This is a genomic window from Paenibacillus sacheonensis, from assembly GCF_009909195.1.
GTDB classification, from domain to species: domain Bacteria; phylum Bacillota; class Bacilli; order Paenibacillales; family Paenibacillaceae; genus Paenibacillus_Z; species Paenibacillus_Z sacheonensis.
In genome coordinates this window covers 288,358-385,537 of record NZ_JAAAMU010000007.1, presented here as the reverse complement: position 1 = coordinate 385,537, position 97,180 = coordinate 288,358, and the positions used below count along the sequence as shown (strand labels likewise).

The following is a 97,180-nucleotide window of genomic DNA, read 5'->3' as shown; positions in this document are numbered from 1 at the left end:
CTGCGTATGGGCTAACCATCATTTCCTGCTGTTGTTGAATCATCTCGTCACCCGCACTCTCTCATGTTGCTTTAATTATAAAGAAAAAAAGGAGCAAGCTCCTCAAAAATGGAGAGCTTACTCCTTCTTTCACTTTTTCAGCGGCCTCGCGGCGGCAGCTCCTTTTCTATTGCCCACAACTTTCCTCCAACTTTCCTCCAACTTTCCTCCAACTTTCCTCCAACTTTCACCAACGTCTCCGCAAGCGTTTCCGCAAGCGTCTCCTTAAGTCTCTCCTCCGCATACATCTCCGCACGTCTCCGCGAATGTTCCGGCGAATATCCCAGGCGAACTGTCGAAATCCGGATTGAATTCGACCTCCGCATAGGCGCAGTCGCTGGTTCGGATGCCCATGTATAGTTCAGAAGAATTGAAATCATCCTAAATCGTAGCGATGCGGATTGCAGATGGAATCAAAGGAGCGGGAGAATGGGAAAACTGGAAGGAAAAGTGGCCCTCATTACGGGGGGCAGCAGCGGCATCGGGTTGACGACCGCTAAACTGTTCATCGCGGAAGGCGCGAAGGTCGTCATTACGGGCCGGAATGCAGCTTCGCTGCAATCGGCGGCAGCGGAATTGGGCACGAACAGCCGCGCGATTCAGGCGGATGCCGGCGATCCGTCCGGCATGGAGAACGCGGTGAACGAGGCAGTCTCGGCTTTCGGCGGCTTGGACATCGTTTACGCGAATGCCGGAATATCCTCTGCCACGCCGTTAGGAAGCACGGAGCTAGCCGTCTTCGAGGAAGTCCTCCGAATTAACGTTACCGGCTCCTTCTTCACGGTACAAGCCGCTCTGCCTCATCTGAAGGCAGGGGCTTCGATCATCTTGACCGGCTCGACGCGCGCAACGGACGGCGCATCGCACCGTGCGGCCTATGCGGCGAGTAAAGGCGCCGTGAGCAGCATGGCCAGAGTACTCGTCTCCGAGCTGTCGCCGCGGGGCATCCGGGTGAACACGGTGGTGCCGGGCGCGACCCGTACGCCGATCTGGAACAAGTCGACCTCCGAAGAAACCGCGAAGCTGGAAGCCGCGCAGGCGCGTACCATTCCGCTTGGCCGGATGGGCGATCCGGAGGAAATCGCCGCCGCGGTCTTGTTCCTGGCATCCGATGAATCTTCCTTCGTGCAGGGAGCGGAGATTACCGTCGATGGGGGAGCGCGCTCGGCGCCCTTGGGGGCGCCCGTATACCGCTAGCCGAAGCTTCATTCTGTTCGCGAATAGGCGGGGAGAAAGCACTTGTCGCGCAGGAGGGCAAGTGCTTTTTGCCTTGTTCGAGTTAGCCTATACATCAAATAAACTCGTTCGGCCTGAAGGAAATGAGCTTCCCTTTCTAGAAAGTAAACCGTACCCCCTATGAAAGGACTTTCCTCATGCTCTTTCATTCCGATTTATTCCTCAATGCGTTCATCATTTTCCTGCCTTTGATTTTCTACCGTCCTTTCTATAAATATAAGAATCCGATCGTTGTTTATTTCTTGTTTCTTATCCCCTTGATCATCACGATGACGTTCCCGGTTAAGATGTTCGACACGGTCCTGGATCTAAGAGGCGTTCCGCTCGTTATCGGCTCTCTGTATGGAGGCGTATATACGGCGGTTCCCTTATTCATAAGCCTGATCGTATACCGGTATTTATTGGGCGATATCGATATTCTGCTGTATATCCTCGCGCTTGCACCGTCGTTCGCGCTGCTCTGTTTCCTCTTCAGGACGTACGAGAGAGCCGCTTCCAGGAGGAAGATGCTGCTAGTATTCGGATTATGCTTCTTCTTGCGAACGACGGTCGTCAATCTCTATGCGTTCATGACGGGGAATGCGGATTATTTCGCCGCGTCTTATCTGCCCAATCTTCCCGTCATAATCGTGCAGTGCATTCTGGCGGTCATGCTAGTGTTCATGATCGAGACGATACGCAATCATATTCAGATCCAAGACGAGATCATTAAAGTGGAAAAAATGAAGGTCGTCAGCGAAATTGCCGCATCGGTCGCCCATGAGGTTCGAAATCCGTTAACCTCGGTCAGGGGCTTCATCCAGCTGCTGGCGGATCCCATGCTAAGCGACGGCAAGCGTCAGCAATTCTCCGCGATTACGCTCGAGGAATTGGATCGGGCCGAATCGATCATAGCCGATTATTTATCGCTGGCTAAACCGCAGAATGAAAAGCTTGAAGCCATCGTCGTGGAAGACGCCTTAGCCAAGGCGTTTCAAATCTTGAGCTCGTATGCGAATTTGCAAAACGTGGCGATCACCACCGAATTCGATTCGGCCGCGGAGGTCTATGGCAATCAGGCCAAATTCAGGCAAGCGCTGATCAATATCGGCAAGAATGCCATCGAGGCCATGCCGGATGGCGGGGAGCTCACGTTGAAATCCAGCGTGGACGATGAATCCCGTACCGTTACGATAACCGTTCGCGATACAGGCATCGGCATGAACAAGGAGCAGCTTAACCGGCTGGGCTCGCCTTATTATTCGACGAAAGACAAAGGCACGGGATTAGGAACCATGGTTATCTTCAGCATCATAGACGGAATGAACGGACATATCGACGTGCAGAGCAAGGTGGGGGCTGGTACAACCTATATTATCACCCTGCCGTTAGCGCCGGGCTGACGTTTGACGCGAACCATACAATCACCAGCTGCAGGGCCGCTTTCATCGCGGCCTTGTTTGCGTTATGCAGGGTAAACGCGGTTCTGCTCGAATAAATTCCTGACTTGGTCGGCCATGAACTGCGTGGTATGCGGCGTCTGATGACGGATCCACCATTCCACGATGCCGATGAAAGCCGAGGCCATGAATTGAGCTTTCAGCTCATGCTCGATCACGGGCATATTGGCGGGTCGTTCCATCTTCAACAACAGATTGGTCGACATGAAGTTCAGCAATCGATCCCGAAACAGAAAGGCCCTTTGATTGGAGAACATAGCGGCGAAGAACGGGAAATGCGCGTGGAAATAATCGAATATCGGCTTTGGGTCATGGACCATGCCCTGGCTGACCGAATCGTTCTCCCGATTCTTGCACAACGAGATCAGTTCGTTGATATGTTCTTCGATGCATGTGTCCAAGAGGTCGTATTTGTCGTTGTAATGCAGATACACGGTGCCGCGATTAACGTTGGCCCGTTCCGCGATTTCGTTAATGGTGATGTGTTCGAATTCCTTCTCCGCAAAGAGCTCCAGAAACGACTTCCGAATGGATTGCTTGGTTCTCAGAATGCGGCGGTCAGTTTTAATGGCGTTTTCCATAGCGTGCGTACCTCCGGCAGATAATCAACAGTTTGGATCTCGGTGTTGGATATGATACATTGACGCCTCAATCAACCATTGAGTCGTCGGCGTATCTGTTTATAATATTAATCAACGGCCGTTAAATATTCAACATTCGTTCAATATCATATAAACGTTCATCATCGTCCAGCACCCGTCAATTTCCAACAAATCGATTCATGAAGGAGCAGGTCATCATGGAAAACGTACAGCATAAAGTGGTCATCATCACGGGAGCTTCCAGCGGAATCGGAGAAGCCACGGCGAAGCTGTTGGCCCGGAATGGCGCAAAGGTCGTATTGGCAGCCCGAAGAGAGGAACGCCTGCATGCGATCGTGAACGACATTCTAGCAGCCGGCGGCGAGGCCGTTGCCGTAAGAGCAGACGTCGTATCTGCCGCGGATATGCAGCAGCTGGCCAAGTTCACCCTCGATACGTATGGCCGCATCGATGTCTTGGTGAATAATGCTGGCGTCATGCCGAACTCCAGGCTGAATGAATTGCGCGTCGAAGAGTGGGACCAAATGATCGATGTGAACGTCAAAGGCGTTCTCCACGGAATCGCCGCGGTATTGCCCGTCATGCGGGAGCAGCAGTCCGGTCATGTCATCAACCTTTCTTCTACGTCCGGTTATCAAGTGTCCCCGACGTCGGCCGTATACGCGGCCACCAAGTTCGCCGTCAGAGCGATCTCCGAAGGCCTGCGCTTGGAAGAGTCTGCGGCTTCGGGGATCCGATCGACCGTCATAGCTCCCGGTCTGACGAATACCGAGCTGTTCGATACCATCACGAGCCCGGAAGTCCAGGCGTTCGCCAGTCAGCTGAGCGGCAAGGGGATTGCTCCCGCCAGCATTGCGAGAGCCATCGCGTTCGCCATTAACGAACCGGACGATTCGCTGATCAGCGAAATTATGGTTCGGCCGACCGCATTGTAAACATCGATGTCCGTGGAGCATCATAGAATGCTGACCCGATTCGTGCCAGGTTAGCGACGGCGATCGCGGACAGCGTTATGAAAGGCCCTATAAAAGAAGCGAGATAAGCCTAGGTTCTTCAACTAAAAAGCCGCGCATTGCGCGGCTTTTATGCTGGCCGAAATAACTTCTTGCCGAAAGAAGCAGCGGCATGTTGCAGGATAGGCCAACCCGTTCCGCGAATTCTCTATTTGGAAAGATGCCATCCAGTCGATTAGGGAGGATCCAGTGAACATGAACATGACGAACATACCGTCGGATTGGAAAGTGGAGAAGATCGAATTCGCGAAGTTAACGGGAGAACGCGCCCGGAGCGCGGGAGCCAACGGCAGAATCGGCATTCATGGCAAGAAATGCGCCGTGGATATCGCCAGAATTACGATTGACGGGCAGATCGGTTACGGCAGCTCGATTCATATGACGCCGGAATGGGCCGCGAGCCTGGTCGGCCGCCGGGTGATCGACTTATTCGACGAGCGCGGCAGGGTGCGCGAAGCGTACCGGCTGCAGTTGGAATATCCGCTGCTCGATTGGTTAGGGCAGCGTCAAGGAAGACCGGTGTATGACTTGGTGTCGGGTTCCCATGCGGAAAAGGGTGTCCCCCTCGCGGTGCCTTGTTACGATACGTCTCTATACTTCGATGATTTGCATCTTCCCGATGAGCGGGATGCGGTCGCGCTGATGCAGGAACAGGCGAGGCAGGGCTACGCGATGGGCCATCGGCATTTTAAAATCAAAGTCGGCCGAGGCGGACGGCATATGCCGCTCTGGGAAGGGACGAAGCGGGATATCGCGATCGTTCAGGGAATCTCGGAAGTGGCCGGTCCCGCGGGCAAGATCATGATCGATGCCAATAACGCCTACAACTTGAATTTGACCAAAGAGGTATTGGCGGCTTTGGCGAACGTGAACCTGTACTGGCTGGAAGAAGCCTTCCATGAAGACGATGCCCTGTACGAGGACCTCAAAGGATGGCTTCGGCAGCGCGGGCAGCAAGTGCTCATCGCGGACGGAGAAGGGCTTGCCTCGCCGCATCTTGTGGAATGGGCCGCTCGCGGCCATGTCGACGTGCTGCAGTACGATATTATCTGGCCGGGCTTCACGCATTGGCTGGAATTAGGCGAGAAGCTGGATGCGCTCGGCTTGCGGTCCGCGCCGCATTGTTATGGCAATGCGTACGGCATTTATGCATCGGGTCATCTGTCGGCCGCAGTGCGCAACTTCGAATTCGTGGAACATGACGATATCAGCATCGAAGGCATGGACGTGTCGGGTTATCGCGTGGCGAACGGGGAATTTCATGTTCCGGCAGCGCCGGGCTTCGGAATCGTGTTCGACGACGAGCGCGTAACCGGCCTTGTCGAGCGCTCCGGCTGGTCCGTGAGTCATCAAGCCTAAGCTCCGGTAGCCATAAAGCTTTGCGAAGAGGTGTTCATGATTATAGAAGAGTTGGATTATAGGTCATTAGCCATTCCCTATGCTTCGAATGCGTCATATCCGGTCCGCTCCGGGAATGCGCTGCGGCCGCTGATCGACGGAGAGCCTGCCTTTCGCCGAATTTGCGAGGCGATCGAACAAGCCCGGCACCGCGTATGGGCGACCGTCACGTTCATGTGGGCTTCGTGCCGGATGCCGGACGGAAGAGGCACGCCGCTCGACGTCCTGAATCGGGCTGCCGCCAGAGGCGTGGACGTTCGCGTGATCTTCTGGCGTCCGGACCCGGAGACGGAGCATTTGAAGACCAACGCGTTCTGGGGATCATCCGAGCATGTGGAGCGGTTGAGAGCAAGCCATTCATCCCTTCTCATCCGCTGGGATCGCGCACAACCGGGCTATTGCCAGCATCAGAAGAGCTGGCTGATGGACGCCGGGACGGAAGCGGAAACGGCATTTATCGGAGGGATCAATCTCAATCCCCATTCCGTAGTCGCTCCCGGCCATAGCGGAGAAGGCGAGAACCATGATGCGTATATCGAGCTGGCGGGGCCCTCCGCGGTCGACGTCCACCATAACTTCGTCCAGCGCTGGAACGAAGCGAGCGAACGGGAGCTGGCCGATGGACGATGGGGCGCGGGCAGCGAGATGGATCTGTCGTTTCCGACGGAAGTACCACGCAGACGGGGCAGCGCCATCGTTCAAATTCAACGGACGATCCATCGCGGCCGATTAGCGGACGGACATGCGACGCCCCTTGGAGCCGAATTTCCGATCGAAGCCGGTGAGCGCTCGAATTTCGATCAGTATTGCGCGGCGATCGGCGCGGCCCGCAGTTCCATCTATATCGAGAACCAGTATGTCTCCGTTCCGGAGATGATCGAATGCCTAAGACAGGCATTGCTGCGCGGCGTGGAAATCGTGGTTCTCGTTCCTGCGGAAGGCGACATTCCGGAACCGCTGGCAGCGCTTGCCGAATTCGATCATTTCACGTTAGCGGGAATCGCCGGATTAGGCGACGACGGCAAGCGCAAACCGGTCTGGGTTCATGCCAAGCTCATGCTGATCGACGGGAAATGGGGGACGGTCGGCTCATGCAACCTGCATCGCTTCTCGCTCTTCGGCAATTGCGAGATGAATGCGGCTTTCTGGGACGAAGAATCGGCTCGTACGCTGCTCGCGGCACTGCTCGACGAACATCTGGGCACCGATATTACCGGGTTGGACGATCGCGCTGCGCTGCGGCTCTTCGGCACGATCGCGAGGAACAACCGACGTCTCTCGGATCATGGCGATTGCGGCTGGCAGGGCCTCGCGTTTAGTCTGCTTCCGTAGCCACGGCTCTTGAGCAGCCGACGGCGAACGTATATCGAACCGTTAAAAGTCGCTTCCGAAGCGGCTTTTTTCATGTATGGAATCATCGATACAAACTATGATCATGATAGAAAAAGCCGTATTGATCGATCGGGAGGCATCCGTTATAGTGGCTTAACATTGAAGTTACCGATAACTATCGCAATCGCAATGAAAAGGGGACGATCGGGATGGAGTTCAGACAATTGGATTATTTTATCGCGACATGCGAAGAACTGCATTTTACAAGAGCGTCCGTCAAGCTGGGAATTACGCAGCCTTCTCTGAGTCATCAAATCAAAGCGCTCGAGGACGAGCTTGGCGTCCCGTTATTCGACCGGATCGGGAAGAAAATCGCGATTACCGAAGCAGGAATGATTCTTTACAAGCAGAGTAAATTGGCATTAAGCAATTTGTCCAGCGCCAAGGAACAAATCGAGGAGCTCCAGCAAATCGAGCGGGGCACCTTGTCGATCGGCGCGCTTCCAGGCGAGCTTAACCAGCTGGTCTCCACGCTGCTCCTTGATTTCCATCGCGATTATCCGAAAGTCCGCATTAAAATCTTCGGCGTGGAGGATGTCATGAGCCGCGTCCTGCAGAACGAATTGGATTTGGCGATTACGATTTTGCCGCTCGAGGACGAACGCATCCAGACGATTCCCCTCTACAGGGAACAGTTTTATTTTGTTGCGACGGCGGAACATCCCTACGCAGGCCGCGCCGCCATCAATTTCGAGGAAATCCTGGACGTGCCGATCGTGATGTTTCCCGAAACCCATCGCTGCCGCCAATTAGTCGATCGGACGTGTACGACGGCCGGGCATAAACTCCTGCCCCTGATCGAGACGACAACGATCGATTCGCTCTTCGGGCTCGTTCGTTCGGGCGCGGGCGGCACCGTGCTGTCGAAAACCCTTCTGGAAATGTACGACTACGACGAGCTGATTCGGATTCCGATACAGAATCCCGCCTTGTGCAGGGAAGTTGGGATTATTTATCTCCGCGATAAATATATGGGGAAAGCTTCGCGGGGATTTATCGATCTATTGACGGCGCATGTCAAGCTGCTCAAGCATGACAAGCTGCTGGTGGATTGCGGCGGCGAAGAACCCGAAGGATCATAGTTAACGTCTATGGTTTTCATAGAAACAATGATATTGATCAATCATTTTGATTTTCATACAATGAGGCAACAGAACAAAGTCGCTTATTCGGAAGGAGAACGGCAATGGCATTTCCAATTGACGTTGTTAGAACGACATAGCTGATTACACTCTGGAGTCGAACGTAGGAAGTGGTGACCGTCCATGCAAACCATGGCAGCCGTGCAGAAAGAAAGAAGCCTCGGTTCTATTCAATTTTTACCCGTTAGTCTATTTGCGTCAGTCATGGGCATATCCGGACTGTCATTGGCCTGGAGAGAAGCGAGCAAGCTGTTCGGCACCTCCACCGTCATCGCGGATATCTGCGGCATACTCGCGATTGTCTTATTCGTCGCGTTAACCATCGCTTATTTATCCAAATGGGCGTTATATCCGGAGAAGGTCAAAGCCGAATTCAAGCATCCCGTCTCGGGCAATTTTTTCGGAACGATCACGATCGCGCTCCTCTTGCTTTCCTCCGTTATCGGCGTTTACAGCCGGCACTCGGGGCAAGCGGTATGGATCATCGGGACCGTGCTGACCTTGACGTTAAGCTTCGTCTTCGTGGGACGCCTGTTGAAGGGGAATCACGATCCGTCCCACGCGGTGCCGCCATCCCTTATTCCGATGGTCGGAACGATCGATATATCGGTTGCCGGCGGAAGCATGCCGTTCCCGTGGACGCAAGAAATCAATTTGTTGTCGCTTGCGATCGGAGGCATCGTGGCGCTCGTGTTCTTCACGTTGATCTTGTCCAGGCTGATTCATCACGATCCGCTGCCGGCAGGCTTGATGCCGTCGCTGTTTATCATGACCGCGCCGTTCGAGGTCGGTTTCCTTGGGTATACGAACTTCGAGCAGCGGATCGATCCGTTCGCCTCGATTTTGTTTTATTTCGGACTTTTCTTGTTCATCGTCATGTTTTTCAAAGTATTCCACAAGTCGATTCCGTTCGGCGCGTCCTGGTGGTCGGTGAGCTTTCCGATGGCCGCGCTCAGCATTGCGTCTTTGAAATACGCGAGGTTCGTGGACTCTTGGCTGTTAATCGGCATTTCCGCGATTCTTCTCGCTTTGCTCAGCATCGTGTTGGCCGTTCTCTTCGTTCGGTCGCTGAACATCCTGTTCAACGGAAAGCTGCTTAAAGGATAGACGACTGCTGCCCTGGGTTTCTTATCAAGAAGGGACGGGATTGGAATGATCGTGACGAAGCTTCAGTTCGATACCGATTTTGATAATGCGATTCTGTTCGGTCATTATGTGATGGTGCTAACGAATGAAAAAATGTCCGGCGGGGGATTGTTGGAGGCGTTTGACGATGACCATGCATGGATCAACGGCAAGCGGCATTCGCGTGCAGGCTCGTCCTTCATTCAGATGCCTCCGCCCGATATGTATATCGATTTCTCGAATGAATCCGAATGAGCATCTAAGGGCACGAAGACAGTATAGGGGAGAAAACGGGGGAAACGGCGATGAAAATGATCGATGAACAGCGTCATGAAATGATCGATGAACAGCGTCATGAAATGATCGATGAACAGCGTCATGAAATGATCGATGAACAGCGTCACGAAATGATCGATGAACAGCAAGCACAGCCTGAATGGCTCGGCAAACTAAGAAAGAACGATCGGGTAACGGGATCGGAGGCGCTCGTCCGAAGCTTGCTGCTCGAAGGCGTGGAAACCGTGTTCGGCATTCCGGGAGGAAGCACCTTGAACATCTACGATGCCATTCACGACTTTCCGGGGTTCAACCATATATTGGCTCGTCACGAGCAGGGCGCCATTCATGCTGCGGACGGCTATGCGCGCGCAACCGGCAAAGTCGGAGTCTGCTTCGCGACGTCGGGACCCGGGGCGACGAATCTGGTGACGGGCATCGCCACCGCGAATATGGATTCCGTTCCGCTGGTCGTGATTACGGGAAACGTGTCCACGGCGCTCATTGGAACGGATGCGTTCCAGGAAGCGGATATTACGGGCATCACGATGCCGATCTCGAAGCATAATTATCTCGTTCGGGACGTGAACGAGCTGCCCAAGATCATTCATGAAGCCTTTTATATCGCTTCTACGGGACGAAAGGGTCCGGTAGTCATCGATATCCCGAAGGACGTATCGAGTCAGACGATGACGTACGACTATCCGACGGATCGACCACAGCTTCGGGGATACCGCCCGAATAACCATCCGAACGGGACCCAAATCGAGAAGCTTCTCGCTGCGATCGAAGCGGCCGAACGCCCCGTCATTCTGGCCGGCGCGGGCATTATCTATTCGGATGCCTCCAAGGAATTGCTGGCATTCATAGAGAAAACCCGAATTCCCGTCACGACGACGCTGCTTGGCTTGGGAGGCTTTCCGAGCGCGCATGCGTTATGGATGGGGATGCCCGGCATGCACGGCACCTACGCGGCCAATAAAGCGCTGCAGAATTGCGACCTTCTCATCGGTATCGGAGCTCGGTTCGACGACAGGGTGACGATGAAAACGAGCGGGTTCGCTCCCAAGGCACGAACGATCGCGCATATCGACATCGATCCGGCGGAGATCGGGAAAATCGTCCAGACGGCGATTCCGATCGTCGGCGATGTAAAGGCGGTGCTTCAACAGCTCAACGTTCATGCGAAACCGGCAAAATCAGAGGCGTGGCTGGCCGAAATTCAAGCCAACCAACTCGCGCATCCGCTTCGTTACACGGATTCGGAGGCCGAGTTAAAGCCGCAATTCGTCGTAGAGATGATCAGCGAAACGACCCATGGCGATGCGATCGTCACGACGGACGTCGGGCAGCATCAGATGTGGGCCGCGCAGTTCTATCGCTTCAAGCATCCGCGCTCGCTGATTACGTCGGGCGGACTCGGTACGATGGGCTTTGGATTGCCGTCCGCGATCGGCGCGCAAGTCGGCAGTCCTGACCGGCTGGTGGTATCCGTTAATGGCGACGGCGGCATTCAAATGAACGCCCAGGAGCTTGCGATATGCGCGATCCATAACATTCCCGTGAAGATCGTCATCTTGAATAATCAGGTGCTCGGCATGATTCGGCAGTGGCAGGAACTCATTTACGATAATCGCTTCAGCCACATGGACCTCTCGGGCAGTCCGGATTTCGTGAAGCTGGCGGAAGCTTACGGCGTTCGCGGGCTTCGGGCAACCAATAAAGAAGAGGCTCGCAGCGTTTGGCAGGAAGCTTTGGATACGCCTGGCCCCGTACTCATTGATTTCGTTATCAGTCAAGACGAGAATGTATATCCGATGGTTACGCCTGGTTCCACGATCGACGACATGATTATGGGGGATGAACGATGAAACGTCAGACGATCGCAGTTCTCGTCAACAACCAGCCGGGCGTCTTGCAGCGGGTTGCCGGACTATTCGGCCGCCGCGGATTCAACATCGACAGCTTGACGGTCGGCGAGTCGGAAGATCCCGGATTGTCTCGCATGATCATCGTGACGTCAGGGGATGATAAAGTGCTCGAACAAGTGCAGAAACAGCTGAATAAACTGATCGACGTGGTACAGATTACCGACTTAACGGCGCATCCGCTCAAGGAGAGAATGTAGGTGTGGGATGGACGAGTCCATTGTTCGTAAGATTACGAAGAGCTCCAAACGAAAGTCGTTCTTTCACTTTACGCGGGTTCGGAACCTGCCTTCCATGGCGTATCTCGATGCCTTGTATTCCACCGGCAAAGCCGACGAAGCTCTCGCGCGTCAAATACGTACCGAGCGTCAAGAAATTCAGATTCACGGCCATGCATTCGTAGCCAACGCGCATCTGCGCATCGCGGATCAAGTAATGGATGCGGGCATGACGCACGAGCGATTCCATGCCTATCTGGATCGGCACGTATTCTTATGGCCGACGCAAAGCGATGGCTTGAAAATGCTGGAGATGTATACCCGAAGAGAGCGGCATGAAGATTTCGCGATCCTCCAACTGGACGCGCAGTCGCTGCTGAAGGACTTCTACGACCGGATTAAATTGTCGAAGTACGATTCCGGAAGCTCGCCTCGTTACCCGGCCCGCTGCTCTTACAAGAAAAGCTTGCGGATGTTCCTGCCGTTGGACCGGTTCGGGCAGGCGATGGAAAAGGACGTGCCTACGAAGCCCTCCGAGATCAAAGAGGTGCTCGTGGAAGAACAAATTACGGGCTTGTCCCGATATTTACAAGCGGTGTACAGCAAAGAGACGGGGGACATTCCAGGAAACTGGAGTCGGCTCGCACGATCCTTAGCGGATTTCAAGAATGGATCGACTTTGTAGACAACCGGCGCTCGATTTGGCAATGAATCCTACCTTTTAGTAAGTAGTCAAATGGCAGGCGATTCATTGGGGTAAGCTAAAACGAGCGAACGGCAGAGAAGGGGATCATGATCATGTTTTGGAATATGCTGCTATCCAAACGATTTATATCGGCTTACGCGTTAGTCATTCTCATGCTTGTCAGTGCGGTCGTATCCGACCAACGGGATATCCTCTTCCCGGAAATTGCCGGCATGGCCATGGGGGTTATGGTGTTTCCCGTACCGCATTGGATCAGGAAGCCGGTTCAATTATGGCTTTCGCCGACGTTAGCCGCGTTCCTGGGTACGTATTTGAACGACTTTTCCTTCACGCCTTTGACGAAGCTGTGGATTGGTCTCTTGATTATCGTCATTCTGATGCATGTTTTTCGGGTTAATTTCGGACCGACGATTCCTGCCGGATTGCTGCCGATCTTCTTAGGGCTGCACGACTATGTGTTTGCGATCTCGACGGCCATCTTTACGTTCGTGATCATGCTGGCCGCTTACAAAGTGAGAAATCCGGATAAGCTGCCCAAGGGTCCTCTGACTTTCCGAAGGATACCCGATACGGTCATCATCACCGTCGCGTTATGCCTATGGATTTGGCTCGCATCCGCCGCGAATCTGAATGTTTTGGTCGTGCCGCCGGTATTTGCCCTCATTTTCGAGCTCTTTCATACCGAGACGTTCGCTTGGAAAATGGTACCATCGCGGTTAGCGGTGTTGACGATAACGGCGATCCTGTCCGTCGGCGTGTTTCATCTGTTCGCGGGCTCGATTATCGGGGTCGGCGTCGTCAACGTATTGCTTACGCTTATCGTATGCCAGTTATTCAAAATGCCCGTCCCTGTCGCGTTCGGCGTCTCGCTGATGCCGCTTATCGTTCCGGCATGGGGGACATGGGCTTTTCCGATTGGCGTCTTTGTCACCACGGGCGTACTGATGAGCGGCTGCGCGGCATACCGTCAGTTCAGAGCCGGCAAACGGCAGCGATTAATGGCGCAGTAATTATGGTTCCGTCGGTATACAGCCTCGAATGGAACGATCGTTGGCATAGGAAGCATCGTCATTAGCGACGATGCTTTTTTCGTTGTACGGGTTCCGTCGTTTCATGTGACCATTCGTCCGTATGTCTATATTATACAATTTACAAACTTTGTTCATTCGTCTAATATAGACGTATAGACAATTTATGATCATTGTCTAATTATATTTTCCGGGGAGAGGAAAAACCTATGATAACCGAACAGAAACCGCTGCAATCGGGATTCGGACCCAACACGACCGCTCAAGAGGTGATTGCCGGATTTGACCTCGGCGGCAAGGTGGCCGTCGTAACGGGCGGACATGGCGGCATTGGACTTGAAACCACTCGCGCGCTTGCCGGGGCCGGCGCAACCGTCATCGTCGGCGCGCGAGACGTCGATCAGGCACGAGAGACGCTCGCTTCGTTCGGCAACGTCGAGGTGATCCAGCTTGATCTTGCGGTCCCTGAGTCTATCGACGCGTTCGCGGAGGTCTTCCTGAGCTCCGAGCGCGAGCTCGATATTTTGATTTTGAACGCGGGCGTCAGCTATCATCCGACGATTCGCGACGAGCGGGGCTACGATACGCATTTCGCGACGAATTACCTGGGCCATTTTCAGCTGACGACCCGTCTATGGGAGCCGTTGAAGCGCGCGGAAAACGCTCGGGTCGTCGCGCTATCGTCGACTGGCCATTTAGCAGGACCGATTGATTTTGACGATTTGCATTTCGCGCAAAGGCCTTATGACAAGGCGATATCTTACGGCGCATCTAAAACGGCGTGTTCCTTGTTTGCCATTGCACTCGATAAGCGGGGCCAAGAACACGGCGTGCGCGCTTTTGCCGTCCATCCCGGTGCGATCTTGTCCGGCTTGGCCCGGCATTTAAGCGATGAGGATCTCGCCGGCTGGGGCGTGAAACGAAACGAAGACGGCAGCTATACGTCGTCCGGAGGCTTTAAGACGACGGAGCAAGGCGCCGCAACAAGCGTATGGTGCGCGGTAAGCCCGATGCTGAACGGCAAAGGAGGCGTCTATTGCGAAGATGTCGATATCGCGGAGCTCCTGCCGGCAGACAGCACGGTGTATGGCGGAGTCCGGTCGTGGGCCATCGACCCGGCGCTTGCCGAGAAGCTATGGACGATCAGCGAAGACATGCTGCGCATCCCGCATGGAACGGTATCGCGGAATCATGATTGATCTCCGCGAGCAAAGAAGCCCAAGCCCGCGAATCCGCGGGCTTTTTCCATTCGATCCGGCTTTATTGCAATAACTTATAAATGCTATAAATTCAAATGTCTTGTTACTCTTGGGAGAGCATGGTACGGTTAATGCAGTTATGCAAGTAACCGATTTCACATGATCGGGCCAGCTCTTATGCTAAGCGAACAAGGGGTGTAGGATGAATGCTTCAAGTGACGAACAGTCCGTTTCGACAAGATCAAGTGGAATTGCTTAATCTTTTGTTACCCACGCTGACGGAAGGGCAGAAAATCTGGTTGGGCGGCTATCTGGCCGCGTTCCAGAGCGCAGGAGAGCAAGTGGCAGCCGCGCTGCAGGAAGCGGAAGCGCAGGCGGCGAGTGCGCCGGCGGCGCCTCAAGAGGTAACGGTGCTCTTCGGCTCGCAGACCGGGAACAGCCATAAGCTGGCGAAGAAGCTTTCCGGCAGGCTGCAGGATCAAGGCGCGCAGGTTACGCTGTCCGCGATGATCGACTTTAAACCGAACACGTTGAAGAAAGTACAGCATCTAGTGATTATCGTAAGCACGCACGGAGAAGGGGATCCGCCGGATAATGCGATCTCATTCTACGAATTCCTGCACAGCAAGCGAGCGCCTCAATTGGAAGGCATGCCGTTCACGGTGCTGGCATTGGGCGACACTTCTTACGAGCTCTTCTGCAAGACGGGCCGGGATTTCGATCAGCGCTTGGAAGAGCTGGGCGGAAAGCGGCTTGCGCCGCGCGTCGACTGCGACGTGGATTACGATGAATCGGCCGAGAATTGGATGGCGGGCGTGCTTGCTTATTTCGGCCAGGCTTCAGCGTCCGCGTCCGCCCAGACGTCGAAAGCGGCTGACCCGTCCGCGGTCGGGGCGGGGCAATTAACGGAATACTCCAGATCTCGGCCGTTTCAAGCGGATGTGCTCGAGAATCTAAACTTGAACGGACGCGGTTCGGAACAAGAGACGCGCCATCTCGAGCTTGCGCTGGCGGACAGCGGTCTTCGCTACGAGCCGGGCGACAGCCTGGGCATCTATCCGCGGAATCATCCGCGGCTCGTGGACGAGCTGATCGAGGCGATGGGCTGGCAGTCCGACGTGCGCGTCGTTCTTCCGAAGAGCACGGAAGAACGTTCCCTGAAGGAGGCGCTGACGAGCCACTGCGAGATTACGGTACTTACGAAACCGTTGATCGAGCAAGTGGCGGAGCTCGCCCCGGGCAACGGCTTGAAGGATTGGCTTTTGTCCAGCGAAGAGCAGGACATCAGAGCGTATTTGAAAGGACGGGATTTGCTCGATCTGGCGCAGGACTATGATTGGACGGGAGTTACAGCGAACTCCTTCGTATCCCTTCTTAGAAAAATGCCGCCTCGGCTCTATTCCATCGCGAGCAGCCTGAAGTCCTTCCCGGAAGAAGTGCATCTCACGATTCGCAACGTCCGTTACGAGGCTCATGGAAGAGTCCGGTACGGAGTTTGCTCGACGTTCGTGTCGGAGCAGTTGGAACCCGGAGAGACCGTACCGGTATTCGTGCAGGACAATCCAAACTTCAAGCTTCCATCCAATCCCGATACGCCGGTCATCATGATCGGTCCCGGCACCGGCGTCGCTCCGTTCCGCGCTTTCCTTGGCGAGCGCGAAGAGCTTGGGGCGGAAGGGAAGACCTGGCTGTTTTACGGAGATCGGCATTTCTCCTCCGATTTTCTCTATCAGGTCGAATGGCAGCGCTGGCTGAAGGAAGGCGTGTTGACGCGCATGGACGTCGCTTTCTCGCGCGATACGGAGCAGAAGGTCTATGTTCAGCACCGGATGATGGAGAAGAGCAAAGAGCTGTATCAATGGATCGAAGAAGGAGCTGCCGTATACGTCTGCGGAGACGAGAAGAAGATGGCGCACGACGTCCAGGCTGCGTTGATCGCGATTTTGAAGCAAGAAGGCGGCTTGGGCGATGAGGACGCGGCGGCTTACTTGACGAAGATGCAGCAGGAGAAGCGTTACCAACGGGACGTTTATTAAATCCTGGAGGCATAAGAGAACGAGGAGGCAGATGTCATGTCCGAGAACAACTTACTTTCGCAGAACAGCGCGCCGCACAGCGACGTAGAAGATATCAAACGCAGAAGCGATTACTTGCGGGGAACGCTGGAAGAAACGCTTCAGAACCGGATTACCGGCTCGATCTCCGAGGACGATAATCGGCTGATGAAATTCCACGGAAGCTACATGCAGGACGATCGCGACGTGCGCAACGAACGGAGCAAGCAGAAGCTCGAGCCCGCTTATCAGTTCATGGTGCGCGTGCGCGCCGCCGGAGGTCTCGTGTCGCCGGAGCAATGGCTTATGATGGACCGGATCGCGCAGAAGTACGCCAACGATACGATCCGGCTGACCACCAGGCAGTCCTTTCAATTGCACGGCGTCATCAAGTGGAACATGAAGCAGGTTATTCAGGAAGTGAACGACGAACTGCTGAGCACGCTTGCCGCCTGCGGCGACGTGAACCGGAACGTCATGTGCAATCCCAATCCGTACCAATCGGCCGTGCATGAGCAGGTCTACGAATGGGCGCAAAAGGTAAGCCATCATCTCGATCCGCATACCCGGGCTTATCATGAGCTCTGGCTGAACGAGGAGAAGGTGGCGGACAGCAGGGACGGCGTGGAGCAGGAGCCGATCTACGGCCCCGTCTATTTACCGCGCAAGTTCAAGATCGGCATCGCCGTCCCTCCGGCGAACGAAGTCGACGTCTTCTCCCAGGATCTCGGTTTCATTGCCATTCACGAGAACGGACGGCTGCTGGGCTTTAATGTCGCCGTGGGCGGCGGCATGGGCATGTCGCACGGCGATACGAAGACCTATCCGCAGGTCGCGCGTACGATCGGGTTCATCCTGCCGGAGCAGATGGTCGACTTAGCGGAGAAAACGGTCACCATCCAGCGGGATTACGGGGATCGCGCGGTGCGCAAGCATGCCCGGTTCAAATACACGATCGACGACCGCGGTCTTGAATGGTTCATCGACGAGCTGCAGCAGCGGCTAGGCTGGAAGCTGCAAGAAGCCCGCGCCTATCGATTCGACCATAACGGCGACCGTTACGGCTGGGTCAAGGGAAGCAACAACAATTGGCATTATACGTTGTTTATCCAGAACGGCCGCGTGAAGGACGAGAGCGATTATCTGCTGATGACCGGACTGCGCGAGATTGCCAAGATCCACACGGGCGATTTCCGGCTGACGCCGAACCAGAACCTGATTATCGGCAACGTGACCAGCCAGAAGAAGAAAAAGATCGAACAGCTGATCAAAACGTACGGGCTGTCGGACGGAGCGGCTGTCTCCGCGCTGCGCAGAAACGCCATGGCTTGCGTAGCGCTGCCGACTTGCGGGCTGGCCATGGCGGAGTCGGAGCGTTACATGCCTACGCTGCTCGACAAGCTTGAATTGATTCTGGACGAAGCGGGACTTCGGGATAACGAGATCGTCATTCGGATGACCGGCTGCCCGAACGGATGCGCCCGACCGGCGCTAGCCGAGATCTCCTTCATCGGCAAAGCCCCCGGCAAGTACAACCTGTACCTGGGCGGCGGCTTTGCCGGCCAGCGGCTGAACAAGCTGTACCGCGAGAACATCGGCGAGACCGAAATTCTGAACGAACTGCGGCCGATCCTGAACCGGTACGCGAAGGAACGGGTAGAGAACGAGCATTTCGGCGATTTCTGCATTCGCGCCGAGTATGTGAGAGAAGTGCATTCCGGGCTGGATTTTCACGCTTAACGCAGTCGTTTCACAGTCCGGCTTGTGAAGTGAGCCGTATAAGAATAGCAAGGGCTCAGGGGCACCGTCCATTGGAGGGTGCCCTTTTGTGCTTGAGTTTGAGTTTGTGTTTGTGCTGTGCGTTTTCTGTAAGTATGGCTTTTGGGGGACAGCGAGGCGGAGTTGGGCTGGAGTGGTGCAGAGTAGCAGCTTTTGAAGGAGTAGCGAGGCAAAAAAGGGCCGAAATTGTGCAGAAGAGCAGCTTTTGGAGCGAAGTGAGGCTAAAACGCGCCGAAATTGTGTAGGACAGCAGCTTTTTGGGTGTAAGGCGGCGAGAACAGGCTGATTGTGCAGGAGAGCACCTTTTGAAGTGAAGTAAGGCTAAAACGCGCCGAAATTGTGCAGGACAGCAGCTTTTTGGGCGTAAAGCGGCGAGAACAGGCTGAAATTGTGCAGGAGAGCAGCTTTTGGAGCGCAACGAAGTGAAAACGGGCCGAAATTGTGCAGGCGAGCAGCTTTTTAGGCGTAAGGCGGCGAGAACAGGCTGAAATTGTGCAGGGGAGCAGCTTTTGGAGGGCAATGAGGCGAAAACGAGCTGAAATTGTGCATGGGAGCAGCTTTTGGAGAGAAATGAGGCTAAAACGCGCCGAAATTGTGCAGGACAGCAGCTTTTTGGGCGTAAGGCGGGCGAGAACAGGCTGAAATTGTGCAGGAGAGCACCTTTTGAAGTGAAATGAGACAGAATCGGGCTGGAATTGTGCAGAAGAGCAGCTTTTGGAGCGCAGCGGTGGAAATCAAGCTCCATGCCTATCTAATCGAATAAGTCGCGGCATCATGCCGCGACTTGGTTTTGTAATGAACGACTGTATGGCCGCCCTGCATTCCATCCGCGCTTCCTTCGCCGACGGTGCAGCTCGAATAAAAACCTAAGGCGAGGTAAACCTAGTTCAAGAAGAATGATGCACGGATCATGCGCCGATCGTCACGAATAGCACAGAAGGACGGAATTCGCAATGAATAAGAAGAAGGACATGAGCATGGCCGATCATCCGGATTTCGACGAAGCATCCGTCATTCAGGGTTTCGATATCGAGCTCAGCGAAGGCAATGCGCAGCGCATCGACCGTTTGGTCGACGATTACGAGAAGGGCATCCTCAATCGGGTCGACGAAGAGTATTCGGTCAATTCCTCCTTTTCCGACCGACTGGCGGACGGGATTGCCAGGTTCGGCGGCAGCTGGGTTTTCATCGGCTATTTCGGCGCCGTTCTAGTCGTATGGATGATCTGGAACACGCTGCCCTTCCTAAGCTCCATGCATTTCGACGAACCGCCGTTTATCCTGCTCAACTTATGCTTGTCGTTTCTCGCGGCCTTTCAAGCGCCAATCATCATGATGAGCCAGAATCGCCAAAATGCCAGGGATAAGCATGAATCGGTGATCGATTTTGCCATCAATTACAAAGCCGAACAAGAAATCGACGATATGCAGAAGCATCTGCATCGCATCGAGGAGAACGGCGTGCGGAACAAAGAAGAGTTCAGCCATGAATTGCTGCAAATCAAACAGCTGCTGGCTTCGATCGAGCGGAAGCTAAGCGATCAAGAAACCTGAACGGGGCGAACGAGACGGCTTGTCTACATGCGTTGTGCCGCCAGCCCGCGATCGCGTTTCCCGCCGATCCAAGCGCCTCCTGCCAGGACGATGACGAGGAACACGAACCCGCTTGTCAGAAACAAAGGCGCCAACGTCCGATCCGAATAGAGGGCGGCGCCGATCACGGGGCCGAGCGCCATTCCGAGATACCGAACGAGATTGTAGACGCCCATTGCCGTCGCGCGTTCTTCGGGGAATTGTTCCGCCAAGATCGTAACGGGAAGCGATACGGTCAATCCCATTGCGGAGCCGAATAAACAAACGTCGCTAATCAACGCGGGCAGCGACAGTTGTGCAGTCAGCGCGAACAGGATGACCGTGACCGACTGCAGGAGAAAAGCGGATACGAAGCTTATCCGGCTGCCGAACCGATTCCGCATCCAGCTGCCGATTCGGATGCTTGCGATCGTGGAAGCGGACATCGCGAGCAGGATGATCCCGATCCTGCCTGCGGGCAGTCGATATAGACTTGCCAGCACCTGTGGCAGAAACACGATATAGATCAAGTACACGACGCTTTGCGCGAAGCCGTAGAGCAGTACGACGGCGCTGAGGCGATTGCGCAAGATCGCGCTGAACGATCTCAGGGCGAATGTTGAAGGTACCGCCTTCTGTGGACGCGTCTCCACGAGCAGCTTCATGTTGGCCGCCAACAGCAGCAGGACGATCGCGGTCAAGAAGAGAAACACGCCTTCATACCCGAAGCGTTCACCGATCATGCCGCCGAGCAGCGGACCGACGGCAGGAGCGAGCAGAAGCATGAGCTGATAGGTGGCCATCCCTTTCGCCAGTTCCTGTCCGCGGAATAAATCCCCGATTATCGCTGCGCCTACGACCGGAATGGCCGCCGAGCCTATGCCTTGGAAGATGCGGAAGAGCAGGAAAAGGCCGATGGAGTGGGAGAACGCGCATCCTAATGACGCAGCCGCATAAACGATCAGAGCCGGAATAAGAATTTTCTTCCTTCCTTTCGAATCCGCCAATGAACCGAAAATAACCTGCATGACGGCCAAAGCAACCAGAAACATGGATACCGTCAAGCTCATCATATAGCTGGACGTATGCAAGCTTTTCTGCATGTCCGCCAATAAGGGCGTATATAAATTTTGTCCCAGAGATCCGGCGAAGGCGCTGAATCCGATCACGTACAAGATAAGTTTGAGCTGCATGGCAGATTCCTCCCCGACTATAATGACTGACTGTCAGTCAGTTAAAGTTCTACAGCATCTATTCTATTGACTTATAGTCAGTCAGTCAATACAATACCAAGTATTACCGATAGGACAGGAAGGATGAGAGACATGGCTCGAGTGTCCAAGAAACCCGAAGTCCGACGAAAAGAAATCATCGACGCCGCGTTGTCGCTATTCAGCGAGAAGGGATACGAACAAACCGCCGTCAGCGACATCGTCAAGAAACTCGGCGTGGCGCAGGGCACGTTCTATTACCACTTTAAGACGAAAGGGGAGATCATTGCGGCCATCGTCGATAGCTTGGTCATCGAGAAAGTCGACAAAGCACGAGAATTAGCCAACGGCGGCGGAACGGCGAAAGAGAAGCTTGCCATATTCTTGCGGGGATCGGGGACGCGAGAAGCGGAACCCATGATGCTGGGATTTCTGCATCATGCCAATAACGCGTTTATCCATCAGAAGGTTCTCGTGCAGGTCGTCCAACAAAGCGTGCCATACGTTATGAAGATATTGGAACAGGGGGCGGAGGAAGGCACGTTCACGATCCGGCATCTCCAGGAGACCGCGGAATATATATTGACGGGGATTCATTTCATGTTCGATCCGGGCATTTTCGAATGGCCCGAAGACGCGTTGACGCATAAGCGATCGGCCTTTATGCAGATCATCGAGCGCATGCTCGGAGATTCCTTTGCCTTCGTCCCGTTCGTTTGACCTTCGGGAAATAGATCACACCTCTCTAGCCCGTCCATCGGAATCAGCCTTATAATAGAAACAAGCACAAGACGGACGAAGCGATAGCGGATTCATCCTCATGAAGCTCCATCAGCCAGAGATTCGCCGACGATCGCCTCGCAATCCTCGAAGGGCCCCAATCCAACGAAGGAAAGAGGATGAATCGATGACGCCGGAAGGTTTCGCTTCCACGGATTCCGCAGACCATCATACGAAGACGAATGCGCTGCGAATCGTAAGCCAATATCAAGGCGAATGGATTTCCCCGCCGCTGTTGACGGATACCGGCGAATTCAGCGACGCGCCCCTGTTAGGCAATGGGGACATCGGGGCGATGATCTTGGGTTCGATCGACGACATGGCATTCGTCGTGGGCAAGAACGAATTCATTTCCCAAACGGAAGGCATTACGAAAGCGCTATCGAGGGTGCTTCTGCGCATACCCGGCATGGTCGGGGCTTCGTACCGGATGGAACAGCAGCTTGCCAACGCCGAGGCCGTCGGCACGTTTACGTTGAACGGCCATACGATCACGACGCGAAGCAGGGCGCAGGCAACGGATTCGATCGGCAGCCTCATGATCACGCATCTCGATTACGAGGGAAACGGTCCGCTGGAGGCGTTCGTTGAATTCGAGCCGGGCAAACAAAACCCTATTCCCGTAACGATAGGTTACGAAGGCGATGTGCTGCTTCAGGACGTCCGGGCCGATTACGAGGATCGGATCAAGGGCTGCGATACCGTCAAAGTAAGGCTTGCGACAAGAATCGTCGGAGCGGCGGGGAAGATCGAAGGGAATCGTTTGCGTTTCGCTCTGCAGCCGGGGCAATCTTACGTGCTCCTGACCAGTGTCGTTAGCAACCATGATGATGCCGATTATGAAGCGCGCGCGATTCGCGCCATACAATCGATGAGTCTGACCGAAGCGGACGGCGATCGATCAAACCATCTTGCGTGGTGGGCAAGCTTCTGGAGCAAGTCTTTCGTGGAGATCGCGAACAAAGAGATCGAGAAACATTTCTACGGTTCGCTGTACCTGTTGGGTAGCTCGATTAGGAAAGGCAAACAAGCGCCGGGTTTGTACGGGAGCTGGGTAATGAAGAATGCGGCATGGGGCGGCATCGCTCCGATTAATTACAATTACGAAGCGCCTTATTACTGCACGATTCCGACGAACCATCTCGAGCTCGCGGAGAATTACGAGAAGCAAATTACCGATTGGGTTCCGTATGCGGAAGCGAATGCCGCGAAGCATGGCTTTACCGGCGTTTATTACGAAGCGTACCCGGCGTCGCTGCCGAACGGCGCTCAATTCAGCAGCGTGAATTGGACCGGCCTCGATCAGCTTGAACGAAACTGCTTCATGGCGCAGAAGTCCAATGCGGCCTTGGCCGCGTCCAATATGATCCTTCGCTATTATTATACGCGCGACGCGGGCTATGCCCGGACGGTATACGACGGCTTTCTCAAGAAGGTTGGCCGGTTTTGGACCGATTATTTGCGGTGGGACGGCAGCAGGTACGTGATCGACAACGATTACGTGCATGAAGGCGGGGATTGCATCTTTCCGCAAACCAATCCGCTTACGTCGCTGGGATTGGTCCGCTTGTTGTTCCAAGGGCTGATCGCGATAAGCGAGGACCTTGGAACGGATAGCGAGCTCAGGACGGATTGGCAGCATAAGCTGGATCATATGAGCGCGTTCCCTACGTTTATCCGCAATGGCCGAACCGTGTTCAGGAATCAGGAGTCGGGCACGAGCGCCGACTATTGCCGGAAATATTACGATACGGACGAAGACTACTCCGAATGGAGCTCGGTCTGCGCCGTTCCCGAAATGTCCCTCTTGTATCCGGGCGGGCAGCTCGGTCTGTTAAGCGATCCGGCGCTGCTGCAGATCGCCCGGGATACGATCGCCGAGCACGACAGGTGGCAGGACAACAACATGACATGCTTCTATTATGCATCGGCCGCAAGAGCGGGGTATGATCCGGACGAGATTCTGAATCGGCTGACGGAACTGATTCGTACGCGGACCTATCCGAATATGACGTTCGCCATGCTGCATGGAGGCGGGATCGAGAACTGCAACACGGTCCCGGCGGTCCTTGTCGAGATGCTCGCCCAGTCGTTCCAGAATAAGCTCATCGTCTTCGCGAATTGGCCGAGGCAGGCGAACGCCAAATTCGGCGATCTCATGGCATATGGCCATTTCCTGGTATCCAGCCGGATCGCGGAGGGCGGAATCCAATATGTACGGATTCGAAGCATGAACGGGAGCGTTCTGACCGTAATGAATCCTTGGGAGGAGCGAACGGTTCGGCTATACCGGGACGGCAACGATGCAGGCATGCTGACGGGAAAGGAATTCAGCCTCCCTACCGCGGTCAGCGAGGTCATCCACATGGCGCCGGACGGCGTGAGCTATGATGAGATCATGGAGAGAATGCGTTAAGCTGCGCGCATTTTTCGCAAGGAAAGGATACCTTGACCGGGTATCCTTTTTTTATGGACTTATGCGGTCATAGGCGCGTCTGCTCACCGGGCGATTGGATAAATCTAAGGAGATTGGAAAATACTATGTCAAATTGCCATTGCGAAGGGATAGACATATGAATACGTTGAAAATCACGTCCTTGCAGGCTTTCCTGCTCCTTACGATCACTTCGGCAGTCACGAATCAGACGACGCTCATCCCGCTCATCCTGAAAGTTGCGGGCAGAGATTCCTGGATTAGCGTCATCATGGCCATCGTTCCGGGTATCATTCTTCTCCTTATGCTGCAATTCATTATGAACGTCTCGATGAAGGAATCCATCATTTCGTGGGTAAAGCGTCATTTCGGTTCGTTTGCCGGATGGATGATCGCACTGCCGTTTATGATCTACCTATTGACCGATGGCTTGATTACGCTCAAGGATACGACGAATTGGGTGGATACGACTTTTCTGCAGGAGACGCCTCGATTCGTAATCGCGGCTTCGCTGACCCTGTTATGCTATATGACGGCGCAAGCGGGCTTCTGGTCGATAACCTTATGCGCGGGCGTGCTGCTGCCGTTCTTCGTCCTGCTGGAAATCTTCCTGCTGCTCGTCAACATCCAGTATAAAAATTATCAATATGTCATGCCCGTTCTGGAGAACGGCTATACCCCCGTCTTGCACGGGACCTTATTCTCGGCGCATACCGTGATCGAAGTCGTGATCCTGCTGCTCATCCAGCATCATATCAAGACAAAGGTGCGTTCTTCCTTCGTTTTGCTGTTGATCGTCGTTCAGATCGGACTCGTCCTCGGAACGCTGCTGGATATCTTAACGAACTTCTCTCCGGGCGAAGTGGCCTTGCAGCGATATCCGACCTTCGAGCAGTGGGGTCTCGTGACGTTAGGAAAGAACGTAGCGCATCTCGATTTTCTATCGATCTATGAATGGCTGAGCGGGGCCTTTATCCGTTTGTCGCTGTGCATGTACATCATCATTGAGCTCTTTCAATTCAAGAGCCGAAAAGCCAAGAAATCGGCGCTCCTTGTTCTGACAGGGCTTATGCTCATCACGCCGCTGTTTCCGATCAGCGATCCGCTGTTCGTCTGGTTCCTGCGGGAGAAGTTTTACCCGTTCACGTTAATGTATGTATTCGCCGTTCTGTGCCTGCTCGTGATGTTTGCCGTCATCGTTCGCCTAAGAAAGAGGGGAGGTCACAGCCATGCAGCCGAATCCGCCCATCCAACCTCTTGAATCCTCCCTGAAACAATTGTTTGCGAACTGCTCCGACGTAATCTTGCAGCACGTGAAGCTCATCAACGAAGACAGCCGATGGGGCGTGCTGTTCGTTTATTGCGAAGGCTTGATCGACGGACAACGCATCGACCAGTCCATTATCCCGCAATTGGAGAAGTTTACTGCCGACCAGGCGGAATCGGGCACGCTCGGCAACCTACCCTTTCAACCGCTCGATCATGATAAGCAAACCATAATCGACGCCGTATTTTCCGGGAAGCTGCTGCTCATCTTCGACCGCCTCGAGGAGATCTATTCGCTGGATATAGCGAACCCTCCGCAGCGGCAGCCGCAGGAATCCAATACGGAAGTGTCCGTGAAGGGGCCGCGCGACGGCTTTACGGAGCAAGTGTCGATGAATATCGCGCTGATCCGTAAACGTCTTCGCACGCAAACCTTATGCTGCGAAAGCTATGTGATCGGCCGCCGGAGCCGTACCAAGGTGGCGCTTCTCTATGAGAGCGATATTATCGATCCGAAAATGATTGAAACCGCCCGTCAACGAATCCGGAAAATCGATGTCGACGCGCTCGTAAGCAGCGAAGAATTAGCGGAATACATCTCGGAATCCCCGTTTCGCCTGTTTCCCCTGATCGATTATATCGGCAGGCCGGATTACGCCGTCGAAGCGTTGCTTAAAGGGAGATTCGTCATCATTGTCGACGGTACGCCGATGGTGCTCATTGCCCCGGCAACCTTGTCATCCTTGCTGAAGACGCCCGAAGACATCCATGCCTCCTATATTTTCGTGGCCTGCGAATCGCTCTTAAGGTATCTCGGACTCTTCATCGGAATCTTTATTCCGGGCTTCTATGTCGCGCTCACCTCGTACCATCTGGACCAAATCCCGATCACCACGCTGGCGACAGTCATCAACGTAAGCAAAGGATTGCCGATTCCCGCGCCGCTGGAAGCCTTTCTCATGCAGATCACGTTCGAGCTGTTCCGGGAGGCCGGGATCAGGCTGCCCAAAGGCGTCGGCCAGACCGTAACCGTGGTCGGCGGGCTCTTCATCGGACAAGCGGCGATCGAGGCAGGGTTAACTTCCCCGGCGATGCTTGTCGTGACCGCCTTATCCATGGTATCGACCTATACGCTCGTCAATCAATCGTTAAGCGGCCTAGTGACCTTGCTCCGTTTGTATATTTTGGCCTGCGCCTCGTTCCTCGGCATGTACGGCTTCTTCTGGGGCATGTTCTCGCTGCTTGTGTACTTGACCAGAATGCAATCATTCGGGGTGCCGTATCTGGCGCCGTTCTCGCCGCCGGTATTCAAGGATATGCTGATGGCGCTGCTCACGAAACCAAGAACGTTAGTCCGGACAAGACCGCTTATTTTTAATCCGACCGACGCAGATCGGAGGGAGGAAGGGAAATGAAACGAATAGCCGGGGCCGCGGTCCTGCTGCTCGGCGCAAGTCTTGCGCTAACGGGATGCTGGGATATCAAGACGGTATCCGACTACAACTTCGTTACGGCCATGGGGATCGAACATAAAGAAGGCAAGTACGTAATCTACGTGGAGTTGATGGACTTCGGCGATATGGGAAGCCAGGAGCAGGCGGCGCCCGGGGACAGATCGAAAGTATGGATCGGGAAAAGCGAAGGAGAAACCTTGTACGACGCGATTAATGCGCTTTACAAGACATCGCAGCAAAACTTGTATTGGGACCATCTTATGGCTATCGTTTTCAGCGAAAGCACATTGAAGAACGAAATCAACGCCTTCTTTGATTCGATCCCGCGTTTTCCTCAGATTCGGTATAACACATGGGTGTTCGGCACGCATGAACCGATCAACGAGCTGTTCAAATACTCGACGTTTTTTAATCTCTCGCCGATTTCCAACTTATTGCATAACCCCAAGGTGCTTCACAACCAATTGTCCTCCATTCCTCCGATTCGGCTGAACACCGTCTTAGCCAATGCCGAAGAAAAGGGAGAGACCGATTTCGTTCCGCGGTTGACCCTGAAGCCGAAGAGTTGGGAGGATACGAAGCAGTTTCAGACCGTCCTTGAGATGAGCGGCGCCTATGCGCTGCACGGAGGGAAAGCGGAACAAAAGCTAACGGAGAAACAGCTGGAGGGCGTGAGGTGGGTCAACCTCAAGACACGGCGGGCGGTTCTGCCGATCAGCAGCGAAGGCAAGCGGCTCGGGACGGTATTGATCATCAAGCCCAGGAAGAAAACTAAAATCGTTATGCAATCGGGGAAGCCCGCGATCTCCTTGGATTTAAAGTTTACCGGGGTTGTCGAAGAAGTAGTCGTGCCGTCGAAGGTCAAGCAATTCAAGGAAATCGCCGAGAAGAAGATCGCGGAAGAGGTCATGCAGACCTATCGGGCAGGCATAACGAAGCAAACCGACGTCTACGACTTTCAGCAGTACCTGTACAGGCGGAATCCGAAAGCCTATCATTCCTTAACTGCCGGCAGCTCGAATAACGGTTTCATGTTGACCGAGGATTCGCTTCGGAAGGTGAAGGTTACCGTCAGAATCGCCCATACCGGCATGTACGACATGGAGCCTTGAACCGGAGACGAGCCGGGGGAAACCTCTCGGCACCGTAAATCGCATCTCTTATATGCCAAGTTCCGGGAAGAGCTCCGGCGGCTCGTGGCTGCCGATGCCAATCCGGCAAGTCCGGAAGCCCAGAGCCTAGCCGGGTTCTTAACCGATCTGAATGCGCGCCGTTCGCAGGGAGATCCGGATATCGTGAAAGGCATGAAGCGGGCCTGGGCCAGCTTCAACGCTTTGCCCGATGACAAGAAGCCGGAGATGTATACGATGTCCATGGAAGAGCGGGAATTTATCAAGGAAGCGTGCATACTCCGGCACAAACGGTCCGCCCGCATGGATTCCTGATTCTGATTGTCTCGCCGTCCCCCATACGCCGCCGCGTTTACACAAAAAGACCGAATCAGGCCGCTGATTCGGTCTTTTTCCTATTTACTGGAACTTTTAGGCGCCGGATTTACAATTCCTTTGGCTCGGTTTAACGCAGCAGTAACACCGGTTCCTTATTCTAAGTGTGTGGGAACGGTCTCATGTGGGAACGGTCTCACAGCAGGAGAGGGAGTGCACCATGGACAATCCGACCATCAAAGAAATCGCCCTAAGAGCCGGAATCTCGAAATCCACCGTATCCAGGATCATTTCCGGCAAGGGCTACTCCAGTCCCGAGGCACGCGACAAGGTGCTCGGTCTGATCGAGGAATTGCAATACAAACCGAATGCGGTCGCGCGGGCGATGGTCTCGCAGCGAACGCACAACATCGGCGTGCTCCTGTATCGAAGGGATCATCCGATCGCCTCGCATCCGTTCTACGGGAAGATCGTCGATGCCATTCTGCTGGCGGCGGCCGGCCTGAATTATTCCGTCTTCGTCACGACCGATCACGACATGTCTTACCGATCGGCGGACTTCATGATGGAGAAGCGGGTGGACGGGCTCATCCTCATTAGCCGCCTGCAGCAGAACGTCATCGAACACATTACGAAATTCGGCGTTCCGTACGTCATGGTCAACGGCTCGACGGACGTAGACGGCGTCATTCATATCGTCAATCAAGACGAAGAGGGAGGAAGACTGGTCGCCGAGCATCTGACCCGTACCGGGCATGACCGCATCTTCGTCATCGCCGGTCCGCAGACGCACCGCAGCCATAATCTGCGGATCAAGGGCTTCCTGACCTGCATGGAGGAAGCCGGCATCGCGGACTCGGAAGCTTCGGTCCGCTATGCGGAGACGTCGACCTTCGCCGAAGGCTATGAGATCATGAGCCGCCAGTGGGCGCCTTTCCGGGCAGGCCGATACACGGCGCTGTTCGCCACCAACGACATGCTTGCGCTCGGCGCCATGAAGTTTCTGCTGGAGCAGTCGGTGCGCATTCCCGAGCAAGTCTCGGCGGTGGGCTTCGACGATATCGATTTTGCCGCGATGTTCTCACCTTCCCTGACGACGGTCAGGGTCGATGCCGGCGAGATGGGCCGGCAATCGGTCAGCCTGCTGGACCGGCTGATTCGTCAAGAGACGAACGTTGCGCATCCCAGCCAATTGCAGCCCCGGTTAATCATCAGGCAATCAACGTCATAATCCCATGATCCGAAAGGAGCGACTTCCATTCATGCGCTGGTATCTCAAAGCGTTAGGCACGCGAAAAATCATTGAATTCATCGTACTCGTGATCTTCGTCATCTTCTTCCTGGGTCCGCTGCTCAACCTCGCCATCCTGGCCTTCACCGGCAAATGGAACTACCCGGACGTGCTGCCGCATCAATGGTCCATGAAATGGTGGACGTTCGTCTTCAAGCAGGAGGATATCCCGCAATCCATCGGCTTGTCCTTCATGATCGCCGCGATCGTGACCGGGTTGTCCATCTTGATTTGCATCCCCGCGGCGTATGCGTTCGCCCGGATCCGTTTTCCGCTCAGCCGGTTCTTCCTGTTCTCGTTCCTGCTGACGCACGCGTTTCCGAAGATGGGCTTGTACGTGTCGATCGCGGTGCTCTTCTACAAGCTCGGGCTGATGAATACGCTGCTCGGCGTCGTCCTGATCCATATGATCAACGTGCTCATGTTCATGACCTGGATTCCGACGGCCGCCTTCCGGAACGTGCATAAGGCGCAGGAAGAATCGGCGAGGGACGTAGGGGCGGGGCCGTTCCGGGTGTTTCTCAAGATCACCCTGCCGATGGCGCTGCCGGGCATCATCGTCGCCTCGATCTTCACCTTCCTGAACTCGCTCGACGAGGCGCAGGGGACGTTCCTGGTCGGTATTCCGAATTACAAAACGATGCCGATCGTCATGTATTCCATCATCAGCGATTACCCCGCATACGCCGGAGCGGTGTTCTCGATTATCCTGACGGCCCCGACGATCATCCTGCTGCTCGCCGCCAAACGGTTCGTGAGCGCGGATGTCATGTCCAGCGGCTTTCAGCTCAAGTAATGTCGACCCAATCGCAGACTTAAGGAGGCCATTATGGATATTCAGCTGTCCGTTCAACAACTGTCCAAACGGTATCACACCGGCGAAGGCGTCACCGGCATCTCGCTCGACGTCCGCAAAGGCGAACTCGTCACGCTGCTCGGCCCTTCGGGCTGCGGCAAAACGACGGTGCTGCGCAGCATCGGCGGGTTCCTCGATCCGGATTCCGGCGAGATTCTCATCGAAGGCGCGAGCGTGCTCAAGTCCCCGCCCGAGAAGCGCCCGACCTCGATGGTGTTCCAGGGCTACAATCTATGGCCGCATATGACGGTGTTCGAGAACCTGGCATTCGGTCTTAAAATACGCAAAATGAAGAAAGCCGACATTCAAAAAGCCGTGAAAGACGTGCTGGACCTGGTTCGTCTGCCCGGATCGGAGAATAAGCATCCCGGGCAGCTCTCGGGCGGACAGCAGCAGCGCATCGCGCTGGCCCGGTCCCTGCTCTTGAAGCCGGCCGTGCTGCTGCTGGACGAGCCCTTCTCCGCGCTCGACGCCAAGCTTCGGCATGAGATGCGCGAGGAGCTGCGGGAGATTCAGGCCGAGACCGGCCTCACGATGGTATTCGTCACTCACGACCAGGAAGACAAGGCGTGGCCGAAGGCTTCCGGACGTTCAATATCGGCGACCTCGGCAACGATATCAATAAACGCTGGCAAAGCGACGTAGCCGCGCAATGATGAAGAAACAGGTGAAAATGGGGATACTGGGCGTGCTGCTGGTCATCCCCTCTTTCTTGCTGCTGTTCGTCACGGTCGTCGTCCCGATCGTGGTCTCGTTCAAGGAGAGCCTGTCCAACAAGGAGGGCGGGTACGATCTGTCGAATTATAAGTTCTTGTTCACCGATAAGCTCATGCGCGCCAATATTATATTTTCGCTGGAAGTGACGGTCGTCTCGGTCGTGATCGTGCTGATCGTCAGCTATGCGCTCGCGGCGTACATGCGTTTCAACGACGGCAAGATCGTGAAGTGGATCCGGAATATGTACATGATTCCGATCTTCATCCCGTCGGTCATCGCGACGTACGGCTTGATTCAGCTGCTGGGCAACCACGGCTGGGTATCGCGCTGGGTGCTTCTGCTCGGCGGAGGCGATATACCGCGCATGATTTTCGACATGAAGGGCATCATCATCGCCAATCTGTGGTTCAATATTCCATTCACGACGATGCTGCTCGGTTCGGCGCTGTCCGGCGTTCCGAACGCGGTCATCGAGAGCGCGAAGGACGTCGGCGCGGGCAAGCTTCGCATGTTCACCCAGTTTATCCTGCCGCTTACCTACAAGACGCTTCTCGTCGCGGTTACCTTCGTCTTCATGGGCGTCATTGGCTCGTTCACCGCGCCGTTCCTGCTCGGACCTAACGCGCCGCAGATGCTCGGGGTGTCGATGGAGCAGATCTTCGGGGTGTTTCAAGAGAAGCAGCAGGCATCCGCGCTGGCATTCTTCACGTTTCTGCTTTGCTCGTTCATGGGCTATTTCTACATCCGCAGCATGGTCAAGGAAGAGGGGGCGCGTTCCTAATGAAACGTCTCGTACTGGACGCGGAGGGACGGGTGCAGCCCGTCTGCTCCAAGACGCATATTGCGTACAGCTTCCATCTGGATCAGCCCGGCGGCAAGCTGTGGATCGATTTCGCGTACGAACCGAAAAATCTGGAAGACCGCGAGCAGTCGCGGGCGCGGATCGCCGCGGGCGTCGAGAACTATACGGAGCCGGCGCAGCGCGAGCTCGTCATGGACCGCTGGGAATCGTTCCTGCCGCTCAAGAATCTGATTACCGTCTCCGTCGACGATCCGGCACGGCATCGGGGGGCGGGCCATCGGCATGATCCCGAGCAGCTGCTCCTGATCGGCGCGGAAGAGGCATCTCCGGGTTTCGTGCGCGGCGAGCTGCCCGAAGGGCTGTGGCGCGTAACGCTGAGCCTGCATGCGATCGTTACCGAGAGCTGCAGTTACAGATTGCGAATTCATCACGAGGAGGCTTAAGCATCATGCGCTGGATGGCTTGCGAGCTGCATAGTCACACGTACCACAGCGACGGCAGGCAATCCTTGCTCGAGCTTGCCCAAGGAGCCCGGGCGCTCGGATTCGACTGCGTCGCGCTGACCGACCATAATACGATGACGGGCTTGGAGAACAAGGAGCTCGTCGAGCAGGCAACCGGCATGACGATCATTTCGGGCATGGAGTGGACGACCTTCTACGGGCATATGGTGACGATCGGGCTGATCGAATTCGTCGATTGGCGCCCTGCGGGACCCCGCGACATTCAAGCGGGAATCGCCAAGGTGCACGCGCACGGCGGCATTGCCGGCCTGGCGCATCCGTTTCGCATCGGCAGCCCGATGTGCACGGGCTGCTTCTGGGAGTTCGAGATCGCGGATTGGAACGCGGTCGATTATATCGAGGTATGGTCGGGCACGTTTCCGTCGATCAAGACGGACAATGCCCGCGCGTTCCGGCTGTGGACGGAGCAGCTGAATGCGGGTTACCGGATCGCGGCGACGTCCGGACGCGACTGGCATGCGCAGGACCGGACGGAAGACCCGGTCTCGGTCACGTATTTGCTGCTGGACGATTCGGAGGGCAGCGAGACGGAGCGGGCAGTGCGAGCGCTTGCCGCGGGCAGGGCATCGGTTACGATGGGACCGCTCGTGACGCTTGCGCTGCGGTCGGAGACGGCGGTTTACGGCATTGGCGATCGCGTGCCGAAGCAGGGACAGGGCAACGGCTTCTACGCCGTCGCGACGATCGATTTTCAGGTAAGAGCGGACAAGTGGGCCTTTCCCGGTGCGGGGTATTCGCTTGCCGTGACGAGTAATCTTGGCGTGATCGGGGAAATCAGCGCGCATGCGGCGCAATCGGATTACCGGTTCGATATTCCCGGCGAAGGACTGCTGTGGATGCGGGCAGAGCTCAAAGGGACGGTGCGCGGCGTTCGCACCACGATCGCCTTTACCAACGCGATCTATTTGGATCCCGGAGAAGGCGTCTAATCCGTTTTCCGGTGAACGGTTCGGATTCGCGAAGAAGGCAATCGCTCGGCGGCGGCGCCCATAATAACTTGAAGGAGCATGATGAGATGACGATACGTCGATTTCCGCTGGTAACGGCGCATGCCGGCAGCATGAACATCATGGCGCATACGCTTCGCTCGGTTCGGATCGGACTCGAGCTCGGCGCTGACGTGGTGGAAGAGGATATTCGGGTGACGCGGGACGGCGTCCCTGTATTGGCACATGACGACGAATGGATAACCGTGGACCGGTCGCCCGTGAATATAGCAGCGATGACGTACGCGGAATTAAGCGAGCTCGAGCTGGAAGCGGAGCAAGGGGAGCTGCGTGAAAGCTTGCGCCTCCTTCGGCTGGAGGACATTCTCCCGCTCATGGAAGCATCGGGCAAAGTCCTGAATCTGGATCTGAAGGTCGATGAAGCGATCGAACCTGCGGCGGCGCTGATCGAGCGTTATGGCATCTCGGACCGGGCGTTCTTCTCCGGCTGCCAGCGCGAGCGGGCGCTGCTGGCCGAGCGGCTGCAGCCGAAGATGCGCAGGATGCTGAACGCGGACGTCGAGCTGTTCAAGACGATGTCCTACCGGGATGCGATGCTCCAAACCTGCGAGGATGCTCGGGCAGCCGCCTGCCTGGGCATTAACATTTACCATGGCATCCTGCGGAAGGAATTCGTGGACTATGCCGCGGAGCTGGGCCTGCCGGTCTACGCGTGGACCGTCGAGGATGCCGCGCTCATGCGTCAATTCGCGGATTGGGGCGTCGGGTCAATCACGACGCGCAGCGTCGAGGCGCTGATGAAGGTTAAGAAGGATTGGCTGCAGCAAGCGGAAGAGCTGCGTTAGTACAGGGCTGGACTCGATCGGTCATTTCCTTCAATAACACTGTTTACGTTTCATCCACCTAGAACGGCGTTTTAATTAGAGTCGCGCGACCGCAAATCACTGCCTTGCAAGCCGCGTTTATCGCGGCTGTTTTGCGTTATTGGAGAGCTGTTCGAACAGACGATTTTAGCTATATTCGTAACATTCGAACGAAAATCCCGTGTCGATAAAGTGAACATGGCAACATCGAGCGTACTTCCTGCGTCGGTAATGTAACATTCTGCGATGGGCTGCAATCGCCATCGAATGACATCACACAGCAGGAGTTGGCTCTATGTCTTATCGATTCAGAATCATCCTTCTATCCTCATTGCTGCTTGGACTCATGGCGCTGTGCTGCGTGCTGACCATCCAGGCGTATCATAACCGAATGCCGTTCGTCGGACGCATGTTCTACGGTACTGGGAGCGCGGCCGGCACCGGCGGCAATCCGGAGGCTTCCGAGCCGTTATGGGGCGGGCTCAAGCCCGGTGCCGACGAACCTCATGGCATGTATTACAAGGGCCGCGTGCTCGTGCTGATGTATCACGAAGTCGAGCAAGCGCCGCACGACGCAGCCGCGCTGTCCGCCGCCAAGTTCGAGCGCCAGCTCGAATTGATGAAGCGCAACAATTTTCACTGGATTACGATGGATCAGTACCGAAGCTTCATCCTGCATGGCGATCCGGTTCCGGATAACGCGGTGCTGCTGACGTTCGACGACGGTTACGAATCGTTCTACCGGTATGCGTATCCGATCCTGCGCAAGTACGGGGCGCCGGCGACCAGCTTCTTGATTGCCGGGACGATCGGGAATCCGCATCACGCCGGGGTTCCCAAGCTGAATTGGAACCAGGTCAAGGAAATGCACCGGAATGGCATAGCGTTCTACAGCCATTCGTACGACTCTCATCGGTATGAGCCGACGGACGCGAAGGGCAGGCATATGATTGCCGCGCTGACCGGACCCGTGTTCCTGAAAGATAAAGGAAGACGGGAAACGGAGCAGGAATACGAACATCGGGTGAAAACCGACCTGGAGCAGGCGAATACCGTTCTGGACCGGGAGCTCGGCGCTCCCAATCATGTACTGGCCTTCCCTTATGGCGCGTTCTCCAAGCCGCTGCTCCATATTTGCTCGCAGCTGGGGATCGACGTGACGCTGACGGTCAAGGACGGCCTCGACGGTCCCGGTCAGAGCAACGGCTTCCGTCTCAATGCCGGAGGCGCGCAGAACGATCCCGACATGCAGCTGGCGCTTATGAAGCTGGCGAAGGAGAAGCTGGGACATGCCCACTTCGACCGCGCGCCGCAGCAAAAGCGGGAGGCGTTGTGGACGCTGACGGCTATGGCGGCCATCGCGGTAGTGTTGTTGATGTCGATACGCAACCGCAAGCGGGAGAAGCGGCGATCGGCCTACTTCATGTACTGAGCCATCCCGTTTTCGTCTTGCCAAAGCAAAAAGAAAGCAAACAGCCAGCCGCCTCGGCCGTTGGCTTTTTTTTGCATGTTACGGTCTCTCTATAACTAGATAGAAAATGTCGATTAGCCTAGGCAAGCTCGAGATAATCATCGGCAAAGGCAACGATCCGCGGCATTATCCGCTGTTCGGCATTCGCGAGGATCAGCAGTGGGATTCGCTCGCGGAGCGATATGGGCTCTTAAGGAAACTATGGAATGAGGAGAGCGTGACGTGGGAGGGTCGGTACCGGCCGCCGCTTCAAGAGGTGACCGTGCTGCCAAGACCTTATCAAGACAAAATCCCGATCTGGCACGGCAGCGCTTCGAGTCAACTCTCAACGGAGCTGGCGGCGCAGTACGGGGAACCTCTATTCTCGTCGAATACGTTCCATCCGCAGGAGAAATACAAGGCGCTCATCGATCATTACCGGGAACGTCTTGCCTTCTACGGACATGATCCCCGCAGGGCGATCGTCGGAGCGGGAGCGGGCAGCTTGTATTTGGCCGATACGCCGGAAGAGGCGATTAAGAGATTCCGGCCGTATTAAATCACGAAGCGTTTGGAAACGGAGTGCTCAGCATAAGCGTGGACGGCTTATCGGATTCGGAGCAGCGCGAACAACTGGAGCGATTCGCCGAAGAAGTCGCGCCGATCTTGCGCCGCGAGGTTCCGAGTTCAGTGTGGAGCGGCCCATCGATCCGGAGAGCCGAGAGGCAAGCGATCCGGCAGGAATGATTCGTTCAGAGTCGCTATCAGCGGCTCTTTTTCATGCTCTCTATTTGTAAACAATCTCTATCGTCAGCTAAATTCCTATTATTAGCCGTTCTTAAGCATGCGGACGTACGGGGCGCTTCATCCGCTTTCGCGCGCTTCCGATCATCCACAGCAGGAACGGGACGGCGAACAGGAATATCGGGAAAACGATGTTTTTCCAGAAGAGCGGGAAGACGACCTGGGTTTCGTCCGCGTTTCGAGGAAACAAGGCGACGGCCAATACGAGCATGCTGACAGCCCAAAGCACGCGGCGCCAATTTCGGATCCCGAACAACTGCGCCGTGCCGTAGCTCGTCATGAATAGATAGAGACCGATTTTGACGAATACGGTGAAGCTCATGCCGACGACGAGAAAAATATCGAGATTCTGTACGAATTCCATGACGGATATATACTGACTGATGGAGTAGACGGGGTATTGCAGCATGGCCGGAACGGTACTGCCCAGCATCATCATCGTATCGATAATGACATTCAGAAGTACGATCGCGGCGAATCCAACGCCCCACAAACCGGAGGATAACGTCTTTTTCTTATTTCCGATAAAGGCGATCAGCATCACGATCATAACCGATTCGCTCATGTAAGAAGCCGCAGGCGCGCTCCCGGACAGCACCGGCATCCAACCATCGGAGGGCAATAGCGGAAGCAGGCGATCCAGGTGCAGGTCTTTCAGCGAAAAGATCCGGAACAATATGATGTTGAAGACGACGATGGGGCCGATGATTTCGCTGCAGCGCGCGACGATATGGATGCCGCCGTGCACCGCATATAGGATCACGATCAACATAAACAGGATGATGGCCCATAGCGGCGTCTTATCGAATAAGGCCATATGCACGAAGTCCGCATATTCGCGGAGGACAATTCCGCCAACGGCGATCCACAGCAGCAGGTAAACGAAGACAAGCGTTTTGCCCAGCCATTGCCCGATTATTTTCGGCACATACTCGACGAACGTGTCCTCCGGATAGAGCAAGCTAAGCTTGGCAGCGATATAGGTCGCCAGCAAAGACACGGCACCGGCCAAGAGCATGGCCAGCGGAGCGCCTTGGCGGGCTGCTTGGAATGTCGGTCCGAGCGTCAGCATGATCGTCATGCCGGCCTCCATCGAAAACAGCAGCCAAAACAATTGATAGTTCGTCAGCTTCATGTCGGGCTCCTTACGGTTTATTGGGAGGCGGTCCTTGAAGTCCGATCCGCTTGATCTTCACGCGCGAATGAACGGTAACTTCGGCATCCGAGAACGACTGCTCCCAATGCGCTTTCAATCGCGCCCAGTCCTGGGGATGCTGCCGATCAAGGGCTTTTCCGAAATGGAAGACATCGACTTTAAACTGCCTTTGCACCTTCCGGATGACTTCCGTTTGGTCCTTCTCGATGCGGCGGTTCATGATGTCTTCGAATTCGCGCAGATGATCGGGTTTTCGAAGATCGATTGCCGGCTGGCTCTCCAAAATAACGCCGCTGCCCGTCAGGTAGACGTCGATTGCAACGCGGCCCGCGTTGACGGCGGTGCGGGTCTTGGCATGCAGCAGGGTGACTTCCGTATTGAATGACCCTCGTCCGTTCGGCAAATCCGCCGTGATCGGTATGCGGTCCGTTTCGCCGGTGATCCATAACCGGTAGACGGATTCCATCCGATTCAAATAACCGGCTAATTGCTGGTCGCGATTGAAAATCGCGCGCCCGTATACCTGCAGCGTCTTTTTTCGGAGCTTCGTATCATAGAGGATCTCCACGGCAGGAAGGGTCGGGCCGCTGCCTTCGACGTTTTCCTCGACCAAGATCTCCAGCAGCGAGTTGCCGGTCGTCTTGCCGATAATATGACGGATCTTGGAAAGGCCGATCGCGGGTATGCTCTCGAGCGGATAGGACAACTGCATGAACTCCAGAGCGGTTCCGCCTTTCACGACCCATATATCCGACTTGAGCCGGCTGTCGGGATCCCGGGTTACGGAGTCCATGAGATCGGCGATGCCGGCTTTCGCCATGTCCTCGCCGAAGTAGATATTATTGCGATGCCCGCGCGTAATTCTTCGCGACAGCTTGAGCTGCATGTCCAGCAGGCACTCGGAAACCATCTTTCCGACGCCGGTCTCGATCAAGTACGGTTTTTTTGCTCCGCCGCCCTCTTCGGATGTCGACGGAACCATGAATTGACCGATCAGGAGCAGCTTTCCGTCCTCGAGCCGATCGACGCCGGAGGCGAGTTCGAATAAGCGATCGTTCAGTTCGCGCCGATCCCAGCATCCGGTTAACAGAGACAGCAGAAGGATAGCCGTCAGCAAGCGGGGGAGATTGCTCCGCATTTTACCTCCTTCTAGGCCTTCCGGCTAACGTGGCCTTTAATGAGTTTATTTTCCGTCTGGGAGCCCGGATGAGCACGTCTTTGATCTGGTCCGGCTGAAAGGGAGCGATGGGGGATAAATAAGGGACGCCGAACGACTCCAGTCTGGCCATGTGGGTCAAGATCAACAGCGTCCCCATGGCGATTCCGAACAAGCCGAGCGCTCCCGAACTGAGCAGAAGCGGAAACCGAAGAATACGGAACGGGATGCTCATGTTGTAGCGCGGGATGGCGAAGGACGCAATCCCGGTTAACGAGACGATGATGACCATCGGCGCGGACACGATTCCCGCCTTGACGGCGGCTTCTCCGATGACCAGGGCGCCGACGATGCTGACGGCGGAACCGACGGCTTTGGGCAGCCGCACGCCTGCTTCGCGCAAGCCCTCGAACAGAAATTCCATCAGCAAGGCCTCGATGACGCCGGGGAACGGCACGCCTTCGCGGGCGGACGTGATGTTCTGCAGGAAGTTCGTCGGCAGCAGCTGCGGATGAAACGTCGTAATCGCCACGTACAGGGAGGGGAGGTACAACGAAATGGCGAACAATACGAACCGGGTCCACCTGATCAGAGTGGCGTAGATAAACCGTTCGTAATAGTCCTCGACGGCTTGGAAGGCCGTCCAGAACGTGATCGGCAGAATCAGGACTTGGGGCGTGCCGTCGGTCATGATCGCGATTCTGCCTTCCATGAGGCTGGCAGTCACGATATCCGGACGCTCGGTATTCATCATTTGCGGGAAGGGGCTGAAGGTTCGGTCTTCAATGAGTTCTTCGATATAGCCCGATTCCAGCACGACATCCAACTGGATGCCGGCCAACCGCTGTTTGACGAGCCCGATGAGGTCCGGGCGCGCTTCTCCCTCGACGTAGGCGATGACGATTCGCGTCTTGGAGAAGGTACCGAGAACGACGGGCTCCAGCTTTAGATGCGGCGTTTGAATTCGTCTGCGAACCAAGCTCGTATTGATTTGGAGCGTCTCGGTAAAGCTCTCCCTGGGCCCGCGAATAGCTACTTCGTTGGCCGGTTCCTCGACTCCCCGGTGCTCCATGCCTGACGTTTCCAGAAGAATCGCTTCCGGCTCGCCGTCGACGAACACGGCCAATTCGGCACGCAAGACCGATTCGACGATCTCTTGCACGCGGCTTTCGTTGCGGATCGGCCGCACGACCGCGAAATGTTCTTTCAAAACCGGGTAGTCGACCGCTCCTTTGCCGCCGGCGCCGGCCTTCTCGGCCACCCAGGATTGGAAGAGCGGCGACGCAAACACGTTCTTGTCGATCAAGCCGTCGACGTAGACCATGAGAATCAAGCATTCTTCGGACAGGTCGACCCGTTGGAAGACGACGTCGAAGCAATGCTCGAATAGCTGCCGAAGCATAGCTTCGTTCTCGGACAAGTGGGCGCCGATCGTTTCCCTAGGATAGGAAACGGGATTACGCGAGGGAATCAAGGCCGCACGCTCCCTTTATTTTTCCATATTATCCATCGGATGACGTTCTTTTATTCGCGCCGGGCTCCCATAACGGGTACGAGCGACCAACACGCGCGGGCGCTCGGCAGAATAAGATTGCTTAGGGAAACAATCAGGGTGCGATGCCAGCCTAACGAGAGGGATGTGATTCCGTGGAGCAGCGAGTGACCTTGCATGCCAAGAGCATGCGGCTGCGTTCTCGTCAATTTCGGCAATTTATCAAGAAGCTCGGCTGCAAAGGACGCCAGACGTTGCATTTCACGCTTGTCCATGACACGATGGCGCGCAAGCCGATTCACCCCACGTCGCAGAGCAAGGCCCGGGCGATGACGCTGCATAAGCCGATGGAGCAGCTGGAGCGCCGGCTGTCGCGCATTACGCTGCTGACCCGAACGAAACAGCCCGTTCCGGTGCTGCGCAAGAACGAAGAAGGCTATGCGGTGTTCATGACGGTCAACTACCGGGAACAGGCCAGAGGCGATTTCCAGGCGGTTCGCGCACATTTCATCGACGTCGACCTCAACAAGATCTCCGAATTGCTGCCTACGAGCGAAGAGGCGGAGCGCCGCGTGCAGGAGCTTCAAGCAGATTCCGTGGAACAAATCGAATCCGTCACGGTGACGCGCACGAAGCAGGGACGCTATCGGCTGCTCGCCGTGCGAGGCAAGCGCAGAGTGGGGCAGCTGAAGCGGAAGTTTCTCGCCAAGCACGCGAAGCTCATCCGCGGGTCGATGGTCGTGGAGACGAAGAACGGCTACCACATCTACTGGGCCATCCGCCAAGGATCGATCACTCGGTTCGTAGCCATTCAACAGGCGCTCGTCCGCAAATTCAATTCCGATCCCAAGATCACGGACCTTTCCCGCGTCATGCGCGTTCCCGGCTTTTATCACCGGAAGAACCCCGCAAGCCCATACCTCGTTCACGTGAAGCGATGGGGGAGGAAGCGGTCTTTCACGCAGGCCGAGCTCATCCAGCGACTAGGGTTAACGTTGTAAGGACGATGGATGCTCTGCCGCTTCAGCAGTTCCGCACTTCTGTTATTCTGCACTTCTGTTATTCTGCAGTTCTGCAGCGTTGACGTCAAAAAAGCCGCGATGCGCGGCTTTTTTGATTCTATTCCCTTGTTAAGCCTTGGATCTCCATTCCGTAAGAAAATACAACAGCGCAAGGACGGGGAAGAGAACGCCGATCCATGAAGAGAGCGCCCAGCCCCCATGGGCATACGTTAACCCGCCGAGGAAAGAACCCGCGGCACCGCCGAGAAAAAAGATCGCCATGAACAGGCCGTTCAGCCGCCCCCTGGTTTCGCTGCCCAAGGAGTAGATCGCCCGTTGTCCGACGACAAGATTCCCGGACACCGCCATATCCAGCGTAATCGCCGCAACGAACAGCAAGACGAGCGAGAAGGCCGAGTTATCGTGAATGAGCGCGATAAGCAGAAACGACAAGATCGCGATCAGAATGGCGCCGATCGTCAGCGGCTTGCTCCAGTTCCGATCCGCCAATCGGCCTGCAACAGGAGCCGCGACCGCTCCTGCCACGCCGACGAAGGCAAATAACGCGATGTGCTGCTGGGACATGCCGTATTCGTCGGCCAACCGCAGCGGAACCGTCGTCCAGAACAAGCTGAAGGAGCCGAATAAGCAGGCTTGATAGAACGCGCGGCGTCTCAAGATAGGCGTTTGTTTGAATAAGACGAGCAGGGATGCGACGAGACTGCGGTAAGACAAGCTTCGATTCGGGCGCCGTTCGGGAAGAACGCGCGCAAGAACGATGGCTAACAACGTCATCAGCACGGAAGAAACGACGAATATCGTTTGCCATGCCCAGATCCCGGCTAGCAGGCTCGCGACGGGCCGCGCCAGCATGATGCCAAGCAGAAGACCGCTCATGACGTTGCCCACGACGCGGCCGCGCTGTTCCTCGGTAGACAGGAATGCCGCTAGCGGAACCAAGACCTGAGCGACGACGGAGCCCGATCCGATCAATAGCGATGCGGTAAGAAACGTCGCCGAGCCCGTGGAGAAAGCAGCTCCGATCAGCGCAAGCACCACGACGGCGAGCGAAACCACGATAAGCCGGCGATTCTCGAGCATATCGCTGAGCGGTACGATAAACAGCAGTCCGATGACATAACCGATTTGAGTCAACGTAACGATAAGGCCGGCAGCTCCGGATGGCAGCCCGATGCTGTCGCTAATCGGTCCGATCAGCGTTTGAGAGTAATATAAATTGGCTACAATAAGGCCGCATGCGGCAGCCAGCAGGAGCATCATGCCGCTTGAGATGCTCTTGTGTTTCACTGCGATCGAGTTATCCATGATTAACGTCCTCCCTTATTAACTAAACGGTTCGTTCACTTAATGTGATGGACTTATCATATAATGAACGTATCGTTTTGTAAATAGGGTATAGAGCCCTTTTTATTATCCGAATTAGCCGATATACTTATTCATAATGTTTCCGCGAAAGGGGTGAAGGCTATTGTCTAAGAAAGGGCGTCCGCGCAGTCCGGTCACGCAAAAATCCATTCTCGACGCCTCGTACGGGCTGCTGCTTGAGAACGGCTTCGACGACATCACGATCGAGAAGATCGCCGAACGCGCCGGAGTCAGCAAGGCGACCATCTATAAATGGTGGCCGAACAAGGCAGCCGTCGTCATGGACGGTTTTTTCTCTGCCGCCGCCGACAGGCTCCCCATTCCCGACACCGGTTCGGTCTACGAGGACGTGCTTATTCATGCGACGAACTTAGCCCGGTTCATGGTCAGCCCGGATGGCAAAAGCATCAAGGAATTAATCGGCCAGGGGCAATTGGATTCCACGTTGAAAGAAGCGATCCAGACGCACTATATCCAGCCGCGGCGGTCGGAGGCCATGCAGCTGTTGGAACGAGGCGTACGGAGCGGCGAACTGAACGCCGGGCTAAACTTGGCGTTAGGCGTCGATCTGCTGTACGGCCCGATGTTCTACCGCATGCTCGTCACGAGCGGATCATTGGACGATGAAGGCGTGAAAGACATCGTCATGACGGCTTTCAATGGCTTGAAGGCCGGCGTGGACAAGCCTTCCGTATGATTCGTGAGCCGGCTGCGCAAATATGCCGTCAAGAAAAGAAAAGCCATGTCAAAGAACCATATCACGTGATGAACGACATGGCTTAGAAAGTCGGAAAGATTAAAATCGCCGAATGTTGTGGCTGCTGATTGCCGTAGCAAGTTGTCGATGTAGGCATTATCGTCCGCGAAAATGAACTTAACCAAAGACTAGGCATGGGAGCCTTTTAATTACTGTAGGTTCCTCATTTATATGGCTTTGAACAAGCGTCCCATCGAAGCAAATGCTGCTGAAGTGCAGCTTTTCCAGATGTTGCACACGCTTCAAGCTCAAAAAGCTGCTGCAGTGCAGCTTTCGGCCTTCATTTTCGCCGTAGAAGGCGAAAAAGCTGCAAAGCGCAGCTTTGCAAGACGTTGCACACACTTCAAGCTCAAAAAGCTGCTGCGGTGCAGCTTTCGGCCTTCATTTTCGCCGTAGAAAGTGAAAAAGCTGCAATAGCGCAGCTTTTTCAGATGTTGCAGTCACTTCAAGCTCAAAAAGCTGCTGTGATGCAGCTTTCGGCCTTCATTTTCGCCGGAGACAGGCGGCAGCTGTTCAATAACCTTCTGGGATTCACTCGGCGTCCTATCAGCAACCGTCGTCTATTTATGGAATGATGATGGTGACGGTCGTTCCCTCGCCCGGGCGGGAATGCAGCGTAATGCCGTACGGCTGACCATAATAGAGCTTCAATCGCTCGTCGACGTTGTTGATGCCGACGCCGCCTAATTTGGGCAGGGTACGCAGCGTTTCTTCTTCGCGCTCCGTATTCGCGCGCGTATCGGGATCGAAGCCGACGCCGTCATCCTTTACGATGAATCGCACACTCCCGTCGTCGGCGGGCAGGGCCGTTATTTCCAGCAGTCCTGGACCTTCTTTTTCCCGGATGCCGTGATAGATCGCATTCTCCGCCAGCGGCTGCAGGATGATTTTGGGAATGACCTTGGATGCCAGCGCCGGGTCGAAATACAGGCGAACCTGCAGCTTTTCCCCGTAACGCTCCTTCTGAATGATGAGGTATTGGGCGACATGGTTCATTTCGTTCTCCACCGTCGTCATTTCGCTGCCGCCGCTTAATGACAGCTGGAAAAACTTCGCTAACGCCTTCGTCGTCGAGATGACGCGCTCGCTCTCGTTGAATTCCGCCATCCACACGATCGTATCGAGCGTATTGTACAGAAAATGCGGATTGATCTGGCTGTGCAGCACGCTTAATTCATAACGGTGCAGCGTTTTTTCCTTCGTCTCGATGTCCTGCATCAGCCGGCGCATCTCCGTCACCATCGTATTGAAGTGCTGCGCCAGCCCTTGAACCTCCGTCGCGCCGGTTTCCGAAACGCTCACTTCCAGCGTCCCGGACTTCACCTTCTGCATCGCTTGCTCGAGCCGGCGGATCGGCCGGGTGATGCTTTTGGCCAGGAAAGGGGACACCAGCATGATCAGCAGCAGCAAGCCTATTCCGACCAGGACGAACGAGAGCAGCAGCTGCTTGCGCACTTGCCGGAGTCCGTCGAGCGAACTGACGCCGACGAGCGTCCAATCGGAATTCCGCAGCTTCGTTCGATAGGTCAACAGGTTCGCCGATGCATCGAATCCCTGCTTGGACATGCTGATCGTCCTTAATTGTTCCTGCTTGGCAGGATCCGTGAAATAAGAGGGATCTTGATGGTACACGATGCCGCCTTCGCTGTTGATGATGAATGCAAATCCGCCGCTGCCGAGCTCCAAATCGTTCAAATAATCCTCGATGCCTTCGTACTCGATATCGAGCAGCACGACGCCGAGATTATGACCGTTCGCGTCCTTGATTTCCTGGCTCATCGAGATGACCCAATTGTTCTTGTCCATCGAGAACTTCTGCATGCGCGCGGAAGTCAGCACCGGATTGGTGCTGTGGATGGCGGCGACGTACCACGGTTCGTTCATCATGTTGGACGAACGGCGCATGTTCAGTTTTTTCTCGTTGGACAGCACGTAGCCGTCCTTGCCGATCACGATCACGGATTTGATGTTCGGATCGGATTGAAGCGCGAGCTGAATGAATTGGAGCTCCTCCTGCTCGCCTTCCTGCGAAGGGGAAGAGAGCGTTTGAATCGTTTGGGGATTATGGGCAAGCATCGTACTCAGCACCTTCAACCGGTCGATATACATCTCGACCAAGGTGCCGCTTTTGGAAATCGCCATATTGGCGGACTGAACCGATTCGTTCATGACCGCCCGGGAGATGCCCACGTAGAGAGTCGCGCCGATAATGCCGATCGTGAACACGCTGATCAGCATGTAGATCCACGATATTCGGGACTGCAGGGAACGGGGAATCAGCTTCACGGGCGTTTTATCCTTTCCCTGTATTGGAGGGGAGAGAGCCCGAATTTCTTCTTGAAGGCGGCGCTGAAATAATTCGGGTTGTCGAAGCCGTTCGACGTGGAGATCTCGTATATTTTCATATCCGAAGAGAGCAGCTGGAGCTTGGAACGTTCCAGGCGCGTGCTCATCAAATAGTCCTGGAAGGACACGTTGAACAGCCGTTTGAACAGCACGCTCATATAACCCGAGCTGAACCCGACTTGATTCGCCAGCATGGCGAGCGAGAAATCCGGGTTGGCGACGTTAACCTCGATGATTTGGGCAATCGCGGCCTTATTGCTTGAATCCTCCGGCATTTGCAGCGTCGTCCGATACTCGCTGACGACCTGCTGCAGCTCCGACAGCTGCTGCTCGCCTTGGAGCTTCTCCACCAATTTGCGCAGCACGTCGTACACATCGCTTTTGGAGACGGGCTTCAGCACGTAATCGTCAATCCCGATCTTCAGGGCGGTCACCGCGTACTCGTAATAATCGTAACCGGTGATGACCGCGATCTTCGCGGCGGGCTTCGCTTCTTTCGCCTTGCGCGCGAATTCCAGCCCGTTCAGCTTCGGAATATTAATATCCAGCAGCACGATGTCGGGACGATGGGCAAGGAAGAGCTTCAGTCCTTCCTCGCCGTTGTCCGCTTCGATGATTTCCGTAATATTGAATTCCTCGAACGGCAGCAGACGCTTGATTCCTTTCCTGACCAGCTCTTCGTCTTCGACGATCAGCAGCGTATACATCGACCCCAACTCCTCGAATTCGTTAGTCGACGACAGAGCGGAGGTAGCCGTAGCCTTCCTTTTGCATATCGTCCAGCGGAACAAATCGGATGGAGGCGCTATTGATGCAATAACGTTTCCCCGTAGATTCCTTAGGGCCGTCGTCGAACACGTGGCCGATGTGGACGTTGCCTACGCGGCTCCTCACTTCCGTACGTACCATATTGTAACTCGTATCTTCGTCGTAAGTCACGACGTCGGGATCGATGGGCTTCGTGAAGCTGGGCCAACCGCAGCCCGCATCGTATTTGTCGCTGCTGGAGAACAGCGGCTCTCCCGTCGTCACGTCGACATAGATGCCTGGGTCGAAGGTGTTCCAGTATTCGTTGGAATAAGCCGCCTCCGTATCGTTAAGAACGGCTACCTTGTACTGAATATCCGTCAGCTTCTTCTTCAATTCTTCGTCGCTTGGCCGGGCATACTCGGCGGGATCGACTTTAACCGGTTCGTCTAATATCGAAAGATCCACGTGGCAGTAACCGTCCGGGTTTTTCTCCAAATAATCCTGATGGTAATCTTCCGCCAAGTAGTAGTTGGTTAACGGAAGCACTTCGGTCACGATCTTCTTCGTATATTTCGCCTGTTCCTTCGCTACGACGGCATTAATGACGGGCAGATCGCTGTCTTGTTTGTAATAAATCCCCGTTCGATAGTTGATGCCCGCATCGTTCCCTTGTCTATTCACGCTCGTCGGATTGATGACTTTGAAGAAGTCGGTCAGCAGATCCGCGAGCGGAAGACGATCGGGATCGTACTTCACCTCGGCCGTCTCGGCGAATCCGCGGTCTCCTTGAACGACATCGTCATAAGTGGGATCGGCCCCGGTGCCGTTGGCATAGCCGACGGTCACGTCCTGCACGCCGTAAATGCGCGAAACATACGCCTCGATTCCCCAGAAGCAGCCGCCGGCCAAATAAATCGTTTGCAAATGGCTCTGCGAATAATCCACCTTATCGTTCGGATTCGGCGAACGCGTCGTCGTAGGTCCGGCGGATGCGGCCGTGACGCCGGCCGCCGTCGCTCCCGCCGAGTCGGAGCCCCCGTTGCCCGGCATCCGGCTGCCGCAAGCCGCCGTAAATAGCAGCAGCATCAAAGATGCCGCGGTTACAAGTCTTTTCAATTCAATCCCTCCCGGTGATAAGCTTCGTTTCTACGAGATTTGTTTGAAGGCGTCCGTAATGGCCTCATTGGCGTTTTGGCCGGGTGCCGTCTTGACGAGTACGCCGTCCGAACCGATGTAGAGGGAAGTGGGGTAGCCGCGAATGCCGAATTTTTTGGCCCATTTTCCGCCTTCATCCAACAGCACGCGAATGTTCTTGCCCGTATTCTCGGCCTGAAGCCCTCTGAACCATTCCGTAAAGTCAGCCGCGGATTGTTCGCCGTTGTAATTCGGACTGACGATCGTGATCACTTTGAAATCGTTCGTTTGACCCGCGAGCGTATTCAATTCGTCCATTCCCGCCAAGCAAATCGGACACCACGAAGCCCAATATTTCACATAGACCTTCTGACCGGCGAGACTGGCCAGCGTGACCTCGTTCCCGTCCAAGTCCTTCAGATCGAAATTCGGGGCCGCCGAGCCTTTGTTGACTGCGGCAGCTTTTGTGGCATTCGCCGCGGCGGAATTGGAATTCATACTGCCGCATGCCGTTAGCAGCAGCAGGGAGAGCAGGGCGAAGACGGTCAGCGACCATTTTGTTCGATTCATCGTTAACCTCCTTAGGCGCGGTGCCTTAACTCAACCACGCCGTAATCATATTTAGCTTGTTCGTCATCAGCAGCACGCCCATCGCGATCTGCAGCAAGCCGGACACGGCCTTGAGCTTCGGCAGATGCTTGTTGAAGGCTCGAAGCCGTCCGACGAGCACATCCGAGAAGAGCGATAGGACGAGAAACGGAATCGCTAGACCGAGCGCATACACGAACATGTAGCCGCCGCCTTGCAAGGCGGAACCTTCGCTGGCCGATAGACTGAGCACGGCTGCGAGAATGGGGCCGATGCACGGCGTCCAACCGAAGCTGAACGTAAACCCGAGCAGGAATGCCGCGACGAAGCCCGTTTTCCCTTTCCAAGCGACGGCGAGCTTCTTCTCGCGCTGCAGGAAGAGCAGCGTGACGATTCCCGTCTGGAACAGCCCGAACGCTATGACGACGATTCCGCAGGCAGTGATGAACCAAGAAGCGTTAATCACGCTGCCGAGCCCGCCAGCTCCGAAGCCGAGCAGCACGAATACGAAGGATATTCCGAGCGTGAAGAACAACGTATTCCCGATCAATGAGGGATGAAGCCGGAGCTTTCCCCATTGGACCGTACTCGAATCCTTCCCCGGGGCAGCGCCGCCGAGATGAGCCAGATACACGGGCAGCATGGGCAGGATGCAGGGCGAGAAGAAGGAAAGGATCCCGGCGAAGAACACACTCCCGACGAACACTTGCGATGTCAGCACCGAACCACCTCCTTGTTGATACCAGTGTACGGGTTTTGCGATCGAAAAGGCATACACTCAGATGATCAGTTTCTATGAAATGATGATGCGCTGCGTCCGATGAGATCTACAAGCTTGCACCGATGAATTGAAATCAAGAGTAGGGAATGACGGCTGGCGAGGATTTCGGATATGAGAATAGCGAGTGTGCGGGCGGGATTCCGGATATGGGGAAGCAACCTTTGCGGGCGGAGATTTCGGATATGTGAAAACGACCAGTATCAGTGGGGATTCGAAACGAACTTTGCCGATGGTCATGCGGCCGCACGATCCGTAACGATTGTCAGTGATGCTATTTCGCGAATTATGCGGGTTGCGAAGCGCTAACGATTGTGACAGGCGCTATTAGGAGCAGAAGGGCTGATTGACAGGGTAAATTCTCTTAATAAGCCTTGTGGCGAGCGTTAGCTGAAATTAACCGGAATTTCGAGTCGAATAGGCTTCTATACAAGCGTTAGCAGTCGAGCGTTATGAAGTTAAGGTTCTTTCGCAGTGCGCGTTAGCAATCGAGCCCTATGTAGTCTGAGGTGGTTTCGCAGCGCGCGTTAGCAATCGAGCCCTATGTGACATTCGAGCATGGAGGGGAACCCAGGCGGCAGTGGGCAGAGAATGACGATGCATTAATGGATGGATCGTAAAAGGAAATCCAATGCGAAAATCAAAAAAAGAACCTGAGCGTTCCGGCTCGGGTTCTTTGTTATTGCATATAAACAGACGTGATGATACAATCAATCCACGACTGGGTTTATCTAATTAGGCATGAGAATTACATCTTATATATTTATCGTACCACGCCTGTATGTTTTAGTCAAATGTTTTTATTCGAAGGATCGGGGAGAGATGTTGAATGGAATCATTGGTTCTCGGCTTCCAGGAAATCGATCCAACGCAGCACGTGCTCGTTGGCGGCAAGGGGTTCAATTTAGGGGAGTTATCCAAAGTCGAAGGCATCCATGTGCCGGCCGGATTTTGCGTGACCACGGCCGGCTATCGGGCAGCCATCGAATCAAACGAAACGTATCGGGTATTGCTGGAGCGGCTGACCGCCCTGAAAGTCGAAGACCGCGTTCAGATTGGCGAGATCAGCGGCGAGATTCGGCGGATCATTATCGAAGCCGGCATGCCGTCCGGCGTGGGGCAGGCCATTGCGCGCTACCTCTCCTTGTTTGGCGAGGAACATGCTTATGCCGTGCGCTCCAGTGCGACTGCCGAAGATTTGCCGCATGCTTCGTTCGCCGGTCAACAAGACACCTACTTGAATATCATCGGCCAAGACGCCATCATGCGGCATATCGGCAAATGCTGGGCTTCCTTGTTCACGGATCGCGCGGTCATCTATCGGATGCAAAACGGCTTTGACCACCGGCAAGTTTATCTATCCGTGATCGTGCAACGGATGGTTTTCCCTCAGGCGTCGGGGATTTTGTTTACCGCGGATCCGGTAACCTCCAATCGTAAGGTCGTATCGATCGATGCCGGCTTTGGACTAGGAGAAGCGCTGGTGTCCGGGTTGGTAACGGCCGACGGCTATCGCGTACGGGAAGGGGAAATCGTCGACAAGCGGATCGAAGCCAAGAAATTAGCGATTTATGGACGACAGGAAGGCGGTACGGAAACGAAACCGGTCGATCCGGATCGGCAAATGACTCCCGCGCTGACGGATGAACAAATTTTACGGCTGGCGCGCATCGGAAGACGGATCGAAGCTTATTATGGCAGCCCCCAAGACATCGAATGGTGTTTGGACCAGGATACCTTCTATATCGTACAAAGCCGGCCGATCACGACGTTATACCCCGTCCCCGAAGCGAGCGACGAGGCCAATCGCGTCTATCTGTCCGTCGGGCATCAACAAATGATGACCGATCCCATGCGGCCGTTGGGCTTGTCGTTCTACCTCATGACGACGCGCGCGCCCATGCGAGCGGCGGGCGGGAGGTTGTTCGTCGACGCTACGCCCATGCTGGCTTCGCCAGCAGGCAGAGAAACGCTGATCCATACGTTCGGACCGTCCGATCCGCTTATCAAGGACGCGCTCACGACGATCGTCGAGCGGGATTTTATACCCTTGCAGCAGCGTGACGGAGGCGCGCCGGGTCCGCAGCGAAGCCTTGCCGATCTTCCGGCGCAGACCGACGGCGATCCGGCCATCGTCTCGGAATTGATGAAACGAAGCGAGACCTCGATCGAAGTGCTCCGACAAACCATCCGAACGAAATCGGGGGCGGAGTTAATCGATTTTATCGCGGAAGATATGCAGGAATTGAAGAAGCTCTTATTCGACCCGCAAAGCTCGAGCGTGTTCATGGCTGCCATGAATGCCTCGTCCTGGATCAACGATAAAATGAACGAGTGGCTGGGCGAGAAGAACGCGGCGGACACGATATCGCAATCGGTACCGAACAATATTACGTCGGAGATGGGCTTGGCGCTATTGGACGTCGCGGACGTCGTTCGTCCTTATCCGGAAGTCATCGCTTATCTGCAGCATGCGCAGGAGAATCTCAACTTGGATGAACTTCTCCAATTCGCCGGCGGCCAAGAAACGCTGGATGCGATGCATGCTTATCTCGCCAAATACGGCATGCGCTGCGCCGGCGAAATCGATATCACGAGAACGCGTTGGAGCGAGAAACCAAGTACGCTTGTACCGTTGATTCTGGGCAATGTCAAAAGCTTCGAGCCTGGCGAAGGCAAACGGAAATTCGAGCAAGGGCTGCGGGAAGCTGAAGCAAAAGAACATGAACTGTTAGACCGATTAAAGCAGTTGCCGGATGGCGAACATAAAGCCACCGAAACCAAACGGCGGATCGATCTCGTCCGGCATTACATCGGCTATCGGGAATATCCCAAATACGGCATGGTGAGCCGTTACTTCGTCTATAAGCAGTCTTTATCGAGAGAAGCCGAACGCCTCGCGGCGGCGGGCGTCATTCGCGAAACCGAAGATATTTACTATCTGGCTTTCGAAGAGCTTCGCGATCTCGTGCGCACGAATACGCTGGATGAAGGGATCATCGGCCAGCGGAAAGAAGAGTACAAGCTCTATGCGAAGCTCACGCCGCCGCGCGTGATGACGTCCGAAGGCGAAATCATCGCGGGTAAGTACAACCGGGAACATCTCCCGGCCGGCGCGATTGCAGGCCTAGCGGTTTCTTCCGGCGTCATAGAGGGACGCGCGCGCGTCATCTTGAACATGGCGGATGCCGAGCTGGAAGAAGGAGATATCTTGGTCACTTCCTTTACCGACCCCAGCTGGACGCCGTTGTTCGTCGCGATCAAAGGCCTTGTCGCCGAAGTCGGCGGACTGATGACCCACGGATCCGTGATCGCGCGCGAATATGGATTGCCGGCCGTCGTCGGCGTGGAGCATGCGACCAAGCTGATTCAAGACGGGCAGCGAATTCGCGTGAACGGCACGGAAGGGTACGTTGAACTTATGTGACCGGCGGCAGGAAACCATTGACAGCATTCTTGTCCACGGGCGACAATGAAAGGGATTCGAACCGCCAATCGAACGGAAATGAGTGGGTCGCGATGAGGCATGGGCGAAAGCTTGATACGGGACAATCGCATAGTACCCTTCGCAAAAAGGGACCGCGCGGAAGCTGACAGCTTCCGCACGGTCCCTTTCTTATGGTAAAGCAAGAAAGGAAACGAACCGCAAAGTTGCCGCTACAACAAGAGAGGGGTGCTGCTATGACGCCTGTCATCCTGGACGGACGGAATCTGACGCCTGAAGCGGTCATGGAAGTCGCCGTTGAACTTCGGGAAGTCGTGCTGAGCGGCGAAGCGGGCGAACGCGTCGGGCGCTGCCGCGAGATGGCGGAGGAGCTGGCGTCCGCCGGTAAAGTCGTGTATGGCGTAAACACCGGATTCGGGAAATTCAGCGACGTGCTGATCTCGCCGCAGGATACCGCGAGGCTGCAAATCAATTTAATTCGCAGCCATGCCTGCGCCGTCGGCCGCCCGCTGCCGGAGGAGACCGTACGGGCGCTCATGCTGCTGCGCGCGAATGCGCTCGCCAAAGGGTATTCCGGCATTCGCCTTGCAGTGCTGCAGCTGCTGATCGACTGCGTCAACCGCGGCGTGCACCCGGTCGTGCCGGAACAAGGTTCGCTCGGCGCGAGCGGCGACCTGGCGCCGTTGTCCCATCTCGCGCTCGTGCTGATGGGCGAAGGAGAGGCTTATTACTTGGGCGAACGGCTTCCGGGAGGGGAAGCGCTGGTCCGGGCCGGACTCCGGCCGATCGCGCTGCAGGCCAAAGAAGGGCTCGCGCTCATTAACGGCACGCAAGCGATGACCGCGATCGGGACGTTGACCTTCATGCGATCGCGCCGGTTGGCCCGGATCGCCGACGCGATCGCGGCGCTCACCTTGGAATGCCTGCGCGGCATCCCGGAGGCATTCGCGGAGGAGGTCCACCGCGCGCGCCCCTATCCCGAACAGATCGGCGTGGCGAAGAATCTCCGCGCGCTGCTGAAGGGGAGCCGATTGACCACGCGGCAGGGCGAGATCCGGGTCCAGGACGCCTACTCGCTCCGCTGCCTGCCCCAGGTACATGGCGCTACCCGGCAAACGCTGGAGTACGTGCGGGATAAGCTGACGATCGAGATCAATTCCGCCACGGACAATCCGCTCTTGTTCCTCGAGGAGGGCATGGTCGTCTCGAGCGGCAATTTCCACGGCCAGCCGATCGCGTTCGCGATGGACTTTCTCAAGATCGGCATGAGCGAGCTCGCGAACATATCCGAGCGGCGCACCGAGAGGCTCGTGAATCCGGCGCTGTCGGGCGGGCTGCCTTCCTTTCTCAGCCATGCGCCGGGCATCGCGTCGGGCTTGATGATCACGCAGTACGTCAGCGCCTCGCTCGTCTCCGAGAACAAAGTGCTCGCGCACCCCTCGAGCGTCGATTCGATCCCTTCCTCGGCCAATCAGGAAGACCATGTGTCCATGGGAACGACGGCGGCAAGGCATGCGGTGCAGGTCGTCGACAACGCTGCCAAAGTACTGGCGATCGAGCTCATTTGCGCGGCGGAGGCTTCTGAATTCGTCGGTGCCGACGGCCTGGCGCCAGCGACCCGAGCGCTCTACGATCAGCTGCGCGCGCGCGTTCGGCCGGTCGTCGACGATCGGTCCTTGTCCCAAGATATCGAGCGCACGGCTGCCGCCTTGTTGTCCGGCGAGTGGTTGGTCGCGGTAGAGGCCGCAGCCGGCCCGTTGTATTGACTAATCGCAAGCTAAGCCAAGGGAGGAACGCGCTATGACGACGAGCAAGCCATCCGATCCGAGACGCGAGATTCGCGCCCCGCGCGGCACGGAATTATCCTGCAAGGGCTGGGCACAGGAAGCGGCCCTTCGCATGCTGATGAATAATCTGGATCCCGACGTCGCGGAACGACCCGAGGAGCTGGTCGTCTACGGCGGCATCGGAAAGGCGGCGCGAAGCTGGTCTGCTTACGACGCCATCGTTCGCGAGCTGCGGCGGCTCGCGAACGACGAGACGCTGCTCGTTCAGTCCGGCAAGCCGGTCGGCGTCTTCCGGACGCACGAACGCGCGCCCCGCGTGCTGCTGTCCAACTCCGTCCTCGTGCCGAAATGGGCGACGTGGGAGCATTTTCGCGAGCTGGAGCGCAAAGGGCTGATGATGTACGGACAGATGACCGCGGGCAGCTGGATCTATATCGGGACGCAGGGAATCCTTCAGGGCACGTACGAAACGTTCGCCGAAGCGGCCCGTCAGCATACGGGCGGTTCGTTGAAGGGCACGCTGACGTTGACGGCCGGCTTGGGCGGCATGGGCGGCGCGCAGCCGCTCGCGGTCACGATGAACGAAGGCGTCGTCATCGCCGTCGAGGCCGATCGCGGCCGAATCGAACGGCGCATCCAGACGAGGTACTGCGACGTGTTGGCCGAAACGCTGGAGGAAGCGCTGGCTTTGGCCGGGCAGGCGGTTACCGAACGGCGAGCGCTCGCGATCGGTCTCGTGGGGAATGCGGCGGACGTGTATCCGGAGTTCGTTCGCCGGGGGATCAAGCCGGATTTCGTAACGGATCAGACTTCCGCGCATGATCCGCTCGTCGGTTATATTCCGGCAGGCTTCACGTTGGAAGAAGCGGCGGCCTTGAGGGCGGCCGATCCCGAACGCTGCGTTCGGCTGGCCAAGGCAAGCATGGCGACTCACGTCAGGGCGATGCTCGACCTGCGGCAGGCAGGCTCCGTCGTGTTCGACTACGGCAACAACATTCGTCAAGCCGCGTTCGACGAAGGCGTGACGGACGCATTCGATATCCCGGGCTTCGTGCCGGCCTATATCCGTCCCTTGTTTTGCGAAGGCAAAGGCCCGTTCCGCTGGGCCGCGCTCTCCGGAGACCCGGAAGACATTCGCAAGACGGATGAACTCGTCCTCCGCCTGTTCCCGGAGAATGACCGTCTGCGCCGCTGGATCGAGATGGCCCAAGAGCGCGTCGCGTTCCAGGGACTTCCGGCGCGCATCTGTTGGCTCGGTTACGGAGAACGGGCGAGGTTCGGTCTCGCGCTGAACGAGATGGTCCGTCAGGGCGAGCTGAAAGCCCCGGTCGTGATCGGCCGCGACCACTTGGACTGCGGCTCCGTGGCTTCGCCGAACAGGGAGACGGAGGCGATGAAGGACGGCTCCGACGCGGTCGGCGACTGGGCGATTCTGAACGCGCTCGTCAATACGTCCGCTGGCGCGTCCTGGGTATCCGTGCATCATGGAGGCGGCGTCGGCATGGGCTACTCCCTGCATGCCGGCATGGTCGTCGTGGCCGACGGCACAGACGAGGCGGACGAACGGCTGCGCTGCGTGCTGACGTCCGATCCGGGCATGGGCGTCATTCGCCATGCGGACGCCGGTTACGGCGAAGCGATCGCGACCGCGGAACAGCACGGCATCCGCATGCCGATGCGCGGCGAATCGGTCTAACCAGAAGAATCGCTATAAACGGGAGGCGATAACCATCGAACGAATCGACCTGTTATTGACAGGCATCGGCAGCTTGGTTACACCGGTCGGGAACGCGCCGCGCTCCGGGCATGCGATGAACGAGATCCGGCGAATTCCGGAGGCGGCGATCGCAATCCGGGATGGCCTGATCGTATTTGTCGGTCCCGAAGCGGAAGTGCTGAGCGGGCTGAAAGGCGCGCAAATCGCGGAAACGCTCGACGCGCGCGGCTGTTTGGCCACGCCTGGCCTCATCGATCCGCATACGCATCTGGTGCACGGCGGATCGCGCGAGCACGAGCTGCCGCTCAAACGCGCCGGCATGCCTTATTTGGAGATATTGGCGCAGGGCGGCGGCATTCTCAGCACCGTTCAAGCGACCCGCGCGGCGAGCGAAGAGGCGCTGTACGAGAAGGCGTACCGAAGCCTAGATATCATGCTGCTGCAGGGCGTCACGACGGTGGAAGCAAAGAGCGGGTACGGGCTTTCCCTGGAAGACGAGCTGAAGCAGCTGCGCGTTGCGAAACGGCTGGGCGAGACCCACCCGCTTGACGTGGTGTCGACATTCATGGGCGCGCATGCGGTCCCGGCCGAGTACAAGGGGCGTTCGGGCGAGTACGCGGATCTTGTTTGCGGGATGCTTCCGGTGGTCGCGGAAGCAGGACTGGCCGAGTTCTGCGATGTCTTTTGCGAGCAGGACGTCTTCACGGTCGCGCAATCCCGCCGCATCCTGCTCGAGGGGCTGCGCTGCGGCCTGCTGCCCAAGATCCACGCCGACGAAATCGAATCGCTCGGCGGCGCCGAATTGGCAGGAGAGCTGGGAGCCATATCCGCCGAGCATCTGCTGGCTGCATCCGACCAAGGACTGCGCATGCTGGCGTCAACGGGCGTCATTCCGGTTCTGCTGCCAGGCACGTCGTTTAACCTGGGACTGAACAGGCACGCTCGTGCCCGGGATATGATCGACGCGTTCCATCTGCCCGTTGCGCTGGCAACGGATTATAACCCCGGCTCTTGCCCGAGCGAGTCGATGCAGCTCGTGATCATGCTGGCATCGCTGAACTTGAAGATGACGCCGGAAGAGATCCTGACGGCCTGCACGATCAATGCGGCTAACGCGATCGGGCGAGGCGCCGGGATCGGTTCGATCGAGGTCGGGAAACGCGCGGACGTCGCGCTGTTCGATGCGCCGAATCTCGCGTATCTGCCGTACCATTTCGGCATCAACCATACGTTCGGCGTGATCAAGAACGGGCAGGCCGCCGTATGGAACCGGCAGATCGTCAAGCCGCGGACCAGCTTCGGGGAGGCGATGACATGAACCGGGAGATCCCGTATTTGAAATCGCCGGAACAAGCCGGGTTCCTGGACCGTTACGAGACGAAGGTCGCGCATTGGATTCGGCGGTGGGACGGCGCGGAGCCGCTGCTCGCGGGAATCGTCGGCGTTCCGTTGTCGAAGTCTTCGATCTCGGTCTCGAGCGCTTCGACCGCGCCCGCGGCGATACGCGCCGCGTTCAAAGCCTTTACGACGTATTCCTTGGAGTACGGAGTCGACTTGCAGGACATGGCCGTCCGCGATCTGGGCGATATCCATATGCACGTCACGGATATCGCGGAATGCCATCGGCGAATCGAGGAGAGCCTTCGCGCGCTGTACGAGGTTCAACCGGCGATCGTTCCGATCGTCGTCGGCGGCGACCATTCGATCAGCTGTCCGTCGGTCAAAGCGTTCGCCGGGCGTTACCCCGGCCGCCGAATCGGCATCGTCCATTTCGACGCGCATCATGACGTGCGCAATTTCGAAGACGGCGGGGTCACGAACGGCACGCCTTTTCGCGGAATTCTGGAGTCAGGTTTCGTAGAGGGGCGTCATATCGCGCAAATCGGCATCCGCGGTTTCATGAACTCGAAGCCGTATCACGATTATGCGGTAGGCAAAGGGGTTCGCGTCTTCACCTCCCGCGACGTCAGGCGCATGGGAATCGATCCGATTCTCGATCAGGCGCTGGCGGTTGCCGGCGACGGGACGGAAGCGATCTATGTCAGTTTCGATGTCGACGTGATCGACCAAGCCTTCGCTCCGGGCTGTCCGGCCATCGGGACGGGAGGGATGAATCCATGGGACGCGCTCGACGCGCTCTACCGATTAGGCGCCGTGCCGCAAGTGGCCGGGATCGATTTCGTGTGCATCGACCCGTCAGTGGATGCACGTAATGCAACCTCGCGTCTCGCGGTGCAATTCATGCTCAGCTTTCTGGCCGGAATGGCAAGCCGGCCGCGATGAATCCCGCGCGGGACCGTGTCACATTTTACCATGCATCGTTTCTCTCCCTTTAAGCAATAGTGTAAGTCAGAAGGGAGAATACAGTATGAATGGTAACGGTATACATCGATTATTCCTGATCGGCGCCGCTTTATTCGCGCTGTCCTGCGATACCACTCAAGCGCGGGCGCCCCGAAGCGAGCAGCCCGCCGTACAGCTGATCGTCAAATCTTCTCCAAACGCCGAGCTCGCATCCCGGATGCTGCTCGATTCTCGAAAATGGGGCGATGCGGTCGCGGCGGGCATCACGCAGCATACGGCCTACATTCCCATGTCCGATACCTATTTATCCATCGATGATAAAGTGTACAGCATCGATTCCTCCTATCGGCTGTACGACGCGGCGAACGCTGCGGCGATTCAGCTTAGCGGCGCGATGCGGCAGCAGCTTGCCGCGCATGTATCCGAAATCAAGTCGAAGCATTACGGCAAATTGTTGACGTGGCCCGAAGCGAAGTCGATCGTCACGATGAAATCGAACCTCTCCGTCGTCGATCTGGAAACGGGGCTGCGGTTCGAAGTCCAGCGGAGGGCGGGGAGCACGCATGCCGACGTTCAGCCGTTAACGAAGCGCGATACGGAGATCATGAAACGAATCTATCAAGGCAAATGGAGCTGGAGAAGAAGGGCGATCCTTGTCGTGAAGGACGGCCAAACGATCGCGGCTTCCATGAACGGCATGCCGCATGGCGGAGACGGTATCCCGGACAACGACTTCCAGGGACATTTTTGCATCCACTTTCTAGGCAGCAGCACGCACAAAACCGGAACCGTCGACATGGATCATCAAACGATGGTGCATAAAGCGGCCGGCAAGCTGCAGCAGTACGCGCAGCAGGCTTCGCCGAACGACGTGGCGGAGTTGTTTTTCATTGCGATCAACCAGCGGGATGCCGAGATCATGACCGCGATTTTCCCGTATCGCAACCATGAACAGTTATCGCGCTTGAAGCAGGAGGCGTCGGCTATCATAGCCATCCGCAGGGAGTCGAGGTATGAGGGGAATGGCTCTTCCGAACTGCTGGTCGTCGACATACCCGCCAGAGCGGTTATTTATCGCGACGGTTCCCGAAAGGCGGAGAAATCGCTCGTCTTCCAGCTGCGCCGAACCTCCGTCATGCAGCCATGGACCATCGAGCACGTGGAGAACGCGTTATGAATTGGCTTTGGATAGCAGCAATAGCGTTAGCGGGGCAGCTACAGCAGGGCGGAGGCAGCGAACAGCTGTCCGTGGCGATTCGGGGAGAGAACGCCGTCGTGATCGATCGCGCCGATTATGCATCGCCCGGGTTTACGATGGTGAATTTGGACAAATTCGACGGGCTTCTTCGGACGGTGGACAAGAAAAGCTTCGAAGCTCCCCGCAACGCGTTCATAAGCGATCAAGGGAGAATCATGCCCGAAGAGCCCGGACACCGGCTGAACCGGCAGGCGTTTACGGAGAAGTTCTTCGCTTACTTCTACGGTACCGGCTCATCCGTCATCGATGCGCCGCTCGTGTCGGTCTACCCGCGGGTCGACCGCGAGCTGTTGGCGAATATCAAGGAGAAACCGATCGGGCAATACGTCACCTATTACAACAGCCGCAACCGAAACCGTGCGCACAATATCAAGCTGGCAGCGCAGGCGATCAACAATACGGTCGTATTCCCGGGGGAGACGTTCTCGTTCAATATGATCGTCGGAGAGCGCACGAGAGAGAGCGGCTACCTGGAAGCGCCGATCATCGTCAGAGGCGAATTGTCCGAAGGCATCGGCGGCGGCATCTGCCAGGTTTCTTCGACGCTCTTCAATGCGAGCGACCGCGCGGGGCTGCATATCGTGAAGCGTTACTCGCACAGCCGGCACGTCCCGTACGTGAGGCCGGGGCGCGACGCGACCGTCAGTTGGAACGGTCCGGACTTCGTCTTCGAGAACGGCTACAATCAGCCGGTCCTCATCCGCGCGCAGGTAGCCCCGGGCAAGGTTTTCGTGGCGATCTATTCGTCCGACGTCATCGATTACAAGCCGAGGGTCGTGCCCGGCATGTCCTTCGGGCAATTGCCGGAGGAAATCGCTGCATCCGCAGCAGAACATACAAATCAACGCTAGTATCGGAAAATGGGAGATGGCCAGGAAGCTTTACAGCTGGCGCTACCAAGACAATCATGCTTATGAAGCCGCGCTTTGCGGCTTTTTCCATTGATATGCGATTACTTTGTCTGCTGGAAAACCGTTGCAGAGCGAACGTGAACGTTCATCCCAGCCGTATCCGCGATAGCGGGTAACGGTCTATCGGCGTTCATGAAGGGGGGTATACAGGCGCATCGAACATAGGTAATATATAACAGCGATGCTATTATTTTGGTGTATGGAGGTAAGGCATGATTTCAACGGCGACAGGCGGGAAGTCCTCAAGAACGAGAACGACTGATAACGGAAAAAAGGAAAGCATGTTGGACGTGTACTGGTGGTCGCTGACCTATCTAAAACCATATCTCGGTACGCTTGTCCTGCTGGTGGCCGCGATGACGGTCGTGTCCGCGGCCGAGTTGGCCGTTCCGAAGATCATGCAGGTATTCATCGACACGGTCATTCCCGGCAAGAAAATGAAAGCGTTCTATTGGATGCTTGCGGGGACGGTCGCGCTGCTGGCGGCGCTGATCGCGGCGCAGTGCTTCCAGAACATGTTTCAGCGCGGACTGCAGGAGAACGCGGCGCGCGATTTGCAGCGAGCCATGTTCAGGCATTTGCGAACGCTGGGTTTCGCCTATGCCGAACGGCATCCGACCGGAGAAACGCTGTCGCTCCTCAATACGGAGGTGGCGGCGGTGCAAAACATGTACCGCTACCATTTTCCCGGCATGCTGAACGGGTTCATGTTCTCGGCGCTCTCCGTGGCGCTGATGCTGTCCAGCAGCGCGAGGCTCACCTTGATCATGCTGCCCGGCTTCCTGCTCTATTATTTGTTCGGTCCGTACCTCGAACGCCAAGCTTCGCTGAACGGCAAACGAATGGCGAACGAACGCGTGGAAGAGAACCGGAAGGCGTACGAAAGCGTGTCCGCCCAGACCGAGCTGCGCGCCTATGGCGCCGAGCGATGGGATTCGGAGCGCTATGCGGCCAAAGTGGAAGCATTGAACCGCAGCACGATCCGCACGTACTGGTATGCTTACATGCGCGGAACGAACCGCAGGCTGACGTATTATTTGGGGGCCGTGTTCGTGTTCATCTACGGGTACCATCTGATCGGCAAGGATGCGATCACCGTGGGGGAATTCGTGGCTTTCCTGCTCTATTATTTCGCCGCCATGCACCGGCTCACGGGCGTGGTCACGAATATCACGGAGCAGCGCGTGCTCATGTTCCAAGCGAAGAGGCTGTATGATTTCGTACGCCTTCGGCCTGCCGTGACCGAGCCGGACCAGCCGGAGGAGCTGCAAGCCGTGCAAGGCGAGCTTCGTTTCGAAGAGGTATCCTACGCGTATAACCCTGACCAGCCCGTGCTGTGCGAATTCAGCTTGACCGTGCCTGCCGGATCCAGAGTCGCCCTGGTCGGCGCGACCGGCAGCGGCAAATCGACGGTATTGAAATTAGCCGGCCGGTTCTATGATCCGGGCGAAGGGCGCATTCTGCTGGACGGCGTTCCGATCGATCGCCTGTCGTTCGACGCGCTGCGCTCGGCAATGGGCTACGTGTTTCAGGAAACGTATCTGTTCGGCTCTTCCGTGCGGGAGAATATCCGCTTCGGAGATCCGGAAGCCTCGGACGAAGCCGTCGAAGCGGCTGCGCGGGCAGCCTGCGCCCATGAATTCATCATGGGTCTGCCGGACGGCTACGACACGCCCGTCGGCGAACGAGGCGTTCGATTGTCCGGCGGGCAGAAGCAGCGCGTCGCGATCGCGCGCATGTTCATCAAGCAGCCGCGCGTCATTCTGCTCGACGAGGCAACGTCGGCCCTCGACAACGAAAGCGAGGCCGGGGTTCAGGAAGCGCTGGTGCGGCTCATGCGGGGGCGTACGATTCTGGCCGTCGCGCACCGGCTGTCGACGATTCGCGATTTCGACCGGATCGTCGTCCTGCAGGACGGGCGCGTCGCGGAATGGGGCACGTACGACGAGCTGCTGGAGAAGCGCGGGCTCTTGTACCGGCTGGCCGAAGGAACGACCGAACCGGAGGAGGCGATCGTCCATGTCTAATTATCGCTGGGTGCTCGGGTGGCTCGGACAAGTGAAGGGATGGGTCGCGCTGGCGGTGCTGCTCATGACCGCGGAGATTCTGTCGAATACGGCCACCATCTGGCTGAATCAGCAAATGATCGACGACGTGCTCGTCGCCGGCCATCGGGACAGGTTCTGGCCGGTGCTGATCCAGCTTGCCGCGGCCTACGCGCTTTATTCGATTTTGTTTACGCTCGGTCCTCATATGATCCATATTTCGGTCGCCAAGCTGCGTACGCTGCAATCGCGGCAATTGATGCGGAGCATGTTCCGTATTCCGGTGGCGGAGCTGCAGAAGGAACGGACGGGGCATTACGTCTACCACTTCACGAACGATCTCGCCCAGTCGGCCGATCTGATCGGCAACGATATTCCGCGCATGACGCAGCAGTTCGCCGGCGCCGTATTCCTGATCGCGATCATGGGGACGGCAAGCCCGTCGCTGCTCGTCATGGTGGCCGCAATCAGCGTGCTTTATATCCTGATCGGACGAAAGTTCTCCGCGCCGCGCAAAGCGGCGGGCAGCGAAGTGAGCAAGAACCGGTCGCAGCTGATCGTCCATTTGGAAGAAGGCGTGTCTTCGACGAGGGAAGTGCTCGCCTTTCGCCGTCAAGCGTGGGAGGAGCGCCGCTATCGCGAGTTATTCCGCATCTATTACGACAGCGTCATGGACGAAGCGAAGCTGTTCAACCGACAGCTTGCGATAAGCGATCCGTTCAAGTGGCTGGCCGTCATTCTCGTCTTGTTCTACGGCGGCTGGCTCGTGCTGGAGAACCGGCTGTCGCTCGGATTGTTCGTCGTGTCGTTCCAGTTCACGTCCAGGCTGATGGATACGCTGAGCGCGCTGTTCAACGGATGGATGCAGCTCGCGGGCCGAATGGCGGCCGTCGATCGCATCCGGAGCGTTATGGACGGCTCGCAGACGGCCGACGGCAGCACGCGTCTGACCGGTCCGATCCGCGAACTTCAGCTGATAGACGTATCGTTCGGCTACGCCGAAGAAGGCTGCCGCGTCCTGTCGGACGTATCCATCGCGCTGCCCGTCGGACGCAAGATCGCGCTGGTCGGGGCCAGCGGCGGAGGGAAATCGACGATCGCCAGCCTGCTCGCGCGATTCTTCGATCCCGACGGCGGCATGATCGCGGTCAACGGAACGCCGTTAGCCGCGATCAATCGCGAAGACTGGGCCGGCAAAGCGACGGCCGTATTTCAAGAGCCTTATTTGTTCCCGGATACGATACGGATGAATTTGCTGTTCGGCCTGGAAGACGTAAGCGATGAGAAACTCAGGGATGCGTGCAGCGCCATGCGCATTCACGACTTTATTGCGGTACAGCCGGCCGGGTACGAGACGCTGGTCGGCGAGAGGGGCATCACGCTCTCCGGCGGCCAGCGTCAGCGGCTTGCGCTGGCGAGGGCGCTGCTGCGAGACCCGGAGCTGCTCATTCTCGACGAGGCGACCTCGTCGCTCGACATGGAGACCGAGCGCGAGATTCAGCGGGCGCTCGACGAGCGGCGCAGCGGGAAGACGACGGTCATCATCGCCCACAGGCTGTCTACGATCCGCAACGCGGATGTCATCTACGTGCTGGACGGCGGCATCGTCGCCGAGCAGGGCACGCATGAAGAGCTGATGCAGCTGAACGGGCGCTATTGCGGGCTCGTCGCGAAGATGAGCACGGAAGCGGCCGGAATCGGGGCATAGCCGCGAAATTACTGTTGGTTGAAAACGAATGCAAGGAAAGCAGCGGAAAACAATAGGCTTATCATGAAGATGGTATAACGGTTCGCGGCGCCGGAGGAATTAAATTTGCCGAACGCAGCGCCTGCGAAGGTATAGAGATGGTAAAATGGAGTAGAGAATGTCGGGAAGGGATCCGCTCAAGCTAGCATTTCCAAGATGGATGCAGTGCAGCAAGCAGCATAATCAAAGGAGGCTGTTACGATGGGCATCGGCGCAAATTGGATTTCGGCAGGCAAATTGGAAGCGCTTCAACAAGAGGGCGCGAAGGTGATTCGAGGCGGTATCGCCGTATTCTATCATGAAGAGCAAGTGTATGCGGTGGACAACCGCTGCCCGCATTTGGGCTTTCCGCTTCATATGGGCAGCTTGTGCGACGGAATATTGACCTGCCACTGGCACCATGCGCGGTTCGACGTCTGCAGCGGCGGCACGCTCGACCCGTGGGCGGACGACGTTCCGTCGCATGACGTGCGGGTCGACGACGGCGAAGTGTGGGTGAATCCAGTCTCCAGAAGCACGGGAGGCGCGAATAAATACAAGCTTAAATTAAAAGAAGGCCTCGAGCAGAATATCGGCATCGTCATCGCGAAAGCGGTCGTCGGATTGATCGAAGCCGGCGTGCCGGCGCAGCATATTGCCCGCATCGGCATCGAATTCGGCACGACCTACGGGACGGGCTGGAATGCCGGGCTAACCATCCTGACCGCGATGGCGGGAAGCGTCGGCAAGCTGGATAAGAACGGCACGATACTCGCCTTGTACCAAGGTCTCGTCCATGTCGCCCGCGGAAGCTCCGGCAGGGGAACCCGCCACTTGCTCTCGGCGCTGCCGTCCGCGGACGTGCCGTTCGAGCGGCTGACCGAATGGTACCGGGACTGCATCGAGGTTCGGGACACGCAGGGGGCCGAGAAAGTGCTCCTGACCGCGATCGCGAAAGGCGTCGGCACGAAGCAGCTGTCGGACATGATGCTGACCGCCGCGACGGATCACTTCTATTTGGACGGCGGGCATACGTTCGACTTCCACAGCAAAGCCATCGAGGCGTTGGAGTGGGCGGAAGAATCGCAAAAGGAGCGGGTTCTAACCTCGCTCGTGCCGATGATGGCGCGTCCGACCCGCAGCGAAGAACTCCACCAGTGGCAGGCGCCGCTGAACCTCGTAGAGCCGATCGCGCAAGCGGTTCATGCGCTGGCGCAGCATGCGGAACGGGCGAAGCTCGCCGGCGGGGCGGCGAGCGTGCCGCTGACTGCCGACCGGGAAGCGCAAGTGCTGGAGCAGCTGCTGAGCGATACCCCGTTGCAGACGATCGCGCTGCTGCGGGATCTGCTCGTCGCGGGAACGGCTCCGGCGCGCTTGGCGCAGCTCGTTGCGCTGGCCGCCGCGGAACGGATCGTTCGATTCCATACGCAGAACGATTTCGGCGATTGGGTCGCCGTGCTGCATACGTTCACGTATGCGCACGCCGTGCATGAACGGCTGCTACAGTCGGATGAACCGCTGCTGCAGCGGGCGATCTTTCATGGCGCGGTCGCCGTCTATCTCGACCGTTTCCTGAACGTGCCGTCGGCCGCGCGGCCGAAGCCGTCCGCCGTCTCGTCGCCGTTCGACCACCAGGAGCTGCTCGACATGCTCGATCTGCGCCAGCAGGTTGGACCGGCCGCGCAATGGGTGACGGATTATATGCACGGCGGGGGCGAGCCGGGAGCGCTGCTGAACACGCTGGGCCATGCGCTCTTGAGGGAGGATGCGGAATTCCATTCGTTCCAAATGTACGAAGCCGCGGTGGCCGAATACGACCGCTGGCAAGCGGCGGAGGGGGCTTTCGCGGAGAAAGCCCGGGAAACGATGCTGCTCGCCTGCGCCAGATATTTGGCGGCGCACGCGCCGACCGCGCGCGAGCTTCCGCATACGGCCAAGATTGCCTGGCGGCTGCATAAAGGCGAGCGGTTATTCGAAGAAGAATAGCAGAAGAGCTAGATGGCCGGCCGAAGCGGAAGAACGCTTCGGCCGGTTTTTTACGAATGCTTACTTGCCGCCGCTCCGCGCGTTCTTCAATCCCGCTGTTTGCCTCGCGAAGAGTTACATTCGATTTCGTCGATACTGGTCGGAAACATGAATCAAAGAAAATAGAAGTTTACCCCGATGACTGCGAAGTTCGCTCCGTAACGCTGTCCAGGAATGACCGTAATTCGCCTATGAACAGCTTGGCTGCCTGGCCTAGGAATTTGTCGGTTCGATATAAGATACAGATGTCTTGACTCGGTGTCGGATGGAGCAGCTTTATGCTGACGATCTGCTCGCGGTTCATGTGATCCAGCAGCAATCGCGGAAGAATAGCGGCTCCTACCCCTTGTTCGACTAACGACACAAGCGTTGATAGGGTCGAGGTTACGATCGGATTGTCGATCGTGATTCCCTTGTCCCGGCAGCACGAGTGAACGAGCTTCGTAATCTGGTGCTCCGGACCGAACATCACCATCTTCAACCGCTGCAATTGTTCGAAGGGGATCGCCTGCGATTTCGCCATGGGATGATCCGAACGGATCGCTAAAGCAAACTCCTCGCGAAACAAAGGAATAACGGCAAGACGCTCATCCGGCTTCGGAGGCACCGTGGTTACTCCGAGATCTCTTATGCCTTCGACAACCTGTTCATACACCTGCATCGTTTCCGTAACGCTTATCGACAGCTTGGGATAGGTACGGTGGAAGTCTATTAATAGCGCGTCAAACAGCAGGTCCCCGTCGCCCGGCAGAATCCCGATGTCCAGCTTGCCGCCTTCCATTCGATTCAGATCCGCGATCGCCCCTTTCATATGATCGATCCGTTCGAAGAGGAGCCGGCATTCGTCGAGAAGGATTTGTCCTGCGTCGGTTAACGTGATCCGCCTGCCCATGCGATTGAACAGCGGTACGCCGAGCTCGTTTTCCAAAAACTTGATTTGTTGGCTGAGATTCGACTGCGTGGTGCAGAGAAGATCGGCGGCCCTGGAGAAATGCATCTCCTTGCAGATGGCAGCGAAGTATTCCAGCTGTCTTAGTTCCATTCCTTCACGTCCTTCCCTTATACAATCATTATAACGGCCAATGCCGAATTCCAACAATTGCCGATGATCGAGTAGTGAAACCGATCAAAAGCATCGGAATCTCGCGATTGTTGGTATATGCGGTTCGAGATACACTTTGGTTGTGAAAGGAACCAACCATAATACGGGGAGGCGCTGCAAGCATGGAACATCCGATCATTAACACGGGCAAGGTCGTTCGTCAGATCGTTATCGGGCAGCTTCAAGGCATATCGGAGTCGCAAATGGACATTCAACCGAAAGGCTTCAATAATACGATCCGCTGGAATATCGGACATATGGTGTATTGGATGGATAAATACGCCTTGCTGAGCTTCGGCTCATTGTCTGCGATCCCGGCTCGCTACGAAGTATTGTTCAACTCCGGAACGAAGCCCTCGGATTGGACGGTCGTTCCTCCATCGAAAGAGGAGTTGAACGAACGGCTGGCGGAGCAATTTTCCCTTCTAGCCGAATTGACGCCCGCCATGCTTGAGCAGCGGCTGCAAACACTGTTTGAAATGGGGCCGTTTCGATTCGATACGGCCGGAGAATTGTTTAACTTCGCTCTCATGCACGAAGCCATTCACCTGGGGGTCGTCTTGAGCCAGTTCAAATTGATTCAGTAGAAGGTACAGTCGATCGCGCGCGAAGCAGATAAGCGCAATAAAAAGGCAGCCGAATCGGCTGCCTTCGTTGCGTTCATTGGCGTTTCGCTGCTAACGCTATTCTTCATCGACGATGACAAGGACGGAGGCAGCCGCTTCGAGGAGCGGTCCGTTCTGCGACAGGGTGGTTACCCGGCTGACGATCGTCGTATCTTCGATCGCGTCGGGCAGGATAAACGGAATGCGAAGCAAGTAATCGGCGCCGATGGCGAACGAATCGGAACGAAGCACCAGATTAAACAGCGGCGCCTTCAGAATTCCGTCGACAAGGACGACATTGCCGGTATTGCGTGCGCGGATCGTGAAGTAGACCGTTTCCCCGGACCGTCCAACGGGCCGATCGACCGTATGTTCGAGCGCGGCGTTCGGCAAACGGGTCGTCGTTACGGATGCCGGGGCTTGCTGAAACGGCGTTTGATCGGAGAAAGCGACGGCGTGACTCGTGAATATCGTGCCGCCGACCGCGTCCGACGGAATCGTAAAGGGGCGGTCGAACGAGCGGCTTTCTCCTGGAAGCAGCGATGGAAGCAGCGTGCTGAACGCCGTCAGCGGTTCGATCACGCGGACGTTCGTCAAGGTATGCTGGCTCTGGTTGCGGACGGTAACCGTGAAGACCGCGATTGTACCAGGGTCCGCGACAGCGGGTGCGACCACGTTCGTCAAGTCGAGCAGGAATCGCTGCAGTCCTATGATAATTCGCGCGAAGCTTTGCGGGGGAAGGGTTCCCGCTGGCCTCTCGGGCCAATCGGCGGTCGCGATATTATCAAAGGTGGTTCCTTGCACGGCACTGGCCGGCGCGACGAACGGGAATTGCACGTACGCGACCTGTCCCGGGCCGAGCGAGGGAATCGTCTCCTGCGTTCCGGTCAGCGAATCCGATACGACGATGGCGGTTGCCGAATTGTTTCCCGTGTTCGTCACTTCTACCGTGTATATGACCGTTCCTCCCGGCGCGACCGCATTGCGGTCAGGACGCTTGAGGAGCGCAAGCGTCGTTGGCGCTCCGGGAATCGCTTGGACCGCGACGGAAACCGACGTTCGTTGGAGCGCCGTTTGATCCGAGACCGCTTCGAATTCGTTCGTAATGAGGCTGCCGTTTGCGGCGTCAAGAGGAACGACGAACGAGGCTGCCCGAACGATCGTCCCGCCGGCGGCCAGGCTGGCGACGGTCTCGTTTATGCCGAGCAGCAAGTCGCTTAACACGACGTTCGTTTGCGGCGTGCTCAAGAGATTGGTAACGGTCAGCACATAGTTGATGACGGCGCCGGGGGAGGCGGAAGCCGTGTCTGCCGTCTTGGATAAGGACAATCCGTTGCCCGTAACCGTGACGACGGACAACACTTGAGCAGGATCGGTCTGGTCGGTCGCGACGGTAAGCAAGTTGGCGATCTCGGTTCCGATCGAAGCCGTCGCCGGCACCGTGAACGGAAGCAAGACTTCCCTGGTCTCGCCAACCGCAAGGTCAGGGACGGCAATATTTACGCCGAGCAGCGGGTCCAGAACGCGAACGCCCGTAAGCGGCACGTTGCCGGGATTGGCGAGCGTAATGCGGTAGGTAATGACCTGCCCGGGAGTGACGACGTTAGTTTCCGGCACCTTGCGCACGCCGATGAGCGGAGCGGGCAGAATTTCGACGGCGGCGGATGCGGTCACGCGAGACGTTTGGTCGGAGACGGCTTCTACGTTGTTCGTATAAACCCTCGGGGGCGATTCCAACGGCACGAGGAAGGTCGTTCGGATAATCTCCGACGCTCCGACAGCCAATAGCGGGATCGTCCTGCTCAATCCTGCCAATTCGTCGGTGACCACGATATTAGTCAGCGCGACGCTGCCCGTATTGCGTGCCTCGATCGTGAACTCGACCGTATCGCCCGGGAAGACGGAAATGGTATTCGCTTTGGCCGACGAGGAATCGACCGTCGAAGATACGGCAACGACGGATTTGGATAACGCCAGCCCGGGAACGCCTAGAACGAGCACGGAGGCGGTCGCCTGCCGGAGGGACAGATTGTCGCCTTGGATCGCGGCAGTGTTCACAAGCGTTGAACCGCTGATCGCATCGGTTGGAATCAGGAACGGGACGATGAAAGTCGCTTGGGTTCCTACCGCCAAGCGATCGATCGTTTCGTTTAGCCCGAGGAGCGGGTCCGTCAGCACTATCCCCGTAAAATCGACATTGCCGGTATTGACTGCCGTTATCGTATAGGTGACGGTTTCCCCCGGTGCGGCAGTCGAAGGATCGACGGTCTTGGCGAAGGTCAACGCCGGGGAGGAAGCCACGTTGATCGTGGCCGCTGCCGTTCGGCTTTGCGCGAGTTGATCGGCCGTGACGGTCACCGTATTCGTGAACGTTCCGGGGGGCGTCGCGGCGGGCACGACGAACGTTCGCGTAAGCGTCTGCGTCATTCCTGGCTCCAAGGCGGCAATGACCTCGGTTAGGTCGAGTAAAGGGTCTTCGACTCTAATTCCGGTAAGACGTACTTCACCCGAATTGGTCAGCGTAAAGGAATAGGTCACCGTATCGCCCGGCATCACATCGGTTCGGTCGGAGGTTTTGGCAACCGTCAAGTCGGGGACTAAACCGAACTTGGCGACGAACACATCAACCAACCCGCCCAGCGTCGTCTGGAAAGCGCCCGGGGTAACCGGGAAATCGGAAGAGAGGGTGTATCCCGTGACATACATGCTGCCTGCGGCATCCCCTGTGATCGCGGATCCGCTGTCCACGCCCGCTCCTCCCAACAAAGTGGAGTAGACAAGTGCGCTGCCGTCCGGATTGAACTTGGTCGCGAACGCATCCCGGGGGCCGCCGATCGTCGTCTGAATCGCATCCGGCGTCGTCGGGAAATCGTCCGATAACGTGTATCCCGCCAGAAAAGCATTCCCCAGCGGATCAAGGCCGCTGCCGTAGGCGATTTGGGTATTGGTTCGTCCCAAGTAGGTCGAATAGACGAGGGCGCTGCCGCCCGGATTCAGCTTGGTCATGAAGGCATCGTTTGTGCCGCCGAACGCCGGTTGATAGGCGCCCGGGGTCGTCGGATAATCCGCGGAACGCGTGTATCCGCCCACATAGGCATTGCCGGCGGCATCGACCGATATGCCGTATCCGTATTCGGTCAAGGATCCGCCCAAGTAAGTCGAATAAACCAGCGCGCTTCCGGTTGGATTTATTTTGGTCGCGAACACGTCGCCGGTGCCTCTTCTCGAGGTTTGAAAGGCGCCTGCGGTCGTCGGGAAATTAGCGGATGCCGTGTTTCCTGTCACGTATGCGTTCCCCGCGGAATCAACCGTTATTGCCGTGCCATTGTCGCCGCCGGATCCGCCGAGGAACGTGGAATAGACAAGCGAAGATCCGGCAGCGTTCAGCTTGGAGATGAACCCGTCGTTATTACCCCCGTACACCGTCTGGAAGGCGCCGGCCGTCGTCGGGAAATCGGCAGAAGCCGTAAACCCGGTCACATACGCTTCGCCCGCGCTGTCGATCGCGATTCCGAGTCCGTAATCATGCCCGGTTCCTCCTAAGTAAGTGGAGTAGACCAGCGCGCTTCCGGCAGCGTTCAGCTTGGTGACGAATACGTCGCTCGACCCGCCGAACGTCGTCTGAACGGCGCCTGGCGTAACCGGGAAGTTGTCGGAATACGTTCGGCCCGTAATATAAGCATTGCCGGCGGCATCCACCGCGATGTTCTGTCCCGAATCGCTTGCCGACCCGCCTAGATAGGTGGAGTAGACGAGAGCGGTTCCGTTCGGGTTCAGCTTGGAGATGAATACCTCCCGGTCGCCGGCGAACGTCGTCTGCACGGCCCCCGGCGTAATCGGGAAGTCCGTGGACGTCGTGATGCCCGTGACGTAGACGCTGCCCGAAGCATCGACCGCGATGCCGAACGGTTCATCGTTGCCTGATCCGCCCAAGTAGGTAGAATAGATCAACCCTGGATCGATAACAAGAGGGACGCTGCGGTCATAGGAGCCGCCGATGCGGAAACCGATCGCATGGCCAGCCGGTTCGGTCGATTCAAGGAGGAACGAGCCCGGGACTTCGATTCGGCGACCGTTCGCCTCCTGATAACAGACCGGGCGGGGATCGATAACCGCGCCGATTAACGTACCAATGATTAAGTTCCCTTCTTCGTCGAGCGAGACGTTCTCCGCTCCCGCATACGCAAACCGAATGTCATGCTCGTCGGCCCCCGGATGCACGATAAATTCATACTTGATGCTTGGTCCTTCGCTTCGAAACACCAGATCGATCCCCGGCCACAGCTCCGGATAGACGATCTGAAGGTACGTCGGAATATCCGTCCGCCACTTTGACGGATCCGCGTCTTTGAAGACATGGATCTTGCCGTCCATTTCCTTCATTCCTGCCGGCTGAACCGCGGGATTGGCGTTCAAGAAACGGAAATCCACACGCGTTCGCCGAACTTCCTGTTTCCGGCTTGGCAGGTCTGGCGTCGACTGCCCGCCGGCATTCGCGAGAGACCGGTCCGAAAATGTAAAAATAATCGCATCGCACGTAAACGCAGCGTCCATGTATCCGCCTTTCGACACGTACCGAATCCGCGAATCCTGCAGCTGCCCGAAATTCGGCACAAAGCAGCTGGGCAAATGAACGATAGGCTCCGCGGCATGAAGCCGGCTATTCGATAAATTAGACATCCTTGAATACCACTTCCCGATCGGATTTATTTTTGAAATGAAGGACCATCTGCATGAAAATATAGAAACTCCATAGTAGTCTAGGATATGTATCCCGTTCGCGGTTCGTGATAAGCCTGCGCGCCGGGAGCTCGGCCTTCGTTGAACGAAGAGGCCGCCAGTCGTATATGCGGATATAGGGATATGCGATCGTGCAGAGGGCTTGTCCGCCGCAAGCGATATCCGAATTGTTCAAGCATCTCGGATGACGCATTCGTTCTGGTCAACGCGTTTGTAACCGAGCAGGAGCATCAAGGGTTGCCGGCCGAGTTGTAGGACAAATGTAAAGAGATTGCAATCCAATCTTTAACTCAACTTTAGGCAGGGGAGTTATACTAGAACTCGACCCCCCTTTTGAATATACTTTAGGCCCGCGGCGAGATGCCGCGGGTCTCTTTTTTGCCGCAGGATCATCTTGCCGAGGCAGCTGCGTACCTCGTTTAAGGCGGATATTTCCAGAAGATGGTTGAAATGTTTCATGCTTTTATGCAATATTTATGAAACATTGGCAGATTCCGCTGCGTACAATTCATTACTATTATCGGTGGAGGTATTGAAAATGGGATTAATGGATTGGTTAAGGGAAGGCATAACGGGACAGAAGATATGTCCGATCGAGCATTTGGAAGCTTATAAACGATTGGGCGAGCAAGTGTATTCCCTCCACGTGGAATTCGCCGGCAACGATTCGCCGCGCGCGCTGGCATTCGTGCAGGCGGCTCGCAGCCTGCAGACGATGGCGGATGCGCTCATCGGCGATGCTTTCGACGGGGAAGGCGAGCCGAAGCCGGTGCCGATCGTGACGCATGACCAAGCGGACGTCTGGTATGGCGCGCTGCCGGATATCATGGTCGCGGCCAGGCAGGAGGCGGCGTTCGCCAATTCCGCCCGAATGGCGCTGCCGGTTACGCTCGGCAAGCAGATCGAAGGCCCGCAGCCTTGTCCGGAGGCGCACTTGGCCGGGCTTCGCAGGGCGGCCGGCGACATGGAAGAACTGCTGAAGCTTGACGTCGATCTTGCGCGCGGCGAGGGCGAACGCTTCAAGGAAGCGATTCTGTTGTACGAAGAAGCGAGGACGCGCAGGCAGGCGGGCGATGCCATCGTCGGCACGATCACGAACGGCCGCCGGGTATCGGCGGAGAGCCACGAAGAAGCGGAAGAACAATACTGGATCGCGTTGTCCAACTTCATCTTGATCGCGCAGGGGCTGAAGGCGCCGGAGCTGTTGAAAGCCGCCGCCGGAAGCGCGACTCGAACGGGAACCGCGTTGAAGCCGTGTAAGCTGGATTCCCGCGACATCTGGAAAGTCACGTCGGAGCTCGCGATTCGCGATATTAACCGTTCCGGCGAACGCGCGCAGGCAATCGAGGATCTGAACGAGCATTGGGAGCTCTTCCGGGAAACGCCGGTCGAGCGCGAATACGAGACGACGGTGGAAGAGCTGCTCGCGCATGGCATGATCAAGGAAGATTCGTATTGGTATTGCTGCCCGTTCCCTTCGGTATATCGGGTCCTGTCGCCGTACGTCAACGTGCTTGGAAATCATATTCCGCGCAGCCACGTCTTCGTCTTCGAGTATGGCGATGACGGTGAACCGGGGAGATTCATTACGCAAGCGTCGTTCCAACCGGCGGATTCACGGAAATATTGCGAAGATTAAGACAGCGGGAGCGATCGTATGGGTTTGATGGGCCGGATTAAAGGATTGTTCGGATCCGCCGAGCCGTCCGGCAGCCGCGGCGAACCGTCGTTCGAAGCTTACTTGGAGGCGGCGGGCGAGAAGCTTCGCGATTATGCCGTCATTATCAGCAAGCTGGAATCCGAGCTGCTGAACGCCAAGGACCGCATGCGCGGTTTGGAGCGCCAAGCAGCCGGCTTCCGCGCGTCAGCCGAAGAGGCGGCCGCGAGGAGCGATTCCGTCGGCGCGCGGACATGGCTCGAAAAGGAGTTCGAAACGAAGAAAAAACTCGAATCGTCGCAGGTCGCGGCCCGGTCCATGGAAGCGGGCCTGCTAGAGACCAAAGCCCGCTATGCCGCATTTAAGCAAGCGGTAGACGAGGCGGGCGGCAAACATGACACGCTGCGGCTTAGAAAGCTGACCGCGTCATCGGAATTGGAAGCGGGCCAAGCGGTTTCGGCAAGCCGTTACGAGGCCGAGCTTGCCCGCCTGACGCAGGGCAAGTCGGACGACCTTGACGAAGAGATCGCGAAGCTGATGCGCGAACGGAAGACGGAGCAATAGGCGGTAAGTAATTAATGACATCAATTAATGGCATTAATTGTTGGGTGTTCACGATGATAGGAGCCGAAGCAGTCCCGACGGGCAACCGATGGGACTGCTTTTGCGTTGCGGGCAGACGTTATGCAAACGGTCAGGCTAGCGCAACAAAACTTCCGTTAAACCCGTCTTCAAATTGATTGCGTTTACAGCTAAGATAAGAGGTGATTTCTCGTTATAAAGAGAACTTGTTCTTTCATGCTGCTTCTCGTCGCATTCGCCGTCATGACGGCAGGCTGCGGGGAACTGCCTTCCGGCAACGAGCGCAGTATGGCCGCCGCTGGTGGAATCACTCAGTCGTCAGCTCCTATAAACGAACAAGACATTTTGACTGTCCGATTGCAGTGTACGAATGAGTGTACGCGAATGGGGAAACCTCCGTTTACGGAAAAAAGATTTGAAAGTGCCGATGAAATCAACGTCTTTGTACAGGTAATAAACCATTCCCCGAAAATCGAGGGAGACATGGATTACAGTACGTTATTTCTAATGTACCTGACGTTTATAGACGGCACCGAGAAGGTATTTGCCTTGAATGTTAGCGATCTCGAAGGAGCAGTCGGATTGCTTGTGAAAATCCCGGGGAGCAGCGAAGGCTACGCCATCTCGGAAGAATTTCATCGCCAGCTAAGAACGCTTATTTATCATTCCTGATTGCTCGACCTGATTTCCTATCAATTAACCTGCAATACCTATCATGAAAAGGAGGGAGCCGTCAAGAAAATGCGAATCCGTTTCACGCTTGGACTCATCGTACTCGCCATTTCACTGACCAGCTGCGGATCAAGCAAGGACACGCCCGCCGATGCAGATGCAGATGGTCGTCCGACAACCGATTCGTCTGTCACGCAAGGCGATTTTACGTATCGGCTCGTAACCTCGAAACCCGAGTATCAACATGGCGAGCATGTTTCAATATACGCAGAACTGACTTACGTCGGGAACGAGCCAAGCGTTACGATCGATCATTCCGATTCGCCGTTTTATTTCCCGATTCAGGAACGAACGAGGAACTATGCCATCGATTACGCCATTTCTGATGTCGGGGCCAGCACGACGCTCGTTCATGGAGAACCGCTGCGCGGCAGTTTCGATGGAGGCGGCGCGTACGGCGGGGATGACCGTCAAGCCTATAAAGACTTTATCGAGGATTATTGGAAGAACGGATTTCCCAAAGGCTATTATGAGGTAAACGGCTTCGCCGATTTTTCCGTGTCGGGCCAACGGGTGAAGATCGGGACTCGAATCGATTTTATCGTTGGCGATTAATCATGAGAAGAAGGGAGCGTACGCCATGCGCGTGCTGTATGAAGCGGCAGCCGAAGAGGGCCGCGACGGATTCGTCGTGGGGGATGTGAACGAGCTTTACGGAGAAAAGGGGAATTTTCGGGTGCTGCAATTCTCGGATGCGGCCGTGCAGGGAGTAATGGATTTGGACGATCCGCAGCGGGTCGTGTTCGAATATCCGCTGGCGATCGTTCACCTCCTGACGCATAACCGTCCGCGGCTGGAGCGCGTGTTTCAGATCGGACACGGGATCGGAACGATCGCCGGGCACTGCCGGGGCGCGCGCTTCAAGACGGCGGAGATCGACGAACGAATCGTCCGCGCGAGCGAACGCTATTTCGGCTGTTCCGGGGCGTCCGTCGCGATCGGCGACGGACGCCGGATATTGGAGAGCGAGGAAGCGGAGACGTACGACGCGATCGTCATGGATGCCTTCACCGACAGCGGCCTGCCCCGGCATCTTGCGACGGACCGATTCTTCGCGATGGCGGCAAGCAAGCTCGAAGCCGATGGGATGATCGTGTTGAACGTGACGGGCAAAGGGCACGGCGATCGGCAAATCGGGGCTTTGTACGCGACGCTCCGCGAAGCGTTCTCCTGCGTCTCGGCCTTCATGCTGCCCGCGGAACGAGCATCCGAGGCGCGCAACGTGCTGCTTGCCGGACGGAACCGACGGATCGATTGGCGGACGCGCGAGATCGCCGGTTTCATTCCGTTCGAGCCCGTTCCGGGCCATATTATCACGGAGGACCGCGAAGAGTAGCAGGGAAACGGCTGACTTGGGTTTTGAATGCATGCCTGCATGAATGAATGAAAAAGCTCGGGTTGACCGGGGTGCCAAAGACCTGTAAAATTTTGTTAAGCAAATGCTTGGAGGCAATGAACTTCCTTAACGGTTAGGAGATGGTTTTCAATGAATCATCAGCGCGAATGTCCGGTGGAGACGATCATCCAAGTTCTCGGCGGCAAATGGAAACCGATGATTTTATGGCAATTAATCGAATCCAATAAGCGATTCAACGATTTGGAGAAGCACATACCCGATGTTTCGCAAAAAATGCTATCCCAGCATCTGCGGGACTTGGAACATGAGGGCATCATCGATCGAAAGGTCTACCCCACCGTTCCGCCGAAAGTCGAATATTCGCTGAGCGAATACGGCAAAACCTTGATTCCGGTAGCAGAAGTCATGTGCGCCTGGGGAGAAAACCATAACAAGAAGAAATATGAAGCACCTGCTTCGTAAGCTGCTTCATAAGCCGCTTCATATCGGATGGACATAAATATAAGCGCGTCTAACAAAAGCTGCCGAGGGTCGAGACCGGGCAGCTTTTTCTCGTTGTACGGCCGGCAATCCCATGGCTGTGCCAAAGCTTACTTTTAAGTAAGCCCCTTACATTAAAGTGCGTTCTTATCAAGATTCCGATGCGATGCTACGATGGAGTCATTCCAGAGGGAGCACTTAAAAGGAGGAACAAATAATGAACATTATTGTCTTCGGAGCAACGGGCAATACAGGGAGAAGAGCGTTGGAGCTAGGCATGAACATGGGACATGAAATGACGGCATTCGTGCGCAATGCCGACAAATTCTATGAACAGCAAGGCGATCGTTCCGCAAAACCTGCGAAGGTGATCGTGGACGATATCCTTAACCCGGCAAGCGTCGGCGAGGCGCTCTCCCATCAAGACGCCGCTATTATCGCTGCCGGCCATGCCGGTCAAGGAGAGGCGTTCGTTCAGCTCGTGAACGCCATTATAAGCCAGTGCGAACGCAACCCGGATTTCTCCGGCAGGATATGGGTGATGGGGGGAGCCGGCCTGCTCGACATTCCTTACACGGCTCTCATCGGCAACGATTTGCCCGGTTTCCCGCCCGAATACAAGAATCACAACCGGAATTATGACCGGCTGCTGCGGTCCGAGCTCGATTGGTCCATGATGTGTCCGGGAACGATGACGGATTCGATCGGGCTTCCTGCGTCGGCTCAACTCCATGTGACAACGGACGCCTTGCCCCTGACGATTCCGGAGGCGGTGAAGGAATATTCGGAGGCCGATGTAGCCGGTTACTTGTTCGGTCGGTTTCAGGATCTGAACGTTGCTTATGAGGATGTGGTGACATGCATGCTGAACCATATGGAGCTCGGAGGACCTTATTCGAGAAAAAGGGTCGGCCTCGCTTATCGAATTCCGGTTGAAGCTTAGGCTGGGGGGAGTCATTCATGTACACGTACCTGCTCTTCATTCATATTCTCTCGGCAATCATTGCCCTCGCCGCAGTGATAAGCTATCCGATCATCATGAGCGGCGCCCGCACGGCGAGCCAGGCCAGATTCGCGCTCGGCCTGCTGGAGAAACTCGCGATTCTGCCGAAGCTCGGCGGCAGCCTGCTTCTGCTTACGGGACTTGCGCTCGGCTTCATGGAAACCTATCTATTCGGCGAGGGCTGGTATGTGGTCTCCATCGTTGTTTTCGCGATTATACTGGCGATATTGGCGGTCATGGTTCCCGCGGGCATCAAGAAGCAGCTCGGCGTGCTGCAGCTGACGCGGGACGATGCGCTGCCTGATGCGTATAAACTGCTGCGCCGGCGATCCGCCGTGCTCGAAGGCATCGCGAACCTCGCCGCCTTGTTCTCGCTTCTGCTGATGGTGTTTAAACCGTTCTGAAAAGGCCGGTTTCTGAACAAAACAAATAAGCAACCCTGGTCCGGCGGATAACCGGGCTCGGGTTGCTTATTTGCAGTTAACCTCTACTCGTTAATCGTTAGTTTTCAATATAAGCATCGATCGTATTCAAGACCTCGATGAGCTGCCATTGGCGGAACATAATGTCCTGATTGTCATCGTCCGTCTTGTTAGGGATCGCAACGTAGCTGTTCGTCTGCTGGAAAACTTTAAACCCTCTGTAATTTTCGTAGATCGTTCTCATCCTTCCATCTCCCTTGGTGAGTTTGATATCGCTGCTAGGCCAGCTTGCTTAAGGGATTGACGACGTTGATCATCGGGGCTTCCCATCTCATCTCCTGCTGCAGCACCGTCAGAAAGTAGTGATTCATGCCTTCCGAAAGAACGAGAACAGGTTTATCGTATACGGAGGACCGGGGAATCCTGTAGGTACCAAGCCCAGTCTCGCCATGATCGGACGCAGTTTGCCGCGGGCATATGGATAAGACGATTCGCCCGAGCACCTTGAATTGATGACAGGTTTCCGTGAATTCCGCATCCTGCCATTCCAGCAGATTCACCTGGCTCACCCGAAACTCCTTTGACTCGCCTTGCTCGTTTCTCAAGGTCAGCCATTCTAGCGGAAGGTTGGACGGGTTCAGCTCGTAAGCTGCTTTTTCGATCGCTTGCTTCTTCGTACTTGTGATGACGATGCGCGAAATGTGGGCTTCGAAAACGGACTGCATGTTGGACTCTCTTTTTTTCATGTGTAAGGTCTAATTCTCCTTTTAGTCGTATCGTAAAGCATGCGTGTTTTAGGAATAACAGAAGTTTATAAGATTTCGGTTAAAAAGTACGTCGATCTACAGGGGCGAGTCGTCATTTCTTTTGTCGAATTTGTTTTTAGTCTGGTAAATGGTTTATGCAAACTTAATCGTGCAAAATATAATGGGGAGGATATATAATGGAAGGATGATATTCGACTACAAGCTAGGAGGCATCCAGCGGCAATGGACATGGATCTCGAAAATATGCTTTGTTTCTCCGTCTACGCAGCCTCCCGTGAAATCACGCGGCTGTATCGCCCGATCTTGGACAAATTCGACCTGACGTATCCGCAATACCTCGTCTTGGTCGTGTTATGGAAGCATAGGAATACGACGGTAACGGCATTAGGGGACAAGCTGCTGCTCGATACCGGTACGTTAACGCCTTTATTGAAACGACTGCAGGAGGCGGAGCTCATTACCCGCAAACGCTCGATCGACGACGAACGGAAAGTGGAGATCGGCTTGACGGACAAAGGCGCGGCTTTGGAAGCGCAGATGAAGGACGTATCGCGAAATTTGTTCGTAGCGCTTTGCAAATCGGAGGAGAATTACGTTCAGACGCTGTCGGCCGTCCAAGGGCTGCTGAAGGAAGCGCAGCTATTATCTGGGCGCGATTAAGAGCGGTATGCACGATGCGGCTGAGGCTAAGAGAGAGGCGACGTTTGCCTCTCTTTTTGCTTTTTGTCGCGAGTTTCGCCAATCTTCGCTCATCACGCCAACAAGGAGCAATCGGCAGCAGAGGGAATCTATCGCGATTGCTCCTTTTTGGCGCGAGACCGGCTTAAAGCAAATCGGCTACGACTTTCTCCATGTCCGACGGCTTCTCGGCGGACCCGAAGCGTTTCAGCACGTTACCGCTGCGATCGACGAGAAACTTGGTGAAGTTCCATTTGATCGACTTCGAGCCGAGCACGCCGGGCGCGGCTTTCTTCAAATGCCGGAACAACGGATGGGCGTTGTCGCCGTTCACTTCGGTTTTCTCGAAGAGCGGGAAGGAGACGCCGAAGTTGATTTCGCAGAAGCTATGGATATCTTCGTTCGTGCGTTTTTCTCCGCTGCCGAATTGGTTCGTGGGGAATCCTAATATTTCCAGTCCTTCGGGCTTGTACTTGGCATAAAGCTCTTGGAGCTCTTTGTATTGGGAGGCGAACATGCAATTGCTGGCCGTGTTGACGATCAGCAGCACTTTGCCTTCATATTCGCGGAGCGATTTGGCCTCGCCTCTAACCGTTCTGACTTCGAAATCGTAAATGGACATATGCATTCATCCCTTCATGTATGTTGTCTAAAATTATGTTGTGCACTACATATTAAACATACTATGAAGTATATATCGATATTGTATATCGGTCAATTATATTTTGCACAATATAATATGGGGAATGTTGCATGCGGGTCATATGTAATTAACCGCATTAAAAAAGCGACCGTTTTAAGGTCGCTTCGGGAAGAATGAGCTCGTATTTCGTTATTTGATCGTTTTATTAACGAGATTAATATGATCCAGATCCAAGCCGCTTGTGTTGTTGAAGATGAACTCAAGCTGATATTTGCCGCGAACGTAGGTGAGTTTCTTTTGTACGGTTTTGCCTGCTTTAATGAGGACGGATTGATTCGGGGCACCCCAGTGCTGGACAATCATGCGAAGGGAGATGCCGCCAAGATTCGTCTGGCGCTCGACGCTCGTGCCGAAGTAGCGCATTTCGCGTATTTTGTCGAGCTTGTAGTTGAGCGCGTAGCCGGGATGTCCCATTTCGGCATGATAGACGTCGAAGCCGTCGGCATCCTTGGCCGGGGATTCCGCTTTGCCGATGGCTTTGATGACCGTCTCATGCGAGGTCGAGCCGATCGTGAAGCCGTGGAAATTCGGGAACTGGCCTTGAAGAGCCGGCTTGTAAAAGCTCATCAGCGTTTGGAAAGCTTTCATATGCGCGTCCACGGGAGCAGCGGCAGGAGCAGCCGTAGTGGATGCGGCGTAGGATGGGAGAGCTCCGGCGACGGATAAGACCAGCGTTCCCGCAGTCACCGTTGCAATCGCCGTTTTTTTGGCAGACGTATATAAATTCATTTGAATTTCCTCCTCGTTGTGTCGGATCGTGTCCGCTCCATGAAATGTGTTTCACCCTTATCGACGTAAGCGGCGTTGATATGTTGCAGTGATTTACTTTACAATATTTAGTGACCGGCCGAAGGGACGTTGTTGTTTACAAGCTCATCTTACCTTGGACGCGGGTAGGAGGTCGTTACAAAAGAGTGTCGAAAAAGTAACAATAAAGTAACGATGGCACGCGAAAGGAGACCGCAACGATGAACGAGCCATTCCATGCACTCGTGATCGATAAACAAGCCGACGAGGTTTCGCTGCAGCTTCGACAAGTTACGCTGCAAGACTTGCCGGAGGGAGAAGTCCTGATTCGCACCGAATATTCGAGCGTGAATTATAAAGACAGCCTTGCTTCGATCGCCGACGGCAATATCGTGACGACCTATCCGTTCATTCCCGGCATCGATTTGGCTGGCGTGGTGGTTACGTCTTCGGATGTTCGGTTTCAACCCGGCGACGAGGTGATCGCGACCAGCTACGGAATCGGCGTATCCCATTTTGGAGGTTATAGCGAGTATGCTCGTATACCCGCGGAGTGGATCGTCCCTCTGCCCGAGGGACTGACTGTAAGAGAAGCCATGATTATCGGAACGGCCGGCTTCACGGCTGCATTGTCCGTTCAGCGGCTCGAGGATAACGGCATTACGCCCGGTAAAGGAAAGCTTCTGGTGACGGGAGCGACCGGAGGGGTAGGCAGCTTCGCGATCTCGATTCTCTCTTCGCTCGGCTATGAGGTCGAAGCAAGCACCGGCAAAGCGGCCGAACATGATTATTTGAGAAACCTCGGGGCCGCGGCGATTATTTCGCGAGAAGAACTGTCCGCAGGGAAATCGAAAACGCTGGGCAAGAAAAGATGGGCCGCCGCCGTCGATTCGGTAGGAGGAGATACGCTTGCGGCCGTCTTATCTCAGCTTCATTACGGGGGATCGGCAGCAGCCAGCGGGTTGACGGCAGGGACGAAACTATCGACGACAGTCTTTCCGTTTATTCTAAGAGGCGTCAATTTACTTGGCATCGATTCGGTGGATTGTCCGATGGAAACTCGGTTGAAAACGTGGAATCGGTTGGCCGCCGATTTTAAACCGGCAAGACTCGAACGATTCGTTCAACAAGAAGTGGCGCTTCATCAGCTCCCGGACGTGCTTCCCATTCTATTGCGAGGCGAAGCGCGAGGAAGGATTCTCGTTCGCGTACAGCAGCCGAATTAATTCCGCCGAGCGGTCTTGATCCAATAATGCAACCCTTCCTTGCCATCTGCGACCTTGATGGCAGGGGAGGGTTATTTGCGCGATACGGATAAGCGAATGACAGATAAGGAACACTCAACATAACAACCGTTACCTGCCAACTTATCCACTAAGTTCGCAAAAGGAGTCATTCTATGAGTCAAATCAATGCCGCCGCGGCCGGTTCCAAACGCGAGCTGCGCAAGGTGTTCTGGGCTGCCGGCTTCGGCTGGATGTTCGATGCCATGGACGTCGGTTTGCTGTCCTTCATCCTGGTCGCGCTTCGAAAAGAATGGGGACTGTCTGCGCGGGAGGCCGGCTTGCTCGGTACCGTGAATCTGGTCGGCATGGCCATCGGCGCGGTGTTAGGCGGCTATCTCGCCGATCGTTTCGGCCGGCGGCCCGTTTTCTTGCTCACGCTGGTCGTGTTCGGCGCGTTCAGCTTCGGCAGCGCCTTCGCGAGCGGGTTCGTCCTCATGCTCCTGCTCCGGTTCTTGATGGGCGTCGGACTGGGGGCCGAGCTGCCGGTAGCTTCTACGCTTGTCAGCGAATTCTCGCCGCCCGAAGCGAGAGGCCGGACGGTCGTCCTGCTGGAAAGCTTCTGGGCCGTCGGCTGGATCCTGGCCGCCGTTCTCGCGTATTTCGTCATTCCTCCGTATGGCTGGCGCATCGCGGTTGCCGTCGGCGCGCTGCCGATCCTGCTGGCGTTCTGGATTCGCCGCGAAGTGAAGGAGTCGCCGCAGTTCCGTCGGCAGAAGCAGGAACGGCGGATCCGCATCCGCGAGCTGTTTACCTCCTATAAGCGGGAAACGATCGCGCTGTGGGCGGTTTGGTTCGCCATCGCGTTCTCCTATTACGGCATGTTCCTGTGGCTGCCCTCCGTATTGGTCGACAAAGGCTTCTCCATGATTCAAAGCTTCCGCTACGTACTGATCATGACGCTCGCTCAGCTGCCTGGTTATTTCGTCGCTTCCTATCTCGTGGAGAAATGGGGCCGCAAGGCGACGCTGGCCGTATTTCTCGTCTTCTCCGGCGCGATGGCGCTGGGCTTCGGGTCGAGCGACAGCACCGCGGTGTTGCTGGTCACGGGGGCGCTGCTCTCCTTTTCGAATTTGGGGGCATGGGGGGCGTTGTACGCGTATACGCCCGAGAACTATCCGGCCGCCATCCGGGCCGCGGGATCCGGCTTCGCGGCCGGCTTCGGCCGGCTCGGCAGCGTGGCTGCGCCGTACCTCGTCGGCGTCCTGGTCCAGGCGGACATCGGTTATGCCTCGATATTCGGCGTGTTTGCCGCGGTCCTATTGATCGGGACGGTCATGCTGCTCTTATACGGCGTCGAGACCAAGACCCGACGATCGGATTAGCCAGGACAGGGCAGAGCAGAGCAGGGATGGGCAGGGCAGGGCAGGGCGGGGTCGCACGCGAAAAACCCGTTTGGACGGAATCGTCTCCATCCAAACGGGTTATAAGAAAACGTGCTTGCAGATACGGGGGTCAAAAGAAGAAATCAATGGCCATGCCGATCGCTTTGTTGAGATCGAGCGGCCTTTGAAGCAGCAGGCTCAGCCACAAGACGCATCCGATCGACGTGATCGTCGCGAACAACGCTTTTTCCTTCCTGCCTGCAAGCCCGGCTTGCCCTGATTTCATAATTAGGAAGCCCACGACGAGAAATACCGCGTACAGCAGCAGCAGCCATATCATGCCGTCGCCTCCTTGGTCGAATCGGACCGGCGGCGAAACCAGGACGCGATCAGGAACAGAAGGGGGAAACCGATCCCGAACGGAACGTAGTAGATGAACAAATAATGTTGAACCCACTCCTCGTTATCGACGATATTGGCAAACAACAAGGCGTAGGCCGAGATAACCCAGACGAGCGGATAAGCGACGATGGCGCGATTCTCGATCGCGAACAGCTGGCAGATCGACGATACGGCGCAATAGAACAGCACGCTCAGCTTCACGAACACGAGCATCAGGGCGGTAACGGAGACGATGGCTTCCAGGTGCTCCAGGAAAGTGGAGAATTGCATCTCGCGGAAGATGTTATAGATCGGATAGGTCAAGTGCGAGCTCCGATAGACGCCGAGAATGCCGACGGTAAAGAAGATCGACAGCGAGATCTGGAAGCCCATGAACAGGATTCCGCCCAAAAAGGCCGTTTTCAGCCTCGTGCGCACGAGCGGGAATGCCATCATGAACGCGACGGTCTCCATGAACGGAAACCCGAGCGCGTATTTGGTCTCCGCGAGCGTCGGCCAGAAGTCGAAGTTGACGGGATAATCGAAATGATTCCAATTCCATTCCCTCAGCATGACGGTAAACGGCGTCCAATACGCGATGGTCAGCAAGGGGATGAGAACGACGCTCACCAGCGAGATCGTATCGATGCCTTTGATTACCGCATAAGCGCATACGAGCAGTGCCAAAATATTAAATACGCTAAGCGGCGTCTTCGGCATCAGGTTGATCTGCATGAAGTCGCTCATGTTTCGCGTTACCCAGGCTGAGATCTGGATGAAGAACACGATATAACAGAGGGAGACGAAGCCTCCGACATGCTTGCCCAGCGCACGCCTGGATATTTCGACCAGGGACAGGCCGGGGTACCGGCTTGCGACGTACAGCCAGAACCCTCCCACGGCCAAGCCGAACAATACGCTCCACAGCTGGACGAGCCATGCGAGCTGACTTGCCGAGGAAATGAGTCCGACGGGCAGCAGGATAAACGTCGTCCCCGCGACGAACGCGCTCGTCATGCCGAATAATTGCCATCCGCTTAATTGTAAGGCCTTTTCCATGCTATCTCTCCTTATTGGTAAGGCGTCCTCGTATTGCCGATCAGGACGGCCATGGACTTCACTTCGATCGACACGTCGAAGTCCCGCCATCTTCCGCGTCCTTGCTTGACGTCTCCGATTCCGAGAAGATCCCAATCCTTCTCCCGCCCGAACCGGATGAATTCCTCGGCCTTTTTCTTGTAGGCTTCGTTGAACGACCGTTCGATTTCGTTTAGATTCCGGCCCGAGAGGTGCTTCTTCTGTTCGTTGAATAAGCCCCGAAGCTTGACATGGACCGTGATGCGGAGCCGCGAAGGTCCCCATTTTCGTTTGACCTTGATATCCCTTAACTCCAAGTCCACGATGGAGCCGTTGACGACGATGCTTTCGACGCCCTTGCGGGCATCGCCGTTCAGGACAAAATACAGCTTCTTCATGCTTTGATCGATCTTCCCGACCATTTTCGCATGAACGAATACCGCGCCGTCGGATATTTCGAAGCCGGGATCCGACGCTTGGATATATTCGACCCGGTCAGATAGGGAAGCGGGACGCTTGCCATGGTAATGAAGCATCGGAATGACCGTCGGCCGGCTCAGCGGAATTCCCGCCACGATGTCCTTGACTTGGGTTAGTTTACGGGTGAAACCTGCCGATTTCGCCTGCAGGTCCATCAGCATGCGAAGATTGCGCCCGGGTACCCGGTCAAGCGGCGTGAAGCTCTCCATGATGTTGCGAATCGGCGCGTCGGTAACGACGACATAGACGTTCGTACGCCGATCGGGATTCAATTCGAGATAATTGAAGAGGTCGACCATGCCCGTTCTTGCGAACCTCTCCGTGAATACATAGCATTGGATATGCTGCGTGAACAGCATTCGGGACATGATCTTGCGCGTCTCTTCGTTGAACCGGCCCGGGCTCTCTTCCGAGACGTAATACGTGTAGACGGACGCTTTGGCGGGTCCGGTCTGCCGGGAGGCGCTGCCGGTCGGGTTGATGACCTGGTAATAAGCGACGAGCCGGTTTGTTCCCGGGACGATGTCCACGGAGGCCATATCTACCATCGCCAGCTCGTTAATGTCTTTCATATCCCAACATCCCGTGCAGAGCAGAAGCAAACAGAAGACGAGAAGTCCTTTCACGGGCAGGTCACCTCCCGGACTTTTCCGGCTGAAACAACTTCGGCCGGCGCTTCAGCATCTTCCTCGGGGCGCGTACGAACGTATCCTTCCAATCGGACAGGATGACGGGCGCGAACGGCGCGAAGTACCGGACCCCGAAGGAACGGAGGGAAGCAAGATGGATCATCAGGAAGAACACCCCGCACATGAGCCCGAACAGTCCCAGCACGCCGGCGAGCGTCATGAAGAAGAATTGGACGATCCGCTGCGCGATGCCGAAGCTGTACGTTGGCGATACGAAGTTCGAGATCGCGGTAATCGAGACCACGATGACCATGGCCGCGGAGACGATTCCCGCTTCAACCGCGGCTTGCCCGAGTACGAGCGCGCCTACGATCGAGATCGTCTGCCCGGCTATTCTCGGCATGCGAAGGCCTGCCTCCCGCAGCACCTCGAACGTAACCATCATCAGCGTTGCTTCGATGAACGCAGGGAAAGGTACGCCTTCCCGCTGCGCGGCCAAGTTGGCAAGCAGCAGAGGCGGAAGCAATTCCGGGTGGAAGCTGACGATGGAGATGTACAGCGCCGGAACGAATATGGCGAGCAGGAAAGCGGCCATGCGCAGCCAACGCAGGAGCGTCGCGACGTCGGCGCGCTGGTAGTAGTCTTCGGGAGCGGCGAACGACTGGAAGAACGTCGTCGGTCCCGCCAGCGCGATCGGCGTGCCGTCCGTAATGACCGCCACTTGTCCTTCCAGCAGCTTCGCGGCGATGGCATCCGGCCTCTCGGTCGCGATTAATTGCGGGAACGGCGTCAGCGTCTTGTCCTGGATCCATTCCTCGATGTAGGCGCTCTCCAGAATGCTGTCCGTGTCGATCGCTTGCAGCCGCCTGCGGAATTCGTCCACCAGCTCCGTCGCGGCAATGCCCCGCATATAGGCGAGGCAAACCATCGTTTTCGTTTCGCTCCCGATGACCATGGACTCGAAGACCAGCTTATCGCTCTTCACGCGCTTGCGAACGAGGGAGAGGTTGCGGATCAAGTCCTCCACGAATCCTTCCCGCGGGCCCCTGATCGTCGATTCCGTAGCGGGCTCTTCCACGCTGCGCTGCTCGCGTTTGCACACATCCATCGCGAGCGCTTGCTGCTTCCCCGGAAGAATGATCAGGCAGTGGCCGTCCAGAATCGCCCCGATGCAAGCCTCCAAGCCGTCCTTTTCCTTCATTTGCCCATGGAAAATAGTCGCCGTCAGCCAGGAGAAAGGTTCGAATGAGGCGGAATCTGCAGCCGGCATGCGCGCGGCATGAAGGATCGGGCGGATGATCGTTTCGTCCACGAGCTTCTGATCGGCGATCGACGTCAGGAACAGGCAGGAAACCTCGAACCCGGCCTCCGAACGAAGATGGCGATGCACCACGTCCGGGGAAACGCCAAGCCGTTCCATAATCCGATCGGCGAGATTCTGATCCTGATCTTGACCCTGCTGCTGCTGCTGTGGCATACCGCGATGACCTCCTCCTTCTTCATGCTTCCGTTCAGGATGTCCAATAAGCTGGGCATTCATTCCTGCATGTAGAGGCCGCTGGCAGCATTGGTATCACATGGAAACGGCCGTCAGCCGATTCGGGAACCGTAATCGCAGGCCTTTATTTTAGACGCAGCCCAAGAGGACAAGATGGTAATCGGTGCGCGGAATCATAAGCCTGCAGCGGATGGACGGATAACCGAGGGTAGAGTATCGCATACTAAACCGGTTCGTCGGGCAGAAAAAAATGGTCGATTATTATTCTTTACCGATCGTTCTCATATATGCTATAGTGGCTACGAAACGAACTTTTAATGGTTAATGGAGTCGAAACCGTTCAATCGCTAGCGAATCAGTATGTTCGTCCTGAAGGGTCACATCTAACTATGCCAAAGGAGAGACAAATAATGAAAACGATAGACGCAACAGCCCAGACGGTACCGAACGCTTACGTGGAAGCAGGAGGCGTGCGATATGCGTATCGGAAATTAGGGAAGCCCTCCCGAGTTCCCCTCGTGTTGTTGAACCGTTTTCGCGGGACGATGGACGATTGGGATCCGGCGCTCGTCAACGCGCTCGCGGCCGATCGGACGGTCATCTACTTCGATAATGCCGGTGTCGGCCTCTCGACGGGAGAAGCGCATGATCTCATCGCCGGCATGGCGAATGGCGCCGCGGCGTTCATCGATGCGCTGGAATTGGAGCAGGTCGATCTTCTCGGCTTCTCGATGGGCGGACTCGTGGCGCAGCAGCTGACGGTGGAGCGACCCGGACTCGTGAGGAATCTCGTGCTGGCCGGTACTTCGGGAGCGGGCAAGGAAGACGAACCTACCGTTGCGGAAGCCTTTCAGGTTGCCGTCAAGCCGGTGAACACGGAGGAAGACTTCCTGTATCTCTTCTTCGAAGACTCGGAATCGAGCCAAGCCGCAGGACGGCAGTACTGGTCGCGGCTGCAGGAGCGTCAAGTGGATCGAAGTCCCCTGGTCAAGGCGGCGTCGATCCAGGCGCAAGGAAGCGCGCTCGGCAGCTGGAAGAAGAATTCGGTGTTCGAGCGGCTGAAGGATATCCCGCAGCGCGTGCTGGTGGCGAACGGCAGCCGGGATTTGATGGCGCCTACCTTTAATTCGTTTTTGCTGTATAAACAAATTCCGAACGCGCAGCTAATCCTGTACCCGGATTCCGGACACGGTTTTCTCTTTCAGCATGCGGATGCTTTCGCGGAACACGTTAACCTTTTCCTCCGCTAAGCTGTCGCATGTAGAGAACACTAACGAAGCTGCGATGACCGGAACGCATAGAACGACCAGAACGACTGAATAAGCTTTTTCTACTACAGACGGCAGGGCGTCCGGCGCCTTGCCGTCTTTTTGCGTTTCTAACGCTATTCTCCGTCGCAACGGGTGAAAAGGACCAAAAAAATTTTGGTTGACGAACGAACCCGAAATATATTAACATACAAAAAGTAAGAAACTTTACTTAACGGTATTATATTTATATAACTAACTATTAAATAGAAATGCCGAATAAAACACGAAAGAAGGATCATCATTATGTCTACTGTTTTGTATATCACCGCACACCCGAACGATACTGAAGCTTCCTACAGCCTGACGGTCGGCAAACAATTTCTCGAGGCTTACTCGGCAGCCAATCCGAACGACGAAATCGTCCATCTTGACCTGTTCAAGATGGATATTCCCCGCCTCGATGCCGACGTATTCAGCGCCTGGGGCAAGCTCGGATCCGGCACAGGGTTCGATCAACTGACGAGCGCGGAACAAGCCAAAGTCGCTCGCCTAGGCGAGCTGGTGGATCAATTCGTCGCAGCGGACAAATACGTGTTCGTGAACCCAACGTGGAACTTCTCGTATCCTCCGGTCCTGAAAGCTTACATCGATGCGATCTGCGTGGCGGGCAAAACGTTCAAATATACGGAAAAAGGCCCTATCGGCTTGCTGGACACCAAAAAAGCCGTCCATATTCAAGCGAGCGGAAGCGTACTATCTCCGGGCTCCGCTTACGCGGAAATGGAAATCGGGCATCGCCATTTGGACGTCATCATGAAATTCATCGGCATTCCGACCTTTGAAGCCATCTTCGTAGAAGGCATGGCCGCTGCTTCGGATCAAGCGCGCCAAATCAAAGAAAACGCCATTCAACAAGCTTGGAATTTGGCAAGAACATTTTAAGTCCTAAAGGAGTCATCTCTCATGGTATCATTTCTTAAAAAAATATTCGGTGGCGACAAGAGCAAAGCGCCGGAAAAAGTGCTGTATATAACGGCCCATCCGAACAATCAGGAGACTTCATACAGCATGTCCGTCGGGGCTGCATTTATCGAGACGTACCGTAAAGTTAACCCGAACGATGAAGTCGTTCATCTTGATCTGTATAACTCGGACATTCCGGAAATCGATGCCGATGTGCTGAACGGTTGGAAGAACGCGGGAGAAGGCAAGCCGTTGTCCGCCGCGGAACAAGCCAAATTGGCCCGTTTGAACGAGCTTGTCGATCAATTCGTGGAAGCCGATAAATACGTTTTCGTGAATCCGATCTGGAACTTCTCGTTCCCGCCCGTGTTGAAGGCTTACATCGATGCCGTCTGCGTAGCCGGCAAAACGTTTCAATATGTACCTGGCAAAGGGCCAGTCGGACTACTGGACCGTAAAAAAGCGGTTCATATTCAAGCAAGCGGGAGCGTACTGTCGCCAGGATCGGACTTTGCCGCCTTCGAGATGGGGCATCGGCACCTGAACGTCGTCATGAAATTCCTCGGCGTTCCTTCCCTGGAAGGCATCTTCGTGGAAGGCATGGCCGCGGCCTCCGATCAAGCGCAGACCATCAAAGACAAGACGATCCACAAAGCGCGCGAAATCGCAAAAACATTCTAAATGAATGGGGATCCATCCAATTATCTGCAGCTGACTTCGGTAAAGTGCCGGAGTCGGCTCTTTTTCATTTTCCGGTATTCACGGATGTCTCGTTTACAATAGATTCATACTAAATAAGACCTTCGCGCTGTAACCTTATTTATCCAAAGCCCGTCTACCATGTGAACGAACAAAATCGACTGCATGAGGTGAACGGAATGAAGAAAACATTCAAGATGGTGACCATGACGGCAACGGCGGCAATGATGTTCGCTTTCGCGGGACAAAGCTTCGCGGCAGCTTCGGAATTTAAGGACCTGGGTAACGATGCGGCAAAAGATAAAATCGTATCCCTGCAGCAGCGGGGTCTGATTCAAGGGATCTCGGCCGATCACTTCGCGCCGCGCTCCATCATGACGGAGGCGCAAGGCATTCAACTGATCGTGAACGCATTAAACCTGAACTTGGATTTGGTCCGATTCGTGAAGGAACCTAAGGCATCGGATTATTTCCCCAATGCGAAGGACGATGCCTGGTACGCGAACGCGCTGATCGTTGCGGCGGTCAACGGACTCGACCTTCCAAGAGAGCTGAATCCGAATCAGCTGTTGACCCGGGAGGAATTCACGCATGAGCTGATTCACGCGATCGAGGTAACCGGCAAGCTGCCGATGATCAAACCTGTCGTCGTCGAGATCGCCGATCAAGACCAAATCAACGTCGACTATTCCGGTTCGATCATGCGGGCGCTGAACTACGGCATCCTTCAACTAGGGAAGGACGGAAAAGTGAATCCAAAATCGATTATCGCCCGTTCGGAAGCGGCCGAAGAGATCTATAATGCCCTCGAATACTTAAACGCCCACGCTGTATCGGCCGACGAGAACGGCAAAGTAACCGTCTCGCAAGGCGTGAAATTGATCGCGGACGCGACAGGCGTAACGCCGGCACTGACCGCGGACACCGATTCGAATGCCGCGTTGACGCGCGAGACGTTTACGACGCTGCTCGTGCAAGCCATGGAGAAGGCCGGCAAGCTGCCGATGATCAACATCGTCCCGACGGACATCAAGGACGCGGACCAAATCGACGTCGTCAATTCCGGCGCCATCCAACGCGCGCTCAAATACGGCATCGTGAAATTGAATGCCGAAGGCAGCTTCGAGCCGAAGGCCGAACTGACGCTTGCGCAAGCCAAGGAAGCCGTCGATAACGCCGTCGCTTACCTGAAGGCGCACCCTGCGCCGGCCGATCTCAACGACGCGCCGGCAGCCGAATAAAATCGTCAACGGCTGTTCGGGAACAATGAAGAAGAATAGATGAAGAAGTTCGAGAACAGATGAAGAAGTTCTATATTAGATGAACAAGTTCAAGAATAGATGAAGAGTTAACGCAGGCTGTCGGTCAATCCGACGGCCTTTTTGCTGCCGCGGAAGCAAACAAGACGCCACGGATATCCCTATACTTGCATCCGGGAGTTATCGCATTTTTTTGAGTTTTCAGATACAAAGTGATGCGTTCTACGGCGTTAGTGATACAAATCGTAGTATTGCCCGTTAAAAAGCTGATGATTGACTGCTGTAAAGGCTTATATGCAGCGCTATGATGGGAAGGACGGGCACCCGCCGGATGGCCGCAGTCGATATTCGTCATGGAAGGAGGGGATCGGCGCCAGTATGCTTCTTTGTTTGTCGGAGTGACCCGGAACCGTCAATCGGAATCCGGGAGTTCCACCAACGACGACTGCCCGAGGACGCTTGAACACGATGAACGCGGGCACGGGCCGCAACCGCTTTTTCGCATCGGCCATGCCTGGATACGACGCATTCGAGCAGGCAAATTCAATACAAGGAGCGAGTACGGAAGGAATGAAGACCTACGGGAAACCACTCAAACGAACGATGCTCGGACTGGTAAGCATCGCATTGGCTGCTTCCTTATTCAGCGCGAGCGCGTTCGCGGCGCAGGACAGCGGCGTAACGGACATCGACTTGACGGGCGCCGCGGCTTGGGCGTCCAGCGAAACCGGCGGCGGCTGGAACGAAGGGCCTGCCAACGCCATCGACGACAATATATATACGAAGTGGGCGACCAGCACGACGGAATCGATGCCGCAATCGCTCGTCATCGACTTAGGCGCGGCGTATGACGGCGTTTCGGAGCTGCGTTATTTTCTGGGCGACTACGAATGGACCGGCCGTATCATGAACCACGAGATCTGGGTCAGCACCGATAACGTCGGCTGGACCAAGGCTTATGAGGGCGAATGGCCTAACGCCGCCGGCCAATGGCGAACGGACGATTTCGCTCCCGTGACGGCCCGTTACGTGAAGCTCGTGGCCGTTTCCGCCGGACAAAATGAATCCGACCCTTCGTCGCGCGCATCCGCCACGGAAATCAAGATCGCCTATTCTTCCGACGCGCCGCCCGCCGCGGAGCAGCTGACCGGCACGCTGTCAGCGCCAGCGACGGCCGGGCCCGGCCAGTCGATTGACGCGTCCATCGGCGTCGCGGGCGTGAATCAGGCGTTCGCGGTCGGCGATCTGACGGTCAGCTACGATCCGTCGCGCCTTGAATTCGCCACGACCGCGGACGAGAACGGCAATTTGAGCCTGGCCGAGAACGCGTACGCGTCGCTGCGTGACGGCATCGCCGTAGTCGGCAGCGCCGTCAAGCCGGCGCTAGGGCAGGTTCGCTTGCTGCTCGCCAAAACCGGCAGCCAGGATATCTCGACCGACGGCGCCCTCTTGCAGCTGCACGGCAAGGTGAAGGCGGATGCGACGGTCGGTTCGGCTGCGCTTTCCGTGCTGTCCTTGTCGCTGACGAAAGACGAAGTCACGGTCTCCGCCGACGTTACGGCCGCTTCGTTAAGCATCGCGATCAGCATCGACAGCCATGCGCTCCGCACGGCGATCGATGCCGCTCAAGCGAAGCATGACGCGGCTGTCGAGGGTTCCGGCGTCGGGCAATATCTGCCGGGGGCCAAAGCGGCGCTGCAAACCGCGATCGACAGCGCTTCGGCGGTGCTCCGCAATGCGTCCGCGACGCAGCTGCAAATCAACGATGCCGCGGCGGCGCTCGCGGCCGCGGTGAGCGAGTTCGACGGCAAGCTCGTCGTCGCGCCTGCCGACAGGACTGCACTGACAGCGGCGATCAGCGCCGCGCAGTCTAAGCATGATGCAGCCGTCGAAGGCACGAAGATCGGCAAGTACGCAGCCGGCGCGAAAGCGGCGCTGCAAGCCGCGATCGATGCCGCCGGCGCGGTCAATGCCGGCACCAAGCCTTCGCAGGCTCAGGTCGATCAGGCGACAAGCGCCTTGAACGCGGCGGTGCAGACGTTCCTGACGAAGCTGATCACGCTCATTCCGGGTGAAACGAGCGTGACCATCAAGGACCTCATGCTGCTCATCAAGCATTTCGGCATCGCGTCGACGGACGAAGACTGGTCCGCAGTCGCGGCAGCCGACGTGTTCGACAACGGCGAGATCACGATTCAGACGCTTGCCGCGGTCGCTCGCCTCATTCTGGACGAATGGCTCGCGCAGTAGGCACCGTAAAGAAAACGATCGAATCATGTATAATCGGCCTCCCTGGATGGAGATCATAGGGGAGTCAATGGTTCTGCCGAAGAACGTTGACATGAAGATAGGGGGCGGTAGACATTTTCGAATGTCTACCGTCTTTTCGTTGTTGTCAGCATCCGTTCATTGACTTATACACGTTATAGAATACAATTCGCTATGCTCGAAATCGCAAAAAAACACCTTCAAGCCGTCTCCGCGCATGGAAGCGCGGGAGCTGCGTTGAAGGTGTTATTCGTATTTCCCGCGCAATCGAAACGGCCTTACCAAGCGGTCGCTCCGCCGTCGACGGCGTAATTGACTCCCGTGATGTAAGCGGCGCGGTCCGAAGCGAGGAATGCTGCGAGCTCCACGAGCTCGTCGGGTTGACCGAAGCGCTTGAGAAGCGTCTTCTTCGTAATCGCCTCGCGCATGGCTTGATTGTCGCCCAAGTCGCGGTCGCTGGCCGGGGTCAGGAACGGTCCGGGACTGATCGCCACCGCGCGAATGCCATGCGGCGCGCCTTCCAAAGCCAGCTGCCGGGTCATGGCGATGACGCCCCCTTTCGCCGCGGCATGTCCGACCATCGGAGGAATCTCTCCGGCGATCATGCCGGAGATCGACGCGACGTTCAAGATGACGCCGCCTCCGCGCTGGACCAGATGCGGCCACGCGTATTTCGATACGAAGAACGGAATATCGAGTTCGCCCGCGATGGTCCTGCGCCAATCCTCGATCGAAAAATCAGGCATCGGTCCGAATTTTTGAATAGCCGCGTTATTATAGATCACGTCGAGCCCGCCGTAGACTACGGCTGCCTCCTCGACGAGCTTCCTGGCCTGTTCGTGGTCGGTCAGATCGATCGGCGCGATGCCCGTCATTTCGCCTCCGGCGCCGCGCACGAGCTCGACCGTCTCGTTGTTGGCCTCGACGTTGATATCGCTGCCGACGACTTTCGCGCCTTCCCGGGCGAAGGTCAGTGCCGCTTCGCGTCCGAGCCCTCCGCCGGTACCCGTTATGAGCGCGATTTTGTTATCCAGGATTCCCATGGTTACTGCCTCCTTGGTGTACGGAATGTCCGGTCATGCCAGTAGTATGGTCCCCAGCTTTCCAATCGAATCATGAAGCAAAGGCCGCTCGGTTAAATCAAACCTACGATGACGAACGCGATAATGCCCATCAGCACGATCATGAACGTTTCCTTCATGCCGTCTCTCGCCCGCAGGTGGGCGAACGTTCCGCCGATTGCGGTCACGCCGATCACGAGCGCTCCGGCCATCGTATAATCCGTATTCCAATATCCCGCGATCAAGAGCGCCGCGCCCGCAAGCTCGACGATACCGGTTATCCCGCGGAACCATTGCGGCAATCGCAAATGCTCGAATGTATCTTTCTGCGCTTTCGCGCCGGATACCTTTCCTAAACCCGCCATGACGAACATCGCCGCCAATAACCCTTGCAAAATCCAAATCAAAACATCCATGACTGCCTTCCCCCTTGTGTGTTCTACACCTTTCGCTTACGCAACAGGTGTTGTATAATCGAGTTTATGCGATCGTCATTCCGAACACAATCGTTAGTTTTCGAGTTTTGTGGCTTAGGCAACGTTCTTGACGGAATGTCGTTCTACTCGAAAGGGGAGCAGGAAGATGGAAACGGAAGCGAAAGTAGATCCGAGAATCATGCGGACGAGGAAGCTGATCGTCGATGCTTTCGAAGGGCTGCTGCATGGCAATGATTTCAAAAGC

General features: G+C 56.2%; 83 protein-coding genes and 3 pseudogenes (1 of these 86 cut by a window edge). 63 read left to right on the top strand and 23 right to left on the bottom strand.

Annotation, left to right across the window (positions count from 1 at the left end; all coding sequences use genetic code 11):
- The 3 genes from GT003_RS32280 to GT003_RS16585 all read left to right on the top strand — a co-directional run.
- The coding region (locus GT003_RS32280) for a hypothetical protein (protein ID WP_211676303.1) at window positions 1–268 on the top strand (268 nt) is incomplete at its 5' end.
- A 200-nt stretch (window positions 269–468) separates the two neighbouring features.
- Window positions 469–1,236 (top strand): SDR family NAD(P)-dependent oxidoreductase, encoded by a 768-nt coding sequence (locus GT003_RS16590; RefSeq protein WP_161699732.1) that lies wholly within the window; start codon window positions 469–471, stop codon window positions 1,234–1,236.
- A gap of 176 nt (window positions 1,237–1,412) precedes the next feature.
- Complete coding sequence (locus GT003_RS16585; RefSeq protein ID WP_161699729.1) at window positions 1,413–2,657, top strand: ATP-binding protein; 1,245 nt, start codon at window positions 1,413–1,415, stop codon at window positions 2,655–2,657.
- Window positions 2,658–2,719: 62 nt separating this feature from the next.
- Here the strand turns inward: GT003_RS16585 and GT003_RS16580 are convergent, their stop codons facing one another.
- Complete coding sequence (locus tag GT003_RS16580) at window positions 2,720–3,295, bottom strand: TetR/AcrR family transcriptional regulator (RefSeq protein WP_161699727.1); 576 nt, start codon at window positions 3,293–3,295, stop codon at window positions 2,720–2,722.
- A gap of 218 nt (window positions 3,296–3,513) precedes the next feature.
- Here GT003_RS16580 and GT003_RS16575 point away from each other — a divergent pair, with 218 nt between their 5' ends.
- From GT003_RS16575 to GT003_RS16510, 14 genes and pseudogenes are all read left to right on the top strand, one after another.
- Window positions 3,514–4,251, top strand: a complete 738-nt coding sequence (locus GT003_RS16575; protein WP_161699725.1) for an SDR family oxidoreductase — start codon at window positions 3,514–3,516, stop codon at window positions 4,249–4,251.
- 273 nt (window positions 4,252–4,524) lie between these two features.
- Window positions 4,525–5,688: an enolase C-terminal domain-like protein gene (locus GT003_RS16570; protein WP_161699723.1), complete on the top strand. Its 1,164-nt coding sequence runs from the start codon at window positions 4,525–4,527 to the stop codon at window positions 5,686–5,688.
- 36 nt (window positions 5,689–5,724) lie between these two features.
- The gene (locus tag GT003_RS16565; RefSeq protein WP_161699721.1) at window positions 5,725–7,059 is read left to right on the top strand and encodes a phospholipase D-like domain-containing protein; all 1,335 of its coding nucleotides are present in this window, start codon (window positions 5,725–5,727) and stop codon (window positions 7,057–7,059) included.
- Between the two features lie 209 nt (window positions 7,060–7,268).
- Complete coding sequence (locus GT003_RS16560; RefSeq protein ID WP_161699719.1) at window positions 7,269–8,201, top strand: LysR family transcriptional regulator; 933 nt, start codon at window positions 7,269–7,271, stop codon at window positions 8,199–8,201.
- 183 nt (window positions 8,202–8,384) lie between these two features.
- Window positions 8,385–9,368, top strand: coding sequence for an SLAC1 anion channel family protein (locus GT003_RS16555; RefSeq protein ID WP_161699717.1), 984 nt, complete (start codon window positions 8,385–8,387; stop codon window positions 9,366–9,368).
- 45 nt (window positions 9,369–9,413) lie between these two features.
- The gene (locus GT003_RS16550; RefSeq protein ID WP_161699715.1) at window positions 9,414–9,641 is read left to right on the top strand and encodes a hypothetical protein; all 228 of its coding nucleotides are present in this window, start codon (window positions 9,414–9,416) and stop codon (window positions 9,639–9,641) included.
- A gap of 152 nt (window positions 9,642–9,793) precedes the next feature.
- Window positions 9,794–11,533, top strand: a complete 1,740-nt coding sequence (gene ilvB / locus GT003_RS16545) for a biosynthetic-type acetolactate synthase large subunit (RefSeq protein WP_161699775.1) — start codon at window positions 9,794–9,796, stop codon at window positions 11,531–11,533.
- Window positions 11,530–11,784: pseudogene (ilvN, locus tag GT003_RS16540) on the top strand (acetolactate synthase small subunit); the annotation flags it as partial. The gene ilvB and the pseudogene ilvN, both read left to right, overlap by 4 nt.
- 13 nt (window positions 11,785–11,797) lie before the next feature.
- Window positions 11,798–12,493 carry a DUF7002 family protein gene (locus GT003_RS16535; RefSeq protein WP_161699710.1) on the top strand — a complete coding sequence of 232 codons (696 nt, stop codon included), beginning with the start codon at window positions 11,798–11,800 and terminating at the stop codon, window positions 12,491–12,493.
- A gap of 113 nt (window positions 12,494–12,606) precedes the next feature.
- A complete protein-coding gene (locus tag GT003_RS16530) occupies window positions 12,607–13,524 on the top strand; it encodes a hypothetical protein (protein ID WP_161699708.1) in 918 nt (305 codons plus the stop codon).
- A 227-nt stretch (window positions 13,525–13,751) separates the two neighbouring features.
- A complete protein-coding gene (locus GT003_RS16525) occupies window positions 13,752–14,741 on the top strand; it encodes an SDR family NAD(P)-dependent oxidoreductase (RefSeq protein WP_161699706.1) in 990 nt (329 codons plus the stop codon).
- 206 nt (window positions 14,742–14,947) lie between these two features.
- Window positions 14,948–16,777, top strand: a complete 1,830-nt coding sequence (locus tag GT003_RS16520; RefSeq protein ID WP_161699704.1) for an assimilatory sulfite reductase (NADPH) flavoprotein subunit — start codon at window positions 14,948–14,950, stop codon at window positions 16,775–16,777.
- 36 nt (window positions 16,778–16,813) lie between these two features.
- On the top strand, window positions 16,814–18,535 hold the full coding sequence (cysI, locus tag GT003_RS16515) for an assimilatory sulfite reductase (NADPH) hemoprotein subunit (protein WP_161699702.1): 1,722 nt from the start codon (window positions 16,814–16,816) through the stop codon (window positions 18,533–18,535).
- 992 nt (window positions 18,536–19,527) lie between these two features.
- Window positions 19,528–20,127, top strand: a complete 600-nt coding sequence (locus GT003_RS16510) for a DUF1003 domain-containing protein (RefSeq protein WP_161699699.1) — start codon at window positions 19,528–19,530, stop codon at window positions 20,125–20,127.
- Window positions 20,128–20,150: 23 nt separating this feature from the next.
- Here GT003_RS16510 and GT003_RS16505 read toward each other — a convergent pair whose 3' ends face one another.
- Window positions 20,151–21,338: an MFS transporter gene (locus GT003_RS16505; RefSeq protein ID WP_161699697.1), complete on the bottom strand. Its 1,188-nt coding sequence runs from the start codon at window positions 21,336–21,338 to the stop codon at window positions 20,151–20,153.
- Between the two features lie 132 nt (window positions 21,339–21,470).
- On the opposite strand from GT003_RS16505, the gene GT003_RS16500 reads away from it, so the two are divergent.
- The 15 genes and pseudogenes from GT003_RS16500 to GT003_RS16430 form a co-directional block, all read left to right on the top strand.
- Window positions 21,471–22,076 carry a TetR/AcrR family transcriptional regulator gene (locus tag GT003_RS16500; RefSeq protein ID WP_161699695.1) on the top strand — a complete coding sequence of 202 codons (606 nt, stop codon included), beginning with the start codon at window positions 21,471–21,473 and terminating at the stop codon, window positions 22,074–22,076.
- 187 nt (window positions 22,077–22,263) lie between these two features.
- On the top strand, window positions 22,264–24,552 hold the full coding sequence (locus GT003_RS16495; RefSeq protein ID WP_161699693.1) for a glycosyl hydrolase family 95 catalytic domain-containing protein: 2,289 nt from the start codon (window positions 22,264–22,266) through the stop codon (window positions 24,550–24,552).
- A 157-nt stretch (window positions 24,553–24,709) separates the two neighbouring features.
- On the top strand, window positions 24,710–25,831 hold the full coding sequence (locus GT003_RS16490) for a GerAB/ArcD/ProY family transporter (protein ID WP_161699691.1): 1,122 nt from the start codon (window positions 24,710–24,712) through the stop codon (window positions 25,829–25,831).
- Entirely contained in the window at window positions 25,800–27,251 is a 1,452-nt protein-coding gene (locus tag GT003_RS16485; RefSeq protein WP_161699689.1) for a spore germination protein, read from the top strand. Before GT003_RS16490 ends, GT003_RS16485 begins: the two co-directional genes overlap by 32 nt.
- Window positions 27,248–28,402: a Ger(x)C family spore germination protein gene (locus GT003_RS16480; RefSeq protein ID WP_161699687.1), complete on the top strand. Its 1,155-nt coding sequence runs from the start codon at window positions 27,248–27,250 to the stop codon at window positions 28,400–28,402. The genes GT003_RS16485 and GT003_RS16480 overlap by 4 nt, the downstream gene beginning before the upstream one ends.
- A gap of 84 nt (window positions 28,403–28,486) precedes the next feature.
- On the top strand, window positions 28,487–28,735 hold the full coding sequence (locus GT003_RS16475; RefSeq protein WP_161699685.1) for a hypothetical protein: 249 nt from the start codon (window positions 28,487–28,489) through the stop codon (window positions 28,733–28,735).
- 220 nt (window positions 28,736–28,955) lie between these two features.
- Window positions 28,956–29,966 carry a LacI family DNA-binding transcriptional regulator gene (locus tag GT003_RS16470; RefSeq protein WP_161699683.1) on the top strand — a complete coding sequence of 337 codons (1,011 nt, stop codon included), beginning with the start codon at window positions 28,956–28,958 and terminating at the stop codon, window positions 29,964–29,966.
- 31 nt (window positions 29,967–29,997) lie between these two features.
- Window positions 29,998–30,822, top strand: a complete 825-nt coding sequence (locus GT003_RS16465) for an ABC transporter permease (RefSeq protein ID WP_161699680.1) — start codon at window positions 29,998–30,000, stop codon at window positions 30,820–30,822.
- A gap of 33 nt (window positions 30,823–30,855) precedes the next feature.
- Window positions 30,856–31,446: pseudogene (locus tag GT003_RS16460) on the top strand (ABC transporter ATP-binding protein); the annotation flags it as partial.
- A 91-nt stretch (window positions 31,447–31,537) separates the two neighbouring features.
- Window positions 31,538–32,380: an ABC transporter permease gene (locus tag GT003_RS16455; protein ID WP_161699773.1), complete on the top strand. Its 843-nt coding sequence runs from the start codon at window positions 31,538–31,540 to the stop codon at window positions 32,378–32,380.
- Window positions 32,380–32,844, top strand: coding sequence for a hypothetical protein (locus GT003_RS16450; protein WP_161699678.1), 465 nt, complete (start codon window positions 32,380–32,382; stop codon window positions 32,842–32,844). The genes GT003_RS16455 and GT003_RS16450 overlap by 1 nt, the downstream gene beginning before the upstream one ends.
- Window positions 32,845–32,849: 5 nt before the next feature.
- A complete protein-coding gene (locus GT003_RS16445) occupies window positions 32,850–33,854 on the top strand; it encodes a CehA/McbA family metallohydrolase (protein WP_161699676.1) in 1,005 nt (334 codons plus the stop codon).
- An 86-nt stretch (window positions 33,855–33,940) separates the two neighbouring features.
- Window positions 33,941–34,717, top strand: coding sequence for a glycerophosphodiester phosphodiesterase (locus tag GT003_RS16440; protein ID WP_161699674.1), 777 nt, complete (start codon window positions 33,941–33,943; stop codon window positions 34,715–34,717).
- 313 nt (window positions 34,718–35,030) lie between these two features.
- Window positions 35,031–36,167 carry a polysaccharide deacetylase family protein gene (locus GT003_RS16435; protein WP_161699672.1) on the top strand — a complete coding sequence of 379 codons (1,137 nt, stop codon included), beginning with the start codon at window positions 35,031–35,033 and terminating at the stop codon, window positions 36,165–36,167.
- 112 nt (window positions 36,168–36,279) lie between these two features.
- A pseudogene (locus tag GT003_RS16430) lies at window positions 36,280–36,932 on the top strand (LLM class flavin-dependent oxidoreductase); the annotation flags it as partial.
- A gap of 91 nt (window positions 36,933–37,023) precedes the next feature.
- Here GT003_RS16430 and GT003_RS16425 read toward each other — a convergent pair.
- The 3 genes from GT003_RS16425 to GT003_RS16415 are packed head-to-tail and all read right to left on the bottom strand — an operon-like array spanning window position 37,024 to window position 40,775.
- On the bottom strand, window positions 37,024–38,124 hold the full coding sequence (locus GT003_RS16425; protein WP_161699670.1) for a GerAB/ArcD/ProY family transporter: 1,101 nt from the start codon (window positions 38,122–38,124) through the stop codon (window positions 37,024–37,026).
- 10 nt (window positions 38,125–38,134) lie between these two features.
- The gene (locus GT003_RS16420) at window positions 38,135–39,283 is read right to left on the bottom strand and encodes a Ger(x)C family spore germination protein (protein WP_161699668.1); all 1,149 of its coding nucleotides are present in this window, start codon (window positions 39,281–39,283) and stop codon (window positions 38,135–38,137) included.
- Between the two features lies 1 nt (window position 39,284).
- Window positions 39,285–40,775 (bottom strand): spore germination protein, encoded by a 1,491-nt coding sequence (locus GT003_RS16415; RefSeq protein ID WP_161699665.1) that lies wholly within the window; start codon window positions 40,773–40,775, stop codon window positions 39,285–39,287.
- Window positions 40,776–40,948: 173 nt separating this feature from the next.
- On the opposite strand from GT003_RS16415, the gene GT003_RS16410 reads away from it, so the two are divergent.
- Complete coding sequence (locus GT003_RS16410) at window positions 40,949–41,794, top strand: DNA-primase RepB domain-containing protein (protein WP_161699663.1); 846 nt, start codon at window positions 40,949–40,951, stop codon at window positions 41,792–41,794.
- A 129-nt stretch (window positions 41,795–41,923) separates the two neighbouring features.
- Here the strand turns inward: GT003_RS16410 and GT003_RS16405 are convergent, their stop codons facing one another.
- The gene (locus tag GT003_RS16405; RefSeq protein WP_161699661.1) at window positions 41,924–43,120 is read right to left on the bottom strand and encodes an MFS transporter; all 1,197 of its coding nucleotides are present in this window, start codon (window positions 43,118–43,120) and stop codon (window positions 41,924–41,926) included.
- Between the two features lie 163 nt (window positions 43,121–43,283).
- On the opposite strand from GT003_RS16405, the gene GT003_RS16400 reads away from it, so the two are divergent.
- Window positions 43,284–43,877 (top strand): TetR/AcrR family transcriptional regulator, encoded by a 594-nt coding sequence (locus GT003_RS16400; protein WP_161699659.1) that lies wholly within the window; start codon window positions 43,284–43,286, stop codon window positions 43,875–43,877.
- Between the two features lie 231 nt (window positions 43,878–44,108).
- Window positions 44,109–44,333 carry a hypothetical protein gene (locus GT003_RS16395; RefSeq protein WP_161699657.1) on the top strand — a complete coding sequence of 75 codons (225 nt, stop codon included), beginning with the start codon at window positions 44,109–44,111 and terminating at the stop codon, window positions 44,331–44,333.
- Between the two features lie 168 nt (window positions 44,334–44,501).
- On the opposite strand, the gene GT003_RS16390 is transcribed toward GT003_RS16395, so the two are convergent.
- Genes GT003_RS16390 through GT003_RS16370 form a run of 5 tightly spaced genes read right to left on the bottom strand, consistent with a single transcriptional unit; the run spans window position 44,502 to window position 49,476 of the window.
- A complete protein-coding gene (locus GT003_RS16390) occupies window positions 44,502–46,223 on the bottom strand; it encodes a histidine kinase (protein WP_161699655.1) in 1,722 nt (573 codons plus the stop codon).
- The gene (locus tag GT003_RS16385; protein WP_161699653.1) at window positions 46,220–46,990 is read right to left on the bottom strand and encodes a response regulator transcription factor; all 771 of its coding nucleotides are present in this window, start codon (window positions 46,988–46,990) and stop codon (window positions 46,220–46,222) included. Before GT003_RS16385 ends, GT003_RS16390 begins: the two co-directional genes overlap by 4 nt.
- Window positions 46,991–47,012: 22 nt before the next feature.
- A complete protein-coding gene (gene msrB, locus GT003_RS16380) occupies window positions 47,013–48,149 on the bottom strand; it encodes a peptide-methionine (R)-S-oxide reductase MsrB (RefSeq protein ID WP_239565892.1) in 1,137 nt (378 codons plus the stop codon).
- Between the two features lie 30 nt (window positions 48,150–48,179).
- Window positions 48,180–48,737, bottom strand: a complete 558-nt coding sequence (locus tag GT003_RS16375) for a TlpA family protein disulfide reductase (RefSeq protein WP_161699651.1) — start codon at window positions 48,735–48,737, stop codon at window positions 48,180–48,182.
- 25 nt (window positions 48,738–48,762) lie between these two features.
- Window positions 48,763–49,476 (bottom strand): cytochrome c biogenesis CcdA family protein, encoded by a 714-nt coding sequence (locus tag GT003_RS16370; RefSeq protein ID WP_338045947.1) that lies wholly within the window; start codon window positions 49,474–49,476, stop codon window positions 48,763–48,765.
- An 886-nt stretch (window positions 49,477–50,362) separates the two neighbouring features.
- Here GT003_RS16370 and ppsA point away from each other — a divergent pair.
- From ppsA to GT003_RS16320, 10 genes are all read left to right on the top strand, one after another.
- A complete protein-coding gene (ppsA, locus tag GT003_RS16365) occupies window positions 50,363–52,960 on the top strand; it encodes a phosphoenolpyruvate synthase (RefSeq protein ID WP_161699649.1) in 2,598 nt (865 codons plus the stop codon).
- A 254-nt stretch (window positions 52,961–53,214) separates the two neighbouring features.
- Window positions 53,215–54,744: a histidine ammonia-lyase gene (gene hutH / locus GT003_RS16360; RefSeq protein WP_161699647.1), complete on the top strand. Its 1,530-nt coding sequence runs from the start codon at window positions 53,215–53,217 to the stop codon at window positions 54,742–54,744.
- A gap of 34 nt (window positions 54,745–54,778) precedes the next feature.
- Window positions 54,779–56,461: a urocanate hydratase gene (hutU, locus tag GT003_RS16355; RefSeq protein ID WP_161699645.1), complete on the top strand. Its 1,683-nt coding sequence runs from the start codon at window positions 54,779–54,781 to the stop codon at window positions 56,459–56,461.
- 34 nt (window positions 56,462–56,495) lie between these two features.
- A complete protein-coding gene (gene hutI, locus GT003_RS16350; RefSeq protein WP_161699767.1) occupies window positions 56,496–57,800 on the top strand; it encodes an imidazolonepropionase in 1,305 nt (434 codons plus the stop codon).
- Window positions 57,797–58,765, top strand: a complete 969-nt coding sequence (gene hutG / locus GT003_RS16345; RefSeq protein WP_161699643.1) for a formimidoylglutamase — start codon at window positions 57,797–57,799, stop codon at window positions 58,763–58,765. The genes hutI and hutG overlap by 4 nt, the downstream gene beginning before the upstream one ends.
- Before the next feature lie 85 nt (window positions 58,766–58,850).
- Window positions 58,851–59,963 (top strand): hypothetical protein, encoded by a 1,113-nt coding sequence (locus GT003_RS16340; protein WP_161699641.1) that lies wholly within the window; start codon window positions 58,851–58,853, stop codon window positions 59,961–59,963.
- Complete coding sequence (locus GT003_RS16335; protein ID WP_161699639.1) at window positions 59,960–60,895, top strand: VanW family protein; 936 nt, start codon at window positions 59,960–59,962, stop codon at window positions 60,893–60,895. Before GT003_RS16340 ends, GT003_RS16335 begins: the two co-directional genes overlap by 4 nt.
- Before the next feature lie 341 nt (window positions 60,896–61,236).
- Window positions 61,237–62,982: an ABC transporter ATP-binding protein gene (locus GT003_RS16330; RefSeq protein ID WP_161699637.1), complete on the top strand. Its 1,746-nt coding sequence runs from the start codon at window positions 61,237–61,239 to the stop codon at window positions 62,980–62,982.
- On the top strand, window positions 62,975–64,708 hold the full coding sequence (locus GT003_RS16325; RefSeq protein ID WP_161699635.1) for an ABC transporter ATP-binding protein: 1,734 nt from the start codon (window positions 62,975–62,977) through the stop codon (window positions 64,706–64,708). Before GT003_RS16330 ends, GT003_RS16325 begins: the two co-directional genes overlap by 8 nt.
- Before the next feature lie 240 nt (window positions 64,709–64,948).
- A complete protein-coding gene (locus GT003_RS16320) occupies window positions 64,949–66,712 on the top strand; it encodes a Rieske (2Fe-2S) protein (protein ID WP_161699633.1) in 1,764 nt (587 codons plus the stop codon).
- Window positions 66,713–66,881: 169 nt separating this feature from the next.
- Here the strand turns inward: GT003_RS16320 and GT003_RS16315 are convergent, their stop codons facing one another.
- The gene (locus tag GT003_RS16315; RefSeq protein WP_161699630.1) at window positions 66,882–67,793 is read right to left on the bottom strand and encodes a LysR family transcriptional regulator; all 912 of its coding nucleotides are present in this window, start codon (window positions 67,791–67,793) and stop codon (window positions 66,882–66,884) included.
- Between the two features lie 182 nt (window positions 67,794–67,975).
- Between GT003_RS16315 and GT003_RS16310 the strand changes: the two genes are divergently transcribed.
- Window positions 67,976–68,440, top strand: a complete 465-nt coding sequence (locus tag GT003_RS16310) for a DinB family protein (protein ID WP_161699628.1) — start codon at window positions 67,976–67,978, stop codon at window positions 68,438–68,440.
- A 96-nt stretch (window positions 68,441–68,536) separates the two neighbouring features.
- On the opposite strand, the gene GT003_RS16305 is transcribed toward GT003_RS16310, so the two are convergent.
- Window positions 68,537–73,138 carry a DUF7948 domain-containing protein gene (locus GT003_RS16305; RefSeq protein WP_161699627.1) on the bottom strand — a complete coding sequence of 1,534 codons (4,602 nt, stop codon included), beginning with the start codon at window positions 73,136–73,138 and terminating at the stop codon, window positions 68,537–68,539.
- A 598-nt stretch (window positions 73,139–73,736) separates the two neighbouring features.
- Between GT003_RS16305 and GT003_RS16300 the strand changes: the two genes are divergently transcribed.
- From GT003_RS16300 to GT003_RS16265, 8 genes are all read left to right on the top strand, one after another.
- Window positions 73,737–74,837 (top strand): hypothetical protein, encoded by a 1,101-nt coding sequence (locus GT003_RS16300; RefSeq protein ID WP_161699625.1) that lies wholly within the window; start codon window positions 73,737–73,739, stop codon window positions 74,835–74,837.
- An 18-nt stretch (window positions 74,838–74,855) separates the two neighbouring features.
- Complete coding sequence (locus tag GT003_RS16295) at window positions 74,856–75,419, top strand: hypothetical protein (protein ID WP_161699623.1); 564 nt, start codon at window positions 74,856–74,858, stop codon at window positions 75,417–75,419.
- A gap of 234 nt (window positions 75,420–75,653) precedes the next feature.
- Window positions 75,654–76,109 (top strand): hypothetical protein, encoded by a 456-nt coding sequence (locus GT003_RS16290; RefSeq protein WP_161699621.1) that lies wholly within the window; start codon window positions 75,654–75,656, stop codon window positions 76,107–76,109.
- Window positions 76,110–76,178: 69 nt separating this feature from the next.
- On the top strand, window positions 76,179–76,724 hold the full coding sequence (locus tag GT003_RS16285) for a hypothetical protein (protein ID WP_161699619.1): 546 nt from the start codon (window positions 76,179–76,181) through the stop codon (window positions 76,722–76,724).
- 25 nt (window positions 76,725–76,749) lie between these two features.
- Window positions 76,750–77,505 (top strand): spermidine synthase, encoded by a 756-nt coding sequence (locus tag GT003_RS16280; protein ID WP_161699617.1) that lies wholly within the window; start codon window positions 76,750–76,752, stop codon window positions 77,503–77,505.
- Between the two features lie 150 nt (window positions 77,506–77,655).
- Window positions 77,656–77,988, top strand: coding sequence for a winged helix-turn-helix transcriptional regulator (locus tag GT003_RS16275; protein WP_161699615.1), 333 nt, complete (start codon window positions 77,656–77,658; stop codon window positions 77,986–77,988).
- 235 nt (window positions 77,989–78,223) lie between these two features.
- A complete protein-coding gene (locus GT003_RS16270; RefSeq protein WP_161699613.1) occupies window positions 78,224–78,949 on the top strand; it encodes an NAD(P)-dependent oxidoreductase in 726 nt (241 codons plus the stop codon).
- A 17-nt stretch (window positions 78,950–78,966) separates the two neighbouring features.
- Complete coding sequence (locus GT003_RS16265; RefSeq protein WP_161699611.1) at window positions 78,967–79,413, top strand: DUF2269 family protein; 447 nt, start codon at window positions 78,967–78,969, stop codon at window positions 79,411–79,413.
- A 97-nt stretch (window positions 79,414–79,510) separates the two neighbouring features.
- Here GT003_RS16265 and GT003_RS16260 read toward each other — a convergent pair whose 3' ends face one another.
- Both GT003_RS16260 and GT003_RS16255 read right to left on the bottom strand, forming a co-directional pair.
- Entirely contained in the window at window positions 79,511–79,675 is a 165-nt protein-coding gene (locus GT003_RS16260; RefSeq protein ID WP_161699609.1) for a hypothetical protein, read from the bottom strand.
- Between the two features lie 34 nt (window positions 79,676–79,709).
- Complete coding sequence (locus GT003_RS16255; RefSeq protein ID WP_161699607.1) at window positions 79,710–80,177, bottom strand: hypothetical protein; 468 nt, start codon at window positions 80,175–80,177, stop codon at window positions 79,710–79,712.
- A 243-nt stretch (window positions 80,178–80,420) separates the two neighbouring features.
- Here GT003_RS16255 and GT003_RS16250 point away from each other — a divergent pair, with 243 nt between their 5' ends.
- Window positions 80,421–80,858, top strand: coding sequence for a MarR family winged helix-turn-helix transcriptional regulator (locus GT003_RS16250; protein ID WP_161699605.1), 438 nt, complete (start codon window positions 80,421–80,423; stop codon window positions 80,856–80,858).
- 163 nt (window positions 80,859–81,021) lie between these two features.
- Here the strand turns inward: GT003_RS16250 and GT003_RS16245 are convergent, their stop codons facing one another.
- Window positions 81,022–81,498, bottom strand: coding sequence for a glutathione peroxidase (locus GT003_RS16245; protein WP_161699603.1), 477 nt, complete (start codon window positions 81,496–81,498; stop codon window positions 81,022–81,024).
- Window positions 81,499–81,708: 210 nt separating this feature from the next.
- Window positions 81,709–82,308 (bottom strand): YjgB family protein, encoded by a 600-nt coding sequence (locus GT003_RS16240; protein ID WP_161699601.1) that lies wholly within the window; start codon window positions 82,306–82,308, stop codon window positions 81,709–81,711.
- Window positions 82,309–82,547: 239 nt separating this feature from the next.
- On the opposite strand from GT003_RS16240, the gene GT003_RS16235 reads away from it, so the two are divergent.
- On the top strand, window positions 82,548–83,552 hold the full coding sequence (locus tag GT003_RS16235; protein ID WP_161699599.1) for an acrylyl-CoA reductase family protein: 1,005 nt from the start codon (window positions 82,548–82,550) through the stop codon (window positions 83,550–83,552).
- 173 nt (window positions 83,553–83,725) lie between these two features.
- Window positions 83,726–84,934 (top strand): MFS transporter, encoded by a 1,209-nt coding sequence (locus GT003_RS16230; RefSeq protein WP_161699597.1) that lies wholly within the window; start codon window positions 83,726–83,728, stop codon window positions 84,932–84,934.
- 130 nt (window positions 84,935–85,064) lie between these two features.
- Here GT003_RS16230 and GT003_RS16225 read toward each other — a convergent pair whose 3' ends face one another.
- The 4 genes from GT003_RS16225 to GT003_RS16210 form a co-directional block, all read right to left on the bottom strand.
- The gene (locus GT003_RS16225; RefSeq protein WP_161699595.1) at window positions 85,065–85,274 is read right to left on the bottom strand and encodes a hypothetical protein; all 210 of its coding nucleotides are present in this window, start codon (window positions 85,272–85,274) and stop codon (window positions 85,065–85,067) included.
- Complete coding sequence (locus GT003_RS16220; protein ID WP_161699592.1) at window positions 85,271–86,374, bottom strand: GerAB/ArcD/ProY family transporter; 1,104 nt, start codon at window positions 86,372–86,374, stop codon at window positions 85,271–85,273. Before GT003_RS16220 ends, GT003_RS16225 begins: the two co-directional genes overlap by 4 nt.
- An 11-nt stretch (window positions 86,375–86,385) precedes the next feature.
- Entirely contained in the window at window positions 86,386–87,444 is a 1,059-nt protein-coding gene (locus GT003_RS16215) for a Ger(x)C family spore germination protein (RefSeq protein ID WP_161699590.1), read from the bottom strand.
- A gap of 61 nt (window positions 87,445–87,505) precedes the next feature.
- Window positions 87,506–88,978: a spore germination protein gene (locus GT003_RS16210; protein ID WP_161699588.1), complete on the bottom strand. Its 1,473-nt coding sequence runs from the start codon at window positions 88,976–88,978 to the stop codon at window positions 87,506–87,508.
- 431 nt (window positions 88,979–89,409) lie between these two features.
- On the opposite strand from GT003_RS16210, the gene GT003_RS16205 reads away from it, so the two are divergent.
- The 5 genes from GT003_RS16205 to GT003_RS16185 all read left to right on the top strand — a co-directional run bounded on the left by GT003_RS16205 (window position 89,410) and on the right by GT003_RS16185 (window position 95,420).
- Window positions 89,410–90,249 (top strand): alpha/beta fold hydrolase, encoded by an 840-nt coding sequence (locus GT003_RS16205; RefSeq protein WP_239565891.1) that lies wholly within the window; start codon window positions 89,410–89,412, stop codon window positions 90,247–90,249.
- 303 nt (window positions 90,250–90,552) lie between these two features.
- The gene (locus GT003_RS16200; protein ID WP_161699584.1) at window positions 90,553–91,191 is read left to right on the top strand and encodes an FMN-dependent NADH-azoreductase; all 639 of its coding nucleotides are present in this window, start codon (window positions 90,553–90,555) and stop codon (window positions 91,189–91,191) included.
- A gap of 21 nt (window positions 91,192–91,212) precedes the next feature.
- Entirely contained in the window at window positions 91,213–91,893 is a 681-nt protein-coding gene (locus GT003_RS16195) for an NAD(P)H-dependent oxidoreductase (RefSeq protein WP_161699582.1), read from the top strand.
- 197 nt (window positions 91,894–92,090) lie between these two features.
- Window positions 92,091–93,152 (top strand): S-layer homology domain-containing protein, encoded by a 1,062-nt coding sequence (locus tag GT003_RS16190; protein ID WP_161699580.1) that lies wholly within the window; start codon window positions 92,091–92,093, stop codon window positions 93,150–93,152.
- A 588-nt stretch (window positions 93,153–93,740) separates the two neighbouring features.
- A complete protein-coding gene (locus GT003_RS16185; protein WP_161699578.1) occupies window positions 93,741–95,420 on the top strand; it encodes a discoidin domain-containing protein in 1,680 nt (559 codons plus the stop codon).
- Between the two features lie 296 nt (window positions 95,421–95,716).
- Here GT003_RS16185 and GT003_RS16180 read toward each other — a convergent pair whose 3' ends face one another.
- Together GT003_RS16180 and GT003_RS16175 are read right to left on the bottom strand one after the other, a co-directional pair.
- Window positions 95,717–96,481: an SDR family NAD(P)-dependent oxidoreductase gene (locus tag GT003_RS16180; protein ID WP_161699575.1), complete on the bottom strand. Its 765-nt coding sequence runs from the start codon at window positions 96,479–96,481 to the stop codon at window positions 95,717–95,719.
- Between the two features lie 92 nt (window positions 96,482–96,573).
- On the bottom strand, window positions 96,574–96,915 hold the full coding sequence (locus tag GT003_RS16175; protein WP_161699573.1) for a DoxX family protein: 342 nt from the start codon (window positions 96,913–96,915) through the stop codon (window positions 96,574–96,576).
- Between the two features lie 166 nt (window positions 96,916–97,081).
- Between GT003_RS16175 and GT003_RS16170 the strand changes: the two genes are divergently transcribed.
- Window positions 97,082–97,180, top strand: partial view of a TetR/AcrR family transcriptional regulator gene (locus GT003_RS16170; protein WP_161699571.1) — the 5' portion only. It continues 477 nt past the right edge of the window; only the first 99 of its 576 coding nucleotides appear in the window; it begins with the start codon at window positions 97,082–97,084; the stop codon falls past the right edge of the window.

Bases quoted from the DNA above. Each gene is read 5' to 3' on its own strand.
- GT003_RS16590 (WP_161699732.1), top strand. From the start codon at position 469: ATGGGAAAACTGGAAGGAAAAGTGGCCCTCATTACGGGGGGCAGCAGC.
- GT003_RS16585 (WP_161699729.1), top strand. From the start codon at position 1,413: ATGCTCTTTCATTCCGATTTATTCCTCAATGCGTTCATCATTTTCCTG.
- GT003_RS16580 (WP_161699727.1), bottom strand. From the start codon at position 3,295: ATGGAAAACGCCATTAAAACTGACCGCCGCATTCTGAGAACCAAGCAA.
- GT003_RS16575 (WP_161699725.1), top strand. From the start codon at position 3,514: ATGGAAAACGTACAGCATAAAGTGGTCATCATCACGGGAGCTTCCAGC.
- GT003_RS16570 (WP_161699723.1), top strand. From the start codon at position 4,525: ATGAACATGACGAACATACCGTCGGATTGGAAAGTGGAGAAGATCGAA.
- GT003_RS16565 (WP_161699721.1), top strand. From the start codon at position 5,725: ATGATTATAGAAGAGTTGGATTATAGGTCATTAGCCATTCCCTATGCT.
- GT003_RS16560 (WP_161699719.1), top strand. From the start codon at position 7,269: ATGGAGTTCAGACAATTGGATTATTTTATCGCGACATGCGAAGAACTG.
- GT003_RS16555 (WP_161699717.1), top strand. From the start codon at position 8,385: ATGCAAACCATGGCAGCCGTGCAGAAAGAAAGAAGCCTCGGTTCTATT.
- GT003_RS16550 (WP_161699715.1), top strand. From the start codon at position 9,414: ATGATCGTGACGAAGCTTCAGTTCGATACCGATTTTGATAATGCGATT.
- ilvB (WP_161699775.1), top strand. From the start codon at position 9,794: ATGATCGATGAACAGCAAGCACAGCCTGAATGGCTCGGCAAACTAAGA.
- GT003_RS16535 (WP_161699710.1), top strand. From the start codon at position 11,798: ATGGACGAGTCCATTGTTCGTAAGATTACGAAGAGCTCCAAACGAAAG.
- GT003_RS16530 (WP_161699708.1), top strand. From the start codon at position 12,607: ATGTTTTGGAATATGCTGCTATCCAAACGATTTATATCGGCTTACGCG.
- GT003_RS16525 (WP_161699706.1), top strand. From the start codon at position 13,752: ATGATAACCGAACAGAAACCGCTGCAATCGGGATTCGGACCCAACACG.
- GT003_RS16520 (WP_161699704.1), top strand. From the start codon at position 14,948: ATGCTTCAAGTGACGAACAGTCCGTTTCGACAAGATCAAGTGGAATTG.
- cysI (WP_161699702.1), top strand. From the start codon at position 16,814: ATGTCCGAGAACAACTTACTTTCGCAGAACAGCGCGCCGCACAGCGAC.
- GT003_RS16510 (WP_161699699.1), top strand. From the start codon at position 19,528: ATGAATAAGAAGAAGGACATGAGCATGGCCGATCATCCGGATTTCGAC.
- GT003_RS16505 (WP_161699697.1), bottom strand. From the start codon at position 21,338: ATGCAGCTCAAACTTATCTTGTACGTGATCGGATTCAGCGCCTTCGCC.
- GT003_RS16500 (WP_161699695.1), top strand. From the start codon at position 21,471: ATGGCTCGAGTGTCCAAGAAACCCGAAGTCCGACGAAAAGAAATCATC.
- GT003_RS16495 (WP_161699693.1), top strand. From the start codon at position 22,264: ATGACGCCGGAAGGTTTCGCTTCCACGGATTCCGCAGACCATCATACG.
- GT003_RS16490 (WP_161699691.1), top strand. From the start codon at position 24,710: ATGAATACGTTGAAAATCACGTCCTTGCAGGCTTTCCTGCTCCTTACG.
- GT003_RS16485 (WP_161699689.1), top strand. From the start codon at position 25,800: ATGCAGCCGAATCCGCCCATCCAACCTCTTGAATCCTCCCTGAAACAA.
- GT003_RS16480 (WP_161699687.1), top strand. From the start codon at position 27,248: ATGAAACGAATAGCCGGGGCCGCGGTCCTGCTGCTCGGCGCAAGTCTT.
- GT003_RS16470 (WP_161699683.1), top strand. From the start codon at position 28,956: ATGGACAATCCGACCATCAAAGAAATCGCCCTAAGAGCCGGAATCTCG.
- GT003_RS16465 (WP_161699680.1), top strand. From the start codon at position 29,998: ATGCGCTGGTATCTCAAAGCGTTAGGCACGCGAAAAATCATTGAATTC.
- GT003_RS16455 (WP_161699773.1), top strand. From the start codon at position 31,538: ATGAAGAAACAGGTGAAAATGGGGATACTGGGCGTGCTGCTGGTCATC.
- GT003_RS16450 (WP_161699678.1), top strand. From the start codon at position 32,380: ATGAAACGTCTCGTACTGGACGCGGAGGGACGGGTGCAGCCCGTCTGC.
- GT003_RS16445 (WP_161699676.1), top strand. From the start codon at position 32,850: ATGCGCTGGATGGCTTGCGAGCTGCATAGTCACACGTACCACAGCGAC.
- GT003_RS16440 (WP_161699674.1), top strand. From the start codon at position 33,941: ATGACGATACGTCGATTTCCGCTGGTAACGGCGCATGCCGGCAGCATG.
- GT003_RS16435 (WP_161699672.1), top strand. From the start codon at position 35,031: ATGTCTTATCGATTCAGAATCATCCTTCTATCCTCATTGCTGCTTGGA.
- GT003_RS16425 (WP_161699670.1), bottom strand. From the start codon at position 38,124: ATGAAGCTGACGAACTATCAATTGTTTTGGCTGCTGTTTTCGATGGAG.
- GT003_RS16420 (WP_161699668.1), bottom strand. From the start codon at position 39,283: ATGCGGAGCAATCTCCCCCGCTTGCTGACGGCTATCCTTCTGCTGTCT.
- GT003_RS16405 (WP_161699661.1), bottom strand. From the start codon at position 43,120: ATGGATAACTCGATCGCAGTGAAACACAAGAGCATCTCAAGCGGCATG.
- GT003_RS16395 (WP_161699657.1), top strand. From the start codon at position 44,109: ATGGCTTTGAACAAGCGTCCCATCGAAGCAAATGCTGCTGAAGTGCAG.
- GT003_RS16385 (WP_161699653.1), bottom strand. From the start codon at position 46,990: ATGTATACGCTGCTGATCGTCGAAGACGAAGAGCTGGTCAGGAAAGGA.
- GT003_RS16375 (WP_161699651.1), bottom strand. From the start codon at position 48,737: ATGAATCGAACAAAATGGTCGCTGACCGTCTTCGCCCTGCTCTCCCTG.
- ppsA (WP_161699649.1), top strand. From the start codon at position 50,363: ATGGAATCATTGGTTCTCGGCTTCCAGGAAATCGATCCAACGCAGCAC.
- hutH (WP_161699647.1), top strand. From the start codon at position 53,215: ATGACGCCTGTCATCCTGGACGGACGGAATCTGACGCCTGAAGCGGTC.
- hutU (WP_161699645.1), top strand. From the start codon at position 54,779: ATGACGACGAGCAAGCCATCCGATCCGAGACGCGAGATTCGCGCCCCG.
- hutG (WP_161699643.1), top strand. From the start codon at position 57,797: ATGAACCGGGAGATCCCGTATTTGAAATCGCCGGAACAAGCCGGGTTC.
- GT003_RS16340 (WP_161699641.1), top strand. From the start codon at position 58,851: ATGAATGGTAACGGTATACATCGATTATTCCTGATCGGCGCCGCTTTA.
- GT003_RS16335 (WP_161699639.1), top strand. From the start codon at position 59,960: ATGAATTGGCTTTGGATAGCAGCAATAGCGTTAGCGGGGCAGCTACAG.
- GT003_RS16330 (WP_161699637.1), top strand. From the start codon at position 61,237: ATGTTGGACGTGTACTGGTGGTCGCTGACCTATCTAAAACCATATCTC.
- GT003_RS16325 (WP_161699635.1), top strand. From the start codon at position 62,975: ATGTCTAATTATCGCTGGGTGCTCGGGTGGCTCGGACAAGTGAAGGGA.
- GT003_RS16320 (WP_161699633.1), top strand. From the start codon at position 64,949: ATGGGCATCGGCGCAAATTGGATTTCGGCAGGCAAATTGGAAGCGCTT.
- GT003_RS16315 (WP_161699630.1), bottom strand. From the start codon at position 67,793: ATGGAACTAAGACAGCTGGAATACTTCGCTGCCATCTGCAAGGAGATG.
- GT003_RS16310 (WP_161699628.1), top strand. From the start codon at position 67,976: ATGGAACATCCGATCATTAACACGGGCAAGGTCGTTCGTCAGATCGTT.
- GT003_RS16305 (WP_161699627.1), bottom strand. From the start codon at position 73,138: ATGTCTAATTTATCGAATAGCCGGCTTCATGCCGCGGAGCCTATCGTT.
- GT003_RS16300 (WP_161699625.1), top strand. From the start codon at position 73,737: ATGGGATTAATGGATTGGTTAAGGGAAGGCATAACGGGACAGAAGATA.
- GT003_RS16295 (WP_161699623.1), top strand. From the start codon at position 74,856: ATGGGTTTGATGGGCCGGATTAAAGGATTGTTCGGATCCGCCGAGCCG.
- GT003_RS16290 (WP_161699621.1), top strand. From the start codon at position 75,654: ATGCTGCTTCTCGTCGCATTCGCCGTCATGACGGCAGGCTGCGGGGAA.
- GT003_RS16285 (WP_161699619.1), top strand. From the start codon at position 76,179: ATGCGAATCCGTTTCACGCTTGGACTCATCGTACTCGCCATTTCACTG.
- GT003_RS16280 (WP_161699617.1), top strand. From the start codon at position 76,750: ATGCGCGTGCTGTATGAAGCGGCAGCCGAAGAGGGCCGCGACGGATTC.
- GT003_RS16275 (WP_161699615.1), top strand. From the start codon at position 77,656: ATGAATCATCAGCGCGAATGTCCGGTGGAGACGATCATCCAAGTTCTC.
- GT003_RS16270 (WP_161699613.1), top strand. From the start codon at position 78,224: ATGAACATTATTGTCTTCGGAGCAACGGGCAATACAGGGAGAAGAGCG.
- GT003_RS16265 (WP_161699611.1), top strand. From the start codon at position 78,967: ATGTACACGTACCTGCTCTTCATTCATATTCTCTCGGCAATCATTGCC.
- GT003_RS16260 (WP_161699609.1), bottom strand. From the start codon at position 79,675: ATGAGAACGATCTACGAAAATTACAGAGGGTTTAAAGTTTTCCAGCAG.
- GT003_RS16255 (WP_161699607.1), bottom strand. From the start codon at position 80,177: ATGAAAAAAAGAGAGTCCAACATGCAGTCCGTTTTCGAAGCCCACATT.
- GT003_RS16250 (WP_161699605.1), top strand. From the start codon at position 80,421: ATGGACATGGATCTCGAAAATATGCTTTGTTTCTCCGTCTACGCAGCC.
- GT003_RS16245 (WP_161699603.1), bottom strand. From the start codon at position 81,498: ATGTCCATTTACGATTTCGAAGTCAGAACGGTTAGAGGCGAGGCCAAA.
- GT003_RS16240 (WP_161699601.1), bottom strand. From the start codon at position 82,308: ATGAATTTATATACGTCTGCCAAAAAAACGGCGATTGCAACGGTGACT.
- GT003_RS16235 (WP_161699599.1), top strand. From the start codon at position 82,548: ATGAACGAGCCATTCCATGCACTCGTGATCGATAAACAAGCCGACGAG.
- GT003_RS16230 (WP_161699597.1), top strand. From the start codon at position 83,726: ATGAGTCAAATCAATGCCGCCGCGGCCGGTTCCAAACGCGAGCTGCGC.
- GT003_RS16225 (WP_161699595.1), bottom strand. From the start codon at position 85,274: ATGATATGGCTGCTGCTGCTGTACGCGGTATTTCTCGTCGTGGGCTTC.
- GT003_RS16220 (WP_161699592.1), bottom strand. From the start codon at position 86,374: ATGGAAAAGGCCTTACAATTAAGCGGATGGCAATTATTCGGCATGACG.
- GT003_RS16215 (WP_161699590.1), bottom strand. From the start codon at position 87,444: ATGAAAGACATTAACGAGCTGGCGATGGTAGATATGGCCTCCGTGGAC.
- GT003_RS16210 (WP_161699588.1), bottom strand. From the start codon at position 88,978: ATGCCACAGCAGCAGCAGCAGGGTCAAGATCAGGATCAGAATCTCGCC.
- GT003_RS16205 (WP_239565891.1), top strand. From the start codon at position 89,410: ATGAAAACGATAGACGCAACAGCCCAGACGGTACCGAACGCTTACGTG.
- GT003_RS16200 (WP_161699584.1), top strand. From the start codon at position 90,553: ATGTCTACTGTTTTGTATATCACCGCACACCCGAACGATACTGAAGCT.
- GT003_RS16195 (WP_161699582.1), top strand. From the start codon at position 91,213: ATGGTATCATTTCTTAAAAAAATATTCGGTGGCGACAAGAGCAAAGCG.
- GT003_RS16190 (WP_161699580.1), top strand. From the start codon at position 92,091: ATGAAGAAAACATTCAAGATGGTGACCATGACGGCAACGGCGGCAATG.
- GT003_RS16185 (WP_161699578.1), top strand. From the start codon at position 93,741: ATGAAGACCTACGGGAAACCACTCAAACGAACGATGCTCGGACTGGTA.
- GT003_RS16180 (WP_161699575.1), bottom strand. From the start codon at position 96,481: ATGGGAATCCTGGATAACAAAATCGCGCTCATAACGGGTACCGGCGGA.
- GT003_RS16175 (WP_161699573.1), bottom strand. From the start codon at position 96,915: ATGGATGTTTTGATTTGGATTTTGCAAGGGTTATTGGCGGCGATGTTC.